This is a genomic window from Labrys sp. WJW (assembly GCF_001676615.1).
GTDB lineage: Bacteria > Pseudomonadota > Alphaproteobacteria > Rhizobiales > Labraceae > Labrys > Labrys sedimenti.
Genome location: NZ_LYXZ01000001.1, coordinates 115,344 through 230,686 on the forward strand (window position 1 = coordinate 115,344; position 115,343 = coordinate 230,686).

Annotated in this window: 106 protein-coding genes (2 of these 106 cut by a window edge); 59 read left to right on the forward strand and 47 right to left on the reverse strand. The window is 64.3% G+C overall.

The genetic code is table 11. From position 1 onward, the window contains the following. The 15 genes from BA190_RS00455 to ureG form a co-directional block, all read left to right on the forward strand. Window positions 1-450: the 3' end of an ROK family transcriptional regulator gene (locus tag BA190_RS00455; RefSeq protein ID WP_068281447.1), read on the forward strand. 807 nt of this gene lie to the left of the window's left edge; 450 of the gene's 1,257 nt are visible here — the last part of the coding sequence; its start codon lies off the left edge, out of view; the stop codon is at window positions 448-450. 499 nt (window positions 451-949) lie between these two features. Further along, a complete protein-coding gene (locus BA190_RS00460) occupies window positions 950-3,235 on the forward strand; it encodes a penicillin acylase family protein (RefSeq protein ID WP_245314466.1) in 2,286 nt (761 codons plus the stop codon). A 283-nt stretch (window positions 3,236-3,518) separates the two neighbouring features. Then, entirely contained in the window at window positions 3,519-4,766 is a 1,248-nt protein-coding gene (urtA, locus tag BA190_RS00465; RefSeq protein WP_068281878.1) for an urea ABC transporter substrate-binding protein, read from the forward strand. 50 nt (window positions 4,767-4,816) lie between these two features. After that, window positions 4,817-6,433, forward strand: coding sequence for an urea ABC transporter permease subunit UrtB (urtB, locus tag BA190_RS00470; RefSeq protein WP_068281880.1), 1,617 nt, complete (start codon window positions 4,817-4,819; stop codon window positions 6,431-6,433). Next, a complete protein-coding gene (urtC, locus tag BA190_RS00475) occupies window positions 6,433-7,596 on the forward strand; it encodes an urea ABC transporter permease subunit UrtC (RefSeq protein ID WP_371260278.1) in 1,164 nt (387 codons plus the stop codon). Before urtB ends, urtC begins: the two co-directional genes overlap by 1 nt. Then, window positions 7,593-8,342: an urea ABC transporter ATP-binding protein UrtD gene (gene urtD, locus BA190_RS00480; protein ID WP_068281450.1), complete on the forward strand. Its 750-nt coding sequence runs from the start codon at window positions 7,593-7,595 to the stop codon at window positions 8,340-8,342. The genes urtC and urtD overlap by 4 nt, the downstream gene beginning before the upstream one ends. 8 nt (window positions 8,343-8,350) lie before the next feature. Continuing rightward, on the forward strand, window positions 8,351-9,046 hold the full coding sequence (gene urtE, locus BA190_RS00485) for an urea ABC transporter ATP-binding subunit UrtE (protein WP_068281882.1): 696 nt from the start codon (window positions 8,351-8,353) through the stop codon (window positions 9,044-9,046). Beyond that, window positions 9,021-9,863 (forward strand): urease accessory protein UreD, encoded by an 843-nt coding sequence (locus BA190_RS00490; protein ID WP_068281451.1) that lies wholly within the window; start codon window positions 9,021-9,023, stop codon window positions 9,861-9,863. Before urtE ends, BA190_RS00490 begins: the two co-directional genes overlap by 26 nt. Before the next feature lie 14 nt (window positions 9,864-9,877). Then, complete coding sequence (locus BA190_RS00495; protein ID WP_068281452.1) at window positions 9,878-10,180, forward strand: urease subunit gamma; 303 nt, start codon at window positions 9,878-9,880, stop codon at window positions 10,178-10,180. A gap of 17 nt (window positions 10,181-10,197) precedes the next feature. Further along, window positions 10,198-10,782 (forward strand): HupE/UreJ family protein, encoded by a 585-nt coding sequence (locus BA190_RS00500; RefSeq protein ID WP_068281453.1) that lies wholly within the window; start codon window positions 10,198-10,200, stop codon window positions 10,780-10,782. A gap of 3 nt (window positions 10,783-10,785) precedes the next feature. Then, window positions 10,786-11,091, forward strand: a complete 306-nt coding sequence (locus tag BA190_RS00505) for an urease subunit beta (protein WP_068281454.1) — start codon at window positions 10,786-10,788, stop codon at window positions 11,089-11,091. After that, a complete protein-coding gene (gene ureC / locus BA190_RS00510; RefSeq protein WP_068281455.1) occupies window positions 11,091-12,803 on the forward strand; it encodes an urease subunit alpha in 1,713 nt (570 codons plus the stop codon). The genes BA190_RS00505 and ureC overlap by 1 nt, the downstream gene beginning before the upstream one ends. A 2-nt stretch (window positions 12,804-12,805) precedes the next feature. Next, the gene (locus BA190_RS00515) at window positions 12,806-13,255 is read left to right on the forward strand and encodes an urease accessory protein UreE (RefSeq protein ID WP_068281884.1); all 450 of its coding nucleotides are present in this window, start codon (window positions 12,806-12,808) and stop codon (window positions 13,253-13,255) included. Beyond that, window positions 13,242-13,901, forward strand: coding sequence for an urease accessory protein UreF (locus BA190_RS00520; RefSeq protein WP_068281456.1), 660 nt, complete (start codon window positions 13,242-13,244; stop codon window positions 13,899-13,901). The genes BA190_RS00515 and BA190_RS00520 overlap by 14 nt, the downstream gene beginning before the upstream one ends. Further along, window positions 13,898-14,533 carry an urease accessory protein UreG gene (ureG, locus tag BA190_RS00525; protein WP_068281457.1) on the forward strand — a complete coding sequence of 212 codons (636 nt, stop codon included), beginning with the start codon at window positions 13,898-13,900 and terminating at the stop codon, window positions 14,531-14,533. Before BA190_RS00520 ends, ureG begins: the two co-directional genes overlap by 4 nt. A gap of 176 nt (window positions 14,534-14,709) precedes the next feature. Here ureG and BA190_RS00530 read toward each other — a convergent pair whose 3' ends face one another. After that, window positions 14,710-15,627, reverse strand: coding sequence for a LysR family transcriptional regulator (locus BA190_RS00530; protein ID WP_068281458.1), 918 nt, complete (start codon window positions 15,625-15,627; stop codon window positions 14,710-14,712). Window positions 15,628-15,720: 93 nt separating this feature from the next. Between BA190_RS00530 and BA190_RS00535 the strand changes: the two genes are divergently transcribed. Beyond that, complete coding sequence (locus BA190_RS00535) at window positions 15,721-16,659, forward strand: AEC family transporter (protein ID WP_068281885.1); 939 nt, start codon at window positions 15,721-15,723, stop codon at window positions 16,657-16,659. Window positions 16,660-16,685: 26 nt separating this feature from the next. On the opposite strand, the gene BA190_RS00540 is transcribed toward BA190_RS00535, so the two are convergent. From BA190_RS00540 to BA190_RS00560, 5 genes are all read right to left on the reverse strand, one after another. Continuing rightward, window positions 16,686-17,465 carry a TerB family tellurite resistance protein gene (locus BA190_RS00540; RefSeq protein WP_068281459.1) on the reverse strand — a complete coding sequence of 260 codons (780 nt, stop codon included), beginning with the start codon at window positions 17,463-17,465 and terminating at the stop codon, window positions 16,686-16,688. A gap of 346 nt (window positions 17,466-17,811) precedes the next feature. Beyond that, window positions 17,812-18,672 (reverse strand): sugar phosphate isomerase/epimerase, encoded by an 861-nt coding sequence (locus BA190_RS00545; protein ID WP_068281460.1) that lies wholly within the window; start codon window positions 18,670-18,672, stop codon window positions 17,812-17,814. A 9-nt stretch (window positions 18,673-18,681) separates the two neighbouring features. After that, complete coding sequence (locus tag BA190_RS00550) at window positions 18,682-19,827, reverse strand: dihydrodipicolinate synthase family protein (RefSeq protein ID WP_068281461.1); 1,146 nt, start codon at window positions 19,825-19,827, stop codon at window positions 18,682-18,684. 10 nt (window positions 19,828-19,837) lie between these two features. After that, the gene (locus tag BA190_RS00555; RefSeq protein WP_156771305.1) at window positions 19,838-20,620 is read right to left on the reverse strand and encodes a 3-ketoacyl-ACP reductase; all 783 of its coding nucleotides are present in this window, start codon (window positions 20,618-20,620) and stop codon (window positions 19,838-19,840) included. Next, window positions 20,617-21,762: an acyl-CoA dehydrogenase family protein gene (locus BA190_RS00560; RefSeq protein ID WP_068281462.1), complete on the reverse strand. Its 1,146-nt coding sequence runs from the start codon at window positions 21,760-21,762 to the stop codon at window positions 20,617-20,619. Before BA190_RS00560 ends, BA190_RS00555 begins: the two co-directional genes overlap by 4 nt. Window positions 21,763-21,920: 158 nt before the next feature. Here BA190_RS00560 and BA190_RS00565 point away from each other — a divergent pair, with 158 nt between their 5' ends. Together BA190_RS00565 and BA190_RS00570 are read left to right on the forward strand one after the other, a co-directional pair. Continuing rightward, the gene (locus tag BA190_RS00565) at window positions 21,921-22,937 is read left to right on the forward strand and encodes an aldo/keto reductase (protein ID WP_068281463.1); all 1,017 of its coding nucleotides are present in this window, start codon (window positions 21,921-21,923) and stop codon (window positions 22,935-22,937) included. Continuing rightward, window positions 22,934-23,407 carry a MaoC family dehydratase gene (locus tag BA190_RS00570; protein WP_068281464.1) on the forward strand — a complete coding sequence of 158 codons (474 nt, stop codon included), beginning with the start codon at window positions 22,934-22,936 and terminating at the stop codon, window positions 23,405-23,407. Before BA190_RS00565 ends, BA190_RS00570 begins: the two co-directional genes overlap by 4 nt. A 78-nt stretch (window positions 23,408-23,485) precedes the next feature. Here BA190_RS00570 and BA190_RS00575 read toward each other — a convergent pair whose 3' ends face one another. Together BA190_RS00575 and BA190_RS00580 are read right to left on the reverse strand one after the other, a co-directional pair. Further along, entirely contained in the window at window positions 23,486-24,256 is a 771-nt protein-coding gene (locus BA190_RS00575) for an enoyl-CoA hydratase/isomerase family protein (protein WP_068281465.1), read from the reverse strand. Further along, window positions 24,256-25,848: an acyl CoA:acetate/3-ketoacid CoA transferase gene (locus BA190_RS00580; protein WP_068281466.1), complete on the reverse strand. Its 1,593-nt coding sequence runs from the start codon at window positions 25,846-25,848 to the stop codon at window positions 24,256-24,258. Before BA190_RS00580 ends, BA190_RS00575 begins: the two co-directional genes overlap by 1 nt. Window positions 25,849-26,009: 161 nt before the next feature. Between BA190_RS00580 and BA190_RS00585 the strand changes: the two genes are divergently transcribed. After that, a complete protein-coding gene (locus BA190_RS00585) occupies window positions 26,010-26,828 on the forward strand; it encodes an aldo/keto reductase (protein ID WP_068281467.1) in 819 nt (272 codons plus the stop codon). A gap of 113 nt (window positions 26,829-26,941) precedes the next feature. Here BA190_RS00585 and BA190_RS00590 read toward each other — a convergent pair whose 3' ends face one another. The 7 genes from BA190_RS00590 to BA190_RS00620 form a co-directional block, all read right to left on the reverse strand. Next, on the reverse strand, window positions 26,942-28,540 hold the full coding sequence (locus tag BA190_RS00590; protein ID WP_068281468.1) for a GMC family oxidoreductase: 1,599 nt from the start codon (window positions 28,538-28,540) through the stop codon (window positions 26,942-26,944). Next, complete coding sequence (locus tag BA190_RS00595; protein WP_068281469.1) at window positions 28,540-30,039, reverse strand: aldehyde dehydrogenase family protein; 1,500 nt, start codon at window positions 30,037-30,039, stop codon at window positions 28,540-28,542. Before BA190_RS00595 ends, BA190_RS00590 begins: the two co-directional genes overlap by 1 nt. Before the next feature lie 86 nt (window positions 30,040-30,125). Continuing rightward, on the reverse strand, window positions 30,126-31,154 hold the full coding sequence (locus BA190_RS00600) for a zinc-binding dehydrogenase (RefSeq protein WP_245314473.1): 1,029 nt from the start codon (window positions 31,152-31,154) through the stop codon (window positions 30,126-30,128). 22 nt (window positions 31,155-31,176) lie between these two features. After that, window positions 31,177-32,118, reverse strand: a complete 942-nt coding sequence (locus BA190_RS00605) for an ABC transporter permease (RefSeq protein WP_068281471.1) — start codon at window positions 32,116-32,118, stop codon at window positions 31,177-31,179. An 11-nt stretch (window positions 32,119-32,129) separates the two neighbouring features. Continuing rightward, window positions 32,130-33,635: a sugar ABC transporter ATP-binding protein gene (locus tag BA190_RS00610; protein ID WP_068281472.1), complete on the reverse strand. Its 1,506-nt coding sequence runs from the start codon at window positions 33,633-33,635 to the stop codon at window positions 32,130-32,132. A gap of 7 nt (window positions 33,636-33,642) precedes the next feature. After that, window positions 33,643-34,608 (reverse strand): ABC transporter permease, encoded by a 966-nt coding sequence (locus BA190_RS00615; protein ID WP_068281473.1) that lies wholly within the window; start codon window positions 34,606-34,608, stop codon window positions 33,643-33,645. Between the two features lie 182 nt (window positions 34,609-34,790). Then, window positions 34,791-35,903, reverse strand: coding sequence for a sugar ABC transporter substrate-binding protein (locus BA190_RS00620; protein WP_068281474.1), 1,113 nt, complete (start codon window positions 35,901-35,903; stop codon window positions 34,791-34,793). A gap of 292 nt (window positions 35,904-36,195) precedes the next feature. On the opposite strand from BA190_RS00620, the gene BA190_RS00625 reads away from it, so the two are divergent. Next, window positions 36,196-36,873, forward strand: a complete 678-nt coding sequence (locus BA190_RS00625; RefSeq protein ID WP_245314474.1) for a TetR/AcrR family transcriptional regulator — start codon at window positions 36,196-36,198, stop codon at window positions 36,871-36,873. 68 nt (window positions 36,874-36,941) lie between these two features. On the opposite strand, the gene BA190_RS00630 is transcribed toward BA190_RS00625, so the two are convergent. The 10 genes from BA190_RS00630 to BA190_RS00675 all read right to left on the reverse strand — a co-directional run bounded on the left by BA190_RS00630 (window position 36,942) and on the right by BA190_RS00675 (window position 46,124). Next, window positions 36,942-38,024, reverse strand: a complete 1,083-nt coding sequence (locus tag BA190_RS00630; protein WP_068281475.1) for an ABC transporter ATP-binding protein — start codon at window positions 38,022-38,024, stop codon at window positions 36,942-36,944. Then, window positions 38,021-38,821, reverse strand: a complete 801-nt coding sequence (locus tag BA190_RS00635) for an ABC transporter permease (RefSeq protein WP_068281476.1) — start codon at window positions 38,819-38,821, stop codon at window positions 38,021-38,023. Before BA190_RS00635 ends, BA190_RS00630 begins: the two co-directional genes overlap by 4 nt. A gap of 1 nt (window position 38,822) precedes the next feature. Beyond that, a complete protein-coding gene (locus BA190_RS00640) occupies window positions 38,823-39,695 on the reverse strand; it encodes an ABC transporter permease (RefSeq protein WP_068281477.1) in 873 nt (290 codons plus the stop codon). Window positions 39,696-39,843: 148 nt separating this feature from the next. Further along, the gene (locus tag BA190_RS00645) at window positions 39,844-40,854 is read right to left on the reverse strand and encodes a polyamine ABC transporter substrate-binding protein (protein ID WP_068281478.1); all 1,011 of its coding nucleotides are present in this window, start codon (window positions 40,852-40,854) and stop codon (window positions 39,844-39,846) included. 40 nt (window positions 40,855-40,894) lie between these two features. Next, entirely contained in the window at window positions 40,895-41,221 is a 327-nt protein-coding gene (locus BA190_RS00650; protein ID WP_068281479.1) for an NIPSNAP family protein, read from the reverse strand. Window positions 41,222-41,225: 4 nt separating this feature from the next. After that, window positions 41,226-42,689 carry an aldehyde dehydrogenase gene (locus tag BA190_RS00655; protein ID WP_068281480.1) on the reverse strand — a complete coding sequence of 488 codons (1,464 nt, stop codon included), beginning with the start codon at window positions 42,687-42,689 and terminating at the stop codon, window positions 41,226-41,228. A 4-nt stretch (window positions 42,690-42,693) separates the two neighbouring features. Next, complete coding sequence (locus BA190_RS00660) at window positions 42,694-43,731, reverse strand: LLM class flavin-dependent oxidoreductase (RefSeq protein ID WP_068281481.1); 1,038 nt, start codon at window positions 43,729-43,731, stop codon at window positions 42,694-42,696. After that, window positions 43,728-44,663: a flavin reductase family protein gene (locus BA190_RS00665; RefSeq protein ID WP_068281482.1), complete on the reverse strand. Its 936-nt coding sequence runs from the start codon at window positions 44,661-44,663 to the stop codon at window positions 43,728-43,730. Before BA190_RS00665 ends, BA190_RS00660 begins: the two co-directional genes overlap by 4 nt. Continuing rightward, entirely contained in the window at window positions 44,660-45,505 is an 846-nt protein-coding gene (locus BA190_RS00670; protein ID WP_068281483.1) for an alpha/beta fold hydrolase, read from the reverse strand. Before BA190_RS00670 ends, BA190_RS00665 begins: the two co-directional genes overlap by 4 nt. 16 nt (window positions 45,506-45,521) lie before the next feature. Next, a complete protein-coding gene (locus tag BA190_RS00675) occupies window positions 45,522-46,124 on the reverse strand; it encodes an amino acid synthesis family protein (protein ID WP_068281484.1) in 603 nt (200 codons plus the stop codon). A 95-nt stretch (window positions 46,125-46,219) separates the two neighbouring features. Between BA190_RS00675 and BA190_RS00680 the strand changes: the two genes are divergently transcribed. Further along, entirely contained in the window at window positions 46,220-46,918 is a 699-nt protein-coding gene (locus BA190_RS00680; protein WP_068281485.1) for a GntR family transcriptional regulator, read from the forward strand. 348 nt (window positions 46,919-47,266) lie between these two features. Here BA190_RS00680 and BA190_RS00685 read toward each other — a convergent pair whose 3' ends face one another. From BA190_RS00685 to BA190_RS00705, 5 genes are all read right to left on the reverse strand, one after another. Next, window positions 47,267-49,231 (reverse strand): glycoside hydrolase family 127 protein, encoded by a 1,965-nt coding sequence (locus BA190_RS00685; protein WP_068281486.1) that lies wholly within the window; start codon window positions 49,229-49,231, stop codon window positions 47,267-47,269. 24 nt (window positions 49,232-49,255) lie between these two features. After that, window positions 49,256-50,119, reverse strand: coding sequence for a carbohydrate ABC transporter permease (locus tag BA190_RS00690; RefSeq protein ID WP_068281487.1), 864 nt, complete (start codon window positions 50,117-50,119; stop codon window positions 49,256-49,258). Beyond that, window positions 50,116-50,970 (reverse strand): carbohydrate ABC transporter permease, encoded by an 855-nt coding sequence (locus tag BA190_RS00695; RefSeq protein WP_245314500.1) that lies wholly within the window; start codon window positions 50,968-50,970, stop codon window positions 50,116-50,118. The genes BA190_RS00690 and BA190_RS00695 overlap by 4 nt, the downstream gene beginning before the upstream one ends. 131 nt (window positions 50,971-51,101) lie before the next feature. Further along, window positions 51,102-52,346: a sugar ABC transporter substrate-binding protein gene (locus BA190_RS00700; RefSeq protein WP_068281488.1), complete on the reverse strand. Its 1,245-nt coding sequence runs from the start codon at window positions 52,344-52,346 to the stop codon at window positions 51,102-51,104. A gap of 27 nt (window positions 52,347-52,373) precedes the next feature. Further along, window positions 52,374-53,435: a LacI family DNA-binding transcriptional regulator gene (locus BA190_RS00705; RefSeq protein WP_068281489.1), complete on the reverse strand. Its 1,062-nt coding sequence runs from the start codon at window positions 53,433-53,435 to the stop codon at window positions 52,374-52,376. Window positions 53,436-53,828: 393 nt separating this feature from the next. On the opposite strand from BA190_RS00705, the gene BA190_RS00710 reads away from it, so the two are divergent. The 9 genes from BA190_RS00710 (at window position 53,829) to BA190_RS00750 (ending at window position 63,603) form a co-directional block, all read left to right on the forward strand. Beyond that, entirely contained in the window at window positions 53,829-54,743 is a 915-nt protein-coding gene (locus BA190_RS00710) for a transketolase (protein ID WP_082979353.1), read from the forward strand. Beyond that, window positions 54,740-55,714 (forward strand): transketolase family protein, encoded by a 975-nt coding sequence (locus BA190_RS00715; RefSeq protein ID WP_068281490.1) that lies wholly within the window; start codon window positions 54,740-54,742, stop codon window positions 55,712-55,714. The genes BA190_RS00710 and BA190_RS00715 overlap by 4 nt, the downstream gene beginning before the upstream one ends. Continuing rightward, window positions 55,714-57,192 (forward strand): glycerol kinase, encoded by a 1,479-nt coding sequence (locus BA190_RS00720; RefSeq protein ID WP_068281491.1) that lies wholly within the window; start codon window positions 55,714-55,716, stop codon window positions 57,190-57,192. The genes BA190_RS00715 and BA190_RS00720 overlap by 1 nt, the downstream gene beginning before the upstream one ends. 78 nt (window positions 57,193-57,270) lie before the next feature. Further along, window positions 57,271-58,251, forward strand: a complete 981-nt coding sequence (locus BA190_RS00725) for an ABC transporter permease (protein ID WP_068281492.1) — start codon at window positions 57,271-57,273, stop codon at window positions 58,249-58,251. Window positions 58,252-58,329: 78 nt separating this feature from the next. Next, a complete protein-coding gene (locus BA190_RS00730) occupies window positions 58,330-59,268 on the forward strand; it encodes a sugar ABC transporter substrate-binding protein (protein ID WP_068281493.1) in 939 nt (312 codons plus the stop codon). A gap of 141 nt (window positions 59,269-59,409) precedes the next feature. Then, window positions 59,410-60,909: a sugar ABC transporter ATP-binding protein gene (locus BA190_RS00735; RefSeq protein ID WP_068281494.1), complete on the forward strand. Its 1,500-nt coding sequence runs from the start codon at window positions 59,410-59,412 to the stop codon at window positions 60,907-60,909. Between the two features lie 14 nt (window positions 60,910-60,923). Next, window positions 60,924-61,688, forward strand: coding sequence for an SDR family oxidoreductase (locus BA190_RS00740; protein WP_068281495.1), 765 nt, complete (start codon window positions 60,924-60,926; stop codon window positions 61,686-61,688). Between the two features lie 140 nt (window positions 61,689-61,828). Beyond that, entirely contained in the window at window positions 61,829-62,800 is a 972-nt protein-coding gene (locus BA190_RS00745; RefSeq protein WP_068281496.1) for a sugar-binding transcriptional regulator, read from the forward strand. Window positions 62,801-62,811: 11 nt separating this feature from the next. Then, a complete protein-coding gene (locus BA190_RS00750) occupies window positions 62,812-63,603 on the forward strand; it encodes a glucose 1-dehydrogenase (RefSeq protein WP_068281497.1) in 792 nt (263 codons plus the stop codon). 114 nt (window positions 63,604-63,717) lie between these two features. Here the strand turns inward: BA190_RS00750 and BA190_RS00755 are convergent, their stop codons facing one another. From BA190_RS00755 to BA190_RS00815, 13 genes are all read right to left on the reverse strand, one after another. Then, window positions 63,718-65,514 (reverse strand): NAD(P)/FAD-dependent oxidoreductase, encoded by a 1,797-nt coding sequence (locus BA190_RS00755; RefSeq protein WP_068281498.1) that lies wholly within the window; start codon window positions 65,512-65,514, stop codon window positions 63,718-63,720. A gap of 231 nt (window positions 65,515-65,745) precedes the next feature. Then, window positions 65,746-66,813, reverse strand: coding sequence for an ABC transporter ATP-binding protein (locus tag BA190_RS00760; RefSeq protein ID WP_068281499.1), 1,068 nt, complete (start codon window positions 66,811-66,813; stop codon window positions 65,746-65,748). A 23-nt stretch (window positions 66,814-66,836) separates the two neighbouring features. Continuing rightward, the gene (locus tag BA190_RS00765) at window positions 66,837-67,730 is read right to left on the reverse strand and encodes a sugar phosphate isomerase/epimerase (protein ID WP_068281500.1); all 894 of its coding nucleotides are present in this window, start codon (window positions 67,728-67,730) and stop codon (window positions 66,837-66,839) included. A 35-nt stretch (window positions 67,731-67,765) separates the two neighbouring features. Continuing rightward, a complete protein-coding gene (locus tag BA190_RS00770) occupies window positions 67,766-68,536 on the reverse strand; it encodes an SDR family NAD(P)-dependent oxidoreductase (protein WP_068281501.1) in 771 nt (256 codons plus the stop codon). A 28-nt stretch (window positions 68,537-68,564) separates the two neighbouring features. Continuing rightward, entirely contained in the window at window positions 68,565-69,386 is an 822-nt protein-coding gene (locus tag BA190_RS00775) for a carbohydrate ABC transporter permease (protein WP_068281502.1), read from the reverse strand. Then, window positions 69,379-70,311, reverse strand: a complete 933-nt coding sequence (locus BA190_RS00780; RefSeq protein WP_068281503.1) for a carbohydrate ABC transporter permease — start codon at window positions 70,309-70,311, stop codon at window positions 69,379-69,381. The genes BA190_RS00775 and BA190_RS00780 overlap by 8 nt, the downstream gene beginning before the upstream one ends. Before the next feature lie 95 nt (window positions 70,312-70,406). After that, window positions 70,407-71,756, reverse strand: a complete 1,350-nt coding sequence (locus BA190_RS00785; protein ID WP_068281504.1) for an extracellular solute-binding protein — start codon at window positions 71,754-71,756, stop codon at window positions 70,407-70,409. A gap of 85 nt (window positions 71,757-71,841) precedes the next feature. After that, window positions 71,842-72,939, reverse strand: coding sequence for a LacI family DNA-binding transcriptional regulator (locus BA190_RS00790; protein ID WP_068281505.1), 1,098 nt, complete (start codon window positions 72,937-72,939; stop codon window positions 71,842-71,844). A gap of 249 nt (window positions 72,940-73,188) precedes the next feature. After that, entirely contained in the window at window positions 73,189-73,962 is a 774-nt protein-coding gene (locus tag BA190_RS00795; protein ID WP_068281506.1) for an SDR family NAD(P)-dependent oxidoreductase, read from the reverse strand. 41 nt (window positions 73,963-74,003) lie between these two features. Beyond that, window positions 74,004-74,687: a class II aldolase/adducin family protein gene (locus BA190_RS00800; protein WP_068281507.1), complete on the reverse strand. Its 684-nt coding sequence runs from the start codon at window positions 74,685-74,687 to the stop codon at window positions 74,004-74,006. 97 nt (window positions 74,688-74,784) lie between these two features. Then, entirely contained in the window at window positions 74,785-75,540 is a 756-nt protein-coding gene (locus BA190_RS00805) for a DeoR/GlpR family DNA-binding transcription regulator (protein WP_068281508.1), read from the reverse strand. Window positions 75,541-75,575: 35 nt separating this feature from the next. After that, a complete protein-coding gene (locus tag BA190_RS00810) occupies window positions 75,576-76,985 on the reverse strand; it encodes a rhamnulokinase family protein (protein ID WP_068281509.1) in 1,410 nt (469 codons plus the stop codon). A gap of 209 nt (window positions 76,986-77,194) precedes the next feature. Continuing rightward, a complete protein-coding gene (locus BA190_RS00815; protein WP_068281510.1) occupies window positions 77,195-77,671 on the reverse strand; it encodes an Lrp/AsnC family transcriptional regulator in 477 nt (158 codons plus the stop codon). Window positions 77,672-77,808: 137 nt separating this feature from the next. Between BA190_RS00815 and BA190_RS00820 the strand changes: the two genes are divergently transcribed. From BA190_RS00820 to BA190_RS00850, 7 genes are all read left to right on the forward strand, one after another. Continuing rightward, complete coding sequence (locus BA190_RS00820) at window positions 77,809-78,828, forward strand: 1-aminocyclopropane-1-carboxylate deaminase (protein ID WP_068281511.1); 1,020 nt, start codon at window positions 77,809-77,811, stop codon at window positions 78,826-78,828. A gap of 245 nt (window positions 78,829-79,073) precedes the next feature. Continuing rightward, window positions 79,074-79,988: an AraC family transcriptional regulator gene (locus tag BA190_RS00825; RefSeq protein ID WP_068281512.1), complete on the forward strand. Its 915-nt coding sequence runs from the start codon at window positions 79,074-79,076 to the stop codon at window positions 79,986-79,988. A gap of 39 nt (window positions 79,989-80,027) precedes the next feature. Then, a complete protein-coding gene (locus BA190_RS00830; protein ID WP_068281513.1) occupies window positions 80,028-80,915 on the forward strand; it encodes a PhzF family phenazine biosynthesis protein in 888 nt (295 codons plus the stop codon). A gap of 66 nt (window positions 80,916-80,981) precedes the next feature. Then, on the forward strand, window positions 80,982-81,734 hold the full coding sequence (locus BA190_RS00835; protein ID WP_068281514.1) for a transporter substrate-binding domain-containing protein: 753 nt from the start codon (window positions 80,982-80,984) through the stop codon (window positions 81,732-81,734). 94 nt (window positions 81,735-81,828) lie between these two features. Then, the gene (gene glnP / locus BA190_RS00840; protein ID WP_068281515.1) at window positions 81,829-82,485 is read left to right on the forward strand and encodes a glutamine ABC transporter permease GlnP; all 657 of its coding nucleotides are present in this window, start codon (window positions 81,829-81,831) and stop codon (window positions 82,483-82,485) included. Next, window positions 82,482-83,210: a glutamine ABC transporter ATP-binding protein GlnQ gene (glnQ, locus tag BA190_RS00845; protein WP_068281516.1), complete on the forward strand. Its 729-nt coding sequence runs from the start codon at window positions 82,482-82,484 to the stop codon at window positions 83,208-83,210. Before glnP ends, glnQ begins: the two co-directional genes overlap by 4 nt. An 11-nt stretch (window positions 83,211-83,221) precedes the next feature. Further along, the gene (locus BA190_RS00850) at window positions 83,222-84,412 is read left to right on the forward strand and encodes a serine hydrolase (protein WP_245314475.1); all 1,191 of its coding nucleotides are present in this window, start codon (window positions 83,222-83,224) and stop codon (window positions 84,410-84,412) included. Between the two features lie 30 nt (window positions 84,413-84,442). Here BA190_RS00850 and BA190_RS00855 read toward each other — a convergent pair whose 3' ends face one another. The 4 genes from BA190_RS00855 to BA190_RS00870 form a co-directional block, all read right to left on the reverse strand. Then, window positions 84,443-86,809, reverse strand: a complete 2,367-nt coding sequence (locus BA190_RS00855; RefSeq protein ID WP_068281518.1) for a glucose/quinate/shikimate family membrane-bound PQQ-dependent dehydrogenase — start codon at window positions 86,807-86,809, stop codon at window positions 84,443-84,445. Between the two features lie 208 nt (window positions 86,810-87,017). Then, on the reverse strand, window positions 87,018-88,262 hold the full coding sequence (locus BA190_RS00860; protein WP_068281519.1) for a glycosyltransferase family 4 protein: 1,245 nt from the start codon (window positions 88,260-88,262) through the stop codon (window positions 87,018-87,020). A gap of 21 nt (window positions 88,263-88,283) precedes the next feature. Then, window positions 88,284-89,675, reverse strand: a complete 1,392-nt coding sequence (locus tag BA190_RS35645) for a sugar transferase (RefSeq protein ID WP_162275031.1) — start codon at window positions 89,673-89,675, stop codon at window positions 88,284-88,286. Window positions 89,676-89,965: 290 nt separating this feature from the next. Then, the gene (locus BA190_RS00870) at window positions 89,966-90,679 is read right to left on the reverse strand and encodes a metallophosphoesterase family protein (RefSeq protein WP_245314477.1); all 714 of its coding nucleotides are present in this window, start codon (window positions 90,677-90,679) and stop codon (window positions 89,966-89,968) included. A 243-nt stretch (window positions 90,680-90,922) separates the two neighbouring features. Between BA190_RS00870 and BA190_RS00875 the strand changes: the two genes are divergently transcribed. From BA190_RS00875 to BA190_RS00980, 22 genes are all read left to right on the forward strand, one after another. Continuing rightward, on the forward strand, window positions 90,923-91,513 hold the full coding sequence (locus BA190_RS00875) for a polysaccharide biosynthesis/export family protein (protein WP_068281521.1): 591 nt from the start codon (window positions 90,923-90,925) through the stop codon (window positions 91,511-91,513). 29 nt (window positions 91,514-91,542) lie between these two features. Beyond that, window positions 91,543-92,901: an outer membrane beta-barrel protein gene (locus BA190_RS00880; protein ID WP_068281522.1), complete on the forward strand. Its 1,359-nt coding sequence runs from the start codon at window positions 91,543-91,545 to the stop codon at window positions 92,899-92,901. A 13-nt stretch (window positions 92,902-92,914) separates the two neighbouring features. After that, window positions 92,915-93,592 (forward strand): hypothetical protein, encoded by a 678-nt coding sequence (locus tag BA190_RS00885; protein WP_068281523.1) that lies wholly within the window; start codon window positions 92,915-92,917, stop codon window positions 93,590-93,592. Between the two features lie 127 nt (window positions 93,593-93,719). After that, window positions 93,720-94,256 carry a transcription termination/antitermination protein NusG gene (locus BA190_RS00890; protein ID WP_068281524.1) on the forward strand — a complete coding sequence of 179 codons (537 nt, stop codon included), beginning with the start codon at window positions 93,720-93,722 and terminating at the stop codon, window positions 94,254-94,256. Between the two features lie 115 nt (window positions 94,257-94,371). Next, entirely contained in the window at window positions 94,372-95,808 is a 1,437-nt protein-coding gene (locus BA190_RS00895; protein WP_068281525.1) for an O-antigen ligase, read from the forward strand. 52 nt (window positions 95,809-95,860) lie between these two features. Further along, window positions 95,861-98,074, forward strand: a complete 2,214-nt coding sequence (locus BA190_RS00900) for a polysaccharide biosynthesis tyrosine autokinase (RefSeq protein ID WP_082979358.1) — start codon at window positions 95,861-95,863, stop codon at window positions 98,072-98,074. Then, window positions 98,071-98,724, forward strand: a complete 654-nt coding sequence (locus tag BA190_RS00905) for a hypothetical protein (RefSeq protein WP_156771306.1) — start codon at window positions 98,071-98,073, stop codon at window positions 98,722-98,724. The genes BA190_RS00900 and BA190_RS00905 overlap by 4 nt, the downstream gene beginning before the upstream one ends. A 25-nt stretch (window positions 98,725-98,749) precedes the next feature. Beyond that, on the forward strand, window positions 98,750-100,579 hold the full coding sequence (asnB, locus tag BA190_RS00910; RefSeq protein WP_245314479.1) for an asparagine synthase (glutamine-hydrolyzing): 1,830 nt from the start codon (window positions 98,750-98,752) through the stop codon (window positions 100,577-100,579). Next, a complete protein-coding gene (locus BA190_RS00915) occupies window positions 100,557-101,663 on the forward strand; it encodes a glycosyltransferase family 4 protein (RefSeq protein WP_156771307.1) in 1,107 nt (368 codons plus the stop codon). Before asnB ends, BA190_RS00915 begins: the two co-directional genes overlap by 23 nt. After that, window positions 101,644-102,516, forward strand: coding sequence for an ABC transporter permease (locus BA190_RS00920; RefSeq protein WP_202908404.1), 873 nt, complete (start codon window positions 101,644-101,646; stop codon window positions 102,514-102,516). The genes BA190_RS00915 and BA190_RS00920 overlap by 20 nt, the downstream gene beginning before the upstream one ends. Before the next feature lie 24 nt (window positions 102,517-102,540). After that, complete coding sequence (locus BA190_RS00925) at window positions 102,541-103,767, forward strand: ABC transporter ATP-binding protein (protein ID WP_068281528.1); 1,227 nt, start codon at window positions 102,541-102,543, stop codon at window positions 103,765-103,767. Next, window positions 103,764-104,600, forward strand: a complete 837-nt coding sequence (locus BA190_RS00930) for an FkbM family methyltransferase (protein ID WP_068281529.1) — start codon at window positions 103,764-103,766, stop codon at window positions 104,598-104,600. Before BA190_RS00925 ends, BA190_RS00930 begins: the two co-directional genes overlap by 4 nt. A gap of 5 nt (window positions 104,601-104,605) precedes the next feature. Then, window positions 104,606-105,493 carry a glycosyltransferase family 2 protein gene (locus tag BA190_RS00935; protein WP_245314502.1) on the forward strand — a complete coding sequence of 296 codons (888 nt, stop codon included), beginning with the start codon at window positions 104,606-104,608 and terminating at the stop codon, window positions 105,491-105,493. 1 nt (window position 105,494) lies between these two features. After that, window positions 105,495-106,427: a glycosyltransferase gene (locus tag BA190_RS00940; RefSeq protein WP_068281531.1), complete on the forward strand. Its 933-nt coding sequence runs from the start codon at window positions 105,495-105,497 to the stop codon at window positions 106,425-106,427. Next, on the forward strand, window positions 106,424-107,800 hold the full coding sequence (locus tag BA190_RS00945) for a glycosyltransferase (RefSeq protein WP_082979361.1): 1,377 nt from the start codon (window positions 106,424-106,426) through the stop codon (window positions 107,798-107,800). The genes BA190_RS00940 and BA190_RS00945 overlap by 4 nt, the downstream gene beginning before the upstream one ends. Further along, window positions 107,797-108,837 carry a glycosyltransferase family 4 protein gene (locus BA190_RS00950; RefSeq protein ID WP_068281532.1) on the forward strand — a complete coding sequence of 347 codons (1,041 nt, stop codon included), beginning with the start codon at window positions 107,797-107,799 and terminating at the stop codon, window positions 108,835-108,837. Before BA190_RS00945 ends, BA190_RS00950 begins: the two co-directional genes overlap by 4 nt. After that, the gene (locus BA190_RS00955) at window positions 108,834-110,123 is read left to right on the forward strand and encodes a glycosyltransferase family 4 protein (protein WP_068281533.1); all 1,290 of its coding nucleotides are present in this window, start codon (window positions 108,834-108,836) and stop codon (window positions 110,121-110,123) included. Before BA190_RS00950 ends, BA190_RS00955 begins: the two co-directional genes overlap by 4 nt. After that, on the forward strand, window positions 110,120-111,382 hold the full coding sequence (locus BA190_RS00960) for a glycosyltransferase (RefSeq protein ID WP_068281534.1): 1,263 nt from the start codon (window positions 110,120-110,122) through the stop codon (window positions 111,380-111,382). Before BA190_RS00955 ends, BA190_RS00960 begins: the two co-directional genes overlap by 4 nt. After that, on the forward strand, window positions 111,379-112,662 hold the full coding sequence (locus tag BA190_RS00965; RefSeq protein ID WP_068281535.1) for a glycosyltransferase: 1,284 nt from the start codon (window positions 111,379-111,381) through the stop codon (window positions 112,660-112,662). The genes BA190_RS00960 and BA190_RS00965 overlap by 4 nt, the downstream gene beginning before the upstream one ends. Window positions 112,663-112,664: 2 nt before the next feature. Beyond that, window positions 112,665-113,855 (forward strand): glycosyltransferase family 4 protein, encoded by a 1,191-nt coding sequence (locus tag BA190_RS00970; RefSeq protein ID WP_082979362.1) that lies wholly within the window; start codon window positions 112,665-112,667, stop codon window positions 113,853-113,855. Then, entirely contained in the window at window positions 113,855-115,291 is a 1,437-nt protein-coding gene (locus BA190_RS00975; protein WP_068281537.1) for a hypothetical protein, read from the forward strand. The genes BA190_RS00970 and BA190_RS00975 overlap by 1 nt, the downstream gene beginning before the upstream one ends. 23 nt (window positions 115,292-115,314) lie before the next feature. Continuing rightward, a protein-coding gene (locus BA190_RS00980; protein ID WP_068281538.1) for an exostosin family protein crosses the window boundary here: on the forward strand, window positions 115,315-115,343 show its start. It continues 919 nt past the right edge of the window; 29 of the gene's 948 nt are visible here — the first part of the coding sequence; its start codon is at window positions 115,315-115,317; its stop codon lies beyond the right edge, outside the window.

Sequence of the window (115,343 nt, forward strand, 5' to 3'; positions counted from 1 at the left end):
GGCAGGCCGACGCAGCTCATCGACGTCGCCTCCATCGCCATGCTGGAGAAGGCGCTGAAGGCGCGCGGCATCGATGCCGCGCATCTTTGGACCTCGCCCGAGGCGTGGGGCGACCTGGGTGAGGACGTCGACATCTGGATCGGCCAAGCGGCCGACGCCCTGGCTTATGCCATCGTCTCTTCCTGTGCCGTGATCGATTTCGAGGCGGCTGTCATCGACGGCTGGATGCCGACCGATGTCCGGGCGCGCCTGGTCGGCGCCGTACGCGAAGCACTCGGCAGGATCGACGTGGAAGGGCTGAGAACGCCCCATGTGCGCGAGGGAACGGTGGGCATCCATGCCCGCGCGCTCGGCGGCGCCAGCCTGCCTCTATCGGCCCGCTTCCTGCTGCTCGCCGACAGCTCCAAGGAGAACAACACGGTCAAGAGCGGCGACCTGCATGGCCGATGAGCCAGCGCGAGTGGTGGCATGAACCATCTCGCCGCACAGCGTCGACACTAAATCAAAGATTTAAGATATTAAAACAAACGATTGATATTGTTTGTTTTCGAAGTTTTTAGTGCCATTTTACGCGCTATATGCCCGGGCCCAGCCGCGCTCGCGAACACCCTTGATGTAGGATGGCAAAGGTCCGGCCTCGCGCTTATCACCGTCCACGTGGCGTCAGCCAGAACGCAACGGTATGACCGCAGACATTCCTGGAACGCTGAAGATAAGTTTCTTGTCTGACGATAGAAATGACGTCACTATTCGCGTCCCGTTAAAAATAATCATAATTTTCAAAAAGTGTACCGTATAGAAAAATAAGGTCATTGATATGCTTCGCAGCCTCGCAATCTTTCTGAGCTCCGTCGCGTTGGTCGCCTGGGTTCCACCTGCTCTTGCGGAAATCTCATCAGGTGTACGGCAACAGAGCCACAATATCCAAGGCTTGCAGCAACCTGCCACGATGATCGTCGATCATTGGGGCATCGCACATCTCTATACCGCCAACCGGCGCGACGCGTTCTTCATGCAAGGCTACAATGCCGCGCGCGACCGCCTGTGGCAGATCGATCTGTGGCGCAAGCGCGGCCTCGGTCTTCTGGCCAGGGATTTCGGGCCGAACTATGTCGAACAGGACCGAGCGGCGCGCCTGTTCCTCTATCGCGGCGACATGGACAAGGAATGGCAGTCCTATGGCCCCAATGCAAAGGACTATGCGAACGCCTTCATCGCCGGCGTCAATGCCTATGTCCAGGAAACACGGGACGGCACCCAGCCCCTGCCGGAGGAATTCAGGATCGCCGGATCGCGTCCCGACCAGTGGCATGTCGACGATATCGTGCGCATCCGCAGCCATGGCCTGACGCGCAATGTCGAGCTCGAAGTGCAGCGCGCGCAAATTGCCTGCGCCGCCGGCCTCGACGCCGACAGGCTCCAGGCCCAGCTCGAGCCAGCATGGACGACCAAGCTTCCCGACGGCTTGGATCCCTGTACGATCCCGCGGGACGTACTCAAGGACTATACGCTCGCGACCGATCCGGTGAAATTCGGCGCGGGCAAGAAGGCGGCACAGGCGTATGATCCCGATACGCTGCTGGCGCAGGCACAGGACAGGGTCGACACGATCGGCTCCAACAATTGGGTCGTCTCCGGCAAGCGCACGGCAACCAGGCGGCCGATCCTCGCCAATGATCCGCATCGCGACCACAGCGTGCCGTCCCTGCGCTATATCGTTCACCTCGTCGCCCCGGGCATGAACGTGATCGGCGCCGGCGAACCGGCACTTCCCGGCATTTCGATCGGCCATAGTGACCGCATCGCCTTCGGCCTGACGATCTTCGGCATGGACCAGGAAGACCTCTATGTCGAGGCGCTCAATCCGAGCAATCCCGATCAGGTCAAGTTCGACGGGAATTGGGAACCGGTCCGGATCGTGCACGAAAAGGTCGAGGTCAAGGGCGGCGCCCCGCAGGATATCGAGATGCGCTTCACCCGGCACGGGCCGGTGCTTGCCAGCGATACCAAGCGAAACCTCGCCTTCACCATTCGCTCCGTGTGGTTCGAGCCGGGAACCTCGGCCTATTTCGGCTCGTCCGACTACATGACGGCGAAAAACTGGCCGCAATTCCAGGCCGCCATGAAGCGCTGGGGCGCCCCTTCGGAAAACCAGATCTATGCCGACACCAAGGGCAATATCGGCTGGCAACCGGGCGGAATGGCACCACGCCGCCTCAGCTATGACGGGTTGCTGCCGGTACCGGGCGACGGGCGCTATGAATGGCAGGGCTTTTTGCGCCTGGACGAATTGCCGAGCGTCTTCAATCCGAAGACCGGCTATTTCGCCACCGCCAACCAGATGAACCTGCCACAGGGCTATCCCATCGAACAGCGCCGCATCGGCTTCGATTCCTGGGCCAACCCTGCTCGTTGGGACCGCATCGTCGAGGTATTGCAGGACAAGAAGAAATTCAGCCTTGCCGATGCGATGGACCTGCAGAACGACGACACCACCATGCTGGGGCGCCGCCTGATCGCGCTGCTCAAGCCCCTGCAATCAGACGATCCCCAAATCGCCAAGGGACTCCAGCTCCTGCACGACTGGAATGCGAGCGACGACCGCGACAGCGCGGCCGCCGCTCTGTTCGAGGTGTGGATCAGCAAGCATATCGGCCCGGCCCTGGTGAATGCCAGCGTGCCTGAAGCCGCCCGCGCCCTCATTCCCAAGCCGAGTGTCGGCGCGATGTTCGAGCTTCTGGAAAAGCCGGACGCCTCACTCGGTCCCGATCCGGCCAAGGCGCGCGACACGCTGCTGCTGCAGAGCATCGGCGCCGCGGTCGCCGATGTTTCCAAGCTTCTCGGCGAGGATGCCGGCCAATGGCGCTGGGGCAGGCTGCACCATGCCCAGTTCGATCACGCGCTGATGCCTCTGGCCGATCCCTCGACCCAGGCGCAGATGCGCGTCGGCCCGCTCGAGCTCGGCGGCGCCAGCAACGTGCCCCATGCCGCCAGCTATCGCAGCTCGGACTTTCGCCTGACCTCCGGGGCCTCCTTCCGGATGGTGCTGGACGTCGGTAATTGGGACGCCAGCCGCGCCATCAATACGCCCGGGCAATCGGGCAATTCCTTCAGCCCGCATTACCGCGATCTCGCGCCGCTATGGGCCGACGGGCGATATGTGCCCCTGCTCTATTCCAAGCCGGCAATTGAGAATGCGGCGAGCGAAATCGTGACCTACACGCCCGCGAAATAGCGGTAGCAACGAGGCCACGAACCCATTTCGGCGCCACGGGGTGGCACCGAAAGGCAGCAATTCGCCTAATTGTTAGGCATGCTTAAATTATTGCCCTCCCCTTGAAGCATTCCAGCGCCTCGTCCCGGCCCCCTGCCAGCGGGCTCTGCGCTGTCGAGAACTGCCTCACCCCGATTGGCACGCCGCTTGCAGGAGCCCTACGGGATCCAACAAGAAGCAAGGGGAAGGCGTCATGTCCAAACTCGGAAGACTCGGTCATTGCCTGTCGGGCGGCATCATCGCGATGTTGATCACCTGCGGTGCAGCCAGCGCCGAAGAAAACACCATCAAGATCGGCATCCTGCATTCTCTGTCCGGCACGATGGCGATTTCCGAGACGACGCTCAAGGACGCCATGCTCATGCTGATCGAGGAGCAGAACAAGAAAGGCGGCGTGCTCGGGCGCAAGCTGGAGGCCGTGGTCGTCGACCCGGCCTCGAACTGGCCGCTTTTCGCCGAGAAGGCCCGCGATCTCCTGGGCAAGGACAAGGTGGCGGCGGTGTTCGGCTGCTGGACCTCGGTCAGCCGCAAATCCGTGCTGCCGGTCTTCAAGGAACTCGACGGCCTCCTGTTCTACCCGGTGCAATATGAGGGCCAGGAGAGCGAGCGCAACGTCTTCTATACCGGCGCGGCGCCGAACCAGCAGGCCATCCCGGCCGTCGACTATCTGATGAGCCAAGAAGGCGTGAAGCGCTGGGTGCTGGCGGGGACCGATTATGTCTACCCCCAGACCACCAACAAGATCCTGCAGGCCTATCTCCAGTCCAAGGGCGTGGCCAAGGACGACATCATGGTCAACTACACGCCCTTCGGCCAGTCCGACTGGCAGACCATCGTCTCCGACATCAAGAAATTTGGTTCGGCCGGCAAGAAGACCGCCGTCATCTCCACCATCAATGGCGACGCCAACGTGCCCTTCTACAAGGAACTCGCCAATCAGGGCATCAAGGCCGAGGACATCCCCGTCGTCGCCTTCTCCGTGGGCGAGGAGGAACTGGCCGGCCTCGACACCGGCCCGCTGGTCGGCCACCTCACGGCCTGGAACTATTTCCAGTCGGTCGATACCCCGGCCAATGCCCAGTTCATCAAGACCTGGCGCGCCTTCACTAAGAACGACAAGCGCGTCACCAACGATCCGATGGAAGCGCATTATATCGGCTTCAACATGTGGGTGAAGGCGGTGGAGAAGGCCGGCACCACCGATCCCGACGCGGTGATCGACGCCATTGTCGGGGTATCCGTGCCCAATCTTTCGGGCAGCTATTCGACCATGATGCCCAATCATCACATCACCAAGCCGGTCCTGATCGGCGAGATCCAGGCCGACGGCCAGATGCAGACCGTCTGGCAGAGCTCGGGACTGCTGGTAGGCGATGAATGGTCGGACTACCTGCCGGATTCCAAGGATCTGATCGCCGATTGGCGCAAGCCGCTCTCCTGCGGCAATTTCAACGTCGCCACCGGCAAATGCGGCGGCCAGGGCACGAACTAGGCGCTGGCATGCTCTTCCGCAAACCCTTCCGTCTCCAGTTGCGCTCCGCCATGCGTGGATATCGTTTCCTAATCCTGGCCCTATGGGCCTGCCTCCTGACGCCCGGCCTCGTCCACGCCGATGAAGCCGGCATCAGGACCGGCCTGGCCAAGCTGGCCGGCGCCACGAACTTCCAGCAGGTCGAAGCCGTGGTGCGCGAACTGGCCGGGAGCGGGGATGCGCTGGCAGCCCGCCCGCTCGCGGCGCTGGCGGATGGCAATCTGTGCTGGCGCCAATCCGACAAGGCGATCCTGATCGCCTCCGGCTCCGGCGATCCGCTCACGGTCGCCGATCCGGTCACCGGCGCCGTGCAGGGAACGGCAGGCAAGAGCGAACTCGTCAGGATCAAGGTCAACAACGCCATCCGGCGGGCGATCAGGGAGGCGAGCGGCTCGCTCACACTCGCCTCCCCCGACAAGGCGGCACGCCTCGCGGCCGCCGACACATTGACCCAGACACCCGACCCCGGCGCTCTGCCGGCTCTCGACAGCGCCATCGCCAGGGAGACCGATACGGCCGTCAAGGCCCGGCTGGAGACGGCGCGGGCTGCCGCGACCTTGTTCTCCGACAAACCCCAGGCCGACAAGAGTGTGGCCATCGGGCAGGTAGCCTCCCTGGGCACCCGCGAAGCTGCTGCCCTGCTTGGCCGTTTCGAAGCCGGTGCCGATGGAGCCCTGAAAGATGAGGCCGCCGCCGGCATCCGCACCATCGATGCGCGCCTGAAGCTGTGGGACCTGGCACAGAATGTCTGGTACGGCGTCTCGCTGGCCTCGGTGCTGCTGCTGGCCGCCATCGGCCTTGCCATCACCTTCGGCGTGCTCGGCGTCATCAACATGGCGCATGGCGAGATGGTGATGATCGGCGCCTACACCACCTTCGTCGTGCAGGAAGCCATACGCGCCTCTGCACCCGGCTTGATCGACTGGTCGCTGCTGATCGCCCTGCCCCTGGCCTTCCTGGTTGCGGGCGCCGTCGGTGTCGTCATCGAGCGCGGCATCATCCGCTTTCTCTATGACCGCCCACTGGAGACCCTGCTGGCGACCTGGGGCGTCTCGCTGATCCTGCAGCAGGGCATCCGCGTGATCTTCGGGCCGACGAACCGCGAGGTCGCCAATCCTGGCTGGATGTCCGGCAGCATCAGCGTCGGCGAACTGACCATCACCGCCAACCGGCTGTGGATCTTCGCCTTCTCGATCGCGGTGTTCATCGCCCTGCGCCTCATCCTCAATCGCACCCGCTGGGGCTTGCAGATGCGCGCCGTCACCCAGAACCGGCGCATGGCGTCCTCGATGGGCATCCGCACGCCCAGGGTCGACGCGCTGACCTTCGGCCTCGGCTCCGGCATCGCCGGCATTGCCGGCGTCGCCCTCAGCCAGATCGGCAATGTCTCGCCCAATCTGGGCCAGGGCTACATCATCGATTCCTTCATGGTCGTGGTATTCGGCGGCGTCGGCAATCTGTGGGGCACGCTCTTGGGCGCATTGACGCTCGGCATCGCCAACAAGTTCCTCGAACCCTATGCCGGCGCGGTCCTCGGCAAGATCATCGTGCTCGTCTTCATCATCCTCTTCATCCAGAAGCGCCCGCGTGGCCTGTTCGCGCCCAAGGGCCGGGCGGTGGAAGCATGATCCTCGCAACCCTCCTCAAGAACGGCCTCGACCGCCGCCTGTCCATCCTCGTGGCGCTTCTCGTGGCGGCGGCCGTGCTGGTGCCGGTCCTGCACCTGGCGGTACCGGCAGACAGCGCCTTCCATGTGCCCGCCTATCTCGTGGCGTTGCTCGGCAAATACCTCACCTATGCCCTGCTCGCCCTCTCGCTCGATCTCGTCTGGGGCTATTGCGGGCTTCTCTCGCTCGGTCACGGCGCCTTCTTCGCACTGGGTGGCTATGCCATGGGCATGTACCTGATGCGCGGGATCGGCGATCGCGGCGTCTATGGCAACCCGGTCCTGCCCGACTTCATGGTGTTCCTGAACTGGCAGGAACTGCCCTGGTTCTGGTACGGCTTCGACAAGTTCTGGTTCGCCGCGCTGATGGCGATGGCCGTACCCGGCCTGCTCGCCTTCGCCTTCGGCTGGTTCGCCTTTCGCAGCCGCGTCAATGGCGTCTACCTCTCGATCATCACCCAGGCGATGACCTATGCGCTCATGCTCGCCTTCTTCCGCAACGACATGGGGTTCGGCGGCAATAACGGGCTGACCGATTTCAAGGATGTGCTCGGCTTTTCCCTGCAGGCGCCGGGTACGCGCGCGGCCCTGTTCGCCGCCAGCGCCCTGATGCTGGCCCTGTTCGTTACGCTCGCCGCCATGATCACCAGCTCCAAGCTCGGCAAGCTCATGGTCGCCGTTCGCGATGCCGAATATCGCTCCCGCTTTCTCGGCTGGCGGCCGGAAAACATCAAGCTGTTCGCCTTCACCTTCTCGGCGGTGATGGCCGGCATTGCCGGTGCGCTCTATGTCCCGCAGGTGGGCATCATCAATCCCGGCGAGTTCTCGCCGGCCAATTCCATCGAGGTGGTGATCTGGACCGCCATCGGCGGCCGCGGCACCCTGATCGGGCCGGTGATCGGCGCCATCGGCGTCAACTGGGCGAAGAGCTGGTTCACGGCCGCCTTGCCCGATCTATGGCTGTTCGCACTCGGCGCCCTTTTCGTCGCCATGCCGCTGCTGCTGCCACGGGGCCTGGTCGGCGCCTTCGAGCATTGGCGCCGGTCCAAATCCCCTCGCAAGGTCCCCGCGAGCAAGGCGCTAGTGGCCGCCCAAAGCGACACCGCGGAGGAAGCGGCCTCATGACCCAGCAACCGCAGAGCATCCTCTATCTCGACGGCGTCAGCGTCAGCTTTGACGGCTTCAAAGCCATCAACAATCTCTCGCTCATCCTGGAACCCGGCGAGATGCGCGCCATCATCGGCCCGAACGGGGCCGGCAAGACCACGATGATGGACATCATCACCGGCAAGACCCGGCCCGATAGCGGCGAGGTCTTCTTCGATGGCGAACATGATTTGACCAAGCTCGACGAGACCGACATCGCCAATCTCGGCATCGGCCGCAAGTTCCAGAAGCCGACCGTATTCGAAACCCATACGGTCGAGGACAATATCGCCTTGTCCCTCAAGGGCAAGCGCGGCATCTTCGCCGCCCTGTTCGACCAGCGCTCGCGCTCCGAAAACGAGCGCATCGATGAGATCCTCGCCACCGTCCGTCTCGAACAGCGGCGTGACGACAAGGCGGCCGGGCTGTCGCACGGCCAGAAGCAATGGCTGGAGATCGGCATGCTGCTGGCCCAGAACCCCAAGCTCCTGCTCGTCGACGAGCCGGTGGCCGGCATGACCGATGCCGAGACAGCACAGACCGGCGATCTCCTCCGGCAGATCGCCCGTTCGCATTCGGTCGTCGTCGTCGAGCACGACATGCATTTCGTGCGCGAGCTCGGGGTGAAGGTGACCTGCCTGCACGAAGGCAGCGTGCTGTCCGAGGGGCGGTTCGACCATGTCTCGGCCGACCCGCGGGTCGTCGAAGTCTATCTGGGGAGATAGAGGGCATGATGTTGTCCGTCAGTGATCTCACTCTCCACTATGGCGCTGCTCAGGCGCTGCGCGGCGTGTCGCTACAGGCCGAAACCGGCAAGGTCACCTGCATCCTCGGGCGCAACGGGGTCGGCAAGACCAGCCTGATGCGCACCATCGCCGGCCAGCACCGGCCGAGCGCCGGCTCCGTCAGCTTCGAGGGCAAACCGCTCGGCCGCAGCCCGGCCCATGACAGGGCCAGGCTCGGCATCGCCCTCGTGCCCCAGGGCCGCGAGATCTTTCCCCTGCTGACGGTGAAGGAAAACCTGCAGACCGGCTTTGCGCCGCTCAAGCGCGCCGAGCGCAGCATTCCGAGCCATATATTCGAGCTGTTCCCCGTGCTCGCCCAGATGCTGCAACGCCGAGGCGGCGACCTCTCGGGCGGCCAGCAGCAACAGCTCGCCATCGGCCGGGCGCTGGTAACCCGCCCCAAGCTCCTGTTGCTCGACGAACCCACAGAGGGCATCCAGCCTTCCGTGATCAAGGATATCGGCCGAGCCATCGCGTTCCTGCGTGATCAGATGGGCATGACCATCCTCCTGGTCGAGCAATATCTCGACTTCGCGCGCGAACTGGCCGATCGTGTCGTCATCATGGATCGCGGCGAGATCGTTTTTTCCGGCGAGGCCGCCGACCTGGACAAGCCCGATGTACGCCGACATCTCCTGCTTTGACGTCAGGAAGGCCCCACTCCGCCTCGAACGGGCCCAGGGCGTCGCCCGCCTGGCCTTTCGCCAGCGTGACGGTGCAACCAGACTGGCGACCCTCTATCAGGAAGGATGCGCCAAGGTACGGTTGCCGCGGCCACTGCCTGGAACGCAGCCGGAGGCTATCCTCATCAACACGGCGGGCGGCCTGACCGGTGGCGACAGGCTCACCTTCGAGGTCGTGGCGGGGCCGGCGAGTTCGGCCACCATCACCACCCAGGCCTGCGAACGCATCTACCGCTCGACAGGCGAGGATACGGTTGTCGTCAACCGGTTGGCTGCCGAGGCTGGCGCTCGCCTCGCCTGGCTGCCGCAGGAAACCATCCTGTTCGACGGTGGCCGCCTCGTCCGGCGTCTCGAGGTCGACCTGGCCGAAAGCGCTGAACTGCTTGCCGTCGAGGCCGTGCTGTTCGGCCGTGCCGCCATGGGCGAAGTGGTGCGCAGCGGCGCCTTGAAGGATCGTTGGCGGGTCCGCTGCAACGGAAAACTGATCTTCGCCGATGATTTTCGCCTGGAGGACGATATCGCCGGTTGCCTTGCCGCCCGCGCGACTTTGGGAGGGCATCGGGCCATGGCGACGGTTCTCGCCGTCTGCTCGGAGCCGGAGGAGCGGATCGACCGGGTACGCGACATCATCGGTAGCCATGGCGGCACCAGCGCCTGGGACGGCAAGCTCGTGGTGCGCCTCCTGGCTGAAGACAGCCTGGCGCTCAGGCATCGCCTCGAACCCCTCCTGTCTTTTCTGCTCGCCGACCGTCCCCTGCCGAAAGTTTGGCAGCTCTAACAACCGGAACTCGCATGAACCTCACGCCCCGCGAAAAAGACAAGCTCCTGATAGCCATGGCGGCCATGGTGGCGCGCCGGCGCCTCGAACGCGGCGTCAAGCTCAACCATCCAGAGGCGATCGCCCTCATCAGCGATTTCGTGGTCGAAGGTGCGCGAGACGGGCGCTCGGTCGCCGATCTCATGGAGGCCGGCGCGCATGTGCTGACGCGCGAGCAGGTGATGCCCGGCATCGCCGAGATGATCCACGACGTGCAGGTGGAAGCGACCTTTCCGGACGGAACCAAGCTGGTCACCGTGCACGAACCCATCCGATAGACTGTGGAAGAAAGACCATGAAGAAATATCTGATCGCACTCGCCGCCATGCTCATTGCTACGCCGGCCATGGCTCATATCAACCCGGCCGAGCATGCCTCCTTCTCCACGGGCTTCCTGCACCCCCTTTCGGGCGCGGACCATATATTGGCGATGGTCGCCGTCGGCCTGTGGGCGGCCCAGCTCGGCGGACGGGCGCTGTGGGCGGTTCCCGCGACCTTCGTCATCGTCATGACGGCAGGCTTCGGCGCCTCCCTTACCGGCATGCCTCTGCCCTTCATCGAGCCGGCGATCGCAGCTTCCGTCGTGGTGCTCGGCTTGCTGGCCCTGATGGCATTCAAGGTACCGACGCCGATCGGCATGGTCGTGGTGGGGTTTTTTGCCCTGTTCCATGGTTTCGCCCATGGCAGCGAACTGGGCGAAGCCAGCGCCCCCCCCTTCCTGATCGGCTTTGCCCTGGCGACGGCCCTGCTGCATGCGGCCGGCGTGTTGCTTGGGCCCGCGATCGCCCGCCTCGCCGGTGACAAGGCCGGCCGGCTCATCACGCGCTCGGCCGGAGGGCTGACCGCCCTCGCCGGCCTGGCCCTGATCGTGGGAGGCTAGACCATGATCCCGGGCGAAGTCCTGCCGATGGCTGGAGACATTGTGCTGAACGCCGGCGCGGAGGCGAGCGTTCTCGTCGTCGCCAATTCCGGTGATCGGCCGATCCAGGTCGGCTCCCACTATCATTTCTTCGAGGTCAACGCGGCGCTCCTGTTCGACCGAGAGGCGGCGCGTGGCATGCGACTCGACATTCCCGCCGGCACGGCCGTCCGCTTCGAGCCGGGGCAACAACGGCAGGTACGGCTGATCCCGATCGGCGGCAAGCGCGTCATCTTCGGCTTTCAGAGCAAGATCATGGGAGCACTGTGATGCCCGCTACTCTTTCCCGCGCCGCCTATGCCCAAATGTATGGGCCGACCGTCGGTGATCGCGTCAGGCTTGCCGATACCGAGCTTTTCATCGAGGTCGAAAAGGACTTCACCATTCCCGGCGAGGAGGTGAAGTTCGGCGGCGGCAAGGTGATCCGCGACGGCATGGGCCAGAGCCAGGCGAGCCGTGCCGCCGGCGCGGTCGACACCGTCATCACCAATGCGCTGATCATCGATCACTGGGGCATCGTCAAGGCTGATGTCGGCCTAAAGGATGGCTTGATCGTAGCGATCGGTAAGGCCGGCAATCCCGACATCCAGCCCGGCGTCACCATCGTCATCGGTCCCGGCACGGAGATCATTGCCGGCGAAGGCAAGATCCTCACCGCCGGCGGCGTCGACGCGCATATCCATTTCATCTGCCCGCAGCAGATCGAGGAAGCCCTGATGTCGGGCGTCACCACCATGCTGGGCGGCGGCACGGGCCCCGCCCACGGCACGCTCGCCACCACCTGCACGCCCGGGCCCTGGCACCTGGCGCGCATGATCCGTTCCTTCGACGCCTTCCCGATCAACCTGGGGCTGTCGGGCAAGGGCAATACCTCCCGGCCGGAGGCGCTGGTCGAGATGATCGAGGGTGGCGCCTGCTCGCTCAAGCTGCATGAGGACTGGGGCACGACGCCTGCGACCATCGACAATTGCCTCAGCGTAGCGGACGACTACGACGTCCAGGTGATGATCCACACCGACACGCTCAACGAGAGCGGCTTCGTGGAGGACACGGTCGCCGCCTTCAAGGGGCGGACCATCCATGCCTTTCATACCGAAGGCGCCGGCGGCGGCCATGCCCCCGACATCATCAAGGTCTGCGGCCTGCCCAACGTGCTGCCGTCTTCGACCAACCCGACCCGGCCCTACACCACGAACACGATCGCCGAGCATCTCGACATGCTGATGGTCTGCCATCATCTGTCGCCGGCGATCGCCGAGGACATCGCCTTCGCCGAAAGCCGCATTCGCAAGGAGACCATCGCGGCGGAGGACATCCTCCACGATATCGGCGCCTTCTCGATCATTTCGTCCGACAGCCAGGCCATGGGCCGCGTCGGCGAGGTCTTGATCCGCACCTGGCAGACCGCTCACAAGATGAAGCTGCAGCGCGGGCGCCTGCCCGGCGAGAACGGCGACAACGACAATCTCAGGGTACGCCGCTATATCGCCAAATACACCATCAACCCCGCCATCGCGCAGGGATTGTCGGCCCATGTCGGCTCGGTCGAAATCGGCAAGCGCGCCGATCTCGTCCTGTGGAACCCGGCCTTCTTCGCGGTCAAGCCGGAGATGGTGCTGGTGGGCGGTACGATCGCCGCGGCGCCGATGGGCGATCCCAACGCCTCGATCCCGACGCCGCAGCCGATGCATTACCGCCCGATGTTCGGCAGCTTTGGCGGCGCCCCGGCCGCCTCTTCCCTGACATTCGTCAGCAAAGCAGCCCTCGCCAGCGGCCTGAAGGAGCGGCTCGGCGTCGCCAAGCCGATGGCGGCGGTCGAGAACACGCGCGGTGGCATTTCCAAGCACTCCATGGTGCTGAACGATGCCCTGCCGCGCATGGAAGTCGATCCCGAAACCTATGAAGTCCGCGCCGATGGCGAACTCCTGACCTGCCCGCCGGCAACCGAACTGCCGATGGCCCAACGCTATTTCCTGTTTTGACCATGCTGCACGCCACCTCCCATTGCCACCATGACAGCCGGCTCCCCGTGGGCACGATCACGCTCGATCACAGGGGCCGTCATCTGCGCCGCAAGCGCCTCATCACCGATCAGGGCGATATCGTCATGATCGACCTGCCCGAAGCCGTGCTGCTCGCCGATGGCGATGCCCTCGTGCTCAAAGACGGGCGTACCCTCACCATCCTCGCCGCGCCCGAGGAACTCTACGCGGTCCGGGCCGGCCGGCAATGCCCGCTCGCCCATCTGGCCTGGCATCTCGGCAATCGCCATCTCGCCGCCGAGATCGGCACCGATGTCATCCTGATCGAGCGGGATCCGGTAATCCGGACGATGCTGCAGGGTCTCGGGGCCGAAATTCAGGAGGTGGTCGCCGGCTTCCAGCCCGTGCACGGCGCCTATCACGGCCACGATCACGGGCATGGTCATGACTGACGATACGGCACATCTGGTGCGATTGCTCAGCTGGCTATCGCCGGCCTTTCCGGTCGGCGCCTTCGCCTATAGCCACGGCCTGGAACGAGCTGTCCACGATGGCCTGATCGAGGATCGACCATCGCTGGTCGACTGGCTGAGCGCGGTGGTCCAGTCAGGTTCGGGCTGGAACGATGCCGTTCTGCTGGCCGAGGCCTGGCGCCTTGCCTCGCGGGGAGAGGATTGTACCGCTGTCGCGGAGCTTGGCGAGGCCATGGCGGGCACACGCGAACGCCATCGCGAGACCATGCTGCAGGGCGAGGCCTTCGGGCAAGCCGTCTCCCACTGGACCGGCGAGGCGATCGAGCCCATGCCCTATCCAATCGCCGTCGGCCAGGCTGCCGCGCATCACGGCATCGGGCTCGAACAGGCGCTGGCCGGCTTCCTGCACGCCTTCACCGCCAATTTGGTCCAGGCCGCCATCCGGCTGGTTCCGCTCGGGCAGCGCGACGGGGTCCAGGCGCTCGCAACGCTCGAACCGATCATGCTGGCTACGGCAAAGCGTGCCTGCCACGCGGCGCTCGACGACCTCGGCGCCTGCACCCTGATGTCCGACATCGTCTCGATGCAGCACGAAACCCAATATTCGAGGATCTTCCGCTCATGAACCCCAGCAACGGTCCCCATTCCAGCAACGGCCCCTTGCGTGTAGGCATCGGCGGCCCGGTCGGCGCCGGCAAGACCACCCTGACCGAAATGCTGTGCAAGGCGATGCGCGAGAGCTATTCGGTCGCCGTCGTCACCAACGACATCTTCACCAAGGAAGACGAGCTCATCCTCAACCGGGTGCAGGCGCTTCCCCAAGACCGCATCATCGGTGTCGAGACTGGCGGCTGCCCCCATACCGCCATTCGCGAGGACGCTTCGATCAATCTGGCGGCGATCGCCGAAATGCGCCGGCGTTTTCCCGACCTCGACGTCGTCTTCATCGAATCCGGCGGCGACAATCTGGCGGCAACCTTCTCGCCGGACCTCGCCGATATCACGCTCTACGTCATCGACGTCGCGGCGGGCGAGAAGATCCCGCGCAAGGGCGGCCCCGGCATCACACGCTCCGATCTCCTGATCATCAACAAGATGGATCTGGCTCCCCATGTCGGCGCCGACCTCGACATCATGCGCGCCGATACCGAGAAGCAACGCGGCAAGCGACCCTTCGTGTTCACCGACATGCGCCGGCGCGTCGGGCTCACCGATGTCATCGCTTTCATCGAGCAACAAGGCGGCCTGACCGCATAGCCCTATTGTCGCGATGTGGCAGAGACCTTGGGTTCGCGTCATTGCGAGCGCAGCGAAGCAATCCAGGAGCCACGAGCCCCGCGTTTTACCGAGACTGGATTGCTTCGCTGCGCTCGCAGTGACGAAGGAAACGGTATCGCAATTGTAGTGACGACTACCGCCATAGGGTATTCAGCTCAGCGCCTCGACCGGGTCACGGGGCTTTCGGCAACCGCCGGCTCCTTCCAATCCCGGACGATGTCGATCAAGGGCGCGACGGCCGGATTGCCGGATTCACAGGGAACCGAGAGAACGACCTTCAATGTCGGCGCCGCCGCGAGCGCTCTCGGCACGACATCCACAACCGCCCCGTCGCATATCGATGCCGGCACCAGGGCCACGCCGAGCCGTGCCGCCACGAGGCGGACGATGGTGTGCTGCAACTGGGGTTCATAGCGAAACCGCGGAACGATGCCGGCCATCTCGAAATAGCCGGCGATAGCCTCGCGCAGTATCGGCGCCACGGTTGCGGGCGCCGCGATCAACTCCTCGGTCGCCAGGTCGCCAGGGGTGACGAGCTCGTTCCCCGCCAAGGGGTGCCCGCGCGGAACGATGAGGCACAGATGGTCCGTGATGACAGGTACCGTCCGCAATTGAGGAAAGGGCCGGCCGGCAAAGGTGATGGCGGCATCGAGTTCGCCGCCGAGAAGCCTGTGCTCGATCTCGGCCGGCGTCGTCTCCAGGAGAACGATGCGAATGTCCGGCCTGAGCCCGGCGTAGCAACTGACGATCTGCGGCACGATGCGATGGGCGGCATGCATCATGAAGCCCAGGCGCAATTCGCCCTTCTGGCCTTCTGCGACCAGCCTGGCATCACGGCAGGCATCCTCGAACTGGGCAAGGACCGCACGTGAATCCGTCAGGAACCTCTCCCCAGCCTGGGTCAGGATGACATGGCGCGAGTTTCGCTCGACCAGTTGCACCCCGAGTTCGCGCTCGAGATTGGCGATCTGCCGGCTGAAAGGCGGCTGGGTCATATGCAGTCGCGCAGCGGCCCGCCCGAAATGCAGTGTCTCGGCGAGAGCCACGAAATAGCGCATCTGGCGCGAATCCATCGATACCTCCAATGCATTAATACCGGCTCTCCATTGGATTGGATTATATCGATTATCTCTCCTATGAAAGACAGCATTCCCAATCGGCGTGCCATGCTTTCCAATCTTCTCATCGTCCTGCCCGTCTTTGCTTTGATCCTCGCGGGCTGGCTCGCGCGGCGCAGCAACGCTCTTGGTCCGCATGCCACGCGCGAGGTGAACAGGCTGGTGATCTATCTGGCGCTGCCGGCGCTGCTGTTCGACATCATGGCCAATGCAGATCCGGCCCGGATCTGGCAGCCCGGCTTCATTCTGGCCTTTGCGCTGGGCTGCGCCCTCATCTTCATCCTCGCGCTGGCGATCCGCTTGAAGCAGGGCAGCCATCTCGCCGATGCGGCCATCGACGGGCTCAATGCCGGCTACGCCAATACCGGCTTCATGGGCTTCCCGTTGATCCTCGCAGTCGTCGGCCAATCCGGTATGGCACCGACCCTGGTCGCGACCATCGTGACCGTCTGTGTCCTGTTTGCCGTCGCCATCGTCCTGATCGAAGCCAGCCTGCAGTCCCAGGCGCGCCGACGGGATATCGCCCGCAAGACGCTGCTCGCCTTGATCCGCAATCCCCTGCTGGTCGCACCGGCCCTCGGGGCAGTGGTGATGATTTCGGGCTGGCCGCTTCCCGAGACGCTGGACCGGTTTCTCAAACTGCTCGGCGGCGCCGCCTCACCCTGCGCGCTCATCGCGCTCGGCCTTTTCCTGGCGGAAAATACCGGCAAAACCGCGGAAGCAGGGCGCAAGGTCGAAGCTCTGCTGATCGGGCTGAAGCTGGTGGCCCACCCTGTCGCGACCTGGGTGATTGCCGCGCCCATCCTCGGTCTGGCGCCGGAGGCGGTCCGCATAGCAGTCCTGCTCGCAGCCCTGCCGACTGGCACGGGCCCCTTCATGCTGGCCGAATTCTATGGACGCCAGGCCCTGGTGACCAGCCGTGTCGTCCTGGCGACGACGATCCTGTCCGTCGCGACGCTCTCTTTGTATCTTGCGGTTTCACGATAGGCCGGCCGCGCTTCCGGCACCGAGTTTCACCCGGATTTGCCGTCGCTCGGCGGCGGGCGGCGAGAGGACAGGCTTCCCCCCAGAAGTGCCTGCGAGAATTCGTCGATCAGCGCGAGTTCGCGATGATGACGAAAACCATCGCTGTCCGCCACCGCCAGACACATCTCGATCAGCTTGGCCTTCACGGCCGGCGCTGCCGCGTCCAGTTCGCGCAGGCTTGTTTTCACCGCGTCGGTCGACGGTCGCATGCGCCGGATCCATTGGCGGGTGCGCTCGATCTCGCCCGCGTCCAGGTCGATGTCCTCCGCGGCACACGCGGCCTCGACACGATCAAGCATCACCTTGACCTCCTCGCCCGACATTTGCAGGTCGGCCCTGGCAACCGCCACGGCGAGCACGAGGCCGCTCTCGCGCGCGACCCTGCGAATGACAGCCCAACGCTGCCCCATCTGTTCGCCGACGGGAGCATCGGCACGCGCCTGTGGCCAGGACAGGCCGAGTACCTGCCGATAGAACTCATCCAGGGGCTCCTGCAGAACGCCATCGGCGTCGGCGATCGACAGGATCCTGTCGAGGCGGAAGGAACGAAGGTCGCCTCGATCGTGGCTGTAGCCGAGAAGACGGGGCATGCCGTCGCGCCCCGGCTTGACCGACCAGAGCGTGACCGGCCGAAACCGTCGGCGGCCAGCCGCGTCCTGATATTCGATGACGAGGAGGAGACCGTTGACGCCGGCCCCACCCGAGGGCGGGCCCGCCTTTGCGGGCGAGGGTCCAGGCGGTCGAGCAGGTCCCGTTCTCTGGGGCATTGGCGACCTCTCGACACATACTCCCGGGCGGCAGGCGATCAGACGGCGGCAATCCGGGATCGGAAAGACCGCAGCCATCCGCCTGGACGATAGTGGCTATCCGATGTTTGAAGAGACAAAGCAGGAGCGTCAACAGGGCGGCCATCGATGCAATGGCTGATTTGCCTGAAATTCTTGCGGTGCCCGGCATCGCCGTGTGATCGCCGCCTGCGCGAGCGACGATCCGGGCAGCGCATCGCCGGCTTTCTGGAAATGAGCCTCCTGTTGGCGAATTGCCTTTTCGTGCGCGATCTTGCCGACGGGATGTAACGGCACCACGAGCGGCCATTGCCGACTGGCGGAACCTTCAGCAGACGGACCGAAAGCGCTCGACGCAGGTGTCGAGCACCTCGGCAGGATCACACTTCCACCAGTTCCCGGCTGAAAAGACCTCGACTTCGCAAAATCCGCGATAGCCCGCCTCTTCCACCGCCGCGCGCAACGATCTGAGATCGGCGACGCCATCCCCCATCATGCCGCGATCGAGCAGGACATCGCGTGTCTCGGCGAGCCAGTCGCACAGGTGATATCCGAGGATACGGTCCTTGCCGGCGCGCCGGAGTTCGCGCGCCAGAGAGGTGTCCCACCAGACATGATAGACATCGACCGCAATGCCGACATTGGCCGCGCCGACGGTGTCGCAGAGGTCGACGGCGTCTCGCACCGTCGCGAGGCAAGAGCGGTTGCCTGCATAGACCGGGTTGAGCGGCTCGAGCGCGAGGCTCACGCCCCTCTGCGCCGCATAGGGCGCGGCCTCGGCGACCCGTTCGGCCACGCGTTTGAGGCTTTCCTCCACCCCCAGGCTGTCGGGATCGATCCCGCCGACGACGATGGTGAGGATCGAGGTCCCGAGCCCCGCCGCCATGTCGATCGAAGCCTGGAACTCGTCTCGAAGAGCGGATAAAGGCCGGGGCGCCATCGGGCCTACCAGGAAGGGGCTGCGGCATAGGCCTGCCACTTCGAGGCCCGCCCGGCGGGCCCGATTGCCGATCTCGACGGCACGCTCCCCGATTTCCCGGCGCCAGAACACGATTCCGCCGAAGCCGCGCTCGGCGCATGCATCGATGACGCGCTCGACAGGCCAGCCGGCGCCATAGCCATCCAGATTATGCCCGAGCGTCGCGGTGTTGAGGGCGAGCGCCGAGTGATCCGTCGAGAAATCGCGCATCGTGGCGGCTCAAGCGCCGTAGAGGGCAAGCAGCTTGCGCATGCGATCGGCCGCCAACTCCGGGTCGCGCAGCAGGCCGCAGGCATCCGCATGTTTGAAAAGCTCGACGAAATAAGGCAGCGGCCGCATGGCCTGCGCCCCGCCCAGCATGACGAAATGCTCCTGGAAGCCATTGAGCCAGGCGAGGAAGACGACCCCCGTCTTGTAGAATTGGGTGGGCGCGCGGAAGATGAGCCGGGCCAGCGGGACGGTGGGATCCAGCACCGCATGGAACGCCCCGATGTCACCCTCCCCCAGTTTCTGGATGGCGAAAGCGGCCGCCGGCGCAAGGGGATCAAAAATGCCGAGAAGGGCGTGGGAAAAGCCGACCTTGTCGCCGGCGATCAATTCCGGATAGTTGAAGTCGTCGCCTGTATACATCTTGACGCCGACGGGAAGACGACGACGCATCGCGATTTCCTTGTCCTTGTCCAGGAGCGAGATCTTGATGCCCTCGACTTTCGCCGCGTTCTCTTGGACGACGCGCAGCGCCACGTCCATGGCAGCCTCGAAACCGTCGCTGCCCCAGTAACCCTTCAGCGCCGGATCGAACATGTCGCCGAGCCAGTGAAGAATGACGGGCCGGTCGCAACGCGCCAGCACATCGCCATAGACCTTCACATAGTCTTCCGGTGAAGTGGCGACGGCGGCCAGGGCACGGCTCGCCATCAGGATGAGGCGCCCTCCCAGGGCCTGGATGGCTTCCACCTGTTCGAAATAAGCGCGACGAACGTCGTCCAGCCCTCTCGCCTGGCTCGGCTCGAGCTGGTCTGTGCCGCATCCGTTGAAGACCAGCGCCTGCGGCAACTCCTCGCGGGTGCGCCTGATAAGCTCGAGCGCCCGAGGCCAGTCCAGGCCCATACCGCGCTGGGCTGTATCCATCGCCTCGGCAATGCCGAGGCCGAGATCGTTCAGATGGTGGCGGAACGCCATCGTTGCCTTCCAGTCGACCGTGGCCGGGCCGGAAGGATCATTGGCCGTGAACGGATCGGCCACGACATGGGCCGCCGAGAACACGACACGCGCCGCGTCGGCAGGCAAGCGGGCGGCCGGGATCACCTTGCCGCTGAGCCGATAGTCGAAGAAAGAGCCGTTGACATCGGGAAGACGGATCATTGCAGTTTCCTCAAAATCTCGGCACCAGCATGCCGGCATCCACGGCGATCACCTGGCCGGTCGTGTAGGGGAGCCTGCCGGTGGCGAGCGTCGCCATCACCGCCCCGACATCCTCCGGCCGGCCCAGGCGCCGCATCAGGGTCAGGCCCTCCTCGTCGATGCGCCGCTGATACAGGCCGGTCACCGATTGAGTCATGGCGGTCTCGATCAGGCCCGGCCTGATATCGTAGACGGCGATGTTCTCGCGCCCGAGCCGGACGGCGAACACCTTGCTCACCATGGCCGAACCGGCTTTCGAGACGCAATATTCCGCCCGTGGCTCGGCGACCGCATCGGCATTCGACGACGACACATTGACGATGGCATAGAAGCGCCCGTCATTGCGGTCGCGCGCAAGCACGCGCCTCGCCCATTTCTGGCACAGGAAGAACTGCGCCTTGGCGTTGACCGCCTGGCAGCGGTCGTAGCTTTCCTCGCTGACATCGAGAGGATCGCCGCGGCTCAGGACCGATACGCCCGCATTGTTGACGAGCGTCGAAAGTGGGCCCAAAGCCTTTTCGGCGAGGTCGAGCATGGCGTCATGCGCACCGATATCGGCTATGTCGCCGGCAATGCGGGTGACGGGCACATCGAGAACGCGCACGCGTTCCTCGGCCGCCTGCAGCTCCGCATCGTCGGCGGGTCCGTTCAAGGCGATCGCAAAACCGTTCCTGGCCAGTTCGACGGCAGCCGCCAGGCCGATCCCGCGGCTCGAGCCGGTGATGAAGGCTGCCTGCCGGATCGGGGTACTCATGCCAGCGCTCCATGCTTGAACAATTCGCGGGCGATGATCATGCGCTGGATCTGGTTGGTGCCTTCATAGATCTGGGTGATCTTGGCGTCGCGATAGAGGCGCTCGACCTCGAAGCCCCGGATGTAGCCGGAACCGCCGAAGACCTGGACGGCGTCGGCCGTGCGGGCCACCGCCATGTCACCCGCGAAGCATTTGGCGATCGAGCAGGCCTTCGTCGCATTGTCCCCGCGGTCGATCTTCACCGCCGCGCTGTGCACCAGAAGACGGGCCGCCTCGATATCCTTGGCCATGTCGGCAATCAACCATTGCACGCCCTGGAACTCGGCGATCGCCTTTCCGAACTGCTTGCGCTGGCGGGCATAGTCGACGGCCGCCTCGAGGCCGGCCTGGCCGATACCGACCGCGAGCGCCGCAATGCCGACACGGCCCTTGTCGAGCACGCTCATCATCATGTGGAAGCCCTTGCCGAGTTCGCCCAACAGGGCATCCGGCCCAAGCGCCACATTGGTGAAATTGAGCGCGCCGACCTGGCTGGCGCGCTGCCCCATCTTGTGCTCCTTGGGGCCCCGTTCGACGCCCTTGGCATTGAGATCGACGATGAAGATGCTCATGCCGCGATGGCCGGCCTCCTTGTCCGTCCGGGCCAGCACGAAGCCGACATCGGCGACCGGCGCGTTGTGGATCCAGATCTTGCCGCCGTTGAGGCGCCAGCCCTCTCCGTCCCGTTCCGCCGTGGTCCTGATGCCGGAAACATCCGTTCCGGCCTCCGGCTCGGTGATGCAATAGGCCACGCGCTTGGTTCCCCGCATCGCCGGCGCCAGCCAGGTCTCGCGCTGGGCCGGCGTGCCGTGCCGGACCAGCAGCGTGGAGATGAGCTCCACCAGGCCGCATTGATCGGCGACCGAGGCATAGCCCCTCGAAAGCTCTTCCATCACGAGCGCGTAGGTCAGGGTGTCGAAGCCCGGGCCGCCCATGGCCTCGGGGACGCCGATGCCAAACAGCCCGAGTTCGCCCATCTGCTCATAGATCTCGTGGGGGAAACGCTCCTCGCGATCGAGCCCCTCGGCCAGCGGTTTGACGACCTCGTCGGCGAACTGCCGCGCCATGTCGCGCACCTGCATCTGCGTTTCGCCCGGATACATGCGCTTCTCCCCTTTTGTAACTATCTAGTTACTGCTATAACGCACGTGGATCAAACGGGTCAAGCCTGACGATCCCCTCGAAATCGGCAGGTCATCGGCCTGATCGGGGCGAGGCCAGGTCAGGCAAGCCACCAAGAGCGATGCCAACGGAGGAAACCATGAAGCCATCGGAAAAGCGGAAATTCGGCCGCAGCAACATCGAGGTCACCGCCTTTGCCTTCGGGACGGCGCCGATCGGGAATTTCTTGCGCGAGATCAGTGAACCGGTTGCCGACGAGATGGTGCAGCATGCCTGGAATGCCGGCGTGCGCTTCTACGATACCGCGCCGATGTACGGCCATGGCCTTTCGGAATTGCGCCTGGGGCAGGCGCTGCGCTGGAAGAGGCGCGACGATTTCGTGGTCGCCTCGAAGGTGGGGCGCGTCCTGCACCCGGCCAGGCGCTCCCAAATCGACTTCTCGCCCTGGGTGAATGCGGCCCCCAACACGATGAGTTTCGACTACAGCTATGACGGCACGCTGAGGGCGTTCGAGGATTCCCTGCAGCGGCTCGCGCTCGAGCGCATCGACATGCTGTTCATTCACGATATCGACCGTTTCACCCGCGGCGACGACCAGCCGGAGGTTTTCAGGCAAGCCATGGATGGATGCTGGCGCGCCCTGGAGCGCCTGCGCTCGGAAGGCGCAGTGAAGGCGATCGGCGTCGGCGTCAACGAGTGGGAAGTCTGTCATGAGGCGCTCAAGCAGCGCGATTTCGACTGCTTCCTTCTGGCCGGCCGCTACACGCTGCTCGAACAGGAGGCCCTCGACGGCTTCCTGCCGCTTTGCGAAGAGCGCGGCGCTGCCGTGCTGGTTGGCGGCGGCTTCAATTCCGGAATCCTGGCAACCGGCGCGGTGCCCGGTGCGAAGTACAATTACGCCCCCGCCCCGGCCGCGGTGATGGAGAAGGTCGCCAGGATCGAGGCGGTGTGCCGGGACCACAAGGTGCCGCTTGCCGCTGCGGCGCTCCAATTCGTGGTTGCCCACCCCGCCATCCCGGCCTTCTGCGCCGGGACGCGCACGGTGGAGCAGCTCGACCAGAACCTGGCATGGTTCAGCCACCCCATTCCGCCGGATTTCTGGGCCGAACTGAAAAGCAAACGATTGCTGCGCGAGGACGCACCGGTGCCGACATGAACGAGATCGCACCTGACACCGGTCGCCGCCTGGCGGCGACCGGTCTGCGCTATGACGATGTCTCCATCGGGGATTGGTTCGACACACCAGCCAGGCATGTCGGCACCGAACTGATCGACGCCTTCGCCGAACTGACCGGTGACCGCTTCGAGATCCATATGGACGACGATGCGGCGCGAGCCCACGGCTTTGCCTCGCGCGTCGCGCATGGCCTGCTGGTCCTGTCGCTCGTCGACGGGCTGAAGAACCAGGCGCAGGCCCGCTTCATCGCCATCGCCTCGCTGGGGTGGAATTTTCGGTTCGAACGCCCGGTGCTGGCCGGCGACACAATCCTCGCGCGCGTGAGCATCAAGGACAAGCGAACGACGTCGCGGCCCGAGCGGGGCATTCTCACGCTCGCCTTTTGCGTGCGCAAGCAGACCGGGGAGATCGTCCAGTCCGGGGAAAACAAGTTGATGGTCTATCGCTGAGGCTGCAGCAAAGATGCGTTCTTCTCGACGATCGGCGCGTTTTACCCTCCCCTGGAGGGGGAGGGTAAAATCCAGCCTTCAGAATTTCGGCGGCCGCCGCTCACGGAAGGCGGCGAGGCCCGCCTGCAACTCGTGCGACCGTGCGGCCGCCATGCCGGCCAGGCAGTCGAACACACGCTCCGTCTCCTCCGCTTCGGCAGCATTCACCAACATCTTCGTCATTTCGGTTGCCAAGGGCGCGCGCAAGCACACCTTTTCGGCAACCGCCATGGCCCGGGCAAGCCCCTGGCCGGTTTCCACCACCTCGTCCACGATGCCGAGTTCGCGCGCTTCCCTTGCCGTCAGGATTTCGCCGAAGATCGCCATGCGCCGTACCGCCTGCGCACCGAAGCGGCGTGTCGCCCGCTGCGTACCCGACCAACCCGGAATGATGCCGAGCCCGGTCTCCGGCTGCCCGATCTTGGCGTGGGCCTCCGCAATGCGATAGTCCGCGCAGGCGGCAAGCTCCAGGCCGCCGCCCAAGGCATGGCCGTTCAGCACGGCGATGAGAGGCTGGCGCAGACGAGCCAGCGCATCGAAGGCAGCGTGTCCCTCGCGCACCCAGAACCGACCGAAATCCTCCGGAGTCTCCCGGCTCCAGGCCTCGATGTCGCCGCCCGCCGAAAACGCCTTCGCCCCTGCCCCGGTCATGACAGCGACGCGGATGCTCGCGTTGCGCTCGATGAGGGCGCACAGACGCTGCAGCTCCGCCACCATGGCGGCATCGAAGGCGTTGAGCTTGCCTTCTCGCGCGATGACGATGCTCGCGACAGGCCCCTCGATCCGCAGCCGAACGCCATCCTCGCCCATCACTCGGCCGCCTCCCTGGTGACCGCCGGCCTGCTGCGGCGATCGGGCTCGAACAGGTCTGCCGGCATCGATGAGAGGGGTTCGGCAACCGCGAGCGGAAAGGCAGCCTGGTCGAGGATATCGCGCTTGAGATCGACGCCGGGCGCGATCTCCGTGACGGTCAGCCGGCCTGCGATCAGCTTCAGCACGCAGCGCTCGGTGACATAGGTCACGTCCTGCTTCTGCAGCGTGGCGCGCTTGCCGGAGAACGAGACCTGGTCGACCTCGGGCACGAGCTTGGCGACCTTGCCCTCCTTCTCGATCCTCAGCTTGCCATCGGCCACCGACAGTTTCGCACCGGCATTGAAATAGCCCGAGAACACGATCTTCCTGGCGCGCGAGGTGATGTCGACGAAACCTCCGGCGCCGGCCGTCACGTGCGGGCGCACCGCCAGCTTGGAGACGTTGACGGAACCATCCTCGCCGATCTGCAGGAAGGACAGCAGGGAGGCATCGAAGCCGCCGGCCTGGAAATAGGTGAACTGATGCGGCGAGGCCACGAACGCCTCGGCGTTGGAGGAGCAGCCGAACTTGAAGTCAAGCAACGGGATGCCGCCGACGGCGCCCTGCTCGATCACCCAGGTGATCTCGCCATGCCGGCCTTCCTCCAGCAGGATACGCGGAACATTCGCCGAAATACCGAAGCCGATATTCACCGCCCAGCCGTTCTCGAGTTCCATCGCCACCCGGCGAGCCATCACCTTGGCCGCATCGAAGGCGGGAAGCGTGAACGTATCAAGGGGGCGAAACAGCTCACCCGATATCGCCGGGTCATAGGCGGTTGCCGTCGTCTGCAACTGGTCCGGCGCCTCGACGATGATGTCGACGAGGATGCCGGGCACCCTGACGTCATGCGGACGCAGCGTGCCCGATTGGGCGATCCGCTTGACCTGCGCAATGACGGTGCCGCCGGAATTATGCGCAGCCAGTGCCAGTTCCATGGCGCCGAGATAGGCGCCTTCATGCTCGAAGGTCAGATTGCCGCGCTCGTCCGCCGTCGAAGCCCTGATGATGGCGACATCCGGTGCGATCGCCGGAAAATAGAGCCACTCGTCGCCCTCGAACTGGACCTTGCGCACGATCGGGCGCGACCGGGCGCGATCGTTCATGGCGCAACCGTCGAGTGCCGGGTCGACAAAGGTGTCGAGCCCGACCTTGGTCAGGACGCCGGGGCGTTTTCCGGCTGCTTCCCGGAGGATGTCGAACAGGATGCCGCTGGGCACGTTGTAGGCACTGATCCTGTTCTCGCCGAGCATCTTCCAGATCAGCGGCGGCTCCGCCGAAGACGGTCCCGACGGATAGGACCCACCGATGATCGTATCGATGAGGCCGTCCTGGGCGAGATGGTCGACGCCCTTGGTGCCGAACATGTCGCCGGCGGCAATCGGGTGGATCATAGTGAGCTGGCGGGGGTGCCCCTCTTCGCGATACCGCTCGCCGAGCGCCTGGAGAACCAGGTCCGGGCAGCAAAGGCCGCTGGAGGAATTCACGGCAACGACCGCCTTGTCGCCGATGCGCTGCACCGCCTCGAGCGCGCTCCTGATTTTGGACATCGTCTCCTCGCGAGGATTTTTATAAGTAACTATATGGTTAGTACCTTATAGCGATGACGCCTTCAACTCCTTTTCTCCGCGGCCCGACCAGGCTGGCTTGCCGGCCGCCAAAACACGATATATAAGTAACTAGATAGTGCGATAAAGAGGAAACGATAGGGATGAGCATCTATTTCACACGGACGTTCCAGCGCTCTTTCGGCACCTACCCCCTGCGCGGCGACGCCTGCCGGCAGGCAATCGAGACGGCACTGGTGACCGGATATCGCGCCTTCGATACCGCACAGATGTATGAGAACGAAGCCGAGGTCGGTGAGAGCCTGGCCAATGGCGGCGTGAAGCGGGACGAGCTTTGCGTCACCACCAAGGTCGGCATCCACAATTTCTCGGAAGAGCGCTTTCTCCCGTCGGTCGAACAAAGCCTGAGGGACCTTCGGGTCGACTTCGTCGACGTCCTGCTGCTGCACTGGGCGCCGGCCGATGGCAATATCGCTCCCTCGCTCGGGCTCCTGCAAAAGGCGCGGGAACTGGGCCTCGCCCGCCACATCGGCGTCTCGAACTACACGGCAGGCATGATGAGGCAGGCCAGGTCGATGGTCGACGCCCCCCTCGTCACCAACCAGGTCGAGTTTCACCCCTTCCTCAATCAGGATATCCTGCTGGCGGCCGCCAACGAGACCGGCATCCCGCTCTCATCCTATTGCTCGGTCGCCCGCGGAAAGGTCTTCGAACAGCCCCTCTTCGGCGAGATCGGCCAGGCCTACGGGAAGACGGCGGGACAGGTCGTCCTGCGCTGGATTCTCCAAAAAGGCGTGCCGCTGAACACGATGTCGACCAAGCCGGAGAACATCCGCTCGAACTTCGACATCATGGATTTCACGCTGTCGAGCATCGACATGGCGCGGATCGACGCGCAGACCCAGAAGAACCTGCGCATCGTCGGACGCGACCTCATCCCCTGGGCGCCGGAATGGGACTGAGGCGGCTGCCGGCTCTTCCTGGCAGCGAGGACGTCCTCGTCCGCTCTTGGAAGCACTGCGCTTGCCGATAGAAGAGCGGACGAGGACGTCCGCACCCCGGGAAAACCCCTCTCTCACATATTCCCGCGGATCAGGTCCGTTGCCTTCTCGCCGACCATGATCGCGGCCGCATTGGTATTCGAGCCAATCAGGCTGGGGAAGGTCGAGCTGTCGCAGATGCGGATCCGGTCGAGGCCACGTACGCGCAGTTGGGGATCGACCACGGCCATGGCATCGATGCCCATCTTGCAGGTGCCGCTGGGGTGATAGGAGGTCCTGCCATAGCGGCGCGCATAGTCCGCGAACTGGGCATTGGTCCTGACATCGTCTCCCGGCAGGTGCAGGCGCTTGATGAACTTCTGCAGGGAAGGCTTGGCGAAGATTTCCCGGCTGATCCGTACTCCCTCGGCGGAAACCCGGACATCGTCCGGCTCCGCCAGGAAATTCGGGTCGACGATCGGATTGATGGCGGGATCCGACGACGCCAGCCGGACCGATCCGCGGCTCTTGGGGCGAAGGGTGTAGGAGTTCAGCGTGATCCCCGATCCGGAGGGCACCGTGGGCACGCCCGCTTCGGCGCCCGCGCCGGCCAGGAAGTGGAATTGCAGGTCCGGTATCGCGGCACCGGCATCGCCATACCAGAAGGCCCCGCCCTCGACGACGTTGGAGGTCACCGGCCCGGACTTGAAGAGCAGGTATTGGAGCCCCGCCCACAGCATCCAATGCCACTTGTTGTATTTGTCGAGGCTGGTCGGACCCTTTAGTTCGGCCACGATATCGACGCCGAAATGATCGTTGAGGTTCTCGCCTACGCCCGGCAAATCCTCGACGACCTCGATTCCCAGCTTCTTGAGATGATCGGCTGGACCGACACCTGAAAGCATCATGATCTTGGGCGATCCGATCGCGCCGGATGTGACGAGGACCTCGCTCTCCGCTCTGGCGGTGACGAGCTGACCGTTCCTGACGAATTCGACGCCAATGGCGCGTGCCTTCTGGAACAGGATGCGCCGGACCAGGCAGCCGGTCTCGACGGTGAGATTGAATCGCTTCGCCGCTGGCTTGAGATAGCCGACGGCGGCCGAGCAGCGCCGTCCATTGCGGATGGTGGTCTGGTAGATTCCCGCGCCTTCCTGCGCCTTGCCGTTGAAGTCGGGATTATAGGGCATGCCGAACTCCTGGCAGGCCTGGACGAAGGCCCGCGACATCGGCTGCGGATCGGGCAGGTTCGAGACGCCCAGCGGCCCATCCGCGCCGTGCATCTCGCCCGATAGAATGGTGTTGCCCTCGGAGCGGATGAAATAGGGCAGCACCTCCTTGAAAGACCAGCCGGCCGCCCCCTCCTCGCCCGCCCAGCGGTCGAAATCGGCGGCATGGCCCCTGGTATAGATCTCCGCATTGATCGAGGAGCCGCCGCCGATCACCTTGGCCTGGGCATAGGGGATCTCCCGGCCGCCGGCGTGGCGCTGCGGCGCCGTCTTGAGCCCCCAGGTCAGCGGCCCCGACGTCATCTTGGCGAAGCCGACCGGCATGTGGATATAGGGGTTGCTGTCGCGGCCGCCGGCCTCCAGCAGCAATACGCGCACGGCGGGGTTCTCGCTGAGGCGCGCCGCGAGCACGCAGCCCGCCGAGCCGCCGCCGACGATCACATAATCGTAGCCAACTTCCTTCATCAGCGCACCCAAGGCTCGCGCTTGCCAATCTCGATATGGACGGACTTGATCTGGGTATACTCCTCGATGCCGTAAGAGCCAGCCTCGCGTCCCCAGCCCGACTGCTTGAACCCGCCGAGGGGAAGTTCCGGGCCGCCGGCCAGCGTGGTGTTGACCCAGAAGCGGCCGGCGCGGACACGGCGCGTCACATTCAAGGCCTTGTCGATATTCTTCGTCCACACGCTCGCGGCCAGGCCATAGACGGTGTCATTGGCCATGGCGATCGCTTCGTCCTCGCCGTCGAAGGGCATGACCGCCAGCACGGGGCCGAAAATCTCGTCGCGGGAGATCGCCATAGCGCTGGTGACGTCTCCGAACAGGGTGGGCGCGATATAATGGCCGCGGCCGAAGTCAAGCGCACCGCCGCCGCAGACCAGGCGCGCGCCTTCCTCCTTGCCCCTGGCGATATAGTCGAGAATGGTGGTGTTCTGGGCCGTCGTCGTGATGGCGCCGATCTGGGTGCTCGGATCGAGCGGATCGCCAACCTTGACCTTGGCCAGCTTGGCGGCGACCAGCTTCTCGAACTCGCTCGCCACCGAGCGTTCTACGATCAGGCGGCTGCCGCTCACGCAACACTGCCCGGTGTTGAAGCCAATGCCGAAGGCCACGCCATCGGCGGCATCCTCCAGGTCTGCATCCGCGAAGACGATCTGCGGATTCTTGCCTCCGAGTTCCAGGCCGAGCTTCTTGAAATTGCCGCCGGCGGCCTCGACGCAGCGCCGCCCCACGGAAGTCGAGCCCGTGAAGGACACCATGTCGATATCCAGATGCTCGGTCATGGCCTGGCCGATGACGCTGCCCGAGCCGGTGACGACATTGTAGCAGCCGTCGGGGAGCCCCGCTTCCGACAGGATCTCGGCCAGCAGGAGGGTCGTGGCCGACGTCACCTCGGAGGGCTTTGCGACGATGGTGCAGCCGGCCGCGAGGATATAGGGCACCCTTTCGCACAGGATCAAGAAGGGGAAGTTCCACGGGGTGATCAGGCCGACCACGCCGATCGGCTCCCGGGTGACCAGGCCGAACATGCCGTCGCCCAGATTGTTGAAGGCATCGCCATGCAGCGTCCTGGCGAGACCGGCCGCATATTCGAACATGCCGGCGCAGCCATCCACTTCCGCCCGCGCCTGGCTGATGGGCTTGCCGTTCTCCAGGGTTTCCCAATAGGCGAGTTCCGCGGCACGACTGCGCAGGATCTGGGCGGCGCGCAGGAGCACGTTCGCCCGCTCGACGGCCGGGATCCTCGACCAGCGCCCGTCCTCGAAAGCACGCCGCGCAGCCTTGACGGCAAGGTCCAGGTCTTCCCTGGTGCATTTTGGAATGCGCGTCACCGGCACGTCATGGCCCGGGCTGCGGCGTTCGAAATAGGCCCGCTCCCCCGCCTCCATCCGCTTTCCGTCGACAAAAAAGCCAAACGTCCTGGGACTGTCGGGAAGCGACTGTCTACCGACGACCTGATCCATATTCTGAATCCTCTCGATCTATGAGCAATTATCGGGGCGCCGAAGGCGCAGTTGTTTCGTTGTTTCGAAGCGATCTGCCGATGCCGTCACGCGGTCGTGTCGATCTGGGTCTTCAGGACGGCCGGCCGGTCCTGGATCGTCTCGAAGGCCGATTGAATCGCGCTCAGCGGCACGACCGTGCCGGTGAAGGGCTCGACCTGGAAGCGCCCGTGGCTCAGCAGCGTCAGGGCATCGTGCATGTCCTGGCCGATGCCCGCCACAGAGCCCTTGACCGAGTTCTCGCGCAGGACCGTTTCGAGCAAGGGAAGCGGTACGCTGTCATTGGGTCCCGTGATGCCGAAGGCAGCAACATGGCCTCCGGGACGAATGAGCCTGAAAGCCTCGGCATAGAGTGCGGTGGCGCCGACGCTTTCGATCACCACGTCTGCCCCACGTCCCTGCGTCATTTCGACGACCAGCCTGCGGGCCTCCTTGGGATCGGTGATGACGAGATCGGCGCCAGCCTTCTCGGCAAGCGCCGCGCGAGGCTGCGACGGCTCCACGGCGATGATCGGCGCGGCACCGACGAGACGCATCATCTGGATGTGGAGGTTGCCGATCGGCCCGGCACCGAGCACGACGACCGACATGCCGAAACCGATGCCGGATTTGCGTGCGGCCCTGACGACACAGGCAACCGGCTCCGTCAGCGCCAGCAGTTCGGGCGTCGCTTCGCTGGGTGCTGGGATGACCAGCCGCGCGGGAACCGCGACGAACTCGGCAAAGCCGCCATCGCGATGGATCCCGATCTGGCTGACCGCCTGGCAGTTGAGCACCTCGCCGCGGCGGCAAAAGTAGCAATGTCCGCAGCCGATATTGACATCCGCGACGACACGCTGCCCGACCTGCAAGCCCTCGCCCCTGTCCCCCACGCGGCTCACCGTGCCGGTGAACTCATGCCCGGGAATGAAAGGCAGGGTGTCGGCGGCATAGTGGCCCTTGAAGATGTGGATGTCGGTGCCGCAGATGCCGCAGCGGTCCACCTTGATGAGAGCGTCATCCGGGCCGATCCGAGGGATGGGAACCTCCCGGACTTCGAATGCCCCGGGGCGGGTGAGCACTGCGGCTCGCATCATGTCCATGTCGCCAGTCCCTCGCTTATTTCACGATCCGCATCTTCGAGCGGTCGATGGTGAGAGCGATCGCAACGATCAGCACGATGCCGAAGAAGATCTGCTGCCCCGTCGCGGGGATGTTGAGATAGAGCATGCTCGCGCGTACGACCGCGACGATCATCGCGCCGATGAGCGTGTTGACGACACCGCCGACGCCGCCCGTGAGCGGGGTGCCGCCGACCAGCACCGCGACGATGGCCGGCAGGAGGAAGCCCTCGGCCAGGGTCGGCGAGCCACCCGACAGCTTGACCGAGAACATCAGCCCCGCGATCGCCGCGAACAGGCCCGAAAGCGCGAAGGCCAGGACCTTGTAGCGCTCGACGCGGATGCCCGATGCCACGGCGGCAAGCTCGCCCGCACCCACGGCCTTCAGCGTGCGCCCGGCGGTCGTCCGGCTTTGAATGAACCAGGCGATCGCAAGCAACCCCAGCGAAACGATGAGTTCGTGGGGAATCCCGGCGGTTCTGCCGAACATCCAGCCGAATGCCTGGTCCCTTGCCGCCACGTCCATGTGCAAGGCGCGCTGGCCCGACGCGAACTGGCCGACGGAAAGGGCAAGGCCGCCGACCGCCAGGGTTGCGATGAAGGAGGGCACCTTGAGCCTCGTCGTCACCAGGCCGGAGACGGCACCGAACGACAGGCCGACCAGTGCGATCAGGAGCGCGCTGAAGACGCCGAGATAGGGCAGCGACAAGGTGGCGAGCACCGTCGTCATGTTCGCCACGGATTGAGCCGAAAGATCGATGCCGCCGATATAGATGGCGAGCGTCATGCCGAGCGCCATGATGAACAGGGGCGCGATGTCGGCGCCGAGCTCCATAAGGTTCTGCGGCCTGAGGAAGGTGGGGTCCATGGCGCCGACGAGCAGGATCAGCACGACGAGCGTGATCCACGGGAAATGGCGTTTTAGCTGGTGGAGGCTCATCACCCTGGCACTCACGTCATGTGATGAAGCAGGTCGTAGAGGGAGGGCTTTGCGCCTGGCTGACAGTTGAACCATTTTTGGATCTCGCCATCCTTGACAACGGCTATGGTGTGACTGAGGCCGATGGCCTCTTCGAGCGTATCGGCGATGAGCACGATGCCCACCCCATCGGCCGACATCTCCCGGATCATTTCGTAGACGTCCTCCTTGGCGCCGATGTCGAGGCCGCGCGTGGGGTGGTCGAGGAGGATGATGTTCGAGCCGCCGCTGCGCCATTTGGCGAGCACGACCTTCTGCTGATTGCCGCCCGAGAGGTTTCCGCAATCGGCATTCTCCGAGGAGGCCTTGATCGACAGGCGCTTGATCCAGTCGCGGGCGAGCTTGCGCTCGGAGCCGATGTCCAGAACGCCTGCCCTGGCATAGTTGCCGAGCTGCGAGAGCGTCATGTTCTCGAAGACGTTCATGCCGCCGACGATGCCTTCGATCTTGCGCTCCCTGGGAACATAGCCGATGCCGCGGGCAACGCCCTGCGACGGACCGAAATCCTGCACCTGGCTGCCATGGAGCGCCAAGGTGCCCGATTGCATCCTCTCGAGCCCGAAGATCGTGCGCAGGATCGCCTCGCTCCCGGAACCCTCGACCCCGACGAGCGCCAGCACTTCACCGGCATGCAGCTTGAGGGAAATGTCGTGGTAGTGGCCCGGCAGGCTGATCCGGTCGGCCTGCAGGAGCAGCTTCTGGACATCGTAGGGGTGTTGCTTTTCTTCCCGGTAATATTCCTGGTTGATGTCGCGGCCGACCATCTTCTGCTGGATGTCTTCGGCCTTGGCCTCGGTGCCCTTGACGACGTCGACCACCGCGCCGTCCTTCAAGACATAGATGCGATCGGACAGCTCGATGACTTCGTCGAGGCGATGCGAGACGAAGATGAAGGAGGCCCGCTTGCGCAGGTCCCGCACCAGGCTGAACAGGAGGCCGATCTCCTCCTTCGAAAGAACCGAGGTCGGCTCGTCGAGGAGGATTACCAGATTGCCATGTACGCGCTCCTCCAGCGTCAGCACCTTCGCCAGTTCGACCAGCTGGCGCTGGGCGAAGGAGAGCTTCGAAGTGACCGTCCTGGGGTCGATCTGCAGCTTGACCTTCTTCAACTGCTCGCTCGCCGCCTTCGCCATGCGCTTCCAGTCGATCTTGCCGAAGCGGGCGAACTGCTTCTCGAAGCCGAGGAAGATGTTCTCCATCACGCTCAGATTGGGAATGAGCGACTGCTCCTGGAAGACCATGCCGACGCCGCGATCCATGGCTTCGCGCGGGTTCTGGAAACGGACGGGCTTGCCATCGACGAGAACCTCGCCGCCGTCATGCTGGACGGCGCCATAGATCACCTTCATCAGCGTGGACTTGCCGGCACCGTTTTCGCCGACGAGCCCGATGATCTCGCCGCGGTCGATCTGGAAATTGATGCCCTTCAGCGCATGGACGCCGGGGAAGCGTTTTTCGACGTTTCGAAGTTCGAACATGGCGCGCCTACTTCACGAAGGCCAGCGATCGACGATCGGTGGACAGATAGACTGCGGTGATGACCAGGAGGCCGAGGACGCCGTCCTGGACGTAGCTCGGCAGGCCGATCACCACCATGCCATTGCCGATGACGTTGACGATCAGCACGCCGACCAGCGTGTTCCAGACGCCGCCGGCGCCGCCCCAGAGCGCCGTGCCGCCGACGACGACCGAGGTGATCGAGATGAACATGAAGTTGCGGCCGGTCACTGTCTCGGCGATGCCGATCTGGGCCACGGCGAGAATGGCGCCGAGAGCATAGAAGACACCGGCGATCATGAAGCAGATGACCCGCACCCGGGAGACATTGAGCCCGGATGCATGGGCCAGGTCCTCGCCGCCACCGACGGCATAGAAATTTCGCCCGATGGTCGTCTGCGTCTGGATGAACCAGCCGGCGACCAAGGCCGCGAGCGCCACATAGGCCATCAGCGGAAAGCCGCCGAGCCTGTAGGTGAGCAGCGAACGAAAGAGCGGATCCTCGACCAGGATGCGGTCTCCGCCGGTGATCAGCAGCGAAAGGCCGATCCCGACAAACCCCATCGACAGGCTGGCCATGAAGGAGGGAATCTTCAGGCGGACATGGATGAGGCCGGTGATGGCACCGAAGATCGCCCCGACCGCCATGGCGCCTGGGATCGCCAGCCAGCCCCACCCGGCAAGGGAGCCGCCCAACGCTCCGAACAGCGTCGCGAACAGAACCGCGCAGACCGCGACCGAGCCTTCCATCGACAGGTCGATGGAACCCATCAGGATGACGAATGTCACGCCCACCGCGACCATCAGCGCCGGCGTCGACGAGATCGCGATGCGGGCGAAATTGCGCACCGAGAGGAAATTGGGATTGACGACCGAGAAGAACAACACCAGCGCCAGGAGCACCAGGACCGGCGCCCATTTCTGAATATTATCCTTGGTGAGCAAGCTATCCATGTCGCGCTCTTGCATCAGAGGGAATGGGACGCAGGCGCACGCCCCCATAGCGTTTTGCGATTTGGTGGGATCACCGAGAAACGCAAAGACGCGCCGAAACAGGGAACTAGAGCAAACAAGCGTTCACGCTTGAACGCGCTCTGCTCTAGAGGGCGGCGTGCGGCCGGTGCGGAAGGAAGGGATCAGGACTTGTACTGGATCTGCCCCTTGCTCGGGCCCCAGAAGTCCTTCCAGTCATATTTGGGATTGCTGTCGAGGTATTTCGCCTTGAATTCCAGGGCATCCTTGGGCGTGACCAGGATCGTCGGCCCGTAGAACTCACGGTGCTCCTTGGGCTCGCTCGAAGGCTTGAAGGCCCCCGTCGCGGCATAGTAGGCGAGTGCCGCGCTGATGCCGCCGCCCCAATAGGGATTGGTGAAGACCGTCGCCAGGATCTGGCCCTTGGCGACGAGTTCGACGGCCTGCTGGTTACCGTCATAGGAGACGACGGGCATTCCCTCGATACCCTCGGCCCGCAGCGCCTCGAGCACGCCATAGGCAATCGTGTCGTTGGCACAGTGGACACCCTTGATCTCGTCGCCATAGCGCGTGATGAAGCCGGCCATGACCTGATTGGCCTTCTGGGTATCCCAGTCGGCTGGCTGCGCGTCGAGCAGTTGAACGTCCGGATAGTCCTTGAGTGCTTTCTTGAGCCCGTTGAGGCGCTCGATGGCGGGATTGTTGGAGGCGATTCCGCCCAGGTGAACCACGCCGCCCTTCTTGCCCATGGCGTCCATGAGGATGCGGGCCGTCTGCTCGGCCGGCCCTTCGTCGGACCAGGTCATGTGCGACACGTAGTGGTCGCCGAAGTCCCAGGGATGCAGGTCGTCGGTCTTGTTCCAGATCGTGGAGACATAGGCGCCGGCAGCGGCAACGGCCTCCACCACGGGACGGCAGTTCGGCGCATCGTTCGCGTCGATCGCCAGCGCGACCTTGCTGCCGTTCTTGCCGAGCAGCGCCTTGACGTCCGCCAGCGACTTCTCGCTGGAACCTTCATTGATGAGGTTGACCAGCGCGCTCTTGGGGAGCCCCAGGCTCTCGACGAAGGCCTCGCCGCCCGAGACGATGTAGTTCCAATAGGGATTGGTCCTGTCGCGATAGCTCCAGGCTATCGTCGGATTGGCCGATGCCGCCCGTGCGGGGCTCGATCCCAGCGCGCCGAGCGCCGCCAAGCCTCCCAGGCCATAGGCCGATGCCAGCAGCAGATTGCGGCGATTGACCGTCTCCTGCTCGATGAATTTCTTGATGAACGACATGCCTTCCTCCCCTGCGGACCCGTGCATCGCGCCGCGCTTTTGAGCGTCACTGGACGCCGTCGCATTTTCGATATTGCACTATCTAGTTACTTCGTTATCGAAGGCGTGTCAACGCCGCTGGATGCGGAGAGGCGGCCTGAAGTCCTTGCAGCGATGGAGAGCGGGAAGGTGCACATGGCACTGGCGCAGCAGCGAAGTAACCAGTAAGTTACCAAAAGACCTTGAGCGAATCCGACGAGCAGCCGACAAAATGCAACTGGAAAGAGGCGCGCCACCTCGAATAGGATCACGGATGGCGGCGCATCAGGCCACGCCCAAAGAGGTAGGAATGCTCACCAAGCCCCCCAAGCGTCCTCGGATCAGAGACGCGGAAGCCACCCAGGCGAGAATCCTGGCTGCCGCGAAGAAGGAATTTGCGAAGAACGGCCTTGGCGGCGCGAGGGTCGACATCATTGCAGAGCGCGCAAAAGCCAACAAACGCATGATCTATCATTACTTCAACAGTAAGGAAGATCTGTTTCAGCGCGTTCTGGAAGACGCCTATTCCGACATACGAACGGCCGAGCAAAAACTCGATCTGGAGCGCCTCCCGCCCAAGGAAGCGCTTGAACGCCTGGTGCGGTTTACCTGGACCTATTACCTGAAGAACCCGGAATTCCTGACGCTGGTCAACAGCGCCAATCTGCACAAGGCAAAGCACATCAAGAAGTCCGAGGTCGTTCGCCAAGTGAGTACGCGCTTTGTCGACATGGTCGGGAACCTGCTCGACCGCGGCGTCAAGACCGGCGAATTCCGATCGGGAATCGATCCCGTACAACTGAATATAACGATCGCAGCAATCGGATATTACTATTTTACAAACCGCTATACCGGTTCGATCGTCTTCCAGCGCGACCTGATGACTCCCGCAGCCCTGGAAGAACGCATCCGTTTCAATGTCGATACCATCATGCGACTTGTAGAAGCCTGATCCATGCGTGAATTACCGCAAACCGAAGTCTCGGTGACGCGGATGAATCGCCTCGTCCTTGCCGAGAGTCAGTGCTTGTCGCCGAAGACGTGAGCCGCCTCCGCATCGAACCTCAGCCACACCGCATCGCCGCGGCTGAGACCGGCAATGGCCTCATGGCCGAACGGCAGCCTTACGGACAATTGGTCCCCCCTGCCGGTCCTCGTCACGACATGAATGTTGTTGCCCAGGAAGGTAATGTCGCTGACCGTGGCGGGCACCCCCTTGTCCGGCGACGTCTTCGACAAGAACAAGCGTTCCGGCCGAAGCATGACCGAGGCCTTGCTGCCGGAGGCCGAGCCGTGCATGGGCACATCGGACACCGTCATCGTATCGCAGATCGAGATGCTGGCACGGCCAGTAGCCGATGATAGAATCTCGCAGGGCAGGAAATTGCTGTCGCCGATGAATTCGGCCACGAAGCGCGTCGCTGGATTGGCATAGAGTTCCGGCCCGGTTCCAATCTGGTCGATCACCCCCTTGGAAAAGACGGCGATGCGATCGGACAGGCGCAGCGCCTCCTCCTGGTCGTGCGTGACATAGAGGATGGTCACCCCGGTCTGCTGATGGATGCGGCGGATCTCGTACTGGATTTCCTCGCGAAGCTTCTTGTCGAGCGCTGACAAGGGCTCGTCCATCAACAGCACCGGCGGGTCATAGGCCAGCGCCCTGGCGAGCGCCACGCGCTGCTGCTGGCCGCCCGACATGTTCGCGGGCTTGCGGTCCTCATAGCCCTCCAGCCGGACGAGCCGCAGCATCTCCTTGACCCTGGCGTCGACCTCGGCCTTGGGCTTGCGCCGGACCTTGAGGGGAAAGGCGATGTTCTCGCCGACGGACAGATGTGGGAACAGGGTGTAGCGCTGGAACACCATGCCGATATTGCGCTGGTGCGAGGGGGTGGACAGCAGCGTCGTCCCGTTCAGCCTGATGTCGCCCGCCGTCGGGTTGTCGAAGCCGGCCAGGATATAGAGCGTCGTGCTCTTGCCTGAACCGGAGGGGCCGAGAAAGGTCAGGAATTCGCCTTTCTCGACCTCGAGATTGACGTTCTGGACCGCGACGACCGCCCCATATTCCTTCCGGATGCCTTGGATTTGCAGGAAGGGTTGCGTCATGATTTCAATCCTTTGCGCACGAGCGCGACAAGCGTCATCAGGACCAGGGTCAGGAGGATCAGCAGGGTCGAGGCCGCCGCGACGACCGGAGTGAGATCCTGGCGCAGGGTCGCCCAGACCTTGACCGGCAAGGTCTGCAGGGTGGGGCTCGCCATGAAGATCGCCACCACCACCTCGTCCCACGAGGTCAGGAAGGAGAAGATCGCGGCCGAAAACAGGCCGTGGCTGATCGAGGGCAGCGTGATTCTGATCTTGGCCTCGAGCGGCGACGCACCGCACAGCACGGCCGCATCCTCGATCGACTTGTCGAAGCCCTCGAGCGCGCTGCTGATCGAGAGGATGGAAAAGGGCAGCGCCAATACCAGATGGGAGGCGACGAACCCGGTCATGGTGCCGCTCAGCCCGATCTTCAGGAAGAAGGCGTAGAGGCCGACGGCCAGCACCACCACCGGCAGGATCATCGGCGTCAGGAACAGGGCCTTCAGCCCTTCACGGAACCAGAACCGGCCGCGCACCAGGCCGAAGGAGGTGACGAGCCCCAGCAGGACGGAAAGCACCGTCACGATCGCCGCGATCTTGAAGCTGGTCCAGGCCGACTGCAGCCAGCGCGGATCGGCGAACAGATCCGAATACCATTTCAGCGTCCAGCTCGGCGGCGGGAAGATCAGCCATTGCGACGAGCCGAATGATAGGGCTGCGATGAAGAGGATCGGCAGGAGCAGGAAGGCGGCGGTCAGGGCCGTGATGGCGAGCAGGACGTATTTCCACCAGCCCAGGCGTTCGAAGTTCAGCAGCATGCTAGCGTCCTCCCGGGCTGTGGTCGCGGAAGAAGCGCAGCTGTACGGCATAGAGCGAGAGCGTGACGACGAGGAGGACCAGCGCCGCGGCGCCCCCCATGCCCCAATTGACCAGGGACTGCACGAATTGGGCGATGAGCTCGGCCAGCATCATGTTGGCGGTGCCGCCGAGCAGCGCGGGCGTGACGAAATAGCCGAGCGACATCACGAAGACCATGAGCGCACCGGCGACCATGCCCGGCACCGCCAGCGGCAGGAGCACGCGCGTCAGCGATTGCCAGCGCGTGGCGCCGCACAGGGCTGCGGCCTGCAGGATCGCCGGATCGATCTTGCGGATCACCCCATAGAGCGGCAGCACGATGAAGGGCAGCATGATGTAGACCATGCCGATCGTCACGCCGACGAGATTGTTCACCAGTGCCAGCGGCTTGTCGATCAGCCCGATGCTCATGAGCAGCTTGTTGATCACGCCGGTGCGTTGCAGCAGCACCATCCAGGCATAGGTGCGGGCGAGCAGGTTCGTCCACATCGACAGCAGCAGGATGGCAAAGACGATCGCCGCGAGCTTTTTGGGCATGATGGCCAGGGCCCAGGCGACGGGAAAGCCGATCGCGAGCGAGACCGCCGTCACCACCGCCGACACCAGGAAGGTGTTGAAGAAGATCCGCAGATAGGTGGAGGAGCCCAGCAGTTCGGCATAGTTGCCGAAGCCCGGCACGGGTTCCAGGACGCTGCGCAGCAGCAGCAGGGCCACCGGCACGACGAAGAAGAGGGCAACGAAGGCCAGGGCCGGCATGATCCAGGCCAGGCCCGTCGGCCTGGTCGGGCGCGAAACAGGCTGTACCGCAGCGCCGGCTATTATCTGCTGGGACATGGCAATCCTTTCCGCATGGGACACATCGGGAAGCCCGAACAGTCCGTGGTTCCGGCTCCCGTCCGGGCCATCCCTGCATCATTCGACGTTGCTGCCGGACAGAAACGGGTGGGAGGGAATGCTCCCTCCCCTTGCATGCTGTTCCGCTTTACTTCGCCTGCCAGGCGTACCAGCGTTCGCCGATCGCATCGCGGTTGGCCGCCCAATAGGTCATGTCGGCGTTGACCTGGCTCGCCTTCTGCTGATCCGGCAGGGTCTTGACCGTCTCGGCGTCCATGAGCTTGGCCGAGTCCAGGTTGATCGGGGCATAGCCCGTCGCCGCAGCCATGTCCGCCTGGCCCTGGGCCGAGGTAGCGAAGGCGATGAACTGCATGGCGGCATCCTTGTTCTTCGTGCCCTTGGGCACAACGAGCGAATCCGCCGCCGTGATGTTCTGTTCCCAGGAGGTCTCGACCTTGACGCCGGTCTTGGCGAGCGCCGTCATGCGGCCGTTCCAGACGCTGCCGAACGGCGCTTCCGCCGAAGCGATCAGCTGTTGCGACTGCGCTCCGCCCGACCACCAGATGATATCGGCCTTGATGGTGTCGAGCTTCTTGAACGCGCGGTCGAGATCCAGCGGATAGAGTTTATCGGCCGGCACACCGTCAGCCAGCAGCGCGGCTTCGATGACGCCCGGCGCCGACCATTTGTAGAAGGTGCGCTTGCCCGGGAATTTGGTGGTGTCGAACAGATCGGCCCAGGTCTTGGGGCAGGTCGCGACAGCATCGGCATTGCAACCGATCACGAAGGAATAATAGAAGCTGCCGACCGAATAGTCGGTCACGAAGCGCGGATCGAGCTTGGATTTGTCGATGACGCCGAAGTCGAGCTTTTCCAGGAGGCCCTTTGGACCGGCCTGCGCGGCGTAGTCGCCTTCCACGTCGACCACATCCCAGGTGACGCCGCCGGCCTCGACCATGGCCTTGATCTTGCCGTAGTCGGTCGGTCCGTCCTGCACGACATTCACGCCGGCCTTGGCCGTAAACTTGTCCGCCCATGCCGCTTTCTGGGCGTCCTGGGTGGTTCCACCCCAGCTCGAGAAGACCAGGTCCGCTGCGACTGCAGGCGACGCTATGATCAGCAATGCCGCACAGGCGGCCCATATCGATGTCGATTTCATGTTCCCACGCTCCGGTTGTCAGGGCTCTTGTCTGGATGCGTCACGGTGACCGGCCCTCCGAAGGGGAGAAGGCAGCCGGTTTCATGATCTTGTTTTCAGCAGTTTCGATGAGGTCGCGGATCTTCGGCAGGAAGGCCCGCCAGCGCGGATCGGCGGCAAGCGAGGCTCGGCACCGTTCCCTGTCGTCGAGGCTCGTATAGGCCCAGATATGCATGACCTCGTTGATCGGCCCGATCTCGGAGAAGAAGTAGCCGACCAAATGTCCCAGATGCTCCTTCTGGATCGCGATGCCCTCTTCCTCGACGACCTTGAGATAGGCTGGCACCGTGCCATTCCTGAGCCTGTATGTGCGGACCTCGTAGAACATGGCGTCACCGCATCACGAAGGGATCGGGGATCGGATCGTCCGAGGTCCTGAGCCAAACCGTCTTGGTCCGGGTGTAGTCCAGCGCCGCGGCCAAGCCGCCTTCGCGGCCGTGGCCGGAAAGCCCGAAGCCGCCGAAAGGCGCGATCGGCGAGACGGCCCGATAGGTGTTGACCCAGACGACGCCGGCTCGGATGCCCTTCATCAGGCGATGGGCACGCGTCAGGTTCTGGGTGAACACGCCCGACGCCAGCCCATAGACGGTATCGTTGGCCAGAAGCAGGGCTTCCTCTTCCGTTTCGAAGGAGACGACGGAAAGCACCGGCCCGAAGAATTCCTCCACCAGCGAGGGCGAATCCACGCCATCGCAGTCCAGAATGGTCGGGGGATAGTAGAAACCCCCCCCTTCCGGCATCCAGCCGCCGGTGACGATCCTGGCACCCGCCGCTGTCGAGCGTTCGACCAGCTCGCTGATGTGCTGGCGCTGGCGCGCCGTGGCCAGGGGCCCGACTTCGGTTGCCATGTCGAGCGGGCTGCCGATGCGCACGGCCTCGGCCTTGCGCTTGAGGATGGCAATGAAGCGATCCTTCACGCTTCTCTCGACGATCAGGCGCGAGCCAGCGACGCAGGACTGGCCGGTTGCCGCGAAGATGCCCGCGACCTGGGCATTGGCCGCGCTTTCGAGATCGGCATCGGCGAAGACGATGAAGGGCGACTTGCCGCCCAGTTCCAGCGAGGTCGAGGCCAGGTTCTCGGCGGAGTTGCGCACGACATGGCGCGCGGTTTCCGGTCCTCCGGTGAATGCCACATGGGCGATCCTTGGATGCCGGCCAAGCGCGGCACCGCAGGAAGGACCAAACCCGGTAATGACGTTGACGACCCCCGGGGGGAAGCCGGCTTCATGCACCAGCCGAGCGAATTCGAGGAGGGGAGCAGGTCCGTCCTCGGAGGCCTTCAGCACCAGGGTGCAGCCGGCAGCCAGCGCCGGGCCGACCTTGACGGCGGACAAGAAGAGCTGGCTGTTCCAGGGCACGACCATGGCGACCACGCCGACCGGCTCCCGCCGCAGCCAGACTTCCATGTCCGGCTTGTCGATCGGCAAATAGGAGCCCTCGATCTTGTCGGCGATGCCGGCATAGTAGCGGTAATACTCCGCGACATAGGCGATCTGGGCCGATGTCTCGCGGATGATCTTGCCGGTGTCGCGGGTTTCGAGTTCGGCCAGCCTGGATGCATTGGCGGCGACGAGATCGGCCAGCTTGTAGAGCAGCTTTCCACGCTGGGTGGCTGTCATCCTCGACCATGCACCGTCATAGAGCGCCTTGTGTGCGCTCTCGACTGCCCGGTCGACATCGGCCTCGCGGGCCTCAGGCATCTGCGCCCACGCCGTGCCGGTTGCCGGATCGAGGCTTTCGAAGGAAGCCTCGCCGTCGCAAAAGGCCCCATCGATGTAGAGCTGGAAACGCTGCATCGCATCAATCCTTGAAGGCAGGCATGACGTCGGCGATGAACCGTTCGAGCGAGGCTTTCTTGCGCTCGAAACTCACGCCGGTATCGATCCAGAACGAATATTCGTCATAGCCCAGCGCCTCGTAGTGCTTGAGGCGGGTGATGACCTCATCGACCGTGCCGAGCGCGAGATTGGCCCGCATGACCTCCGGCGAAAGCATGGCGTTTGCCTGGATTTCCTCCTCGCTCAGCCGCTGGATCAGCCCCTGATGGATCGGCCGCTCGTTCTTGAACCAGGCGAAGAAGTAGTTGTAGTAGACGCTCAATTCCCGGGTCGCCTGCGCCACGTCGGCCGCATCCGCACCGACATAGGTGTGCAGCAAGAGCATGATCTTCGGCCTGGGAATCTCGGGGGCCTTCGCGCAGGCCGCATCGAAGCGTTCCATCAGGCTTTCGATCTCCCGATCGCCATTCCAAAGCGGAGTGACCTGCACGTTGCAGCCGTTGACCACCGCAAACTCATGGCTGTTGGGGTCGCGTGCAGCCACCCACACCGGCACAGGGTCCTGCAGCGGCTTGGGCGCGGAAGTCGTGGCCGGGAACTTCCAGAACTCGCCGTCATGGGCGTAGTCGCCCGCCCACACGCCCCGGACGGCAGGAATGAGCTCGCGCATGCGCTGGCCGGCCTGCCAGGCATCGAGGCCAGGCAGAAGGCGTTCATATTCGAAGGAATAGGCGCCGCGCGCGATACCGAGGTCCAGACGTCCAGCGCTGATCAGGTCCGCCATCGCGGCCTCGCCGGCCAGCTTGATCGGATGCCAGAAGGGCGCGATCACCGTGCCGGTGCCGAGGCGGACATGGCTGGTGCGCCGTGCCAGATCGGCAATGGTGACGAAGGGATTGGGCGCGATGGTGAAATCCATGCCGTGATGCTCGCCGGTCCAGATGGCGTGCATGCCTCCCTTGTCGGCGATTTCGCACAGTGCCACGAACTCGTCATAGAGCTGCTTGTGGGACTGGCCGGCATCCAGCCGTTCCATGTGAACGAAGAGCGAGAACTTCATGGACGGGCCCCCTTGGTGGGAATGGAATGCACCCTGCCGGCCGTCTCATTGCCGAAATAGACGCCGAAATTGCCGATGGAGCTTTCCAGCGCAAAGCGCGCGAGGATGTCGGCAGTGGATCGATCCTTGACCTCGCCGGCACCGATGGCGGCCGGCCTGAGGAAACGGCCGATCTTTGGCTCCCCCTCGCCCGCGAAAGCACGATAGACGATGTGCTGAAGGCCGGAGGTCTTGTCCTCATAGACCGAGTAGAGAAAGCCGATCGTGACGGACAGTCCCGTGAGTTCCTCGAGGTATCGGGCCAGCACCTCGGTGGGATCGCCGTCACCGCCCCGACAGGCCGGGAGCGTCATCGGCGTGTCGCCGAGCAGCAGCACTTCCCCCTCGCGCTCGAGAACCGCTCCGAACTCGATCTTACCCTCTGCCGCGGCCGATACGGCCCTGGCGGAGAGATTGGGCGTGAAATAGCCGCCACGGGCATAGCCCAGGCCGTTCAGGCCGGAATTATCGAACACCAGGACCCGTCCGACAAGAATGACATGGTCTCCGGCATCGACCACCTCGTGCATCGCGCATTCGAACCAAGCCGAAACGCCCGAGAGGATCGGGCAGCCATGGACGCCAGGGCGCCAATCCACCGCCGCGAAGCGATCCTCCGCCGGCCGCGCGAAGGTGTTGGAGACATCCTTCTGCGCCTCGGACAGAATGTTGACGGCAAAGCTGCCGGCCTGCGTCATCGCCGCATAGTTGCGCGAACTCTTGGCGAGGCAGACGAGCAGGAGCGGCGGATCGAGCGAGACGGAGGTGAAGGAATTGGCCGTGAAGCCGATCGGCTTGTCCGCCGCATCGCGGGTCGTCACCACGGTCACACCCGTGGCGAAGGCACCGAAGGCATCCCGCAATGCCCTTGGATCGAGGCTTTGCACGCTCATGCCGGCTTCTCCTCTGCCATCAGCCATTCCTCGAGGGTGGCGTTGACTGCCTCGGGCGCCGTCAGATTGACCATGTGGCGGTGTCCTTCGATGATGCGGGCCCATCCCTTCGGTGCGGCGGCAGCCATCGCCCTGGCCATCGCCGGCGTGGAATTGGGATCGCCGGAACCGGTCAGGAACAGCGCCGGACAGGTCACGGAAGGCCAGCAACCGGCGTAGGTCTCATCGCCGCCGGCAAAGGCGGCGTAGGCAACGGCATACCCCCGCGGATCGACCTGCTCGAGCCAGCTGCGCGTCAGCTCGCGCGCCCGGCGATTGTTCGGCTCATCATCGAACCAGCGCGCCAGCGGGCCTTCCTTGTCGACGCCGTCGGCACGAATGGCCTTGGCTCGGGCCAGCACGGCCGCCTTTGCCTGCGGATCGCGCCGATAGACGCCATTCAGATAGGCAACGCGGGCAATGCGATCGGGAAAGCTGGCAGCCGCACCGCCCGAAATCATCGCGCCCATGGAGTGGCCGGCGAGACTGACGCGATCGAGTTTCAGATCGTCGAGCAATCGGCCGAACCAGGCAACGAAATCCGTGACGGCACTGCCCTCCGGCAGGCCGTCGCTGCCGCCATGCCCCGGCATATCAACCGCGACGACACGATGCGTTTGCGAAAACCGTTCGATCTGGGGCATCCAGGCTTCGAGGCGCATGCCGACGCCGTGGATGAGGACCAGCGCATCGCCCTCACCCGCCTCGAAATAGGCAGAGCCCCGCGAACTCATCTGGCGCGGGAGCGTCCCATCGGGTGCCCGGCCGATATTGGTCGAGGTCGTTGCGGATCCGGCCTGCATGGCGCGCCCCGCTCGCTCAGACGCCGGCCGGATTGGCGACATCCTGCCCAAGATCCTTCAGATCCTGGTAGCGATCGCCGATACGGTGATGGGGACGACCGCCAACGGAAGCACCCAGTGCCACGACGATCTCGTCGGCGGCCGGGGCATCCGCGATCGCCGCCTGGATCGTCAGATAATGGGAACGCCGCCCCTCGTCATTCTTGTCCATCAGGGGGATCATGACGGGGGCATTGGCCGGGCCGCGCGTATTGCAGAAAGCGAGATAGGATTTGGCGCCGACCGCCTGGCGGTAGTGATTGCCGAAGCGCAGCGTGTGGATCAGGGCGGAGGCATGCTCGATCTCGCCGTCCAGCCCGACGACGGCAGACTTGCCGTAGCCTTCCACCGCCTCGCCGGAGCCGACCGCATCGAGGATCATCCTGGTCAGCAATTCACCCAGGACCGGCGCGACGGCGTGGATTTCCGGCTTCAAGTCGTCGACGAAGCCCCTGCCCGCCCAGGGATTCTTCACCACGGCCATCGCCGCGAAGAGCTTGAGAGGCCTGGGCGCCGCCCTTCCTCCCTCGATCAGGGTCGTTTCGACCTGAAGCAATGTCTTGCGGATCTGGATGGCCATGGCAATATCCTCATACGGTCATTGCATCTTATGGTATACCATAAGATCACGTGTCAATGCCTTGCCTGGATGAATTTTTGCGGCTACACCAAGACATGAGCAAGAACGCCGACAATCTCGCCTCCCTCAGAATCGAGAACCCGCCCGCGACTTTGCGGGAGATCGCTCTCGAAAGAATGCGGCGGGCGATCATCAACGGCCTCTTCGAGCCCGAGGAGCGGCTCGTCGAGCGCACGCTGTGCGAGCAGCTCGGCGTTTCCCGGTCCGTCATCCGCGAGGTCATTCGTCATTTGGAAGCCGAGGGGCTGGTGACGATGCTCCTCAACAAGGGACCGATCGTGGCGCGGCTCGATTGGGATGATGCTCGCCAGATCTACGCCATTCGCGCCGCGGTTGAATCCACGGCCATTGCCGACTGCGCCCGCCTCGCCGATGCCGACGTGAAGAGGCGGTTGAGGAAGGCTTTGGACAATCTCGACCGCACGTCGCGGCAGCGCTCTCCGGCCGCTGTCATCGACGCGACGACCGAGCTCTACAAGATCATCTTCGAGGCCGGCGGCCACAAGATTGCCTGGGACATCGTCAGCCGCCTGAACAGCCGGATCTCAAGATTGCGCGTGATGACGCTGTCGACCGCCAATCGAATGGTGACCGGCCCGGCGCAGATACGCGAGATTTTCGACGCGATCGAGAAGAACGATCCGGACGCCGCCGCGGCAGCCTGTCGGCGGCACATTGCGGCCGCGGCTGCCATTGCCGAGGTGGTTCTGGGCGATATGCAGGCCAGGGCGTAAAGCCCACCCCTTTCAAGGTGTTGACGTGTGAAGTCGGGATCGAGCGCCGCAACCCCTCATCCGCCTGCCGGCGCCTTCTCCCGCGGGGGGAGAAGGGGGGGCATTTTCGGGAGGTGCGACGCTGGTCGATCGCCTTCTCCCCTTGCGGGAGAAGGTGCCCCGAAGGGGCTGGATGAGGGGTCGCGGTGCCCTATCCCGGTCTTTTCTGTGTTCGTTCCAGATACCTTGAAAGAGGTGGACGTAAGCCGCGCCCAAAGCCGTCCATAACATCCATGGTCAGGCAGGCAGCGCCGGCCCGGAGCGGCAATGGGAACGGCCTCCCACACCGCTCGCTGCTCGGCGAGGCGGCTACTCCCGCAGCCACACCCGCATGTCGCCCGGCTGCCGATTGTCCCAGGCAAAATAGGGAATGGCGCGAACCAAGGCCTGCTCTCTGGCGGGAGGGTCGCTTCGGTAGAGGGCTCCGCCCCAATCCGAGGTGCGGTCGGCAACCGCCTGGACCGACAGCGTTACCACGCCACCCAGCAAATCCGGCGCCTCAGCGGCCTCGAGCGAAGCGCCCGACGGCAGGACAAGGCTATGAAGGGGTTCGGAATTGTCGACCTCCTCCACGCAATAGACGACCGGTCCCCTGGCAAGCGCGACCCTGCCGGCATCCTGGCGAACCCTGGGATTGGCGTAGAGGCGCCGGGCCGGCATGTCGAGGTCGAGGCGGATCGCATCCGTCGCCTTCCATTCACGATCGAGCGTGACATAGCCGTCGGCCAGCACCGCCTGGAGATCGACAGCCTCGCCATTGACCATGAGCTGCGCCCGGGGACACCACCCGGGAATGCGCAGATGCAGCTTGAAGCGCAGCGGCCTCTCGGTGTCGATCGACATCGAGACTGCGCCATCCCAGGGGTAGCGGCTGGTCTGCGTCAGCACCGCCTTCTGTCCGCCCACCTCGAATCGGATGGAACTGTCCCCATAGAGATGGACCGCGACCGCATCCTCGGCCAAGCCATAGACATAGGTGCCGATCGAAGCGACCATCCGTCCGATATTGGGCGGGCAGCAGGGGCAGCGATGCCACTTCCAGCGATTGTGCCGGCCACGGCTCTCGAGCGGATTCTCGTAGAAGAAGCGCGAGCCATCGAGCGACAGGCCCGAGATCGAGCCATTGTAGAGCGCCTGCTCCATCACATCGGCGTAGCGTGCATTGGGGCCGACGCCCAGCATCCTGCTCGCCCAGAACACCAGCGCGACCGAGGCGCAAGTCTCGGCATAGGCGGTTTCGTTGGGCAGGTCGTAATCGGAGGTGACCCCTTCATTGGCAGCCGACGGGCCGAGCCCGCCGGTGACATAGAGGTTCTTGGTCGTCAGGTCGTCCCACAGGCGCTCCAGCGCCGTCCGGAGGCTGTCATCCGCGAATTCCGCGGCGATGTCGGCCATGCCGGCATAGAGATACATCGCCCTGACGGCATGGCCGACGACCTTGTCCTGCTCGCGTACGGGCTTGTGGGACTGGTTATATTCATACGTCTTGAAATGGTAATCCTTCGGGTCGGCGCCACGAGCCCTTGCTTCTTCATCGAAATAATGCGGCTGCTGGCCGCGCTGGTCGACGAAATAGCGCGCGAGCTCCAGATATTTGCGCTGGCCCGTCACCCGCCCGAGCTTGACCAAAGCGAGCTCGATCTCCTCATGGCCGCAATAGCCTTTCCGCTTGTTCGCCTCGGCCCCAAACATCTCGGCGATGTGATCGGCAAACCGGCACATGATGTCGAGGAGCTTGCGCTTGCCGGTGGCCTGGAAATAGGCGACCGCTCCCTCGATGAGATGGCCGGCGCAATAGAGTTCATGGCAGTCGCGCAAATTCGTCCAGCGCAATCCCGGCTGAATGCGCTGATACCAGCTCGACAGATAGCCATCCTCCTGCTGAAGCTTGCCGAACATGTCGATGACCGCGTCGATCTTGCGCTCCAATTCGTCGTTCCGGCGGCGGTAGAGCGAATAGGCGGCGGTCTCGATCGTCTTGCCCCAGTCGGAATCCCAGAACATCTGGGTGGTCACCGTGGCGCCGGTGAACTCGTTGCCCGTCGGCGACATCGAGTGGAAGGGAATGACGACGCCCGGCGACGGGACGTCGGGATCGATCTGCTCGAGCATCCGGGCCTCGACGCAGCGATCGTAGAGGATGTCGGCCGTGCGCGAGGCAACGGCATCGACGCGGGCGCCCCAGAACCCGGCGACCTCGACTTGCGCCACCGACGGTGGGCGAAAGGTAGTGTTGGCAGGCATGGTGGCGGGCGTGGCATTGAAACCTGACATGAAAGGATCTCCAGGAAATATCGGCTACTTCACCGCGCCGGCCGTGAGCCCGCGAATGTAGTAGCGCTGCAAGAGCAGGAAGAGGACGAGACAGGGGATCATCATCACGGTGACGCCGGCCTGTACCGCGCCCCAATCGATGGCGCCGAAGCGGCCCGACTGCAGGGCCGTCATCATGACGGGCAAGGTGAACTTGCCCTGGTCGGTCATCAGCACCAGGGCGGCGAGGAATTCGTTCCAAGCGCCGAGAAAGGCAAACAGGGCGATCGTCACGATCCCCGGCCAGACCAGGGGCAGCATGACGCGGATCAGCAGGCTGGCGTCGTTGGCCCCATCCATGCGGGCAGCCTCCTCGATCTCCCGCGGCACCGCGTCGAAGGCATTGCGCATCATGAAGATGGAGAACGGCAGCTGCAGCGTGACATAGACCCCCACCAGGCCCGTCAGCGTGTTGTGCAGGCCCAATTTGGTAAGGATCAGGAAGATCGGCGTCAGGATCGACTGGAACGGGATCATGATGGTCGACAGGATCATCATGAACAGGAGGTTCTTGAAGGGAAACCGGAAGCGGGAAAACCCATATCCGGCCAGCACGCTGATCAATACCGACAGCAGCACCGTCATGCCGGTGACATAGATGCTGTTGAGTGCCGGCTGGACCAGGCCATTGCCGAAGCCGTTCAAGGCCGAATAGTTCTCCAGCGACAGGCCGGTGCTCGGCCAGGGCGGCAAGGGCGGCTGACGCGCCTCCATCGGCGACTTGAAGCTGGACAGCACCGCCCAGGCGATCGGTGCTGCGAAAACAGCGGCAAGGAACACGCCGATCGCATGAGTCCCCAGAAACGAGACGACGGGCCGTCTTTCGGCGGTGGCAACGCCCGTCTTCATTCCACGCCCTCCGGCTGACGCAGGACGCGCAACTGGATCAGGCTCAAGACGATCAACACGACCAGCAGCACCATCGACAGGGCCGCGCCGTAGCCGAGCTTGAAGGAAACGAAGGACTGATTGAAGATCCAGTAGACGGCGGTGAGCGTCTGGTTGTTCGGGCCGCCGCGCAGGATGATGTAGAACTGGTCGAAGGCGAGCACCGATCCCGATACCGACAGGATGAGAGCGAGCGCGAGCGTGCGCCGCATCAGGGGCAGCGTGATCAGGCGAAAGCGGGCCAGGGGCCCCGCCCCGTCGATCTTGGCCGCTTCGTGCAGTTCGCCCGGGATGGACTGTAGGCCGGTCATCAAAATGACCATGGTGAAGCCGGCGACCTTCCACACCACCATGGCGATGATCGACCAGAACGCCGGCTGGAAACCGGCGAGAAGATTGATCTTCTTCTGCGTCAGGCCAAGGTCGAACAGGGCCGGGCTGAAGAGGCCGGAATCGACGTTGAGCAGCCAGGACCACAACAGGCTGGCGGAAGCAAAACCGACGACGACCGGCATGAAGAAGAAGGTGCGGTAGACGCCAACGCCGGGCCGCGGCCTTTCGATGAACAGGGCCAGCGGAAAGGCGACGGCGAAAATGGCCACCGTCACGATGGCGGTGTAATAGGCGGTAAATCCGAGGGCCGACCAGAAACGCGTGTCATGGGCGATCGCCAGGTAGTTGGCGATGCCGATGAAACGCGGCACCCCCATCAAGGGCCAGTTGTGCAGCGACATCCAGGCCGTCATGCACAGCGGCATAATGAAGAACACGCCCACCAGCGCAATCGCCGGCGCGATATAGACCAGCCCCATGAGATTGCCGGAGCTGCGGCGGCGAATTCGCGTCCGCGCGCGCGGCAAGGCTGCCGAGACACTCATCGTCCACTCCTGTCGATGCGAGGCCATCGAGCCGCCTTTGGCAAGGCGGCAGCAATGGCTGGGCGTTATTGCGGGGCGGTGTCGATAATGGACTGCATGGTCTTCTGGGCAGTGGCGATGGCCGCCTCGGCGTCATCGCCATAGAGGGCCTCCCCGATCAGCTGGTTCCACGGGCCGTTGGCCGAGTTGATGATGTCGTTGAAAACCGTGCTGTAGGGTGTGCGCCCCTTGGCCATGGCTTCGGCCGCGATCTGGTAGCGTGGATCGAGATCCTTGAGGGCTTGCTTGGCAATATCGCTGCGCACCGGCAGGCTGCCATATTTGGCCAGCAGGGTCTGCCCCTCGATGGAATAAGCAAATTCGAGGAACTGCTTCACCACCGCGATCTTGGAAGTTCCCTTGGTGACGACGAAGTTGTCCCCGCCTGCAAAGGACGACCAGCCGCCATCCTTGCCGGGCAGGAAGGTGATGCCATAGTCGATATCGGGATATTGCGTATTCAGGGCCCCGATGGCGAAGGCACCGGACGGGCTGATGCCGATATTGCCGGCAGCAAAGGCAGCGAAGAAATTGGCGCCGGTGTCGCTTTGGGCGCCCGCGGGCACCAAGTCCTTCTTGATCATGGAGCGATAGAAATCGATGGCCGCGCGCAGTTGCGGGCCCTCCAGGGTGGCCTTCGTGCCGTCGTCGGAAAGAATATCGCCGCCGGAGGCCCATACGAGTGGGGTCAGGGTAAAGATATTGCAGCCCGGGCAATTGCCGGAAAAGTAATAGCCCTTGATGTTTCCGCCGAGCGCATTGATTTTTTCGGCATCCGCCTCGATTTCAGCCCAGTTGGCCGGGCCTTTTTCGGGATCCAGCCCCGCTTTCTTGAACAGCTTCTTGTTCCAGATCAGCACGGAACTATCGGCGGAGAACGGCAGGCCATAGATCCGGCCGTGATAGGTGCCCGTCTTCACATGAGCCGGCGACAGGGCGGCGAAATAGGACAGCGACTTGGCCCAGTCGGTGATGTCTTCCAATTGCCCCGAGGCGGCAAAGGCCGGCGTATAGATCAGATCGAGCGACAAGGCATCGGGCGCGGTGCCACCCGCCGCAGCGGCTCCATATTTGGTGATGATCTCCGCATTGGGAATGATGTCGAGCTTGACCTGGTCGTCGTGGCTCTTGTTGAACGCATCGACCACTTTCGGCATGAAGTTGGACGCGTCGGCACGGACCCAGATGGTCGCGGTCTCAGCGCTCCATGCCGGCAATCCGATCGCCGCCGTGGCGATCCAGGTCGCCAGGCCTATCATCAGCTTTCTCATTGTTTCCTCCCCTTTGGTATCACCGACCTAGTCGCCTCTTGTTGATGGGCTCCCACGGTCATTGAACGCACTGCCGCAGGATTCCCGCACGACAAGGCGGCATGGCAATTTCCTGACGCCCGGCTCCACCGGCCGACCGTCGACCTGGGCCAGCAGCGCCAGCCCGGCCTGCCGACCGAGTGCGGCCAGGTTCATGTCGATGGAGGTCAGCGGCGGCCGGCTCTGGGAGGCGATGATCTCCCAATTGTCGAAACCGATGACCCCTACGTCTCCCGGCACGCTGAGGCCGCGCTCGCGCAGGGCATCGATCACCCCCCGGGCGATCATGTCGTTGCCGCAGAAGATCGCATCGGGTTTGGCTCCCCGGCCGGCAAAGAGCCGCCCCACCGCTTCATGCCCCCACGCCTCGGACCAGGCTCCCATGAGAGTAGGAATGGGCGGCAATCCGGCCTGGGCCAGCACATCGTGGCAGGCCTTGGCGCGAAGATGCACGACGGAAAAGCTCGCCGGGCCGGTAACATGGGCGATCCGGCGCCGGCCGAGGCCCAGGAAGTGTTCGGTTGCCAGGCGGGCGCCGGCTTCGTCATCGGAGACGAATGCCGCCGCGCCCGGATCCGGTTCGGTGAAAGCGTAGACGGCAGGTATGCCGAGATTCGAGAGGTCGACCGGGAGCCGGCGGTCGATGCGCTTGCCGGTGGCGATGATGCCGTCGACACGCTTGTCGAGCATGGCGTTGACGTGGAGTTGCGCAAGGCGCGGATCGTCCTCGACATTGCACAGGAAGACCGAGACCCCCTTGTCGACGAGGGCCTCCGTAATCCCGGCCATCAGCGGAAGCGAAAAGCGGCCATAGGTATCGTTGGTCAGCAACCCCACCGTGAAGCTGCGGCGGCGGAGCAGGCTCTGCGCCAGGGCATTTGGGCGAAATCCCAAAAGTGCGGCAACCTCGCGCACCCGCTTGCGGGTTTCGACCGTCATCCGCCCCTGGTCGTTGAGCGCCTTGGACGCGGTGGCGAGGCTGACGCCAGCGGCAGCGGCAACGTCGCGCAACGTGACTGGCTCCGACGCCCCTTCGCCTCCCCTAGACATCAAAGCCCTCCCAACTGAGAAAAGGTTTTCTCTTTCTCGATTTAAGCATCTCTTTGGGTAAAAGATGTCTCTTTTTTGTGAGAAAAGGTTTTCTCATTTCTACAGGAGATCCGTGCTCCCGACAAGGGTTATTCGTCGGATGATTGAAATGGCTGGAGAGCCGTTTTCTCCTCCGCCGATTGGGCGGCCTGCAGCAGACAACGGGGCCTTCCCAAGTCGGCGCCGTTCAGGGCGCTCGATGACATTCGAAGGCCAATTGCCGCCCATCCTCCATTGCCTGGCCTCCCTTCTGCGAACGGTCGACGTTCACGACGCTTGACAAGGTCGCTTTCTAGTCTCAGAATGAATTTAATATCACATATGAATAAATATTCATATCGACATGGAGGACTGATGACGGCGCCCCCTCACGCTTTGAATCTCGTTGATGCCGCCGCGTCCGGCCCTGCCTCGTTTCCGGCGCCGCTGGCAGCCGTTGCGCATCCGAGCTTCGAGAAGACAACCGATCCCGTGGCCCTGGCGGAAATTGCCCGCCAGGTGCGGATCAAGATCGTCAGGACCGTCGCCCAGGCAGGCCTTGGCCATGTCGGCGGCGACCTCTCGGTGACCGACATCCTCACCACGCTCTATTTCGGCGTGCTCAATGTCGATCCCGCTGCCCCGGCCAAGCCGGACCGGGATCGTTTCATCCTCTCCAAGGGACATTGCGCCGCCGCCTTCTACAGCGTGCTGTCGCTGCGCGGCTTCTTCGATCCGGCCGCCGTCGATACCTTCATGAAGCCGCTGGCCGCCCTCAACGGCCATCCCAACCGCCGCAAGATTCCGGGCGTCGAGGCCAATACGGGCCCGCTCGGCCATGGCCTTCCGATCGGCGTTGGCACCGCTGTCGGAGCCACGATCGCCGGGCAAGATTGGCGCACCTTCGTGGTGCTCGGCGACGGTGAGTTGCAGGAAGGCTCGAACTGGGAGGCAGCCATGGCTGCCGGTCATCGCAAGCTGTCCAACCTCACTGCCATCGTCGACCGCAACCGCTTCCAGCAGGGCGCGGGCACGGAGGCCACCAACACGCTCGAACCGCTTGCCGACAAGTTCCGCGCCTTCGGATGGGAAGCCATCGACGTCGACGGCCACGACACCGCGGCCTTGTTCGACGTGCTTGCCGCCCGCGGCGCGGATCGCCCCCGGGCCGTCATCGCCAAGACCTATAAGGGCCGCGGCGTCTCCTTCATGGAAGACCGGGTGGAGTGGCACCACAAGGTGCCGAGCGCCGAGCAGGTCGAGATCGCATTGAAGGAATTGTCGCTATGAGCGCCCCCGAAGCCCCCCGCCCCGCCGGCGCCCCGGAGACATTCGACTGCCGGGTCGCCTTCGCCGAGGAACTGATCGCCCTCGCCCGAGCCGACAGCCGCATCGTGGCCGTCTGCAACGACAGCGTCGGGTCGAGCAATCTCGGTGCCTTCCAGAAGGAGTTTCCGGACCGCCTGATCAATGTCGGCATCGCCGAACAGAACATGGTCGGCGTCGGCGCCGGCCTCGCCAATGCCGGCCTGATCCCCTTCGTCTGCGCAGCGGCTCCCTTCCTCACCGGCCGGGCGACCGAACAGATCAAGGCGGACTGCGCCTATTCGCAATATCCGGTGGTGCTGTGCGGCATGTCGCCGGGCATGGCCTATGGCGAATTGGGCCCCACCCATCATTCCATCGAGGATTTCGCCTGGATGCGGGCAATTTCCGAACTCACGGTGATGGCGCCAGCCGATCCGCAGGAAACGCGCCAGGCGGTGCGCTGGGCCGCGAATGCGGGAAAGCCCGTATTCATGCGCGTCGGCCGCTTCAAGATCCCCGCCGTGAACAGGCCGGGCGACAGCTTCCAGCCCGGCAAGATCGGCACGCTGCGCGAGGGCGGCGACGTCACTCTGGCCGCGATCGGCACCATGGTGTCGCGAGCCCTGGAAGCAGCGGACCTGCTTGCGGCACAAGGCGTCTCCGCCCGCGTCCTGAATGTCTCGACGCTGAAGCCGCTGGATGAGGAAACCATCCTGAAGGCAGCCCGAGAAACCGGTCGCATCGTCACGGCAGAAGAGGCGATCAATGTCGGAGGGCTCGGTGGTGCCGTTGCAGAGACGGTTGCCCAGCACCATCCCGTGCCGATGCGCATTCTCGGCGTCCCGGGCTTTGCGCCGACGGGCGATACCCAGTTCCTGCTCGATCATTTCGGCCTGAACGCCAAGGGCATCGTCGAGGCGGCACTCGCCCTCCTGGGCAAGGGTGCACATTGATGGCCGGCCCGCTCGTTCTCGCGATCGACCAGGGCACGAGCTCCACCAAGTGTCTGCTGGTCGACAGCACCGGCGCCGTGGTCGCGCGCGGACAGGCGCCGCTGCGCGAAAGCCACCCCCAGCCCGGCTGGGTCGAGCAGGACGCCGGTGAGATCTGGCAGAGCATCAGGACCGCCGTGGCGGCCTGCGTCACGCCCGAACAGGCCCGGGCAGTCGTCGCCGCCGGCATCAGCACGCAAAGGGAATCCTGCCTGCTGTGGGACCGCAAGACAGGTGCTCCACTCTCGCCCGTCCTGTCCTGGCAGGATCAGCGAACAGCGGCCCTGGCGCAGGCGATCGGCACGCCCGAAGCGCTCGCCCGGGTGCGCCGGGTCAGCGGCCTGCCGCTCGACCCGATGTTCTCCGCCCTCAAATTGCGCTGGCTGCTCGACCAGGTCGATCCCGATCGCACCAAGGCCCGCGCCGGCGACATCCGCATCGGCACCATCGACAGCTGGCTGCTGAGCCGTCTGTCCGACGATCATCTCATCGAGGCGGGCAATGCCTCCCGCACGCAGTTGCTCGACGTCGTCAAGGGCCGCTGGGATGAAGGCCTTCTGGAGCTGTTCGGCGTACCGGCCGAAACACTGCCCCGCCTCACGGCCTCGAGCGGTCCCTTTCCAAGCCTTCGCGGTCTCGCGCCCCTGCCGGACGGAATCCCTCTCCTGGCCGTGATGGCCGATTCCCATGCGGCGCTCTTTGCGCATGGCGCGATCCGGCCCGGCGAAGCCAAGGCCACGCAGGGAACCGGCTCGTCCGTGATGGGCCTGATTCCCGATGGAGCCGCGCTCGATCCGGGCCTGTGCCTCACCATCGCCTGGGCCATCGACGGTGTCGGACCCGAGCGGCTCGCCCTCGCCGCCGAAGGCAATATCCGGGCGGCGGGCTCCACCTTGCGGTGGGTGGCCGGTATTCTCGGCGTCGATACGGACGAATTGGCAAGGTTGGCGAATGCGACCCCGAGCAGCATTGCCCTGGTGCCCGGCTTCACGGGGCTCGGTGCGCCGTGGTGGGACGCAGAGGCCGTCGGCCTGCTGACGGGCATAACGCTCGGCACCGACAGGAATGCCATCGCCCGCGCGGCCATCGACAGCATTGCGCACCAGATCGCCGATGTCGTCGAGGCCCTCCAGCGCAGCGGCTCGCCCGTGCACCGGCTGCATGTCGATGGCGGCCCCACACGCAACGACCAGCTCATGCAGATGGAGGCCGACATGATCGGCCGGCCCATCCTGCGAGGGCATACCGCCGAGCTCTCGGCGCTGGGTGTCGCCCATCTGGCGGGCCTGAAGGCCGGGTTCTGGGATGCCGGGACACTGGCGGGGCTCGATCGTCCTCGGGATGTCTTCGAACCATCGATGCGGCCAGCCGAACGCCAGGCCGAGCGCCGGCGCTGGCTCGATGCCGTCGCACGCTCACGCTTCCGGCCAAGTGCGTAGACAAGTGCCTGGATCCGCGTCTCACCCAAACCAAGAGCCACGACAAGGGCGAAAGAACCAAAGCGGGAAGGAGGGAACATGTCAGCCCAAGTAGAGAATTCGGATCGAGCGAGGCCGCGCTTCAAGGTCGACCTGACCGGAGGCGTCTGGGGACCCTTGATCGGCCTCCTCGTGCTGATCGCCTTCTTCTCGATCCGGGCGCCGCATTTCTTCACGGTGCAGAACGCCATCATCATCTTCGACCAGGTCACGGTCTACGGCATCCTCGCCATCGGCATGACGCTGGTGATCATCACCGGCGGGATCGACCTGTCGGTCGGCTCCGTCCTGGCCTTCTCGGCCATGACCACGGGCTGGCTGTTCTCCACCGTCGGGCTGCCTTTCGTACCGGCCCTGCTTCTCGGCATCCTCGCCGGGGCGGCCTGCGGCCTGGTCTCGGGCCTCTTGATCACGCAGGCACGCCTGCCGCCCTTCATCGCAACCCTCGCCATGATGACGGTCGCCCGCGGCCTCGCCAACAAGTATACGGACGGAAACGTGGTTTCCGGCTGGCCCGACGCCTTCAACACGCTCAACACCTATCGCCATTTCGGGCTGATCACCGCCACCACCGCCTTCTTCCTTCTGCTTGTCGTGCTGACCTGGGCTTTCCTGAAATACCGCCCGGCGGGACGCAACCTCTATGCGATCGGCGGCAATCCGGAGGTGGCACGCCTGGCCGGCATTTCGGTGAAACTGCAGATCGTCGTCGTCTATGCCGTGGCTGGCGCCCTGTCGGCGATCGCCGGCATGGCCAATGCCGCCCGGCTGCAGACCTCCCAGCCTTACGACGGGCTCGGCTATGAGCTCACCGCCATCGCCGCCGTGGTGATCGGCGGGGCGTCCCTTTCCGGCGGCGTCGGCAGCATCGGCGGCACGCTGATCGGCATCCTGATCATCGGCGTGCTCAATTCGGGCCTCAGCCAGATCGGCGCGCAGACCTACGACAAGGACGTGATCATCGGGATCATGATCGCGGCCGCCGTCGCCTTCGACACCCTCATCCGGCGACGCCGGTAACCCGATCGGGGCGGGCGATGCCCTCCCCGGTGTCTCCAACCACGCCTGCAACAAGAACTCCAACCGAGGAAACCTCCCATGAGCAGAACCATCCACGCTCTCGGCCTGACGCTTGCCTTCGCCGTTTCACCCCTCGCCGTCTCCGGCGCCTGGGCCGCCGACAAGGTCAAGGTCGGCCTTGCCGTCGCCAATCTCCAGGCCGATTTCTTCAACCAGATCAAGCAGTCGGTCGAGAAGAACGCCGCGGCGATGGGAGCGGAGGTCGTCACCGTCGATGCCAAGGGCGATGGCGCCACCCAGGTCAGCCAGATCCAGGACCTGATCACGCAGAAGGTCCAGGCCCTCATCTACATTCCTGCCGGTGCCGCAGCCGCCAGCGTGCCGGTTAAGGCCGCCAAGGCTGCCGGCATTCCGGTCATCGCCGTCGACCGCAACCCGGCCGACGCCCCGGGCGATACCTTCATCGCCACCAACTCGGTGGCGGCGGCCAAGACGCTCGGCGACTATGTCTGCAAGGTCACCGGCGGCAAGGGGGATCTCGCCATCATCCAGGGTCAGATCGGCACCACGCCGGAGCAGGATCGCGACAAGGGCTTCAAGGAAGCCATGGCCAATTGCGCCGGCATCAAGGAAGTCGGCCGCGAGGCTTCCAAGATGTGGATGAAGGACGAGGGCTTCAACATCGCCCAGAACATGCTGCAGCGTGACCCCACCATCAGCATCTTCTTCGGCCGTGCCGACGCCCTCGCCCTCGGCGCCGCGCAGGCGGCCAAGGCCTCCGGCTCCGATCACAAGGTCTGGGTCTTCGGCTTCGACGGCGACCTTGCCGGTCTCAAGGCCGTCAAGGACGGCACGCTCGACGCCACCATGACGCAGCGCACCCAATTCATGGGCAAGCTTGCCCTGCAATCGGCGCTCGACCTCGTCGCCGGCAAGAAGGTGCCGGCCGAGCAGTTGCAGGATGCGGCACTGACCACCAAGGACAATGTGGATCAGTACATCGCCGAGCACCCTTGAGGCCCGACCCGTCTGCGGCGCGCTTCGAGCGCCGCAGACATTCGAACGCCCCTTGCGAATGCTCCTCGCGAGCATGCCCGCTCTTCATCGGATCCCCGGCTGTGCCAAGGCGGCCGGGCACCCCTCTGCAGGAGGCCCGTCATGAATGAATCCCCAGAACCATTCACCGCCGGCCTGTCGGTGCGCGGCGCCTCCAAGCGCTATGGGCCGGTGACGGTGCTCGAGGGCGTCGACATCGATGTCCGGCCCGGCGAAGTGGTCGCCCTGCTCGGTGAGAACGGAGCCGGCAAGTCGACCATCTCCTCCATCATCGCCGGGCTGATCCAGCCGACCGCCGGCACGATGACCTGGAACGGCGAGCCCTATGCGCCGGCCAGTCCCGCCGATGCGCTCGCGCGCGGCATCGGCCTGATCCACCAGGAGATGCGGCTCCTGCCCGATCTCACCATCGCGGAGAACGTCTTCGTGGGCCGCCAGCCCACGAAGTCAGGCCGGGTCGATCGCGCCTTTATGGCAAGGCGCGCCGCCGAACAGCTCCATCGTCTGGGCCTCGACGTGCCCACCTCGACCCTGGTGCGCCATCTGCGCGTCGCCGCCCAGCAGCAGGTCGAGATCGCCAAGGCGCTCACCCTCGATGCCAAGTTCCTGATCCTCGACGAACCGACCGCCGCCCTGGGCGGCGAGGAAACCGATCATCTCTTCGAACAGATCGAGCGCCTGAAGAAGGAAGGCATGGGCTTCGTCTATATCAGCCATCGCCTGGACGAGATCGCGCGCATCGCCGATCGCGTCGTCGTGCTTCGGGACGGGCGGCTGGTCGGTACCTACGCCACGGCACAGGTGCCGGTGAAGACCCTGGTCGAGGCCATGGTCGGCCGCTCGGTCGAACGCATGTTTCCGGCCATGACCACGCCGGCCGACCGGGAGGTCCTGCGCGTCGAAGGTCTGAGCGCACCCGACAAATCCTTTCGCGACATCAGCTTCAACGTGCACGCCGGCGAGGTCTTCGGCATCGCCGGCATCGTAGGTGCCGGGCGTACCGAGCTGGTGCGCGCCATCGCCGGCGCCGATCCCATCGCCACCGGCTCGATCACCATCGACGGCAAGCCGCTTTCCCCGCGCAGGCCGGCCGACAGCCTGGCGGCCGGCATCGTGCTGGTGCCGGAGGATCGCAAGGACCAGGGCCTCATCCTGGAGCACACGATCGGCGACAACATCGCCCTGGGCAATTATCCCCGGATCGCCCCCTCCGGCATCGTGACATCGGGCGCCGTACGCAGCTACGCCAACCAGAACATCAAGCGTTTCGGTGTGAAGGGCAGCGCCGGCCAGCCCGTCGGCCATCTTTCAGGAGGCAACCAGCAGAAGGTCGTGCTGGCCAAATGCATCTCGCGCCGTCCCAAGGTGGTCATCCTCGACGAGCCGACCCGGGGAATCGACGTCGGCGCCCGTGCGCAGATCTACGAGGTGATCGCGGACCTTGCCCATCAGGGGCTTGCTGTCATCGTGGTCTCCTCAGACCTGGACGAGGTCCTCGGCCTGTCCAATCGCGTGATGGTGCTCAGCCGCGGCCTCAATCGCGGCATTCTCGATCGCAATCAAGCCAATCGCGTCTCCGTAATGGAACGCGCCACACTTTGACGCCAGGAGCGAACATGGAGATCTTCAGACTGGACGGCCAGGCCGCCTTCGTCACGGGCGCCGGCAGCGGCATCGGCCAACGGATCGCCATCGGCCTCGCGGAGGCGGGCGCCGACGTCGCCTGCTTCGACCTGCCCGGTTCGGCGACCATCGGCGATACGGTCAGCGCCATCGAAAAGCTCGGCCGCAAGGTCGTTGCCCTGGCCGGCAGCGTCACCCAGGCGGACGATCTTGCACGAGGCATCCAGGAAGCCGAGAAGTCGGTGGGTCCGCTGAGCATCGCCGTCAATGCCGCCGGCATCGCCAATGCAGCGCCAGCCGAGGACATGCCGCTCGATCAATGGCAGCGCATGCTGGACATCAACCTGACCGGCATCTTCCTGTCGTGCCAGGCGGAGGCTCGCGTCATGCTGCCGCGCCGGAGCGGCACCATCGTGAACATTGCCTCGATGTCCGGTTCGATCGTCAATCGGGGCATCCAGCAGATCCACTACAACACCTCCAAGGCCGGCGTCGTCCACCTGACCAAGAGCCTGGCGATGGAGTGGGTCGATCGCGGCATCCGCGTCAATGCGATCAGCCCAGGCTATACCTCCACGCCCATGAACCTGCGTGCGGAGGTCGCCGAACAGGTGAAGCGCTTCGAAGCCGAGACCCCGATGGGCCGCATGGCAACCGTCGACGAGATGGTGGGACCGGCCGTTTTCCTCGCTTCGCGCGCTTCGTCCTTCGTGACGGGCGTCGACCTGCTGGTCGATGGCGGCTTCGAGTGCTGGTGAATGCCAACAGGGGCAACGTCACGGTGCACGAGTGAGATCCGTGCTTGTCGCCCTTCGACGATCCGGTCGAGAATGCAGGTTCGCCTCGTGCGGCAGCTTGCCCGCGATAATCGCTCTCTCGCCGGATAGTGACCGAAGCCATGTCCAGGGCCGACGAACTCCGCCTCATCACACGCGTTGCGCAGATGTATTACCTTGATGCCATCAAGCAGTCCGATATCTCCGAGCGCCTGCACATCCCGCAGGCGCGGGTTTCGCGCCTGCTGAAGAAGGCCCTGGACGAAAACATCGTCCGCATCTCGATCACGCCGCCGCCGGGGGTCTTTGCAGAGCTGGAGGCGGGCCTGCGCGAGCGTTTCGGCATCGAGGAAGCCATCGTTGCCGAGGCGCTCAGCGAACGGGACGAAACCGTTCTGGCCGCCATCGGCGATGCCGCCGCCCATTTCCTCGAATCGACGATCGCCGATGACGAAGTGATCGGGGTTTCCTCCTGGAGCCTGTCGCTGATGCGGACCGTGGATGCGATCACGCCGATCAAGCGCGTCCAGGCGCAGAAGGTGGTGCAGATCTTCGGCGGCATGGGCAATCCCACCATGCAGTCCCATGCCCAGCACATCGTCACCCGCCTCGCCCAGCTCACCAATGCCAAACCGCAATTCCTGCCGGCACCGGGCGTCGCCGGCTCGCCGGAGAGCAAGAACGTCCTGATGGCCGACCCGTTCGTCGAGGAAACGGTGCGCTGCTTTCAGGAGATCACCCTGATGCTGGTCGGCATCGGCTCGATGACGCCGTCCTACATGCTCGTCAATTCAGGCAATGCCTTCACCCGCGAGGAACTGGACGAACTGGCTGCCCATGGCGCCGTCGGCGACATGGGCCTGCGCTTCTTCGATGCAGACGGCAGGCCGGTGATCACCCCCCTCAACGACAGGGTCATCTCGATACCGCTCGAGGAAATCAAGGCCGCCAAGCGGGTCGTCGCCGTCGCCGGCGGCAGCCGCAAGGTGCCGGCCATCCGGGCCGCCATGCTCGGCGGCTACATCGACGTCCTCATTACCGATCACTTCACCGCCGAGCAGTTGCTCGGCGGCGATCCACCCCGAAAAACCTGAAAGGAAAAGCCATGACCGCCCCCTCCCGTTTCACCGGAAAAACCGTCGTGATCACCGGCGCCAGTCGAGGCATCGGCGCCGCCATCGCACGACGCTTTGCCCGGGAAGGCGCGGCGGTCGTCGTGAGCGCCAACGAGGCGCGCGTCGAGGAGGTGGCCGCCGAGATCAAGTCGCAAGGCGGCAAGGCGGCGGCCTTCGTCGCCGACGTCACGGACAAGGCCAGCGTGGCCGCGCTCTACGATGCCGCCGAACAGCAATTCGGCAAAGTGGATATCTCGGTCCAGAATGCCGGCGTCATCACCATCGCGCGGATCGAGGACATGACCGAGGCGGAGTGGGACAAGGTCATGGACGTCAACACCAAGGGCGTGTTCCTGTGCTGCCAGGAAGCAATCCGGCGCATCCGCAAGCATGGCAAGGGCGGCCGCCTGATCAACACCGCCTCGGGACAGGCACGGCAGGGCTTCATCTTCACGCCGCACTACGCGGCCTCCAAATTCGGCGTCGTCGGCGTTACCCAAAGCCTGGCCAAGGAAGTCGCGAAGGAAGGCATCACCGTCAACGCCTTCTGCCCCGGCATCATCGAAACGGACATGTGGGCCTATAACGATACCGCCTGGGGCAAGCTGCTCGGCGACTACAAGCCCGGCGAACTGATGGCCGAATGGGTCCGCAACATCCCGATGGCCCGTGCCGGCAATGGCGAGGACGTCGCCGGCCTGGTCGCGTTCCTGGCCAGCCAGGACGCCGCCTACATCACTGGCCAGACCATCAATGTTGATGGCGGGCTCATCATGTCGTAGGACATCCACGCGCTGCCGGTGGTCGATACCGACCACCGGGTCCTCTTCCCCTGGATTCCCGCGGACCTCGCGGCGATCACGGCGGACCGCCGCCGACCGGTCCTTTCGCCTTCGTCATGCCAGATGATGGACCGGCGGGATGCCGAATACCGGCGTGGGTATTCCTTCCATGCGCGCCTTCAACTGCAAGGCGAGATATTGGGAATAATGGCGGGACTGGTGCAGGTTGCCGCCATGGAACCAGAGCCCTTCCTGCCGGGTCGGCTTCCACATGTTGCGCGGTTCGCCCTCCCAGGGCCCGGGATCCTTGGTGGTGTCGGAGCCGAGCCCCCAGACCTTGCCCACCTTGTCCGCGACCTCCTGCGAAATCAGCCTGGCCGCCCAGCCGTTCATCGAGCCATAGCCGGTGGCGTAGACGATGAGATCGGCCGGCAGTTCGGTGCCGTCGCTGAGCATCACGCCCTTGCGGGTGATTTCGCGGACTCCAACGCCGCTCTTCAGCTTGATGTCACCGTTCGCGATCAGGTTGGAAGCGCCGACATCGATGTAGTAGCCCGAACCGCGCCGCATATATTTGAGAAACAGGCCGGACTCGTCGTCGCCGAAATCGAGCAGGAAGCCGGCCTTTTCGAGCCTCCCCAAGAGATCGGCATCCGCAGCCTTGATGGAGGCCGTCACCGGCTTGAGAAGCTCCGGCATCAGCCTGTACGGCACTGAGGCATTCAGCAAATCGGCCTTGTCGGTATCGATGCCCTGCTCCAGCGCGTCCTCGGAATAGAGCCGGCTGGTGCCGAACCGGAAGAGCGCATCCGAGCTGGCGACATGGGTCGAGGTGCGCTGCACCATGGTGACGTCGGCGCCCTTCTCCCACAGATCGGCGCAAATATCGTGGGCTGAGTTGTTCGAGCCGATGACGACGCATTTCTTGCCGCTATAGGCGTCGCTGCTCTTGTAGCGGCTGGAGTGGCATTGCTCGCCCGCAAAAAGATCCATGCCGGCGAATGCGGGCTCATTGGGAATGCCGGACATGCCGGTCGCGAGAATGAGGTGCCTGGGCGTGAGCGTAACCGGCTTGCCCTCGCGGAGAACCTCCACGGTCCATTGCCCTCGCGCGGCATCGAAGGAAGCCTTGCGGCAGGGTGAGGAACTCCAGACATTGAGCTCCATGACCCTGGCATAGGCTTCGAGCCAGTCCGCCATCTTGTCCTTGGGCGTGTAAACGGGCCAGTCATCGGGGAAAGGCAGATAGGGCATGTGGTCGTACCAGACCGGGTCATGCAGGCAGAGGGACTTGTAGCGCTTGCGCCATGAATCGCCCGGCCTCTCATGGGCCTCGACGATGAGCGTCGGCACGCCGAGGCGCTTCAGCCGGGCTCCGAGCGCCAGGCCGCCCTGCCCCGCCCCGACGATCAGGCAATAGGGCTGGGTGTCGAAGCCGAGGAAAGCCTCCTCTTCCTGCCGTCGCTCCAACCAGGTCTGGCGATCGCGGTGAACGCCATGTTGCGCGCCCATGACGCGCCGTCGTCCCTTCTTCTCCTCGAAGCCCTTCAGCTCTTCCATCGAGGTCAGCAGCGTCCAGCAAAGATCGCCTTTGAGGCGGATATGGCCGCGACAGCGCGCCTCGCTGGTTTCGAACGTGAAAAATCCTTCCGTGACGCCGTCGGTTTCCGATGCTTCGTCCTGCACGGCAAAGGTCCCGGGCCGGGCACGCGCCAAGGTCGCGTCGAGCAGGTCGCCAACACCCTGTCTGCCCTCGGCAGTATGAAGGTTCCAGGTGAAAGCCAGCAGATCGCGCCAGTAGCAATCCGCGGCGAACAGAGCGAGAAGCGCAGGTTTGTCGGCCGCCGCCGCGGCGTGAGCAAAGCGATCCAGCCAACTCGAAAGCCGGCCCTTTGCATCTGGTCTACTCATGGCATTCCATCCCTATGGTTTTTCAAATTGCGCCTCATTGCGATCCGGGCGCCCGCGAAAGCGGCAATTTTACAACGCATGCTGGCATCTCTATCGCCAACAGCGCGTATTACAGACGTAATATTATAGACTTTTCCTGCACCTCGTTCTTTCAGCATCACGGGGGAAAGTGATCGCGAAGTATGTTTCAAGTAATTCTGGAACAGAAACCGGCCGGGAGGCAAGCCTCCCTCAAGCGGCGATCGCTGTTCCACCCGCGTCGAAGAGATGGAGACGGGCAGCATCCGGCGTGAGGAAGATCCGGTCGCCGGTCTTGAAACGCCTTTCTCCCACCGCACGCACGGTGACGGCACCCAAGGCCGGCACGTCGACATAGAGGAGCGCATCGCTGCCGAGTTGCTCCTCCAGCGACACCGTGCCCTGCCACAGACCGTCGTCGGGCGAATAGAGGACGTGCTCGGGGCGGATGCCGAAGGTCATCTGGCGGTCCAGCCGAGCGCTTCGGCCAGCCGGCAGGGCCACTTTCGAGCCACCGGGCAGCTCGACCTCCCTGTCGCCGCCCGGCACCGCAGCCAGGAAGTTCATCTTGGGCGAGCCGATGAAGCTCGCGACGAAGAGATTGGCGGGGTGGTCGTAGAGTTCGAGCGGTGTGCTGAACTGCTCGACATTCCCGGCCCGCAGCACCACGATACGATCGGCCATCGTCATGGCCTCGACCTGGTCGTGGGTGACATAGATCATCGTGGTGCGAAGGCTGCGATGCAGCCGGATCAGCTCGATGCGCATCTGCACGCGCAGGGCCGCATCGAGATTGGACAGGGGTTCGTCGAACAGGAAGGCGGTGGGCGAGCGCACGATGGCCCGCCCGATCGCCACGCGCTGGCGCTGGCCGCCGGAAAGCTGGCGGGGCTTGCGGTCCAGGTAGTCCTCCAGGGCCAGGATGCGCGAGGCTTCCGCCACCTTGCCGGCGATTTCCTGCCTGGACATGCCGGCGATCTTCAGGCCAAAGCCGATATTGTCGCGCACGCTCATATGCGGATAGAGCGCGTAAGACTGGAAGACCATGGCGATGCGACGGTCCGCCGGCGCGAGCCGGGAGACGTCCATGCCGTCGATCAGCACGCGGCCATCCGAGAGCTGCTCCAGGCCGGTGATGAGCCGAAGCAGCGACGACTTTCCGCAGCCCGACGGGCCGACGAACACCACGAACTCGCCGTCCTTCACCTCCAGGCTGACATCGGAGATGACCTGCTGGGATCCATACTTCTTGCTGACACGGTCGAACTGAATGCTTCCCATGGTCACCTCCTGATGGCTGAGATCTAGACGAGGCCGCTGCGGCCGCGCTTTTCGGTCTCGTAGGCGGCCTTGAGATGGGCCTGGGTGAAGATCTTGGCGTGTGCGGCAAGGTCGTCCCCGTCGTCCCACAGGTCACGCCAGATGCCGAGAATGCCTTCGAGAGGCTGGCCGACGACCCGGGAGGAGAAGGATTCGAAGGTGATCGGCCCCTGGTAGTTGGCCTTGGCGAGGGCGCGGAAGATCATCTTGAAATCGATCGACCCGGTGCCGAGATAGCCCCGGTTCGAATCGCCGGTATGGAAATAGCCGAGCAGCGGTCCGGTCTCCACGATGGCGGCGGCGACGTCGGCCTCCTCGATGTTCATGTGATAGCAGTCGAGATGGACCTTGACGTTCGGCTCACCGATGCGCTTGCACATCTCGACCGCCTGCGCCGCCGTGTTGAGCACGTTGCTCTCATAGCGGTTGACCACCTCCAGCCCGAGGGTGATGTCGCTCTTGGCCGCCTGCTCGGCGACGCGCTGCAGGACTTCGACCGCGCGGGCGACGCCGTCCTTGGTGGGCGGCACCGAATATTTCTGGAACGCCGAATAGATGATCCCGCAGATATGCGTGCCCTTCAGGTCCCGGGCGATGGAGACGATGTCGAGAAGGCGCCGCTCCCCGCGCTTGGCCATCTCGGGATCGCCGTTCGAAATATCGGTGGTGGCATCAAGGCCGAGCGAGAAGGTGATGCCGACATTGGCCTTTTCGAGCTCGCGCCGCGTGAAATCCACGTCGAACACGCTCGGATCGAGGGCCGGCGCCTCGATGATGTCATAGCCCAGTTCCGCCGTCTTCCCGATGGCCCGAGCGCATTGCTCGTGGCTCCAGCCGGGCGTCCAGACAAAGGCGTGCAGTCCCAGTTTATTGTTCACGATGCTGGTCTTTCTTTCAGCAGGGGGTGATGGTTTCAGTGGAAGATGATGCCGCCGCAGACGTTGAGCGCCTGCCCGGTGATGAAGGATGCATCATCGGATGCGAAAAAGGCGACGGATCCGACGACATCCTCGGGATAACCCAGGCGCCCGAGCGTGGTCTTCTCGATCACCTTTCTCAACGACTCCTCGTCGCGATAATTGTTGCGGCCCATATCGGTGTCGATGATGCCGGGGCACACCGCATTGACGGTGATGCCGTCGAGGCCGACTTCCATGGCCAGGATGTGGGTGAAGCTGATCACCGCGGCCTTGGAAGAGCAGTAATGGGCCTGGCCGACGCCACCGCGCTTGCCGCCGATGGAGGCGATGTTGATGATGCGGCCGGCCTTGCGCTGCCGGAAATGACCGAGCAGCGCCTTGGTCACCATGAAGGTGCCCTTGGTGTTGACGTCATACATGCGATCCCATTCGTCGGGCTCGATATCCTCGACCTTGTGGACCGACAGGACACCTGCATTGTTGACCAGGACGTCGATGGTGCCGCAGCGGGCAAGGGCGTATTCCGCGAGCGAGGCGACGTCGTCGGGGTTGCTGACATCGGCATAGGCGATGTCGCACCGTCCTCCGTCGGCCTCGACCTCGGCCCGCAGCGTCTCCATTTCTGCGCGCTGGCGTTCGATGTCGTTGGCGACGACGTGGTAGCCCTCGGCCGCTAGGCGCTTGACGATGGCTCGCCCGATGCCACGGCTCGCGCCGGTGACGACGGCTGCGCGATTCCGGCCGCGCTGGGCTAGTTCAGACATGTGGGATCTCCAGGGTCATGGTCGCAGGTCAGTCCTTGACAGCGCCCATCGTCATTCCCGAGACGATGTGGCGCTGCATGAAGAGAGTGAAGATTACCGGTGGCACGCATTGGATGATCGACGCGGCGGCGATCAGGTCCCAATAGACCTTGCCTGTGCCGATGAAGGAGGAGATCACCACCGGCAGCGTGCGGGCCGAACGGGTGGTCAGGAACAGCGAGAGCAGGAACTCGTTCCAGCAGAAGATGAAGACGAAGGTCGCCACCGTCATCACGCCGCTCAGGCTCATGGGCAGGGCGATCCGCACCAGCACCTGGACCCAGCTGCAGCCTTCCAGCCGCGCCGCCTCGATCACCTCGCGCGGGACCCGGCGCAGGAAGGACATCGAGACCCAGACGGCGAAGGGCAAGTTGAAGCCGGCATAGGCGATGATCAGCGCCCATACGCTGTCGAGCAGGCCGAGCCCCCTGAAGATCACGAAAAGCGGCACCGCGGCGGCGATCGGCGGCATCATGCGCGTCGACAGGATCCAGTCGGCGATCGCGTTGGAGGAGCGCATCTGGAAGTTCACCAGGCCGAAGGCGGTGGGAATTGCGAACAGCAGCGCCAGGGCCGTGGCGCCGAGCGTCACCACCACCGAGTTCAGGATGAAGGGCCAGTAATCGGTGAAGATATGGACGTAATTGTCGAGATAGGTGAAGTCGGGGATCCAGACGGGCGGAATGGCGATGATCTCGCTGGTGTTCTTGAACGAGCTCAGGCCGATCCATAGTAGCGGCCCGACGGCGAAGGCCGTGAAGGCGAGAGCTGCGATGACGAGCCCGATGTCCTTGCCGCGGATGCTATGCATTTTCCACGCTCCTCAGCAGGCGCACCGCGAAGGTGGTGATGACGATGCTGATGACGAGGATGAGAACGGCGGCGGCCGAGCCGACCCCGATCTGGAAATACTGGAAGTCCTGCTGGTAGGCATAGAGCGTCACCACCATGGTGGCATCGCCCGGTCCGCCGCGCGTGGTGACATAGATGACGTCGAAGAAGCGCAGCACGTCGATGATGCGCAGGATCACGCCAAGCAGCACGACGTTGAGGATCGAGGGCACTTCCAGCGACCACAGGATATGGTGCCAGCGCGCGCCGTCGACGCGGGCTGCCTCGTAGAGATCGGTGCGGATCGAGGTCAGGGCCGCCAGGCACAGCAGCATCATGAAGGGCGACCACTGCCACACATTGATCAGCACCATGGAAACCATGGCGGTGACGGGTTCGCCGAACCAGGAGACGGGCGTGAGCCCGACGAGCTGGATGACGTAGTTCACCACCCCCAATGTCGGGTTGAACAGATAGGCGAAGATCATGCCGACGATCAGCGGCGTTACCATCATCGGCATCAGATAGAGCGAGCGCAGCGCCCCGACCCAGCGCAGATGCGACAGCTCGTAGAAGACCTTCGCGGCTGTGAAGCCGATGACGATCTCCAGCGAGATCGAGCTCACGCCGAGGATGGCCGTGTTGAGGAGGGCGCGCAGGAACAACCCGTCATGCAGCAGGAAGAGATAATTGTCGAAGCCGGTGAACACGGCCCGCTGCAGCGTGGTGAGCTTGACCTGGTGCAAGCTGAGATAGACTGAATAGACGAAGGGATAGATGGTCAGGAACAGCAGGAAGAGACAGGTCGGCAGGATGAAGGCCGTCTGCTGCAGGCGGTCGTTGCGCAGGAAGGCAAGCCGCCGCCGGGGCAGGTCATGGGAAGATACGATGGCCGCGGGCTGCATGGCGTTCCGCCTCTGGTTGGCTGCCGAGACCCCTCCCCCAAGGCCGGAGGAGGGGTCGTCCTGTCAAGACATGGAGCGGGCCGCACCCGCCGAGCTTACTTCAGGGCGCCGGAAGACTTCAGGAGCTGCGTGGCCTTGGCGTTGGCATCGTCCATGGCATCCTTCACCGACATCTCGCCGATGATCGCCTTGTTGACGTTGACGCCGATGGTATCGATCAGCTGGAAGGTGGCGGGAATACGCGGGCGTACCTCGGTCCAGGCCGTCTTCTGGGCCTCGGCGATGGTCTTGGTCCAGGGATATTTGGCCTGGACCTCGGCATCGTTGATGGCGCTCAGGCGGCTCGGCGTTCCGCCAGCCAGGGCATAGCGCTTATGCTCGGCCGGGCTCGCATACCACTTCATGAAATCCCAGGCCGCGTCCTTCTGGGTGCCATGGGCGTTGAGGCACATGACCCAGCCGCCGACCGGCGGAACCGGCTTGCCCGCCTTGGACGGCATCAGGACGCTGCCGAACTTGCCGGCGATCTGGCTGGTCTTGGGATCGTTGGCGATCTGGGCGCGCACCGACCAGTCGTTCATCATGGCGAGCTTGCCGCTGGCAAAGGCGCTCGCGCGCTCGTCCCAAGCGTAGCTCTCGACACCGGGCGGGCCGAATTTCACCATGTCCTTGAAGAACTGCACGAGATCGAGAGACTCGGGCGAGTTGAGGGTCGGCGTCATGTCGGCATAGGGATCGGCGGCCCCGATGACATTGCTCTTCCAGGGCGAGCCGCCGGCATTGAAGATCCACTCGAAATATTGCTGCCCGGCCGCCGCGCCACGCTGGTTGTTCATGGCGTAGCCATAGACGCCCGGGAAATCCGGGTTGTTAGTGAAGAACTTGGCCGCCTTCTGCAAGTCCTCGAAGGTCTTGGGCGGCTGCATCTTCGCCTTTTCGAACAGGTCCGTGCGGTAATACATCAGCTCGTAGTAGATCGCGACGGGCAGGCAGTATTTCTTGTTGTCCCAGCTCGCCTGGCCGGCACCCGAGGCGGTGTAGTCGTCCCAGGCGATCACCTTGGGATCTTCCTTGGCGATGCGGTCGTCGAGAGCATCGATGCAGCCTGCCTCGACGAACTCGCCGATCCAGATGCCGTCGATGAGCAGCACGTCGTAGCTGCTGTCGTTCTGCGAACAGTTCAACAGCTCCTTGTCGTGCAGGGCGTCATAGCCGTTGCCGTCGACCTCCACCTTGGCGCCGGTGAGCTTGGTGAAGTCGTCCTTGGTGGCCTTGATCGCCTCGATGAAGGGATCGCTGATGCTGATCAGCTTCAGCGTCTTGCCGGCCTGGTCGGCAAGCTTGCCTTTCCAGTCGATGTCCTGGGCATGAGCGGCCAGGCCGACCAGGCAGGCCAGCGCGGATGCCGTGCCGATCATGATCTGCTTGAATGCGGGGCGTTCCATATTCATCCTCCATTCCGGCCGTTCTTATGGGCGCGCCGGTGCCGGTGGCGGCGCGTCGTTTCAAGGTCCCGAAAATGCTGGCGGGTTAGGTCTTGGGCTGCCTGGCCGAGGATTTTCGTCGCGGCCTCGCCTTGGGCGGCTCTTCGCGGGTGGCGATGCGACGGATCGGCAGGCCAATTCTCTTGGTCGAGTTTCTCAGGATGAGTTCGCAAGGCAGGCGGACATGCCGGGCAATTGCCGCCGGGTTGTCCATCCTGGCGCGTATGGTCGCCCATGCCTCCGCAGCGATCCGCTCCACATCCTGCCGCATGGCGGTGATGGGCGGCGCCGTCGCGCGCATCCAGGCATAGTCGTCGAAGCCGACCAGCGAGATGTCCTCGGGAATCCGGATATTGCGCTGGGCCATGTCGGCGAGAACGCCGAGCGTCCCGAAATTGGTGAGAGCGATGACGGCGGTGGGCCGCTCATGGGCCGCGAACCAGCGTTGCAGGCCCTCCGCGACCGTTTCGAATGTCTGGCCGACCTCGACAATGGGCGGGGCGGGCAGGCCCGCTTCCTCGAAGACCTGCACAATGCCGGCGCAGCGTTCACGGATATTGGCGATGCGCGTGGTGGTCGCAACCACCAGGGCATTGCTGTGCCCATATTCCAGGAGATGCTCGGCAGCGCGTCGCCCGGCAGAAAAATTGTCGCTGCCGATGGTATCGCCCTCGAAGCCCTCGGTGATGCGGTCGACGACGACATAGGGCACGCCGACATCGTCGAGAAGCGTCCGGGTCGCGAAGCGATCGTCGTTCGGAATGATCACGACGCCCGACGGCCGCCAGGACAGCAGGGCCGACAGGCGCGAGCGCTCGACCTCTTCATTCTCGTTCGAGCTCGCCACGATGATGTCGTAGCCTTCGTCCTGGACGCAACGTTCCAGGCTGGCGATCACGGCGCTGAAATAGGGATTGTCCAGACTTGGCACCAGGACGGTGACGACGCGCGCCTTCCCCGTCCTGAGTTGCGAGGCGACCCGGTCGACCTCATAGCCCAGCTCGCGTGCAATGGCCTGCACGCGCTCGGCGACCTCCGGGGTCGCCGCCCCCTGGCGGCCGTTGAGAACGTTCGACACCGTCGCCGGCGAAACGCCGGCCCGCGCCGCAACATTCCTGATGGAAATACGCTTAGGTTTGCGCATGGCAGCCCAACGTTTCCGTTCCCTGTAATTCTTACTTAAACGATTTAATAAAACGATTCACCAGCAAGCTTCGTTTGTCAACACCTTACTGAATCGTTTTAGTACACAGGCCCGATCGCAGGGTGGAAGGCAGCCGCGAGCGACTGCGTCCCGCGCCTCGGTGTCCTGCCGAGGCGCCGTGGGGGAGCGAAGAAAATCTCGACAAAGACCGGCCGGCGAGAAGGCTGAAGGCCCTTCCGCGGGCCGCCGTCACCAGCAGGTAAAGCCACCGTCCGCCACCACCGTGGTGCCGGTCATCAGGCTGGAGGCATCGCAGGCCAGGAAATGCACGACCGATGCGATCTCGTCCGGCTTGCCGAGACGATGCATCGGCGTGTCGCGCAGCCAGACGTCGATCATGCCGTCATTGTCGTGGCGATACATGGTCATGGCGGTCTCGATATAGGTCGGCGCCACCGCGTTGACCCGCACGCCACGATCGGCCCATTCGGCTGCCAGCGACGAGGTCATCTGGTGTACAGCGGCCTTGGCGGCATTGTAGTAGGTCTGCTTTTGCGGGCGGTTCGAGATCAGGCCGGACATCGAGCCGATATTCACGATGGCTCCTCGCCCCGCCTTGAGCATATGGCGGCCGAACGCGCGATTGCACCAGAAAACGCCATTGTAGTTGACGTCGTTCACATGCAGCCAGTGCTCGTCGGTCACGTCCTCGGCCGCCGTTCCCGAACGGGCGATGCCGGCATTGGCAACGAGGATGTCCACCCGGCCATGATCCCGCACGACGTCCTCCGCCAGCGCCTCGACCTCGGCCGGCTTGGTCACGTCGACCTGGCGCACATCGACCTCATAGCCCTTGCGCGCCAACTCGGCCTGCCCTTCGCCCGCGATCGACAGGTCGATGTCGGCAATGACGACTTTTGCGCCATTTTCCAACAGAGCTTCGGCACAGCTCAGGCCGATGCCGCGTCCACCGCCGGTGACGACGGCAACCCGGCCGTCAAGACGGAACTTGCGTGCATACATGAGATCCTCCCGTTTCCGGATAGTTCAGGCCGAAGCCAGTGTTATTCTGCAGCGCGATCGAGGAAGGGATGGCGCCCGGGCCGGGCGAACTTGGTGCGGCGGATATCGAGAAGCCTCTCGACCTGCTCGGCGTTGAATTCCTTGGCGCCGCCATAATGGGCCGCGAGGTAGACGACCTTGGCGTAGTAATCGAGCGCTTCCATCTTGAAATAGGCGCTGGTGAGGTCGTGCCCATAGGACAGCGCCCCATGGTTTTCCAACAGCAGCGCGTCATATCGGTCGAGATAGGGCGCGATCGCGTCGGACAATTCGCTCGTCGAGGGCAGCGCGTAGGGCGTCAGCGGCACCTCGCCGAGGAACATGGTGGATTCGGGCATGATCTGCTGCGTGATCGGCTTGCCGCAGATGGCATGAACCGTGGCATAGAGGGGGTGGGCGTGCACGACCGCCCGGACATCGGGGCGATGATCGTAGACACATAGATGCATCTTGATCTCGGTCGAGGGACGAAAGCCCTTGTCCTCGACGAGGGCGCCCTGCCGGTCGATCCTGCAGATCATCTCCGGTGTCATGAAGCCCTTGGATACGCTGGTCGGCGTGCACAGCAAGGTGCCGTCATCCAGCAGAACCGAAAAATTGCCGTCATTGGCGGCGCCCATTTCGCGCGCATAGGCGCGCCGCCCGATTTCACAGATATATTCGCGCAATCGGAGATCGTCTTGCATGCCGGGCACCTCGCTGGGGTCACCCGAGCTATCGCAAATCCGGACATAAAGTCAACTATTCGGACTTTTAATTTTTGTATATGCCCGATTATGCCCGCTACACGATGAGCTTTACCTTGTGCCTTTCGAACAGTTCACGCCATTCCGGCGATGGTTCCCGGTCCGTGACCACGAAATCGATGGGTTCGAAGCCGCAGATGCTGATCAGGGCCGTCCTGTCGAATTTCTCACTGTCGACGAGAAGGCAAACCCGTTGCGCGCTGGCGATGAAGGCTCGCTTCACCTCCGCGTCGGCCATGTTCGCCTCCATGAGGCCGCCGGCCAGCGAGATGGCCTTGCAGCTGATCAGGGCGACATCCGCATTGAACTGGGCGATGGTCCGGCCGGCCAGCGGGCCGACGAAAGTCATCGAGCGGCGGCGCAATTCTCCGCCGACCGACATGATCGTACAGGCGGGCAGGCTGGGATCCGACAGCACGCGGACGGAATTGGTGATGAGCGTCAGATCCCGCCGGTTGCCGAGACCCTTCAAGGCTTCATAGGCCGTCGATGACGAATCCATCATCACCGCATCGCCGTCTTTGACCAGCGCCGATGCTTTCTGGGCGATCAGGCGCTTGGCCTCGATGTTGATGAGATGCCGTGTCCGGTAGGGCAGGTCTTCGGCTTCGCCCTGAAGCGCGACCGCGCCCCCATGCGTCCGGCTCAGAAGGCCCTCCTTCTCGAGCTTGTTGAGATCGCGCCTTATGGTCTCTTCGGTGACCCCCAATTCCTGGCTGAGCTCGGCCACCACGACACTGCGGTCACGGGCGACAAGGTGGAGTATCCTGGTTTTTCGCTCAACCGCCAACATGCATCACCGCATCACCTGCCAAATATCGGGCCATTTCAGACAAGATTGCGAATGTCTGAGGACTGTTCAACCAGGGCCCGCCCTTCTTCCAAGGATTTTATCTGGCCGAGGCCGAGGAGCTGGACCAGGGCATTGCCCCAGGAACTCGCCTCGATGGGGCCGATACGCACGGTCTTCCCTGCCTGGACGGCGATCCTGTCGCACAGAACCGCATCCCGGGCGCCGCCACCGCACAAGGTGAGGCTCGGCAGCGAGCGGCCCGTCAGCTGCTCGATCGTCCTGACCGCAGAACCGATCTCGGAGGCCAGGCCATTATAGACCGCCAGCGCCAGGCCCCCGAGATCATAGGGAGGAAAGGCGCCGTTGCGCGCGCAGGACCGGCGGATCGCCTCGATGATATCAGGAGGATTGAAGAACAGCGGATCGGACGGGTCGATGGCCGGCGTGTCGTCCAGACGGGCCGCTTTCATCACCTGATCCGCGATCCCGGCAAACGTCACGGGCCGGCCGTCACGCTGCTGCCAGGCCGCCCGCAATTTCTGGACGAGATGCAGGCCATTCAGGCTCTTGATCATGAAGGTGCGGCCACCGAGGCCGCCCTCATTCCCGAATCCCGCGGCCCGCACGGCATCGTCGAGATCGGGCGCGCGCCGCTCCAGGCCGATCAGGGACCAGGATCCACAGATCACGAAGCCGCCGCCATCCGCAAGATCCAGCGCCGCCACCGCGCTGGCCGTGTCATGGGCCGCCACCGAGATCACCGGAACGGCGCCCAGCCCCAGCCTTCCCGCAAGGTCGCTGCGCAGCGTGCCATAGACCTCGGCAGGGCGGATGATGGGCTGCAGCATCCGCCGCGGCAGGCCGAGCCTTTGGCAGAGCTCGGCGCTCCAATCCTCCGTGCGGGCGTCGACGAGCCCGGAGGTGCGGGCCAGGGTCAGTTCGGATCGCAGCTTGCCGGTCAGATGGTGGTTGACGACATCGGCCATCATCAAAAGGCCGCTGCTTCTCGCCAATGTCTCGGGGGCATGCCTCGACTGGTCGAAAAGCTGGCAGATCGTATTGACCGGCAGGTCCTGCGCGCCCGAGATCGCATAGAGCTCTTCGGGGGTGAGCGGCAAGGCGTCCCGCCCGCGCTGCGAGCGCGGATGGCGGTAGTGGCAGGGCTCTTCCACGATGCCACCGGCATGATCCAGCAGCGCGTAATCCAGGCCCCAGCTGTCCACGCCGATGGAATCGAGCGCCCCCACCTCGGCGCGGCACCGGCGCAGGCTCTCCTCCACCTCGTCGAACAGGCGCGGGAGGCACCAATGCGGGCCGTCGTCCCGCTCGACCGCATAGCCCTCGAAGCGGTGAATCTCATCGAGCCGCAAACGGCGGTTCTCAAACGTGGCCAGCATCGCGCGGCCGCTGCCGGCTCCGAGGTCGAGGACGAGACAGCGCGCCATCGGCGCTCCTTCCTGTTTCATCTTCTTCGATAAACAACATTATCGGGCATTCTTGCCGGATCGATTGTTTGAAAAAGTCTGAATTCAACCTTAAAGCACCCATACGCCTGATCGGCAATCCCAAAACTGCCGCACAGCATTCGTCCTCTGGAGCCACGACCCCCGAGTCGGCTCGGCACTACCCTCCCGCGGTACCGGGAGCCCAGCCGTCAAAATGGCAAGCGTGCATTGTCCTTGACCTGCTTCATGACGAAGAAGGTGCGGGTCTGCCTGACGCCCGGCAATGCGATCAGTTTTTGCCCATGCAGCTTGTTGAAATCCGCCATGTCGCGGACGCGGATTTTCAGCAGATAGTCGAAATCGCCCGCCACCAGGTTGCAATCCAGAACCTCCTTGAGCTTGAGCACCGCGCCCTCGAAGGCTGCAAAACTCTCGGGCGTCGAACGGTCGAGTACCACGCCGACCATCACGAGGGCATCGAGGCCGACGGAAGTGGGAGAGACCTCGGCACGAACACCGGTGATGAAACCTTCATCGAACAGGCGCTGCGTGCGCCTGTGGCAGGTGGCCGGGCTGACATTCACGCGCGCGGCGAGCTCGGCATTGCTCAGCCGACCATCGGCATGGAGGGCCCGCAAGATGTTGATGTCGATGCGATCGAGATCGGAGATGGAAGGTTCTTTCATTTAGATCCTTCTTGATGAAATATGTCATACTCAAAAAGTAGATCATCTTGCATTCTTGTAAAAGATAGAGGCCAAATTCGAAAGCACCCACCAGGGCTTTTCGACTAGGCTCCGTTCCGTCTCATGGAGCCCGTCCAATGTCCCTTCTCGAAAAGTTCGAGCGTTATCCGCTCACCTTCGGCCCCACCCCGATCGAGCACCTGCCGCGTCTCACCCAGGCCCTTGGCGGCAAGGTCCAGATCTATGCCAAGCGCGATGACTGCAACTCCGGCCTTGCCATGGGTGGCAACAAGCTCAGGAAGCTCGAATATATCGTGCCGGATGCCATCGCCTCGGGTGCCGACACGCTGGTGTCGATCGGCGGCGTTCAGTCCAACCACACCCGCATGGTGGCTGCGACCGCCGCCAAGATCGGCATGAAATGCGTGGTCATCCAGGAGAAATGGGTGCCGCATTACGACGCCGTCTATGACCGGGTCGGCAACATCCTGATGACCCGGCTGATGGGCGCGGATTCCCGGCTCGTCGACGATGGTTTCGATATCGGCATCCGCAAGAGCTGGCAGGATGCGATCCAGTCGGTCGAGGCGGCCGGCGGCAAGCCCTATCCGATTCCGGCCGGCGCGTCGGTGCACAAGTTCGGCGCCCTCGGCTATGTCGGCTTTGCCGAGGAGGTCGCCAAGCAGGAGGCGGAGCTTGGCTTCACCTTCGACTATGTCGTGGTCTGCGTCGTCACCGGCTCGACTCAGGGCGGCATGATCGTCGGTTTTGCCGCGCAGGGGCGCGCGGACCGCGTCATCGGCATCGATGCCTCGGGCACTCTCGAGCAAACCCGGGCACAGGTTCGCTCCATCGTCGACAATACCGCGGAACTGGTCGGCCTCGGCCGCGAGATCGGCGAGCACGAGATCGTCATCAACCCGGACTACGCCTACCCGGCCTATGGCGTGCCGTCGGACGAGACCAATGACGCGATCCGGCTCGCCGCGCGCACCGAGGCGATGATCACGGACCCGGTCTATGAGGGCAAGTCGATGCAGGGATTGATCGACCTGACGCGCAAGGGCTTCTTCCCCGAAGGCTCGCGCGTCCTCTACGCCCATCTCGGCGGTGCGCCCGCCTTGAACGGCTACAGCTATTACTATCGCGAAGGCTGACAGGGATCGTGCGTTCCCGCGCCTGTCGGGCAAGCAGGCGCCGAGGGGGCGGATCCGAAAAAGGTCCGCCCCCTCGGCGCCTGCAGCATTGGCGCTTGGCGGGCGACAGTAGCGGCCACGCTTGGCGCTAAGACACTGATGTACAGCCCCGGCGTGGACTGACGGGCTACGGGCGCACAGAGTTGCATTGCCGGTTCCCACCTATCGCTGTTAATCTGTGCGAAGGAAGGGATCAGAGATCAAGAATGCTGCGGTCATTCGAGCAATTGCGCGATACGGCAAGGTCCGATCTGCTCATAGCCGCCGACGACGAGCATGCGGCCGTGGCAGGCAGCGGCAGCTATGCCATGCCCTGGCATTGGCACGATTGTCTGATGTTTATCCTGCCCAGCCAGGGAACTGTCGAACTCAAGCACGAAGGCCGCCGTGAGGGCAGCTGGCTGTCGCAGGACCGGTTTGCCGTGGTGCCCCCGAACCAGGCGCATGAAACGAGGGCGGCCATCGGCGCCCATCGTCACCTTGCCATCTATGTGACGGGTGCCACGCTCATGCGGCTCGACCGGGAAGCCGGCTCGCTCAGCGAGTTTCACCGGCGCACGCGCACCACGATCCTGGTCCATCGCACCTCCACCGTGAAGGCCTTGCAGGCGCTATCGCTTCGAAATGGCCAGAGTGCCTACGGCGATGGCAAGGTCCGGCAAGCTCTGACATCCGCCCTGCTCGTGCAATGCATCGCCGAAGTCATGGCAGGGGAGATCGCGCCCGCTGCCTCGCGCTACGAACACGGCATGGCGCTGGTCGAGGATCTCAAGCACTATCTGGCGCTTCATGCCGACGAGCAGGTTCCGCTCGACGCCCTGGCGGATCGCTTCGGCGTATCGAGGCGCCACGTCACGCGCCTGTTCCGGGAGGGCACCGGCTTCTCAGTGGGCGAGTTCCAATTGCGGATCCGTCTGCAGACGGCATGCGAACTCCTCACCGGAACCGACCTGCCGGTCGGCGAGATCGCCTTCCGGGTGGGTTTCGAGAGCGGAGCTGCGCTTGCCCATGCCATGCGGCGCGCGGAGGGCCGATCCCCTTCCGACATCCGCAACAGCGTGGCCCGCCCGATCAAAATCCAAGGCCCGTTCGGACGCGCGGAGCGAGACCCGCCGCGATAGCCTGCACGCAGTGAATTCTGCGCGACAGGCAGGTTGGGAATGGGTTCGGACGTTGAAATAGTCAGTGTGTTTGCGGCGGGTCCCAATGGAGGCAATCCGGCGCCGATCGTGATCGATGCCGCTGGAATGTCCGATGCGGACATGCAGCAGGTCGCACGTTCCTCCGGCTATGAAAGCGGTTTCGTTCTTCCGCCGCCGCCCGCTTCGAATTGCGATTTCGAGCTTCGCTTCTGGGTGCCCAACCACGAAATGTCGATGTGCGGGCATGTGACCGTCGGCGCCTTGTGGCTGCTCGATCGGCTGGGACGGCTGCCGGGCGACGAGCTTGCCATCTGGACCAAGAGCGGCCGCGTTGCGGCGAGAATTCGGGAACGAACTGAACGCGGAGCGGCTGTCGAAATCTCGCAGCCGGTCGGCACGGTCGAAATGCTCGGCGATGGCGACACCACCCACATCCTCGATGTCCTGGGGGTGAAGGTCGGCGATCTTGCACCAAGACCGATCCAGAACGCATCAACCAGCCGGGTCAAGACCCTCGTTCCCGTGAAGAGCGTCGAGACCCTGAACGGGTTGAGCCCCGACTTCACCAGGATCGAGGCCCTATGCGACCGGATCGGCTCGACCGGCCTTTATCCCTATGCGGTACTCGATGGGGACGCGCAGATCGTCGAGGCACGCCAGTTCCCCAAGGCATCGGGTTATCCCGAGGACGCAGCCACCGGCATTGCCGCATCGGCCCTGTCCTTTGGCTTGCTCGCGAACGCCATGGTGGAAGCATCCGAGCGCCCGATAACCATCCGCCAGGGACGGGCAATGCGGCGCCCCTCGGAAATCCTGGTGCGTTTTCAACTCGAGCATGGGCGCCCTGCCGGCTGCTGGCTGGGAGGGGCCGTCCGCCTGGAAGAGCGTGAACGAGCCAGGTCCTGATCGGCAACAGGCCCGATCACCACAGGCAGCAGCGCCCTGATGCCTGCCATAACAAAGGGGAAAAAAATGGATCGCAGACAGATTCTCCAACTCGGCCTTCTGGCGGTGCCCGCCACTATTCTCGCCGGCCAGGTCAGGGCCGACGAAGCCGAACTCATCGTCGGCTCCAATGTCGGCAGCCCGCCCTTCGCATACAAGGATGGTGATCACTATTCCGGCTTCGACATGGAGATGTTCGCCGAGGTCGCCAAGGCCTTGAACCGCAAATGGCGCGTGCAGCCGATGGACTTCGGCGCCCTCATCCCTGCCCTGCAGACGGGCAACATCGATGCGATCGTCTCGCAGCTGTTCATCAAGCCCGAGCGGCAGAAAGTCATCGATTTCTCGGCCCCCTATTACCAGAGCGGACTGGTGGCCGTGACGAACGCCGGCAACACCACCATCAACACGCCCAACGACCTGGCCGGCAAGACGATCGGCACCGAGACCGGGACCATCGCGGTCGACTACATCAAGGATCACATCAAGGGCGCGACGCTCGACCAGTTGCCGAGCATCAACAACGCCTTGCTGGCGCTTCTGGCCGGGCGCACCGACGCCGTAATCTATGATACGCCGGCCCTGATGTACTACGCCAACAATACGGGCAAGGGTAAAGTCCGGGTCATACGCCCGACCCTCGAAGGCCGTGATGTCGGTATCGGCTTCAGGAAGGGCAGCCCGCTCGTCATGCCAGCGAATGCGGCACTGGCGGCGATGAAGGCCGACGGGCGCCTCAAGGCCATTCGCGAAAAATGGTTTGGGCCGGACCCCGCATGAACCCGGCAGCACCCCATCGAGAGCTGTGGCGTAATCGCAACCGAGGCTCTCATAGCCGATTTTTCGCGTGGCGAACGTTCGACTGGACCCCCGGATGACTTTTGATTGGACAGCCACCCTCGAGGCTCTGCCAGACCTTCTGCAGGGCCTCGAGGTAACCATGCTGATTGCTTTCGCCGGCCTGGCCGGCGGCGTGATTGTCGGGGCTTGCACCGGCGCCCTGCTCGCCTATGGGGGCTGGCTGGCACAGGCCCCGGCGCAGGTCTATGTCGCGCTGATCCGCGGCACGCCGATCACCGTGCAGGTGATGTTCATCTATTTCGCACTCCCCATCCTCATCGATGTCCGCATCAGCGCCACCAGTGCGGGGATCCTCACCTTGATCATCAATTCCGGTGCCTACAATGCCGAGATCGTTCGTGGTGCCCTCGAAAGCGTTCCAACAGGCCTCCGCGAAGCCGGCCTCGCCATGGGGTTGAGTTTTCGCAAGGTGCTCATCTATGTCATCGCTCCCCTAGCGGTCAGGCGCGCTCTTCCCGCCATGGGCAATCAGCTCGTCTCGGTGGTCAAGGACACCTCGATATTTCTCGTCATCGGCGTCGGAGAATTAACGAGGCGCGGACAGGAGATCATGTCCGGCAATTTCCGCGCGGTGGAGATCTGGACGGCAGTGGCCGTGATCTATCTGATCGTCATCAGCATTCTCGCCGTCAGCCTGCGGTTCGTCGAACGGGCGGCACGCTTGCCATGAGCATGATCGAATTCTCCAAGGTCTCCAAGCAGTTCGGCAGCCATCGCGTTCTGAAATCGATCGATCTTGCCATCGATCCCGGCGAGGTTGCCGTCGTGATCGGCCCATCCGGGTCCGGCAAGTCGACCATGCTCCGCTGCATCAACGTGCTGGAAAAGGTGAGCGAAGGCACCCTCCTGGTCGATGGCATCAGCGTCCTGGGCACGTCACGCGATGTGCGGCGCATCCGGCTCGAGGCCGGCATGGTCTTCCAGCAGTTCAACCTGTTCCCGCATCTCACCGCCCTTCAGAACGTGATGTTCGGCCCGATTCGGGCGCGCGGCAGGGGCAAGGCGGAGGCGCGCGAGATAGCCGCCGCCCTGTTGCAGAAGGTGGGCCTCGGCGAGCGTATGGACCACTACCCCTCGCAGCTTTCCGGCGGCCAGCAGCAGCGTGTCGCCATCGCCCGCTCCCTGGCCGTCGGGCCCAAGCTGATGCTCTTCGACGAACCCACATCCGCGCTCGATCCCGAGCTGCGCCAGGAGGTTCTGAAGGTCATGCAGACATTGGCGCTCGAAGGCATGACCATGGTCGTGGTGACCCATGAAATGGCATTTGCCAAGCGTGTGGGGTCACGTCTGCTCTTCATGGATGACGGCCAACTCGTCCATGACGGCAAGCCGGCGGACCTGCTGACGAATCCGCCAAGCGAGCGCTTTGCCGACTTCCTCAAGCATATCGACTGATGGAGTATCCCGTGACGACAAAACCATCGGCGTTCGAGGCGGCATGGGGCTTCGCCAGGGACGCGGTCCGGCTCGGCAATTGGCGCGCAGCTCCCTGGAACGTCTGGGCGTTTCGCCATGTCTGCGAACTCATTCCGACAGCTCGGATCGCAGCCACGCCCGGCCTGGCGGAAGAGCCGGTCGTCGATGCGAGCGATCTGCTCGGCGAGACGGTGAGGCTCGAAGGGCGGCGTGTCACGGTAGCCGAACTCCTGGGCAAGACCTTTGCCGACGCCATGGTCGTTATGAAGTCCGGCCGCATCATTGCCGACTTCCACGCCCCGAATTTTACGCTGGAGAGCCGGCATATCCTGTTCTCGACCAGCAAATCCGTCACCTCGATCATCGCGGGGATCCTGCGCGACGATGGACGGCTCGATTTCGACGAGCTGGTGCCACATTATGTACCCGCCCTCAAAGCTTCGGCTTATGGCGATGCGCGCGTCAGGGACGTCCTCGACATGAGGGTGAGCCTGGATTTCGAGGAGGTCTATCATGACCCGCGCGGTCCTTATGCCCGCTATCGCCGCGCCGGCCTGCTGGATCCGCCGGCGCCCGCCGACAAGATTGAAACGGTGGTTGAATTCATTGCCGGATTGAAGAAGGGCAAGGCTCCCCACGGCGGCCCCTATCACTATGCCTCGCCCAATTCCGACGTCCTGGGACTGATCATCCAGGGCGCCTCGGGGCAACGCTTTTCGGACCTCGCGTCAGAGCGCCTGTTCCGTCCGCTCGGAGCCCGACAGGATGCCTATGTGACGGTCGACAGGGCCGGTACGCCGCGCACCGGCGGCGGCATCAACATGACGCCGCGCGACCTGGCCCGCATCGGCGAGATGATGCGGCAGGGTGGCATGGCCAATGGACGCCGGATCGTCTCGCAGGAATGGGTCAACGACACCACTACCGGCGGTTCCTCCAGAGCCTGGGCCGAAGGCACATCCTCGGCATGGCTGCCACAGGGACGCTATCGCAACAAATGGTACCAGACCGGCACCGGCAACGGCGCGTTCTTCGCACTGGGCATTCACGGCCAATGGCTCTATGTCGACCCGCATGCCGAAATGGTCATCGCCAAGGTCTCGTCCCAACCCGAGGCCGTGGTCGATGACGCCAAGGATCTCAATCTTGCGCTGTTCGACGCCATTGCGAAGATCATCTGAGAGCCCGGCGGATGCAGGATCCGACCGGACCTACGGCAAGCTGTAGGCGATCAGATAATCCCCCATCGTGGTGCCGAACGAGCCATGGCCGCCGGCCATGGTGACGACATATTGCTTGCCGCCGATCTCGTAGCTCATCGGTGTCGATTGCCCGCCGGCCGGCAGGCGGTCCTCCCAGAGCTGGTTGCCGGTGGTCACGTCATAGGCACGGATATAATTGTCCATCGTATAGGTCATGAAGGCGACGCCGCCGCCCGTGACGATGGGGCCGCCGAGCCCGGGCATGCCGATCTTCAAGGGCAACGGAATCGGCGAGACATCGCGGATGGTGCCGTTGCGATGCATCCAGACGATCTTGTTCGTCTTAAGGTCGATACCGGCAATGAAGCCCCAGGACGGCTGCTTGCAGGGAAAGCCGACCGGCGACAGCAACGGATTGATCGTCACGCCGAAGGGCACCCCGAACTGAGGCTGTACGCCCTGCTCCGTCCCCGAGGGCAGGCTGGCATCCGGCGTCGCCGGGTTGTTGGGGCCGCGCGGGATCAGCTTGGACACGAAGGGCAGGTAGATCGGGTTGGCGATCGCGACCTGGCGTACCGGATCGACGGCGATGCCGCCCCATTCGAAGGTGCCCAGATTGCCAGGGAAGACCAGCGTTCCCTGCAGCGAAGGCGGCGTGAAGGTCCCTTCATAGCGCAGGCGCTTGAAGATGATCCGGCAGGCGAGCTGATCGAACATGGTCGCGCCCCACATGTCCGCATCGGTCAGCTTCTTTTCAGGCCGGAAGGTGAGCTCGGAGAAAGGCTGCGTGGGCGAGACCCGGTCGCCCGGGGCGGCGCCCTGCGGTACCGGCTTTTCGGGGGCGGGTACGATCGGCTTGCCGTCCCGCCTGTCGAGCACGAAGATGTTGCCGGTCTTGGTCGGCGCATAGAGGGCGGGCACCACGCTGCCGTCGGGCCTGGCGAGGTCGACGAGGCTGGGCTGGGCCGGCACGTCCATGTCCCAGAGGTCGTGATGGACGGTCTGGTAGGACCAGGCGAGCTTGCCGGTATCGGCGTTGAGGGCGACGATGGAGGAGGCGTAGCGCTCGCTCGCTGGCGTGCGGTTGCCGCCCCAGATGTCGGGCGTCTCCACGCCGGTCGGGATATAAACCAGGTTCAGCTTGGGGTCGTAGGACGAGACGATCCAGGAATTGGGCGAGGCGTCGACGAATTTATGGGTCGCCGACGGCATCTGGTTGGGATCGTCATTGCCGGCGTCGAAGGCCCAGACCAGCTTGCCGGTATGCACGTCGAAGCCGCGGAACACGCCTGAAGGCACGGTGGCCGAATAATTGTCGATCACCGAGCCGGTGACCATCACGATCTTGTCGGTCACCACCGGCGGGGAGGTCACGTAATAGAAGCCGCGCTGGGTGACCCCCATGCCTTCCATCAGGTCGATCGAGCCGTCCTTGCCGAATTGCGCGCAAGGCGTGCCCGTCTGGGCGTCGACCGCGAACAGCCTTCCATCATTGGTCGGCAGGAAGATGCGCGTCGGACATTCCGCCGGCGGTGCATTGCCGTCGGAGGTACGAGCGTCCGCCTTGGTCTCCAGATAGGAGACCCCGCGGCAGGTCATGTGCTGGTAGGTCTTGTCATAGGCAATCTTGGGATCGAACTTCCATTTCTGCTTGCCCGTGGTCGCGTCGAGCGCGAACAGGATCTGGTGGGGCGAGCAGAGATAGAGCGTATCCTTGATCTTGATCGGCGTGACCTGGTTGGTCAGCTCGCCCGGATCGTTCGGACCCTTGAGATCGCCGGTCCGAAAGGTCCAGGCCACTTTCAGCTGGGAAACGTTCTGCGGCGTGATCTGGGCAAGCGGCGAATAACGGTTGCCGAATTGGGTGCGGCCATAGGCCGGCCAGTCGCCATCGGGCAGGTTTGCCGCATCGGCCGCGACGGGGGCGGGCGAAGCGGCCGGCGGCAGGTTGCCGGCAAAGCTCTGCGGATCCTGCGTGAGCGAATAGCCGAGGACACCGGCGCAGGCCAGAAGCGCGACGACGAGCGGGGCTCGGGCTGCGAAGCTCAATTCGCCCGTCACGGACGAACGCAAGGGACGGATGACGAAGGGCAGCAGCAGCCACAGGCCAAGTGGTGCGAGGATGTCGCCCCGCGGTGCCAGCAGCCAGAAATCGAAGCCGGATTCCCACACCGCCCAGACCAGCGTGCCGAGCAGGAGCGCGGCATAGACCACAAGGGCGGAGGAACGTCGCCTGGCGAGCAGGAACGCCGTCACCAGCATCAAGAGGCCGGCGACGACATAGTAGGGAGAGCCGCCCAGGAGCAGCAGCCAAATTCCCCCGCCGCCGAGGGCCAGACCGATTATCGCAAAGATAATCCAAGTAATGGTAAGCATAAGGCCACGACTCTGGTGCATTGAGCCATCCAGTTCAGCGAAAGATGTCGTATCCCCTTGCGAAAGGACTAGCAGGCCTGGACGGGGGAGGCAACAGCCCGCGGCGGGGGTATTTCACCTTGCCCGCTCAGGTTGGCAAAAAGCTACCGCAGCCCGCAATTTGAATGAGTGGAGCGATGGCACCGCGCCACGCATCCATGGCTGCGACCTAGCTTTTCGGCGGCGCTGCGATCGGCAGCAACAGCTCCTGCCAGGCGTGCAGGCTGGAACGCCGGTCAAGCCCACTCTCGATCAGAGCGCGCGCATTGAGCCCTTTCTCCGCCAGGAGGTCAGGCCGGCCGCGCCATTGGCGGACGGTCGCCGCGAAGCCCGCGCTGTCGCCGGGAACGACGACGGCACCACAATCATACCGGCGGATCAGGCTCGATATTTCACCATCCGGGGCCATGACCGCAATCATCGGTTTGCCTGCCGCGGCGATACCGTAGAATTTGCTCGGCACGATCAAACCTTCCAGGCGCGGATTGAGCGACAGCCAGTGAATATCCGGCACCGTCAGGGATTGCGGCAATGTGCCGGCATCCTGATAGGGCTGGAAGTGAAACATCGCTTCCAGCCCCTGCTCGGCGGCGGTTCGCTTGAGGTAAGGGGTCAAATGGCCGTTCCCGATGAGCAGGAAAGCGATCCCGGGCTCGTCTCGAAGCAGGCGGGCGGCACCGATGAGCGTGTCGATCTCATGCGCCCGGCCGAGATTGCCCGAATAGCCGATCACAAACTTGTCCTGCAGCCCCCAGTCACGGCGCAACCGGCTGGGCTCCGGGCCGACCGGCACAATGCAGCGGTCATCGCACCAGTTGGAAATCGCGGTGACCCGGCCGGCCGGCACCCCAAGCCCGACGATCTTCGCCTTCATCCTCTCGCCCACCGCCACATTCATGACGGCATGGCGAAGGCTGGCGTTCCGTAGCCTGCGCAGGATGCTTCCGAGGAAGCCCTTGCCGGCCTTTACGCCGAGCTCTGCGGCAACTTCCGGATAGACATCCTGCAGCCAGTTGACCTGCCTGAGACGCCGCGCCAGGACGACCGGCAACAGCGAGACGCCCAGCAGCGGCGGATCGGTCTTGACCACGACGATATCGCCGGCCCGCGCGCGCCGCCAGACCTCGAAGGCCAGGGCCGCGTGAACGGCGAGCGCAACGCCGGCGCGCCGGAAGAGCGATGGGCCCGGCTCCGTCACGGGACCGACGCGGTGGATCGCAACGCCGGGCAGGATCGCCTCGGGGTCCAGCCTGCGGGTGGGTTCGTCATAACGGCCAGCACCGGTGATGGCGACGACCTCCCAGCCCTGCCCGGCCAGGAAGGCGGCCAGATCCGACGCGATCTGGCTGGTCGCGGACGTATCGGGATGGAAGTAGCGATTGACCAGGAGGACGCGGCGCTGTTTCGAAGCCATGCGGGATCGCTGCCGTTCCGATCAACGTCGATAGGTCGGGGGAGAGTGCTGTTCCGCCAAACCCCGTGCCAGGGGCTTTCTGCCCCTGCGCGCGGCCATGGCGCGGCTGAGCGCGGCGCTCCCTCTCCGTTCGCCACCGAACAGGAAGATCACGGTCATGACGGCGATCTTGAGGTCCAAAGCGAGGGAAGCATTGTCGATGTAATATTCATCGAGGGCGTCCTTCTCTTCGCGGGTCACGAGATTGCCGCCATTGACCTGGGCCCAGCCGCTGATGCCGGGCCGCACAGCGAGGCGCAGCCCGGGATTGGCGGGCTGGTCCGCCGGCAGAAGCGGCCTCGGGCCGATCAAGGACATCTCGCCCGTCAGCACATTCAGCAATTGCGGGATCTCGTCGAACCGCATCTTCCGGATGAAGCGCCCAATCGGCGACAGGCGCTCGGGCCCGGGAACCACATGCCCCTTGGCATCGTAGGGAGCGTGATAGGTCCGGAACTTGTAGATGAAAAAATGCCGACCTCCCCGCCCTACCCGCTGCTGCCAGAAATGCAGGGGGCGCCCCACGTCGAAGAGCACCAGCATGGCGACCAGCAGCCAGACGGGCGCCAGCAGCACCATGAGGCCAATCGAGGCCACGATGTCGATGACGCGCTTCACGCCGAAATAGCGCCGCAACACGGCTGCGGGATGCTGCTGCTCATCCCTCACCGCAATCGTGGGCAAGGCCGGTATCCCTGCAGGGCCCTTGGGCATGAGCTCCAGCGCCTGCGCGACGCTCTTGAGCGCGATGCCTCGGCGATGACACTCTTCCGTGACGAACCGGAGGCTGGCCGTCTCCAGCTGGCCAGGTTCCATGGACAGCCACACCGCGTCAATCGTCACGCCATGCAGGGCATATTCGTCGACGATGCGCCCGAGATCGCCCACGCGCCCGGCCACGCGCACGCCGTTGAGCGACCGTCCCGTCGCCGCTGGCCCCTCGTCGAGGACGGACATGATCTGCGTGGTGACTGGCGCTTGGCTCTCGATGAGCTTGATCACGAGCCAGGCGAACTGGTCCGTGCCGATCAGGATGACCTTGCGAAGATCGGTGATGTTGCGCTTGGCGCTGACCCTGGCGCGCTCGTGGGAAACCAGCCTCGAGAAGACCCGCCCGCCCACCAGGCCCGCGCCCAGGACAAGCGAATAGAGGATCGGGGTCGAGCGCGGTATGCCGTCGAGCCGCGTGAGCATGAAAAGCACCAAACCGCTGGCGCTGATGGTCAATGCAATCACCGCGCCGATCGCATAGAGATCGGGGACCGAAAACGTGTTCTGGATGGCATCTCCGGCACGACAGATGAGCAGGGCCGGAATTGCAAATGCGATCGTAACGAAAACGAAAAGATAGGGACCCGGAAGGTCGAATGGCATATTCGGCCAGGCGAGGAGCTCAATATCCCGCAACGCCAGCGTCAATATCGGTGCAGCAATCACCCACAATACGTCGAAAAGCGACAGACGTAATTTACGCGGACTATATGACGTCGGGATTCGGGACCGCATTCAACGCTCCTTACAGGCCCAGAATAAATATGACTGTAGCAACGTCAAGCTGCCAACCCGTAAACAGGGTTGCCAGTTCCGAGGCGATCCGAACGAGCCATTGCAATCCCTGGATTGCGGCCGCCGAATGTGTTGCCGGGCAATCGGAAAGCCTTTCCTCATGGCGTGGCGCTCAAAAAGCGCCGGCCTGCCTCTTCCAGCACGACTGCGGTGAGGCGGGAGGTTGCAAAGGCCCCCGTGTCGACATTGATCCGATTGGCGTGCATTTCCGGCTCGGAGACGGGCGAATGGCCGTGCACTACGATCTTGCCGAAGCTGCCTTCGAAGTTCAGGAATTCGTCCCGGATCCATAGAAGGTCTTCGTCTGCCTGACGGTCCAGGCCAACACGCGGCTTCACCCCGGCGTGGCAGAAGAAATAGTCGCCGCAACCATGGTTCAGGGGCAATTCTTCCAGGAATCGCCGATGGGCGGCAGGCAGCTTTGCGGCGAATTGCTCGCGGGCCTGGCGATAGCCACGCCCGCGCAAGGCCTCGCTGACATCGACCCCGTAGGAATGCAGCGTTTCCAGGCCGCCCAACCCGCGCCAGCGATCGAGAACCGAGGGATCATCGAGAAAGGACAGCAGCAGATCCTCGTGGTTGCCACGCAAGGCTTTGATGGCAACGCCAAACCGGCGGGAGGACAAATGCTCGATCACGCCGGCAGAGTCAGGACCCCTGTCGACATAGTCCCCCAGAAAAACCACCAGAGGTTCGGTGATACCGCCGCCGAGGTCGACCAGGATCCGCTGTTCCATCCGCAGCAGCAGGTCCCGGCGGCCATGAATGTCACCAACGGCATAAATTCTCGTTCCAGGCGGGACAGTCGACACGCCTTCTCCCTTTGGCAACGCCACCATCGATGCCATGAACTATAATCAAATGGCGCGAAGATTACGCTCGATGCTTGAGCTATCAACACCCTTCTTCATCACGCGAGTGAATTTGTTCATTAAGCAAACGAAATAAAGCACGAGGCGAACAGGAGAAATTATTGGACAAAAAAACGCACTTACGCCTATCGTTACGTTGTCTCTAGATCCGATCTCAGGCGCGAGGGGTTGTGGGTGTCGCGTATGGGTATTCAAGCGAGGCCGTTTTCGGCCCTCATTCTGGTTTTCTGCCTGTTGCTCGCGTCCTGTGCAAACGACACGGTCGGCGTTGCCTCGAAAGCCGACCAGGAAGCCCTCATCCAGAAAGCAGCGGTCGCAGCCCCGAACATTCAGGCCGGCGACAAGATCAGGGTCACAGTTTTCGGGGAAGACCGACTCACCGGAGAATACCAGGTCGATCCGGCCGGCTTCGTCTCCCTGCCGCTCGCAGGCACCGTGAAGGCGGCGGGCCTGAGCAAGCAGCAGATGGAAAAGACGCTCGCCTCCAAATTCAGCGGCGAATATCTGCGTGATCCCAAGGTCACCGTAGACCTCGCCAGCTTCAGGCCTTTCTATATCCTTGGAGAGGTCAACAAGCCCGGGGAATATGACTACAAGAGCGGCTTGAATATCGTAAGCGCCCTGGCCGTGGCTGGCGGCACGACCTACAGGGCCAGTACCTCCAATATCGATATCCAGCATGTCGGCGAAACCGGGTTCAAGAAATACCCGATTTCATCGAACATTCCCGTTCTGCCGGGCGATCTTATCCGCGTCCCCATGCGTTACTTCTAGCCGCTTGAACCTGACAACCAGGGGTATTGATGCCGCGTACAACGTCACTGGTTTTCCTGGTATCGGTGACGACGCTCATCCCGGGCTTCGGCCTGCAGCCCGCATGGGCGCTTGACGCCACGCCAAGCCAGGCAACGACCGAGACCCTGGGCATCACCGCCAATCCCAGCTTCGTCGAGGGGCTGCCCTTCGGCGGCTGGCTGGTCTATCCATCCCTGTTCCTCGGCGCTGTCTATAACGACAATATCGACGGCCAGGACCGACACCGCCAATCGTCCCTAGGGTTGCAGATCCAACCGCGCCTGGATGCGGCATGGGAAGATGGCATTCATCGCCTCGCCCTCTATGCCAATGGTGATTTCCAGCTCTACCCGTCGCATCAGGACAGCAGCCGTATCACCGCCAAGGTCGGAGCGGCCTGGACCTATTCGCCCTTGCCGGACCTCACCATCCGGCTGCACGGCGATTTCAGCCGCGCCAACGGCATGTTCAGCCCGGGGTTCTGGTCATCGCCCTACCAGACCTGGCAGCGGCCGGGCGCCGTGCTCACCGATTCCTCGGTTTTCACCAACACCTATGAGGCCGGTATCGCGGTCGAAAAGAAGGTGACCGATCAAACCTCCATCCGCCTGTCCGGCGGCGTCATCTATGCCAGCTTCGATCGCCCCGACGACAGGGCTGCGGCAAAGAGCGGCTTCCCCACCCCGTTAAATGGCACGGACTATTATGTGGCGCTTCGCGCCACCACCATGCTGACCCCGCAGATCTACGCCTTCATCGAAGGGGGCGCCGATTTCCATCGGTATGACAGGAACGTCAAGGGCGATTCCGTCTACCATGTGACGGCTGGCCTCGGCTCGGAGCTGATCCGGCTTGTCCGCGGCGAAATCTATGTGGGTTACCAGGCCCGCGACGGATCGCGCCGCATTTCCGGCTCGACGAACCAGCCGGCATTCGGCGGGCGAATTTCATACTATCCCACGCAATACATCACCATTGCCGCTTCGGTCGATCAGTCGCTCTCCTTCTCGCAGACCCCCGTCCTCCTTCCCTCGGGCAATGGTGGCGTCACGCAGGCCATGCAATCGGCTTCCGGCCGGACATTCCAGTCCCGGATCCAGGTCGACTACGCCCTGTCCCAGCTCTGGTCTGCCTATGTCCAGGGCGGCTATGGCCAGACACGCTACAACGCCATCTCCAATCTCACCCAAACACAGGTCTGGTCGGCCGGCGCGGGGCTTCGCTATGATCTGTGGCGCAATATGGCGCTCACCCTTGAATACCAGTTCAACCGCTCCAACTCGAAATACAGGCAAGCAGCGCTTTTCAATTCCACCAGCTCGTTCAACCAGAACGTCGTTTCAGTCGGATTGACTTATCATTACTAGGGAGCCCTCAACCATGCTGGCGAGGCTCACGCTGCCAATTCTGACCTGCTTGTGGCTCGTCACGGCTGCCCAGGCACAATCGACCCCGGCGCCGGCCTGCGTTTCCGAAACGGATCCGCTTGGCTGCGAACAGGCGCAGGAAAACCTGAAGCCGGAGATGCTCGGGCTGCTTTCAGCCAATCCCCATGGCGGGCAGCTCCTGGAGGGAATCGCCTATCGAATGGCCGTCGCCCAGCCTGAACAGGCGTTCGCGCTGATCGCCTTGGCCAACCGCTCCAATCCCGAGCAAATGGCGGCCATCGCCCGCGGCCTGTTGCATGCCTTCGACGAATTGGCGCAATCCAGTCCGCAGTGCCGCGCCGGATGCATGGACCGGCTGCAGAAGATCATGACGCTGCGTCGTCTCAAGCCGATGGCCACCCGTTCCGCACGCCAAGAAAAGTGCCTCCCGGGAAAGGTCGGCGTCAAACCCTATCCGCTGACCTGCGGCACGCCCGTCAGGGCCGCGATGCAATGCGCCAACCAGACGCTCACCTCCCTGCTGACAGCCCTTGCCCGCCAGCAATTCGCAGCACTCGCCACAGCCTCGGGCAGCCCGAATGGTTGTTTTGCGCCCGTCTATCAAAGCCCCCACAACGCCGCGGGCTGGACCTCCTCGGTCCCCACCGGCCTGCCGATAAGTCGAAATTGATGGTTGCCAGATTCGGTCATTTCCGCGAGCCTGGGCTCATGTTGTTCAGTAGCGATGCGTTTGCAAAATCGGGAAGCGTCATCGAAGGGGCGCAGCCCTGGAACAGCCCCCTGTACCGGTTGCAATCATGAGCATTGCCCTATCCTGCCTGCTTCAGGCCAATGCAAACGGGCAGCGCTGGTATGTCGTGCAGACACGCGCCCGCTCGGAGGAGACTGCGCGCTTCAATCTGGAAGCGCAGGGCTTCGAGGTCTTCCTGCCGCGCACGCAGCGTACCGTCCTGCATGCGCGCAAGCGCCGGATCGCCCTCCACGCCCTCTTTCCCGGCTATCTGTTCGTGCGCCTCGATCTGGAACGCGAACGTTGGCGCTCGATCAACGGCACCATCGGCGTGGTGCAGGTGGTGATGGGCTCCAACCTGCCCCTCCCGGTGCCCGATGGCGTGGTCGAGAGCATCCTGACCTATGTCGATGCCGAAGGCATTGCGCGGCTCGACCGCGATCTTGCACAGGGACAGACGGTTCGCGTGAAGCTGGGGCCGTTTACCGAAAGCATCGGCCCGCTGATGCGCCTCGATCCCAATGAACGCGCCCGCGTGCTGCTGGAGATCATGGGGCGGGCCGTGGAGATCAATCTGCCCCGGCGAGCGCTGGAGGCAGTTTGATACCGGCCGGCTTATGCCGGCCACCCGATGTCGGACAGAGGGTGAGACACACCGTTTCACCCTAACGGCGGTAGCATGGCAAAAATGGACGACGTTGCGATCGAGGCAGGCGGAATTGGCGAGCGGCACGCTTGCGGATGAGCACCTGACGTCTCGTGCTGGGACGACGACTGGCGGTGTCGAGAGGCTTTTCCTGGCGGCTCTCATCCTCGGCCTTGCCTGGGCTCCGGCCTGGCTCGGCAGCAACCGGGCGATGGCTTGGGGGGTGAACGGCATCCTGTTCCCGGGACTGGTCATCGCCTACGAACTCACCCGAATCGTCCTGGGTCGGCCCCATGCGGTCGCTGCACGGCACCTCTTGGTACCCATGGGTCTTTTCACTGGCGTAGCCGGCTGGATCCTCCTGCAGATTTCCCCGGGGATGCCGCCTTCGCTGGCTCATCCCATCTGGCCTCTGGCTGCGCAGGCGCTCGGCGAACCCGTCATCGGCACGATCAGCGTCGATCCCGGCGCGAGCGCGCTCGGGCTCCTTCGCCTGGTCACCGACGCCAGCGTGTTCTGGCTGGCGCTCCAGCTTTGCCGTTCGGCGCCCCGGGCGCATCTGCTGCTCTATGCGGTCATGGCCATCATTGCCGTCTACGCGGCGCTGGGGCTCTACCTTGCGGTCTTCGAGGCTTCGAGGATCCCGTATCTGGACGGCCCCGCACCCGGCCAGGTGCGATCGACCTTCATCAACCGCAACAGCCTGGCCGCCTATGCCGGCATCGGCGTCATCATCGCCTTGACCCTGTGGCTCAGGGCGCTGAAGTCCGGAGCAGCCTCGGCGACCGGCCCCGATCCCCGTCAGCGCGGCCATTTCATCCGCCTGATCGCACAGCTCCATTGGGCCGAGATCGGCGCAGGATTGCTGGCGCTCGCCGCCCTCATGGCGAGCGGTTCACGTGGGGGTGTCATTGCCACGGCGGCAGGCCTCGTCTGCGTGCTGGTCCTGTCGTTCCCACGGTCGGACGGATCCATCCTCCAGCGGATTTCCGTGCTCCTCCTGCCCCTGCTGGCTTTGGGCGGCGCCATCGTCTTCATGGGGGACATCGTCTTCGGGCGTATCGCCACCTCCGGCCTGACCGATACGAGCCGGGCGGCGGTCAACGACATCATGATCCGTTCCCTGCACGATGCCCCCCTGTCGGGTTTTGGCTATGGCACCTTTACCGATATTTTTCCCGTCTATCGCGATCAATCCATTTCGACGACTGGCGTATGGGACAAGGCGCACAACACCTATCTCGAGGTTTTACAAGGGCTTGGCCTCATATTTGGAACCATGTTGATAGGCTTGGTGGCCTGGCTTGTCGGACTTTGCATGGTCGGCGCCTTTCGCCGGCGCCGGCATCGGGCTCCGCTGGTCTGCGCCATCGGCTCCGGTGCTCTCTTGGGCGTGCATGCGCTCGTCGACTTCAGCCTGCAGATCCAGGCGATCTCGCTGACCTTCATGGCCGTGCTCGGCGCCGGCGTGTCCCAATGGGCCAGTTCCAGCGTAAACCTGGCGGATTAGAAACTGTCATGAACTGCAGATGGATCCCTGATCACGATCGGAGCTGCGCCAGATGTTGAACCGTCTCGACACGAGGGTGCGCGGATTGGACGACGGCGAAGCCCAGGGCGGCGGCTTCGATATCCGCGATACCGTCAACTTCGTCTGGCGCCAATGGGCCTTCATTCTGGCCTGGACCATCCTGGCTGCGCTGTTGGGGGCCATCTATATCGCCAGGCAAACGCCTCTCTACACCGCCACCACCCAATTGCTGCTGGACCCCCGCAAGGAAAAGGCCGCGGGCCCGGACTCCATATATACCGACACTGCCCTCGACCTGTCCGTGGTCGAGAGCGAGATCGCCGTGATGCGCTCCACCGTCCTGCTCAAGCGCGTGGTGCTCAAAGAGGGCCTGCTCGGCGGTGGCGACACCCCCGCCCAACCCTCCCAGGACAGTGCCGGCTCCTCCCCATCGGCATCTCCGGCTTCTGCCGGCGGATCCGATGACGCGATGTCGCCGGCCATGGTCGCCGCCGTCGAGGGCCTCAAGAATGCGGTGGTGATTTCACGCGCCGGCCAGGCCTATGTGATCAACGTATCCTACACGTCCGACAGCCCGGCCAAGGCCATGCAACTGGCCAATGCGATTGCCGATGCCTATGTCGTCGACAAGCTCGACGCCCGCTTCGAGGCAGCCAAGCGCGCCTCGAACTGGCTGAACGACCGGCTGGTGGAACTGCGCCAGCAATTGCGCCTCTCCGAGGAAGCGGTAGCCAAGTTCCGGGCCGACAACAATCTCGCGCAGGCCGTCCCCGGCGCCACGCTCAACCAGGAGCAGCTCACGCAATTGAACGGCCGGCTGGTGGCGGCGCGAGCCGACACGGCCGAGAGGAAGTCACATCTGGATCTGCTGACCAAGATCCAGGCCGAGCGCGGCAAGCTCGATGCCCTGCCCGAGGCGGCCAGTTCCGGCGTGCTGGCCGATCTTCGGCGGCAGGAAAACGACCTGTCCCGCCAGGAGGCGGACCTCCTGGCGCGCTATACCGGCGCCCATCCCCAGGTCGTCAACGTCAGGGCCCAATTGTCGGATGTCCGCCGCAGCATCGCCAACACACTGCGCCAGATCGCCAGCGATGTCAGGAGTAACTACAATCTCGCCTTGGCCCGTCAGGACGCGGCCGAGCAGGCCTTGAAGGAGGCCTCCGGCCAATCCGACCTCGACGCCTCCAAGACGATCACCCTGCGCGAGCTCGAGCGGACCGCTGCCGTCAACAAGAGCCTGTTCGAGGATTTCCTGCAGCGCGCGCGCCTGACGCAGGAACAGTCGACCTTCGAGGCGCGCGATGCCCGGATCATCACCCCCGCCGTGGCGCCCGGCATTCCTTCTTCCCCCAAACGTACCCAGATCATCCTGACCTCGCTCATTCTCGGGTTGATCGCTGGAATCGGCGCGGCCTATCTCAAGGAGGCGCTGAACGCCGGCTTCACCACGCCGCGCGAGATCGAGACATTGCTCGAAATGCCGCTGCTCGCCTCGATCTCCCGCTTCTCGCCACGCACCAAGGACGAAAACGGCCGTCTCCTCAGCTTGCCCGAATACCCTCTGCGGATGCCGCTGGCGCGCAGTTCGGAGGCGATACGCTCGCTGCGCAGCGCCGTGCAGATGAGCGATGTCGACCATCCCCCCAAGGTGGTGCAGGTGACATCCACTCTGCCGGGCGAAGGCAAGACGACGATCGCTTTGATGATGGCGACCTCGGCGGCCCAGTCCGGCCAGAACGTGCTCTTCATCGATTGTGACCTGCGCCATCCCTCGGCTTCCTCGCAATTGAGGAAGGAGAAGGCGCCCGGCCTGATCGAATGCCTGCTGGGTGAAATCGAGCTCGAACAGGCGCTCTTCTACAGCGACAAGTTTCGGATCTGGGCTCTCGCCGCGGGCGGCGAGAGCAAGAACCAGCCCGACCTCCTCGCCTCCGAGCGCATGAAGGCGCTGATGGCAAAGGTGCGCAGCCGGTTCGACGTGGTGATCGTGGATACACCGCCCATGGGGCCGGTGATCGACCCTGTGATCGTGTCCAATCTGGTCGACAAGGTGATCTACATCGTGCGCTGGGCTGCGACGGCCCGCGAGATGGTGCAGCAATCGCTGCGCCAGATCGCCGGCCAGAAGAAGGTGGCCGGCATCGTGTTCAATCACATCATGGACGACAAGGCCAAGAAATATGGCCGCTTTGCCTATGGTTACTATTATGGCAGCCGCTACTACCGGAAATATTACGAAAAATGAGCGCTCGGGTTGCGCGGATAGGCACGGCGGTCCTCTGCATGGCCGTGGCTGGCTTTGCGGTCTGGCGCTCGGTTCCGGTCCTCGGCTTTGCGCTCGCCGAGCGCCAGGCAGGCGAAAGTGGCGACATAGCCTCTCTCAGAACCTTTGCGACGACACTGGAAACCGGCGCCCTGGCCGAAGCTGCCATGCAGTCCGCCATCACCCAGGCCCAGCCCACCAGAACGATCGAGGGCACCGTCCGCCTGCTGAGGCGCCAACCTTTGTCGAGCAGCGCCTGGCTCGATCTGGCCGTGGCCCGGCTTGCCGGCGGCAAGAGCATGGCCGAGGTCGCGCAGGCCCTGCGCCTGTCGGCGTTGACCGGGCCGAATGAATCGGTCCTGATGGCGAGCCGCGCCCTCGTCGCCCTGCCGCTATGGACCGCCCTGCCCGACGACCTCCACCGCCGCACCGCGCAGGATATCGCCGGCGGCTGGGAACGCCTGGAGGCTTCCGACAAGCTCGTCATGCGCCTGACCCTGTCGAATGCCCCCGCCACCCGCACCGAGCTCACAGCGCTGCTACACCAGGTAGACGGCATGAACCCGGCAAGGCTCGAGGATCTCGGCCTCGCCCCGGCTGCTCCGACCCAGCCTGGGGAAACGGTCCCATGATACAGCCTGGCCGAAACACCAGCCCATGGCTGCCTGCCTGATGTGCGGCGTCGCCGGCATCTTCGCCTATCATTATGCGGCCAACGCCATCAGCCGCCCGGAACTGAGCGCGATGAGCCGTCACATGGCCCGGCGCGGGCCCGACGCCAATGGCGAATGGTTCGATCCGGCCGGACGCCTGGGCCTGGCGCATCGGCGCCTCGCCATCATCGATCTCGCGGACCGCGCCTTGCAGCCGATGGCGAGCGCCGATGGCCGCCATGTCATCGTCTTCAATGGCGAGATCTACAATCACCTCGCCTTGCGTGAGACCTTGCAAAAGGAAGGTGCCGAATTCAGGACCCTATCCGACACCGAGGTGCTGCTGCATCTCTACGCCCGCTGCGGCGACGCGATGGTCATGCGGCTGCGCGGCATGTTCGCCTTCGCCATCTACGATACGCTCGCCCATACCCTGTTTCTGGCGCGCGATCCCTATGGCATCAAGCCGCTCTATTACAGCGATGACGGCTGGGTGTTCCGCTTCGCCAGCCAGGTCAAGACCTTGATTGCCGGGGGCGGCGTCTCCCGCGACCGGGATCCGGCCGGTGATGTGGGCTTCTATTTGCTCGGCAGCGTGCCCGAACCCTTTACCTGCTTCCGCGAGGTTCGGGCCCTGCCGGCGGGCTCGACGATGCTGGTCGATCGTGCCGGCGCACGGGTGCCGCGCAGCTATCACCGGGTGGCGTCCGTCTATGGCGCTGCGGAGCATGATCCGGGAGAAGGACGCGGCAAGCCCGCAGCCTTTGCCGACATTGCCCTGGACTCGGTGCGGCATCATCTGGCCGGTGATGTCGAGGTCGGTGCCTTTCTTTCCGCCGGCGTCGATTCCGCTGCCCTCGTCGGCCTCATGCGCGACGCCGGTGCCCGGCAGATCAAAACGATCACCATCGGATTTGAGGAATTCGCCGACACGCCGGCGGACGAGACATCCCCAGCCGCGGACATCGCCCGCCTCTATGGCACCCGCCACGTCACGCGCATGATCACCAGAAGCGAGTTCGAGGCCGATCTGCCGCTTTTCTTCGAAGCCATGGACCAGCCGAGCATCGATGGTCTCAACACCTGGTTTGCTGCCAAGACGGCCGGCGAGCTCGGCCTCAAGGCAGTGCTGTCAGGGCTCGGCGGCGACGAGCTTCTGGGCGGCTACCCTTCCTTCCGGGACATTCCCCGCTGGGTGAGGAGCTTGCAGGTGCCTTCGCGCATCCCGCTGCTCGGCAAGAGCCTGCGCAAGCTCGGCAAGCCGCTCGTCGAGCGGCTGCGCCTTCATCCCAAGCTCGCCGGCCTGCCCGAATATGGTGGATCCTATGCAGGCGCCTACCTGCTCAAGCGCGGGCTCTATTTGCCCTGGGAATTAAGCGAGGTCCTCGATCGCGACACTGTCGAGGCAGGCCTGCGCCGCCTCGGACCCTTGAAGCTGATCGGGGCCCAGCTGCACGGGCGGTCGAAGGAGCCCTTCGCGCGCGTCGCAACGCTGGAATCGAGCCTTTATCTGCGCAACCAATTGCTTCGCGACGCCGATTGGGCCGGCATGGCGCATTCCGTCGAAATCAGGACCCCCCTGGTCGACAGCGAGGTGCTCGAGCGTTCGGCCCGGCTCGACCTGCGGGGCATCGCCGGCAAGGCAGCGCTTGCCCGGGCTCCGACGCAGCCTTTGCCGCAGGCCGTGCTCGACCGGCCCAAGACCGGTTTCGCCCTGCCGATCGCCGAGTGGCTGCAGGCATCCCCCCTCGGTCCAGCGCCGGCTCGGCGCAAGCCGCTCCGGCACGGCTGGGCGCGCGACTGGAGCCGCCTTGTCCATCGCCAGTTCGCATGACATGGCTTCGCGGCCGCTGAAGATACTGGCCTTGTTGACCGATGGCTGGGGCATGGCCGGCGGCATTGCCCGCTACAACCAGGATTTTCTCACCGCTTTGGCCGCAAGCCCCGCAGTGGGGAATATCGTCATGCTGCCGCGATCAGCGGGGGATGCCGCGGGCCTGCCCGCCGGGGTCGTTCAGCTTGCATCCCGGGCAGGCCGGGTGGCCTATAGCCTGGCTGCCTTCAAGCAAGTACGTTCACAGTGCTACGACCTGATCTTCTGCGGCCACCTCTTCATGGCTCCGCTTGCGGCCGCGCTTTCCAGGTTGGCTCGAATACCGCTCTGGCTGCAGTTGCACGGCATCGAGAGCTGGGCCAGGCCGAACCTCGCCATCCGCCGGGCCGTGCGGCAGGCCGACTTGATCACCGCCGTCAGCCGGGCCACCCGAAGCCGTGCCTTGGAATGGTGCGACATCGAGCCGGAGCGCCTGCGCGTTCTGCCGAATACGGTCGATGGGCGCTTTTCGCCGGGCGCACCGCCTGCCGAGCTCGCCGCTCGCCTGGGCACGCGGGGACGCAGGGTGATCCTCACCGTGGGCCGCCTGTCCTCGCAGGAACGCTACAAGGGCCATGACCGCGTCATTGAGGCCCTGCCCCAGATCAGGAGCCGCCATCCCGACATACTCTACCTCATCACCGGCGACGGGGATGACCGCGACCGCCTCGCCCGGATCGGGCAGCGGCTGGGGGTATCGGAGCTGATGCGTTTCACCGGGCCGGTTTCCCAGGCACAACTGCCGGATATCTATCGCCTGGCCGACGTCTTCGCCATGCCCAGCACCGGAGAGGGGTTCGGCATCGTCTTCCTGGAGGCGGCCGCCACGGGGCTGCCGATCGTCGCGGCCAGGAGGGATGGCAGCACCGATGCCCTGGCGGACGGAGAACTCGGCACCCTTGTCGACCCCGACGCCCCGCAGGCTCTCGCCGAAGCAATCACTGCCTGTCTCGATAGAAATCGGCCCGAACCGGAGCAGCCCAGCCGCTTTGCCTTCTCCCAATTCGCCGCACAGGTCGACCATCTTGTATCAAGCCGATTCTGATCCAATCAGGGGCAACCGGCCTCCGCCGGAGCCAACGCCGACGGTCACGATCATCGGTCCGGACCGGCTGTGGAGCTTTGCCGACCTCTACGAGATCTGGCGCTATCGTGACCTCGCCTGGGTGCTGACGGAGCGCGATATCAAAGTCCGCTACAAGCAGACCGTGCTGGGTTTCGCCTGGGCGATCATCCAGCCCGTTTTGCTGATGCTGATCTTTTCGGTGCTGTTCGGGCATCTCGCCAAGATCCCCACCGATGGCTCGCCCTATCCGATCTTCGTCTATGCCGGCCTTCTGCCCTGGGTTTTCTTCTCCAACGCCCTGGCCGCGGCAGCCGGATCGCTGATCGGCTCCGTCAACCTGATCAGCAAGGTCTATTTTCCCCGCCTGATCATCCCGCTCGCTTCCACGGGGGCTGGCCTGGTCGACTTCCTGGTCACCACAGCCATATTGCTGGTGATGATGCTGGTCTACGGCGTCGGCTGGAGCATCAACCTTCTCGCGGCCCCTCTCCTGATGGCCGGAGTCATTCTCTGCGCGCTGGGCATCGGCATCGGGCTTTCGGCTCTCACGGCAACCTATCGTGATTTCCGCTTTGTCGTGCCCTTCCTGCTGCAGTTCTGGATGTTCGCCACCCCGGTCGTCTATCCGGCCAGCCTGGTGCCCGAACCCTGGCGCTGGCTCTTGTTCCTCAACCCCATGGCCGGGCTGGTGGAAGGTTTTCGCTCTGCGTTTCTCGGGCATCCTTTCGATTGGCTGTCGATCAGCCTCTCGCTGCTCCTGTCGCTCGGGCTCTTCGTCCTCGGCGTGTGGTATTTTGAACGGGTGGAGAGGCGCTTTGCGGATATCCTCTGAGGCCGAACGAAGAGCTCGCTCACGATGAGTGCGCCGAGCATCCGGGCCCTCGGGGTCAGCAAGGAATATGTCAGGGGCGGCCATAACCCCTCCCTGCGTACCTTTCGGGAGGCACTGGTCGGGACCGTCACCGGGCGTTTTCGCCCCTCGGCAAGGCCGGCCCTCAAGGATGACCGCTTCCTCGCTTTGTCCGACGTCTCATTCGACGTCCATCCCGGCGAAGTGATGGGGATCATCGGACGGAACGGGGCCGGAAAATCCACGCTCCTCAAGATCCTCTCGCGCATCACAGCGCCGACGACGGGCCGTATCGAAGTAAGAGGCCGGATTGCCAGCCTCCTGGAGGTTGGCACCGGCTTTCATCCCGAGCTGACGGGGCGGGAGAATATCCGGCTGAACGGTGCCATCATCGGCATGACGAGCAGCGAGGTCGCCCGCAAGTTCGATCGAATCGTCGCTTTTTCGGAGGTGGAGAAATTCATCGATACACCGATCAAACACTATTCGAGCGGGATGTATACCCGCCTGGCCTTCGCCGTCGCCGCCCATCTCGAGCCGGAAATCCTGATCGTGGACGAGGTCCTTGCCGTCGGCGATGCGGAATTCCAGAAGAAATGCCTGGGCAAAATGAACGAGATCGCCGGCCAGGGCCGGACGGTCCTGCTCGTCAGCCACAATCTCAGCGCGATCGGCGCCCTGTGCCAAAATGCCATCCTGCTGGACGGCGGACGCATTCTCCATCACGGCGCCGCCGCGGACACCATCGCGCATTATTCCGGTCTTTTCCGGGGCGATGATGGTGTCGTGGTCGAGGACAAGCCCCCCTCGGGGCCGCATATTGCCAGCGCAACCTTGGCCACCAACCAGATCCTCTTCGGCGAGAAGCTTGCCGTGACCTGCATGATCCAGTCCCCGAATCGACGGCGTGTAGCGATCGAGGTCGAGATCCACGACGGGCTGGGCCGCAAGCTGATCTATTCATCGACGGCCCCCATGCACGGCCAGGAATTCGACATTTACCCCGGCGCCAACCGCTTGATGCTGGAGATTGGCGCCCTTCCGCTGGCACGGGGAAGCTATGAGCTTCACCTGTGGCTGTCCAAACCCTGGGTCGAGGAGTTTCATCGCCTGTCCCAACCCATCTGCTTCGATGTCGTGCAGTCCGATCCGGGGCGTGTGGGCTTCGATTTTCAGCAATCCTATGAACGCGGATGCGTGGCCGTGCCGATCACCTTTGAAAGGCAGGAATGACCACGGCCCCCTCGATGCCGCCGCACGCCCGGATTCTACGCTGCTACTGGCACATGCCGGACCATCCGATGAAACTGCGGCTTTACGACTGGCTGCGCGCCAGCCGGCCCTTCCGCCATGTCACGGCCCGCTTTGCCTTCGGGACGTTCAAGCTGGATCTCGTCGACTATGTGCAGCATGCCATGTTCCTGCACGGCTCCTACGAACCAAAGAGCCTCGCCCTGTTTCAATCCCTGATCGGGAGCGGTGAAACGGTGATCGACCTCGGCGCCAATGTCGGCCAATACACTGTTGCAGCCGCACGCATGGTGGGACCGGCCGGACGTGTCATCGCCATCGAGCCCCATCCGGGCGTTTGTGCCCGGCTCCTCGACAATATCCGGCTGAGCAAGGTCCACGATCGCGTCCTGCCGGTCACCTCCCCGCTTGCCGGCACGACCGGCTTCATCGAATTCGGCCTTCCGGAAGCCGGAGCGCTTGGCACCATGCGGCCGAGGAGACCGGATGAAACGCGGCGCCTCCTCACCATGGGCGTCAGAATCCGAGAACTCGCCGAACGGTTGGAGATCGATGCCATTGCCGTGATGAAGATCGATATCGAGGGCCAAGACCTCTCCGTCATCGACGACATGTTCCGCAGTTCCATCCTTCGGCCGCGGCATATCCTGTTCGAGTATCTTCCCTCCCGCTTCGACTACGCGATCGCGGCCCCCCATCTGGCAGGGTATTTTGCAGACTTCGGATACGAACTGCTGACGATCGACGGCATTGCCTATACGCCCGAGCAGGACGTGCCGGAGGAGAACCTTTGGGCGCGGCGGATATCGGCTTGAAGCGAATGCCCCGGCTGGCGCTCGTCTCCGTGGTGGTGCCGACCTTCCGCCGTGTCGAGCGGCTGCCCACCCTGCTCGCAAGACTGTCTGTGATCGACCAGGCCTGCGATCTCGATGTAATCATCATCGACCAGACGCCGGGAGCCGACCTTTCGACGCTGCAGGGCTTTTCGGAGCACTTCGCTTGCCTGCGGTTCATCAGCCTCGCTCAGGCCAATGTCTCCAGGGCTCGGAATATCGGCGCGAAAGCAGCGTCCTGCGACATCCTGCTGTTCCTCGATGACGACATGGAACTTGAAAGATCCTACATTCCGCGTGTGCTCTCGCTGATGCGCGAGATGCCCCTGGATGTATTTGGCGCGGTTTGGCCCGGTCAGGGCGTGATAGGACGGGCGGACGGCAGGCCGTTGACCGGGCGTGGCGATGACCCTTTGGTTTTCCTGCCCACCTGCGCACTGGCCATGCACAGGCGTGATTTCCTGGCGACGGGCGGGTTCGACGAGCGGCTCGATCGTAATTTCGAGGACGCCGAATTCTCCCATCGCCTCAAGCGACAGGGGCTGCGTCTCGTCCGTCATCCTGATTTGCAGGCTCAACACCACGACCGGCAGGAAAACGGTACCTGGTATTCCCGTTCGCTGATGGAAGCGGCCGCGCGCCTGATGCGGCAGACGGCGTATTTCCGCCGCAAGACCGGGCGCGGCTGGCCGGATGTACTCCTCGCCTTGCTGCGCGTGATCGCCAGCGAGACGCGCCGGCCCGGCCATCTGCGTGGCGGCTCGCAACTCTCAAGGGCGGCGGCCCTGGGCGTGTCGCTTCCCGCGGCGCTGATCTACGCAGCGCGCTCCCCTCTCCTCGCCCATGCGCCATCCTCCAGCGGAAGAGCGGGCTGACATGCCGCCCCCGCCAGGCGTTGCCGTCGTCATCCCCTGCTACAATGCCGGCCGCACCTTGGCGCAGACGCTCGAAAGCGCCATCGACCAGCCCGGCCTCGCCGAACTCGTCGTCGTCGACGACGGCTCGAGCGACGGCTCGGCCGAGATCGCCCGGCGCTATCTGCCTGCCGATCGCGTCATCGAGGGTCCCAATCGCGGCGTCTCGGCGGCGCGCAATCGTGGCATCGCCGAAACCTCCTCCGAATGGCTGCTGTTCCTCGATGCAGACGATCTGCTCACGCCCGGCACCATCGAACGGCGCCTTGCCGTCGCCGAGGAGGCCGATGTGGTCGCCTGCGACTATCAGGACTTGAGCACGGACGAGCAAGACACTGCCACCCTCTCGCAGGCCCGCGGCATCGACTGGCCGGCGCTGCGCCAGGACGCGGAAAGAGCGATCGCCAGCCATGTCTGGATCACCACGGGCGCCCTGCTCTATCGCCGCCGACTGGTCGAGGCGATCGGTGGCTTTCGCCCCGATCTGCCGGTGATCCAGGACGCCCGCTTTATGTTCGATGCGGCCTTTCACGGAGCACGTTTCGTGCCCAGCGCCCATATTGGCGCCCGTTACCGGATCACGGCACAGAGCCTGTCGCGGCGTCAGCCGGTGCAGTTCTGGCGCGACGTACTCCGCAATGGGCGGCAGATCGAGGCGCTGTGGCGCGAGCGCGGCACCCTCACTTCGGACCGCATCGACACACTGTGCGACCTCTACGACAATGCCGGGCGTGGCCTGCTGCGCTGCCGGGACCAGGGCTTTTTCGAAGCGAGCGCCGCAGGCCGTACGCTCGGCCTTCGCCAATCGCGGCATACGCGTATCGCAACGCCGCTCGCCCGCCTGCTGGGGCTGCGCGCCGCGCATGGCCTGCTGTCGATGATGGGGCGGCCATGAGCGAGAAGCCAGCCGATGTCGTCATGGCGACCGCCTGGTATCCGCCCTATGATCTCGGCGGCACCGAAGTCTATCTGGAAGGGCTGGTGCAGGAACTCTCGCACAAAGGCCTGACATGTGCCGTGCTCGCGCCGCGAGCGCCGGGCGCGCCGGACCGCTACGAGCATCGCGGCACGACGGTGTGGACCTATCCGGTCGAGTTGCCCGAGGCGAGACAGCCGGGACCAGGCACGCGCAGGCATGGCCAGTTCGATCGTTTCGAAGCCCTGCTGAGGCAGAACCCGCGCGCCATCTATCACCAGCATTCCTGGACGACCGGATGCGGTCTCGACCACCTGCGCGCCGCCCGCGCACAGGGGCTGAGAACCGTTCTGACCTTTCACGTCGCCGGAACCGTGTGCCTGCGCGGTACCTTGCTGCGCTTTGGAGAGGCGCCTTGCGATGGCCTCGTCGAGGAGATCCGCTGCGGCGCCTGCTGGGCCGAGAGCCGCGGCGCCCCCCGCGTTGCTGCCTGGGCGGTCGGCCGGCTGCCCCGCGCCCTCGCCGCCAGGGCCCTGCAAGGCCATACGCGCTTGGCCACCGCACTGTCGGCAAGGGCGCTCGCCATCGGGAAGGAACGGGACCTCAGCGAGGCCTTCGCGCTCAGCGACCGCCTTGTCGCCGTCTGCCAGTGGCTCGCCGACACATTGGCGCGCAACGGCGCAGCGCCCGACAGGCTCGCGCTCAGCCACCATGGCCTCGCCGCCTCCTATCTGGCGGAGGTCCAGCAGGCGTCAGCTCGAAAGAGATCCGAGGGTACCGGGCTGCGGCTCCTCTATCTCGGGCGATGGGACAGGGCCAAGGGCATTCATGTCGCGGTCGCCGCTCTCCGCAGCCTGCCGGCGGAAACGCCCGTCGAACTCGCCATCCACGCCATCGGCGCCGCTGAGGACGATGGCTATGAGGCCGAAGTGCGGGCCCTGGCCGCGGGCGATCCGCGCATCCGGTTCCACCCGCCCCGGCCTCATGCGGAGATCGCCGATACCCTGGCCGCGCACGATGTTCTTGTCGTGCCTTCGCTCTGGCTGGAAACCGGTCCGCTGGTCGCGCTGGAAGCGCAGGCAGCCGGCCTCTACGTGCTGGGATCGGATCTCGGCGGCATCGCCGAACTCCTGGCGGGGACGGATGCCGGCGAATTGCTCCGGCCGGGCGCCGTGCCGGACTGGGCCAAGGCAATCGAGCGGCTCGTCGCTCGCAAATCCCAGGGCCCCCTGCCGAAATTCCAGGGCCATCTGCGCAGCCAGGCCGATGTCGCAGACGACATGATCCACCTCTACCGATCGCTGCCGCCCGCCCTCACCCCGGAAGACCGGCTCATACGGCTCGCGCCATGAGGATAGCCCTGACCTGCGATCCCGAGCTGCCGGTGCCGCCGCAATTCTATGGTGGCATCGAACGCGTGGTCGACATGCTGGCGCGCCGCTTGGTGGCACGCGGCCATGAATTGACCCTGTTCGCGCATCCTTCCTCGCAATGCCCGGTGCCGAAACGCGCCTGGCCCGGCGCGAGCAGTCTTTCGCGTTTCGATACGCTCAGGAATGCCGGCGAACTGGCAAGGGCGATCGCCGGCCAGCGTTTCGACATCATCCACAGCTTCTCCCGATTGGCCTATCTGGCACCGCTCCTGCCGCTCACGATCCCCAAGCTGATGACCTACCAGCGCGAGATCAGCCCGCGCACCACCGGGCTGGCGCAGCGCCTATCGCGGGGCACGCTGCAATTCTCGGCCATCAGCGAGCATATGCTGCGCCATGTCAGGCATATCGGCACCTGGCACATCGTTCCCAATGGCGTGCCGAGCGAGACCTACAGTTTCCGCAGGCAGGTCCCGGACGACGCGCCACTGGTGTTCCTGGGGCGCGTGGAGGAAATCAAGGGACCGCATCTGGCCATCGCGGCGGCGCGGTTGGCCGGCCGGCGGCTGGTCATCGCCGGCAATCTGGCCGGGGAACATCGGGCCTGGTTCGAGACCCATGTCGCTCCGCATCTGCGCGACGGCGATATCGACTATGTCGGGCCAGTCGACGACCGGCAAAAGGACGAGCTGCTCGGCGGTGCGGCCGCACTGCTGATGCCGATCCTGTGGGAAGAGCCGTTCGGCATCGTGATGGCCGAGGCGATGGCATGCGGCACGCCGGTCATCGGCTTCAGGCGCGGCGCCGTTCCCGAAGTGGTCGAGCATGGCCGCACCGGCTATGTCGTCGACACCGTCGAGGCGATGGCGGCGGCCATCGCCAAGCTCGATATGATCGAGCGAGCCGCGTGCCGGCAGCGGGTCGAGACACTCTATAGTGAGGATGCGGTCACCGACCGCTATCTTGAGATCTACGAGGCCATGATCGCAGGGCGGGCTCCGAGGGCTCCTGCATGAAATCGGTGCTGAGCTATCCCGGCACCATGCCGCACGCCCAGCAAATCGCCCTGGCGTTGCATGAACAGGGCTGCCTGAAGACCTTCGTGACCTCTTTCCATTACTCTGCGCAAGGTTGGGGCGATCGTCTGCTGCGCGCCCTGCCATCAAGCCAGGCGGCGGCGCTGAGGGAGCAATTGCTGCGCCGTTCGATCGAGACGGTTCCGCACAGCCTCGTGCAGGCCTATCCGGCCTGGGAGATCCTGCGCAGCATCGCGGCCAAGGGCGGCGCCGGGCCGGTGACCGTCGACCGGCTCTGGGACCTGATGAGCCACCGCTTCGACGCCGCCGTCGCCAGCCGCCACGTGCCCGGCGCCGACGCCATCCATGCCTTCGAATATACGGCGCTGGCGAGCTTCCAGCGTGCCGCACAGGAAGGAGCGGCGCGCATCCTGCATTTGCCCTCCCTGAGCAGCCGGCAATTCGAGAGCATCCGCCGGCGCGAACTGGCACGCTGGAAGCAGCTCGACGATGCCAATGCCGCCTATTTCTCGGAACGCTTTACCCGAAGGCAGGCACGGCGCGACGATGAGATCGGCCTCGCCGATCTCATCGTCGCCAATTCCGCCCTCACCGCCCGCTCCCATATCGCCGGCGGCGCGGATCCGGCCAAGATCCTCATCGTTCCCCTCGGCGCTCCCCCGGTACCCGATCGGGCCCGGCCCCCGCGCGGCAACGAGACGGGCGCTTTGAAGGTTGTTTATGCCGGCAACGTCACGCTGGGCAAGGGCGTGCCCTATCTGCTCGAAGCCTGGCGCCGATTGCCGGCCACTGATCATGCCAGGCTGGATATCTATGGCCGGATCGGGCTGCCTGCCGACCTTCTTGCCCCAGCGGATGACACCATTCGCTTTCATGGAGCCAGGCCGCGCGCCGAACTGTTCCAGGCCTTCGAACAGGCCGATATCCTGGTGTTTCCAAGCCTTGCCGATGGTTTCGGCATGGTCGTCGCCGAGGCGATGGCCCAGGGCCTGCCGGTGATCGTCACGGACATGGCGGGGGCTGCCGATCTCGTCACGCCCGAGAACGGGCTCGTCATTCCCTCCGCCGATGCAGAGGCTTTGACACAGGCCCTTGCCTGGTGCCTCGACAACCGCCCGCGCCTGCAGGCCATGCGCGAGGGCGCCCTCGAGACGGCCCGCCATCATCAATGGCCGGCCTATCGTGCCGCCCTGGCCGACGGGCTCAGGCAGCATCTGGATGATTCCGGTCGGGGTTCTCACGCGCTGCAGATGGAGCGGACATGACGTCCCCCCGCCCGGGATCGCATATCTGCATCCTCACCCCGGGCCAGCTCGGATCCAATCCGCGCGTGGTCAAGGAGGCCCATGCCCTGCACGAGGCGGGCTTTACCGTCACCGTGGTCGCCACCCGCATGCTGGAGGGCGTGGAACCGCGCGACGAATCCATCCTGAGAGGAGCGCCGTTCCGGATCGAGCGCCTCGACCTGCGCTCGCGGACGGGCTGGCGCCTGCGCCGGCTCGGCCAGGAGCTCGCGGGGGCGGTGCACGCGGCGAGCGGCAGGCGCCTTTTCAACTCCCGGGCGTTCAGCGTATTCACGCCTCCTTTGATGGCCGCAGCCAGCCGCATCGCAGCGGATCTCTACATCGCCCATTATCCGCCGGCCCTACCGGCCGCCCGGGCCGCGGCCCAACGCTTCGGGGCAGGCTATGCCTACGACGCCGAGGACTTCCATCTCGGCGAATGGCGCGACGGCCCGGCAGCCGAGGCGAACCGCTCGCATCTGCGCGCCATCGAGGCGGCCGCCTTGCCAGGGTGCCGCTATATCACCGCCGCCTCACCCGAGATTGCGCAAGCCTATGCGCAAGCCTATGCGGTGCCCCTCCCGCACATCGTGCTGAACAGCTTTCCGCTGTCCGAGGCTCCGGATCGTCGAACTGCCAGGGGCATGGCGGACCCGGGCCCCTCGCTTTACTGGTTCTCGCAGGTGATCGGCCCGGATCGCGGCCTCGAATGCGCAATCAGGGCGATTGCGAGGGCCGCTTCAAGACCGCACCTCTATCTGCGCGGCCATGTGGACGCACCATATGCAGGTCAGTTGCGGAGCCTTGCGCAACGGGAGGGCGTGCCGGAACACCTGCATTTCCTGCCCTCCGCGCTGCCCGGCGAGCTCGTCCGGCTGGCCGCCAGCCATGATCTCGGCCTGTGCGCCGAACCCGGGCACACCGCCAACAATGCGTTCGCCCTCTCCAACAAGCTGTTCACCTATCTCATGGCCGGGCTCCCCGCGGTTCTCTCCGATACGCCGGCCCAAAAGGCATTCGCTGGCTTGCATCCGCTAGCCACCGCACTCTTCACTGCCGGCGATGCAGTGAGCCTGGCCGCGAGCCTCGACGGCCTGCTGCAGAATCCGGCGCGCCTGGCGCAAGCGCGTGCGAACGCTTTCGATCTCGCGCAGAAAACCTATAATTGGGACCGGGAAAGCGCGATCGTGGTCGGTCTGGCGCGCCAAGCCCTGGACGGTTCGTCGCGGAGGCGGGCATGACCGTCTCGCGCACCGTCCTCATCGTCTCCCCTTATTTTCCGCCGTCCAATCTGGCCTGCGTGCATCGGGCCCGGCACCTGGCCAATCACCTGCCGGCGGCGGGCTGGACCCCTGTCGTCCTCTGCGTGGACGACCGCTTCTACGAGCAGGAACCCGATCTCCTGCTCGGCAGCCTGGTCTCGCCGGACCTGGAGATCGTCAAGGTTCCCGCCCTGCAGGCCCGCATGACGCGCCGTTTCGGTGTCGGGGATCTCAGCCTGCGGGCCTGGTCGGCTCTTTCCAGCCGCGCGGCCGACCTGCTCTCGGCCAGGCGGATCGACGCCGTGCTGATCACGGGATCACCCTTCTACCCCATGCTGATGTCGCGCTGGATCGAGCCGAAATTCGGCGTGCCCGTGGTGCTCGATTTCCAGGACCCCTGGGTTTCGGCCTGGGGCGCGGACCAAAAACGGTTGAGCAAGGCCGGGCTCTCCCACCAGCTCGCGCTTCGCCTCGAAGGGCCCGCCTTGCGCAAGGCCCGCTTCGTGACATCGGTCTCCGAACGCCAGAATCAGGAACTGGCGGCGCGCCATTCCTGGCTCGACGCGTCACGCATGGCGGCACTGCCCATCGGCGGGGATTCCGGCGATCTCGACCTCCTCCGGGCCATGCCGGGCATCCGCCAGAACCGGCTCGATCCAGCGATGATCAATCTGAGCTATGTCGGCACCGCCTTGCCGCGATCGCGGAGACTTTTCCGCGCCCTTCTCAAGGGTCTTGCCGAAGTAAGAGGACGCCAGCCGGCTCTTGCCGCGCGCCTGCGCCTGCATTTCATAGGCACCAGCAACCAGGCCGATGGCGGTGATACGTTCTCCATCCTTCCGCTTGCCGAGGCGGAAGGGGTCGCCGATCTCATCGTCGAGACCCCGCAGCGCCTCGCCTATGCCGAAGCACTCCAACTGATGGCCGGGTCGCACGGCCTCCTTCTAGTCGGCTCGGAGGAGGCTCATTACACCGCGTCCAAGATCTATCCCGCCTTGCTGACGAAGCGCCCCTATTTGTCACTGTTTCACCACCTGTCCAGCGCCCATGCCCTTCTCGCGGCCGCCGGCGGGGGCATCAATCTCTCCTTCCCCGATGCTAACGGCCTGGCCGGCCTGTCGCCGGAGATCGCCGCCGGATTGGAGCGCCTGGCTCTCGACCCCGCCGGCCTCGGGCAGGCCCGGCAGGATTGCCTGGAACCCTTCTCGGCTAGGGTGATTGCCGGCCGCTATGGCGCCATTTTCGACGGGCTGCGCTGACCATGCGCCTGGCTGTTCTTACGTCCCATCCCATCCAGTACCAGGCCCCGATCTTCCGGGAGCTCGCCAGGCGCATGGATCTGGAGGTCTTCTTCGCCCACCGCCCCACGCCCCGGCAGCAGGCCGATGCCGGCTTCGGGGTTGCATTCGACTGGGATATCGACCTCCTCGCCGGCTATCCCAACCGCTTCCTCGCCAACAAGGCCAGGAACCCGGGCGTGGACCACTTCTTCGGCTGCGATACGCCGGCCATTGCCCAGGCATTGCAGGAGGGCGGCTTCGATGCCCTGCTCGTCTGCGGTTGGGCGCTGAAATCCTATCTCCAGGGCATTGCCGCCGCCCGGCGCCTCAACATGCCCGTCCTGGTAAGGGGGGACAGCCATCTGCTGACACCACGTCGGCGGCTGAAGGCCTGGGCCAAGCAGGCGGCCTATCCCCGCCTGCTGCGCTTCTTCGATGCGGCGCTCTATGTCGGTCAGAACTCGCTGGCCTATTACCGCCATTATGGCTATCCGGCCGAGCGGTTGCACTTCTCACCCCATTGCGTCGACACGGACTGGTTTGCCGCACGGGCGACGCCGCAGGCCCGCCAGGCCCTGCGCGCCGACCTCACAATTGCCGAGGGTAGCCGGGCCATCGCATTCGCGGGCAAGCTGGTCGAACGCAAGCGGCCCCTCGACCTCATCGAGGCCGCCGCCTTCTGCCGCGCCGAAGGGCGCGAGATCGAGGTGATGATTGCCGGCGATGGCCCGATGCGCGAGGCGGTTCTGGCACAGGCCGCGCAACTCGGGGTGCGGCTGCATTTCCTCGGCTTTCGCAACCAGAGCGAAATACCGGCCGTCTATGCGGCCTGCGACGGCCTGGCGCTGCCCTCCTCCGGGCAGGAAACCTGGGGCCTGGTGGCCAATGAGGCCCAGGCCTGCGGGCGACCCGTCGTCGTATCGGACCAGTGCGGCTGCGCGCCCGACCTCGCCGCCGACCGCGACACCGGACGCATCTTCGAAACCGGCAATGTCGGGGCACTCGCCTCGGCTCTCGCCGACCTGCCGACCGGCGCTGCTGCACAGAAGGCCCTTGCGTCGCTGGTGCGCCGCTACAGCGTGGGTGCCGCCGCCGAGGGCATCGAGGCGGCCCTGTCTTCCTGCCTCGAGAGAGCCTCCTTCCATCACCGGACATCGGAGGTCCCGACCTGATGCCGATGTCGGCCACTTCCCCGCGCTCGTCAGCGCCGCTGCCTGGCGCCGTGATCGTCGGCGCAGTGCTGCTCGCCATCCTGAACCTGCCGGGCGAGAACGCCCTGCTCACCACTTTCAGCCTGGTCGTCCTCGTGGCCGGCGTCGCCCTGCTATGGCGGCCGGGCGAGCCGCCGATCGGGCTTTTCATCTTCGCCTATCAATGGCTGCAGGCGTCGATATCGGCCTTCCATGCCAATTGGCTCGGCATCGATGTCAGCGCCTATACGATCTATGGCGGGGACAACAAGTCGGCGATCCTGCTGACCCTGGCCGGCCTGCTCTTCCTGGCGCTGGGCATGCGGCTCGGCAGCGGCCCGCCCGACAGGGCTGCGAGCCGGCAAGCACGGGAAGCCGTGCTGGCCCGGCCCCTCGCCACGTGGTTCTTCCTCTATGTCGCGGCTTCGATCGTCGCGGTCGGTGCCCTCCAGGCTGCCGCGCTCAGTCCCGGGCTTGCGCAGCCGCTCCTGGCCCTGGCCGGGTTGAAATGGGCGTTCTTCATGATGTTCGCCTATGCATCCTTCGTGCGAAACCAGCTGGGCAACCCCTTGTTTTCCTGTTCCTTTCTTGCCGAATTGGCCATGAGCACGGGCGGGTATTTCTCCGATTTCAAGACGGTGATGTTCTTCACCCTCTTTGCCACGGCCATGGCCGGAACGCGCCTGCGCGGCCTTCACATCGCGGGCGGAGCGATCCTGGTCTGCCTGATCGTCGTCAGCGGGATCCTGTGGACGGCCATCAAGGAGGATTATCGCAATGCCGCCTCCGGCGGCTCGGCCTCGCAGGCCGTCACGCTCGACCTCGGCGACCGGCTGGGCACCATAGCCCAGCTCCTCGGCAGGCTCGACGGCGCCTCGATGTCGGAGGCGACCGGGAAGATGCTTCACCGCATCTCCTATGTCGAGTTGTTCGCAGTAGTTCTCGCCCGCGTGCCGCAGACCATTCCCCATGAAAAGGGCGCGCTCCTCCTGGATGCGGCGAGCCGCCCCTTCATGCCGCGCATCCTGTTTGCCGAGAAGAGCCAGGTCGACGACACCCGCCGCACCAACTATTACACCGGCGGCCTGTCGGGCACCTATCGCGGCACCTCGATCAGCCTGGGCTACATGGCCGAGCTCTATATCGATTTCGGTCCCTTGCTGATGATGGCCGTCATCCTGCTCTTCGGCTGGCTCTATGGCCGCATCTACCGCTGGCTGGTGCATTCTCCGCGAGCCGGACCGCTGCTGGGCTTCACCTCGGCCTGCGCCATCCTGGCCCAGGCCGCTTTGCTGGAAGTCAGCCTGGCGAAACTGGTCGGCGGCGTGATGGTGTCGGTCCTCCTCACCGCCCTGTTCATCCGGCTGGTGGCGCCACGCATGCGCTCCTGGCTGGAGGCCAGGCCGGCAGGACGCTGACAAGACGGATCCGACGCGGCGCCATGCCCCCCTGCGTTCTCCTGACGGCCTT

Bases quoted from the DNA above. Each gene is read 5' to 3' on its own strand.
- BA190_RS00460 (WP_245314466.1), top strand. From the start codon at position 950: ATGATCGTCGATCATTGGGGCATCGCACATCTCTATACCGCCAACCGG.
- urtA (WP_068281878.1), top strand. From the start codon at position 3,519: ATGTTGATCACCTGCGGTGCAGCCAGCGCCGAAGAAAACACCATCAAG.
- urtB (WP_068281880.1), top strand. From the start codon at position 4,817: ATGCGTGGATATCGTTTCCTAATCCTGGCCCTATGGGCCTGCCTCCTG.
- urtD (WP_068281450.1), top strand. From the start codon at position 7,593: ATGACCCAGCAACCGCAGAGCATCCTCTATCTCGACGGCGTCAGCGTC.
- urtE (WP_068281882.1), top strand. From the start codon at position 8,351: ATGTTGTCCGTCAGTGATCTCACTCTCCACTATGGCGCTGCTCAGGCG.
- BA190_RS00490 (WP_068281451.1), top strand. From the start codon at position 9,021: ATGTACGCCGACATCTCCTGCTTTGACGTCAGGAAGGCCCCACTCCGC.
- BA190_RS00495 (WP_068281452.1), top strand. From the start codon at position 9,878: ATGAACCTCACGCCCCGCGAAAAAGACAAGCTCCTGATAGCCATGGCG.
- BA190_RS00500 (WP_068281453.1), top strand. From the start codon at position 10,198: ATGAAGAAATATCTGATCGCACTCGCCGCCATGCTCATTGCTACGCCG.
- BA190_RS00505 (WP_068281454.1), top strand. From the start codon at position 10,786: ATGATCCCGGGCGAAGTCCTGCCGATGGCTGGAGACATTGTGCTGAAC.
- ureC (WP_068281455.1), top strand. From the start codon at position 11,091: ATGCCCGCTACTCTTTCCCGCGCCGCCTATGCCCAAATGTATGGGCCG.
- BA190_RS00515 (WP_068281884.1), top strand. From the start codon at position 12,806: ATGCTGCACGCCACCTCCCATTGCCACCATGACAGCCGGCTCCCCGTG.
- BA190_RS00520 (WP_068281456.1), top strand. From the start codon at position 13,242: ATGGTCATGACTGACGATACGGCACATCTGGTGCGATTGCTCAGCTGG.
- ureG (WP_068281457.1), top strand. From the start codon at position 13,898: ATGAACCCCAGCAACGGTCCCCATTCCAGCAACGGCCCCTTGCGTGTA.
- BA190_RS00530 (WP_068281458.1), bottom strand. From the start codon at position 15,627: ATGGATTCGCGCCAGATGCGCTATTTCGTGGCTCTCGCCGAGACACTG.
- BA190_RS00535 (WP_068281885.1), top strand. From the start codon at position 15,721: ATGCTTTCCAATCTTCTCATCGTCCTGCCCGTCTTTGCTTTGATCCTC.
- BA190_RS00540 (WP_068281459.1), bottom strand. From the start codon at position 17,465: ATGCCCCAGAGAACGGGACCTGCTCGACCGCCTGGACCCTCGCCCGCA.
- BA190_RS00545 (WP_068281460.1), bottom strand. From the start codon at position 18,672: ATGCGCGATTTCTCGACGGATCACTCGGCGCTCGCCCTCAACACCGCG.
- BA190_RS00550 (WP_068281461.1), bottom strand. From the start codon at position 19,827: ATGATCCGTCTTCCCGATGTCAACGGCTCTTTCTTCGACTATCGGCTC.
- BA190_RS00555 (WP_156771305.1), bottom strand. From the start codon at position 20,620: ATGAGTACCCCGATCCGGCAGGCAGCCTTCATCACCGGCTCGAGCCGC.
- BA190_RS00560 (WP_068281462.1), bottom strand. From the start codon at position 21,762: ATGTATCCGGGCGAAACGCAGATGCAGGTGCGCGACATGGCGCGGCAG.
- BA190_RS00565 (WP_068281463.1), top strand. From the start codon at position 21,921: ATGAAGCCATCGGAAAAGCGGAAATTCGGCCGCAGCAACATCGAGGTC.
- BA190_RS00570 (WP_068281464.1), top strand. From the start codon at position 22,934: ATGAACGAGATCGCACCTGACACCGGTCGCCGCCTGGCGGCGACCGGT.
- BA190_RS00575 (WP_068281465.1), bottom strand. From the start codon at position 24,256: ATGGGCGAGGATGGCGTTCGGCTGCGGATCGAGGGGCCTGTCGCGAGC.
- BA190_RS00580 (WP_068281466.1), bottom strand. From the start codon at position 25,848: ATGTCCAAAATCAGGAGCGCGCTCGAGGCGGTGCAGCGCATCGGCGAC.
- BA190_RS00585 (WP_068281467.1), top strand. From the start codon at position 26,010: ATGAGCATCTATTTCACACGGACGTTCCAGCGCTCTTTCGGCACCTAC.
- BA190_RS00590 (WP_068281468.1), bottom strand. From the start codon at position 28,540: ATGAAGGAAGTTGGCTACGATTATGTGATCGTCGGCGGCGGCTCGGCG.
- BA190_RS00595 (WP_068281469.1), bottom strand. From the start codon at position 30,039: ATGGATCAGGTCGTCGGTAGACAGTCGCTTCCCGACAGTCCCAGGACG.
- BA190_RS00600 (WP_245314473.1), bottom strand. From the start codon at position 31,154: ATGATGCGAGCCGCAGTGCTCACCCGCCCCGGGGCATTCGAAGTCCGG.
- BA190_RS00605 (WP_068281471.1), bottom strand. From the start codon at position 32,118: ATGAGCCTCCACCAGCTAAAACGCCATTTCCCGTGGATCACGCTCGTC.
- BA190_RS00610 (WP_068281472.1), bottom strand. From the start codon at position 33,635: ATGTTCGAACTTCGAAACGTCGAAAAACGCTTCCCCGGCGTCCATGCG.
- BA190_RS00615 (WP_068281473.1), bottom strand. From the start codon at position 34,608: ATGGATAGCTTGCTCACCAAGGATAATATTCAGAAATGGGCGCCGGTC.
- BA190_RS00620 (WP_068281474.1), bottom strand. From the start codon at position 35,903: ATGTCGTTCATCAAGAAATTCATCGAGCAGGAGACGGTCAATCGCCGC.
- BA190_RS00625 (WP_245314474.1), top strand. From the start codon at position 36,196: ATGGCGGCGCATCAGGCCACGCCCAAAGAGGTAGGAATGCTCACCAAG.
- BA190_RS00630 (WP_068281475.1), bottom strand. From the start codon at position 38,024: ATGACGCAACCCTTCCTGCAAATCCAAGGCATCCGGAAGGAATATGGG.
- BA190_RS00635 (WP_068281476.1), bottom strand. From the start codon at position 38,821: ATGCTGCTGAACTTCGAACGCCTGGGCTGGTGGAAATACGTCCTGCTC.
- BA190_RS00640 (WP_068281477.1), bottom strand. From the start codon at position 39,695: ATGTCCCAGCAGATAATAGCCGGCGCTGCGGTACAGCCTGTTTCGCGC.
- BA190_RS00645 (WP_068281478.1), bottom strand. From the start codon at position 40,854: ATGAAATCGACATCGATATGGGCCGCCTGTGCGGCATTGCTGATCATA.
- BA190_RS00650 (WP_068281479.1), bottom strand. From the start codon at position 41,221: ATGTTCTACGAGGTCCGCACATACAGGCTCAGGAATGGCACGGTGCCA.
- BA190_RS00655 (WP_068281480.1), bottom strand. From the start codon at position 42,689: ATGCAGCGTTTCCAGCTCTACATCGATGGGGCCTTTTGCGACGGCGAG.
- BA190_RS00660 (WP_068281481.1), bottom strand. From the start codon at position 43,731: ATGAAGTTCTCGCTCTTCGTTCACATGGAACGGCTGGATGCCGGCCAG.
- BA190_RS00665 (WP_068281482.1), bottom strand. From the start codon at position 44,663: ATGAGCGTGCAAAGCCTCGATCCAAGGGCATTGCGGGATGCCTTCGGT.
- BA190_RS00670 (WP_068281483.1), bottom strand. From the start codon at position 45,505: ATGCAGGCCGGATCCGCAACGACCTCGACCAATATCGGCCGGGCACCC.
- BA190_RS00675 (WP_068281484.1), bottom strand. From the start codon at position 46,124: ATGGCCATCCAGATCCGCAAGACATTGCTTCAGGTCGAAACGACCCTG.
- BA190_RS00680 (WP_068281485.1), top strand. From the start codon at position 46,220: ATGAGCAAGAACGCCGACAATCTCGCCTCCCTCAGAATCGAGAACCCG.
- BA190_RS00685 (WP_068281486.1), bottom strand. From the start codon at position 49,231: ATGTCAGGTTTCAATGCCACGCCCGCCACCATGCCTGCCAACACTACC.
- BA190_RS00690 (WP_068281487.1), bottom strand. From the start codon at position 50,119: ATGAAGACGGGCGTTGCCACCGCCGAAAGACGGCCCGTCGTCTCGTTT.
- BA190_RS00695 (WP_245314500.1), bottom strand. From the start codon at position 50,970: ATGGGGCTGGTCTATATCGCGCCGGCGATTGCGCTGGTGGGCGTGTTC.
- BA190_RS00700 (WP_068281488.1), bottom strand. From the start codon at position 52,346: ATGAGAAAGCTGATGATAGGCCTGGCGACCTGGATCGCCACGGCGGCG.
- BA190_RS00705 (WP_068281489.1), bottom strand. From the start codon at position 53,435: ATGTCTAGGGGAGGCGAAGGGGCGTCGGAGCCAGTCACGTTGCGCGAC.
- BA190_RS00710 (WP_082979353.1), top strand. From the start codon at position 53,829: ATGACGGCGCCCCCTCACGCTTTGAATCTCGTTGATGCCGCCGCGTCC.
- BA190_RS00715 (WP_068281490.1), top strand. From the start codon at position 54,740: ATGAGCGCCCCCGAAGCCCCCCGCCCCGCCGGCGCCCCGGAGACATTC.
- BA190_RS00720 (WP_068281491.1), top strand. From the start codon at position 55,714: ATGGCCGGCCCGCTCGTTCTCGCGATCGACCAGGGCACGAGCTCCACC.
- BA190_RS00725 (WP_068281492.1), top strand. From the start codon at position 57,271: ATGTCAGCCCAAGTAGAGAATTCGGATCGAGCGAGGCCGCGCTTCAAG.
- BA190_RS00730 (WP_068281493.1), top strand. From the start codon at position 58,330: ATGAGCAGAACCATCCACGCTCTCGGCCTGACGCTTGCCTTCGCCGTT.
- BA190_RS00735 (WP_068281494.1), top strand. From the start codon at position 59,410: ATGAATGAATCCCCAGAACCATTCACCGCCGGCCTGTCGGTGCGCGGC.
- BA190_RS00740 (WP_068281495.1), top strand. From the start codon at position 60,924: ATGGAGATCTTCAGACTGGACGGCCAGGCCGCCTTCGTCACGGGCGCC.
- BA190_RS00745 (WP_068281496.1), top strand. From the start codon at position 61,829: ATGTCCAGGGCCGACGAACTCCGCCTCATCACACGCGTTGCGCAGATG.
- BA190_RS00750 (WP_068281497.1), top strand. From the start codon at position 62,812: ATGACCGCCCCCTCCCGTTTCACCGGAAAAACCGTCGTGATCACCGGC.
- BA190_RS00755 (WP_068281498.1), bottom strand. From the start codon at position 65,514: ATGAGTAGACCAGATGCAAAGGGCCGGCTTTCGAGTTGGCTGGATCGC.
- BA190_RS00760 (WP_068281499.1), bottom strand. From the start codon at position 66,813: ATGGGAAGCATTCAGTTCGACCGTGTCAGCAAGAAGTATGGATCCCAG.
- BA190_RS00770 (WP_068281501.1), bottom strand. From the start codon at position 68,536: ATGTCTGAACTAGCCCAGCGCGGCCGGAATCGCGCAGCCGTCGTCACC.
- BA190_RS00775 (WP_068281502.1), bottom strand. From the start codon at position 69,386: ATGCATAGCATCCGCGGCAAGGACATCGGGCTCGTCATCGCAGCTCTC.
- BA190_RS00780 (WP_068281503.1), bottom strand. From the start codon at position 70,311: ATGCAGCCCGCGGCCATCGTATCTTCCCATGACCTGCCCCGGCGGCGG.
- BA190_RS00785 (WP_068281504.1), bottom strand. From the start codon at position 71,756: ATGGAACGCCCCGCATTCAAGCAGATCATGATCGGCACGGCATCCGCG.
- BA190_RS00790 (WP_068281505.1), bottom strand. From the start codon at position 72,939: ATGCGCAAACCTAAGCGTATTTCCATCAGGAATGTTGCGGCGCGGGCC.
- BA190_RS00795 (WP_068281506.1), bottom strand. From the start codon at position 73,962: ATGTATGCACGCAAGTTCCGTCTTGACGGCCGGGTTGCCGTCGTCACC.
- BA190_RS00800 (WP_068281507.1), bottom strand. From the start codon at position 74,687: ATGCAAGACGATCTCCGATTGCGCGAATATATCTGTGAAATCGGGCGG.
- BA190_RS00805 (WP_068281508.1), bottom strand. From the start codon at position 75,540: ATGTTGGCGGTTGAGCGAAAAACCAGGATACTCCACCTTGTCGCCCGT.
- BA190_RS00810 (WP_068281509.1), bottom strand. From the start codon at position 76,985: ATGGCGCGCTGTCTCGTCCTCGACCTCGGAGCCGGCAGCGGCCGCGCG.
- BA190_RS00815 (WP_068281510.1), bottom strand. From the start codon at position 77,671: ATGAAAGAACCTTCCATCTCCGATCTCGATCGCATCGACATCAACATC.
- BA190_RS00820 (WP_068281511.1), top strand. From the start codon at position 77,809: ATGTCCCTTCTCGAAAAGTTCGAGCGTTATCCGCTCACCTTCGGCCCC.
- BA190_RS00825 (WP_068281512.1), top strand. From the start codon at position 79,074: ATGCTGCGGTCATTCGAGCAATTGCGCGATACGGCAAGGTCCGATCTG.
- BA190_RS00830 (WP_068281513.1), top strand. From the start codon at position 80,028: ATGGGTTCGGACGTTGAAATAGTCAGTGTGTTTGCGGCGGGTCCCAAT.
- BA190_RS00835 (WP_068281514.1), top strand. From the start codon at position 80,982: ATGGATCGCAGACAGATTCTCCAACTCGGCCTTCTGGCGGTGCCCGCC.
- glnP (WP_068281515.1), top strand. From the start codon at position 81,829: ATGACTTTTGATTGGACAGCCACCCTCGAGGCTCTGCCAGACCTTCTG.
- glnQ (WP_068281516.1), top strand. From the start codon at position 82,482: ATGAGCATGATCGAATTCTCCAAGGTCTCCAAGCAGTTCGGCAGCCAT.
- BA190_RS00855 (WP_068281518.1), bottom strand. From the start codon at position 86,809: ATGCTTACCATTACTTGGATTATCTTTGCGATAATCGGTCTGGCCCTC.
- BA190_RS00860 (WP_068281519.1), bottom strand. From the start codon at position 88,262: ATGGCTTCGAAACAGCGCCGCGTCCTCCTGGTCAATCGCTACTTCCAT.
- BA190_RS35645 (WP_162275031.1), bottom strand. From the start codon at position 89,675: ATGCCATTCGACCTTCCGGGTCCCTATCTTTTCGTTTTCGTTACGATC.
- BA190_RS00875 (WP_068281521.1), top strand. From the start codon at position 90,923: ATGGGTATTCAAGCGAGGCCGTTTTCGGCCCTCATTCTGGTTTTCTGC.
- BA190_RS00880 (WP_068281522.1), top strand. From the start codon at position 91,543: ATGCCGCGTACAACGTCACTGGTTTTCCTGGTATCGGTGACGACGCTC.
- BA190_RS00885 (WP_068281523.1), top strand. From the start codon at position 92,915: ATGCTGGCGAGGCTCACGCTGCCAATTCTGACCTGCTTGTGGCTCGTC.
- BA190_RS00890 (WP_068281524.1), top strand. From the start codon at position 93,720: ATGAGCATTGCCCTATCCTGCCTGCTTCAGGCCAATGCAAACGGGCAG.
- BA190_RS00900 (WP_082979358.1), top strand. From the start codon at position 95,861: ATGTTGAACCGTCTCGACACGAGGGTGCGCGGATTGGACGACGGCGAA.
- BA190_RS00905 (WP_156771306.1), top strand. From the start codon at position 98,071: ATGAGCGCTCGGGTTGCGCGGATAGGCACGGCGGTCCTCTGCATGGCC.
- asnB (WP_245314479.1), top strand. From the start codon at position 98,750: ATGGCTGCCTGCCTGATGTGCGGCGTCGCCGGCATCTTCGCCTATCAT.
- BA190_RS00925 (WP_068281528.1), top strand. From the start codon at position 102,541: ATGAGTGCGCCGAGCATCCGGGCCCTCGGGGTCAGCAAGGAATATGTC.
- BA190_RS00930 (WP_068281529.1), top strand. From the start codon at position 103,764: ATGACCACGGCCCCCTCGATGCCGCCGCACGCCCGGATTCTACGCTGC.
- BA190_RS00935 (WP_245314502.1), top strand. From the start codon at position 104,606: ATGCCCCGGCTGGCGCTCGTCTCCGTGGTGGTGCCGACCTTCCGCCGT.
- BA190_RS00940 (WP_068281531.1), top strand. From the start codon at position 105,495: ATGCCGCCCCCGCCAGGCGTTGCCGTCGTCATCCCCTGCTACAATGCC.
- BA190_RS00945 (WP_082979361.1), top strand. From the start codon at position 106,424: ATGAGCGAGAAGCCAGCCGATGTCGTCATGGCGACCGCCTGGTATCCG.
- BA190_RS00950 (WP_068281532.1), top strand. From the start codon at position 107,797: ATGAGGATAGCCCTGACCTGCGATCCCGAGCTGCCGGTGCCGCCGCAA.
- BA190_RS00955 (WP_068281533.1), top strand. From the start codon at position 108,834: ATGAAATCGGTGCTGAGCTATCCCGGCACCATGCCGCACGCCCAGCAA.
- BA190_RS00960 (WP_068281534.1), top strand. From the start codon at position 110,120: ATGACGTCCCCCCGCCCGGGATCGCATATCTGCATCCTCACCCCGGGC.
- BA190_RS00965 (WP_068281535.1), top strand. From the start codon at position 111,379: ATGACCGTCTCGCGCACCGTCCTCATCGTCTCCCCTTATTTTCCGCCG.
- BA190_RS00970 (WP_082979362.1), top strand. From the start codon at position 112,665: ATGCGCCTGGCTGTTCTTACGTCCCATCCCATCCAGTACCAGGCCCCG.
- BA190_RS00975 (WP_068281537.1), top strand. From the start codon at position 113,855: ATGCCGATGTCGGCCACTTCCCCGCGCTCGTCAGCGCCGCTGCCTGGC.